The following is a 111,814-nucleotide window of genomic DNA, read 5'->3' on the forward strand; positions in this document are numbered from 1 at the left end:
TTGCGGGCTGCCGCCCAGGGCCGCAGATAGGCGACCGAGAGGAAGCGGCCGACGGCGGCGACGATCACGAAGATCGCGAGCAGCCCCCAGCGCTGGTTGATGACCAGCTCGTTGCGGATGTTCTGCGTGGTCTCGAGACCGACGAAGAGGACGAAGAGGCCGAGCGAGATGATGCCGGCATAAAAGCCCTCGCGCAGAGCCTGCGCCGTCAGGTTACCGCCGGCGCGCTCAGACGTGTTTGCAATGTTGGTCATGGATCAAACCTTCTCGACTTCCGGTCGTCCGAGAATACCGGACGGCTTGAAGATCAGGACGATGGCGAGGATGGAGAACGTCGCGACGTCCTTGTAGTCGATGGTGAAGTAGGCGGACCAAAGGCTCTCGATGAGACCGATGAGCAGGCCGCCCAGAACCGCGCCCGGAAGCGAGCCGATGCCGCCCAGAACCGCGGCCGTGAAGGCCTTGACGCCCGGAATGAAGCCGTCGGTGAAGACGGTCACGCCGTAATACATCAGGTACATCGTGCCGGCGACGGCCGCGAGCGAGGCGCCCATGATGAAAGTCACGGAGATCGTGCGGTCGACGTCGATGCCGAGCAGCGCCGCCATCTTGCGGTCCTGTTCGGTTGCGCGCTGCGCTCTACCCAGCGAGGTCTTGTTGACGATGTACCAGAAGGTCGTCAACAGGATGACCGTCAGCACCATGATGATCAGCTGTTTCAGCGAGATCGAGATGCCGAAGACGTTGTAGACCGACGATACCAGCGGCGGGATCGGCTTGTTGCGCGGACCCTGCGTGACCTGGATGAAGTTCGACAGCGCGATCGACATGCCGATGGCGGTGATCAGCGGTGCCAGGCGGAACGAACCGCGCAGCGGCCGATAGGCCACCTTTTCGATCGTCCAGTTCCACAAAGACGCCGTCAGCATGGCCGCGGCGATCATTACCAGCAGCAGCAAAACGACCGGAAGGCCGGCAAACACGCTGGTGAGGAGAAGGAAGACGATGAGAGCGGCGAACCCGCCCAGCATGAAGATATCGCCATGGGCGAAATTGATCATGCCGATGATGCCGTAAACCATGGTGTAGCCGATGGCTATCAATCCATAGATAGATCCAAGCGTCAGCCCATTGACGAGCTGCTGGACAAAATATTCCATTTGCAATCCCCCGGATGCGGTTCCTGATCGGCCACATCTCTTGTTCTTAACGCTCTTTTTTGAGCTTGTTAGACGAAGGGGATTCCATACCGCTTTCGATACAAAAGGGAAGCCCAAAAAGCCGGGATCGACAATTTCTTTAGCAAGAACGGTTAAATGACGCATTTAACGCCAGGGAAACCAAAAAATCGGCAGGAAAAGCCGCACCCTTGCCCGAAAAGATGCATGAAAGCAGTAGGCGGCGCTGTCCCGTTTTGAGACAGCGCCGCCTGAACGGAACACTCAGCCGCGCATTTTCGCGCCGGAGGGGTCGAACAGCGGTTCCGGCTGCGGGCGCGCCGCCAGGATCTCGCCGAGAAGCTCGATCGACCAGCCGCTTTCGACGTCGGCGATCTCCTTCGGCACATAACCGACCGCGACGGAAACGCCGGCCGCATGGGCATACCCGCCCGACGTCACCCAACCGCGCACTTCGCCGTCGAGATAGATCGGCTCGTCGCCGATGACGTCGGCATCCTTCGCGTCGAGGATGAAGGTGCGCAAGCGAAGCGCACCGCCTGATTCGCGCTCGGCCTTCGCCGCCGCCTTGCCGATGAAGTCGGCGTCCTTCTTGACCGCCACGAAACGCTCCAGCCCCGCTTCGAGCGGCCCATAGAGCGGCCGGTATTCGCGCGACCAACTGCCATACGATTTTTCGAGGCGGAGTGCGTTCAGCGCGCGCAGCCCGAAGAGCTTGATGCCGAATTCGGCGCCGGCCTCCAGCAGGAGATCGTAGAGGTAGCGCTGGTATTGCGGCTTCATCCAGATTTCGTAGCCGAGATCGCCGGTATAGCTGACGCGCCCGACGATCGCCGGCGCCATGCCGAGATCCATGCGGCGCACGGCCATGAAGGGGAAGGCCGGGGTCGAGAGGTCCTGATGCGTCAGCTTCTGCATGACGTCGCGCGCCTTCGGCCCGGCGATCGCAAGGCCGACGAGCGCGAGGTTGAGCGCTTCGAGCGTCACCGAGCCGTCCTTCGGCAGATGCGTCTCGAACCACCGCATATGATAGTCCTCGGCGATTCCGGAGCCGATGAGCAGGAAATCGCCTTCGCCGAGCTTTGCCAGCGTGAAATCGCCGATCAGCTTGCCATCATCCTTCAGCATCGGCGCCAATGTCATGCGGCCGGTCACGGGAATGCGGCAGGTGAGCAGCCGGTCGAGCCAGGCCTCGGCGCCCTCCCCCTTTACCGCATATTTGGCAAAGCCGGAGGTCTCCATCAGGCCGACGCTTTCGCGCACTGCTTTCGCTTCCGCGCCGACGGTGTCGAAGTCCGTCGAGCGACGCCACGAGAAATGATCCTCGACACCCTTCGGCGCGAACCACAGCGGCTGTTCCAGGCCATAGGACGCCCCGAAGACGGCACCGGCCTCCTTCAGCTTGTCGTAGATCGGCGTCGTCAGCAGCGGGCGAGCAGCCGGCAGTTCCTCGTTCGGATAACGGATCGAGAAGCGGCGCGAATAGTTTTCGCGGACCTTGGCATTGGTATAGGCGAGCGTCGCGAAGTCGCCATAGCGGGAAACGTCCATGGCGAAGACGTCAAAGCCGGGATCGCCGTGGATCATCCAGTTGGCGAGCGCCAGCCCCACGCCGCCGCCCTGGCTGAAGCCCGCCATGACCGCGCAGGCCGACCAGTAGTTCGTTATGCCGCGCACCGGGCCGACCAGCGGATTGCCATCCGGCGAGAAGGTGAAGGGGCCGTTGATGATCTTCTTGATGCCCGCCTTGTTGAAGGCGGGGAAATGGCGGAAGCCGACTTCCAGCTCCGGCGTGATTCGCTCGATATCCTCTGCCAGAAGCTCGTGGCCGAAATTCCAGGGCGTGGTGAGCGGCGACCACGGGCGGCAGGCCTTTTCATAGGTGCCCATCAGCATGCCGTTGCGCTCCTGGCGGAGATAGATCTCCCCGTCGAAGTCGACGCAATGCATCAGCTCCTTGCCGCGCGTCTGGTTGAACTCGATGACCTCGGGCATGTCCTCGGTGATGAGATACATGTGCTCCATGGCGAGCACCGGCAGCTCCAGCCCCACCATGCGGCCCACTTCGCGTGCCCACAGGCCGCCGCAGTTGACGACATGTTCGGCGATGATCTCGCCCTTGTCGGTGATGACGCGCCAGGTGCCATCCTCGCGCTGCACGAGATCTTCCACCTTGGTGTGCAGGTAGATGTCAGCGCCGTTCTTCTTGGCGGATTTCGCATAGGCATGCGTCGTGCCGTAGGGATCGAGATGGCCTTCGACGGGATCGAACACCGCACCGACGAACTGGTCGGGATCGAGCAGCGGCATCAGGTCATGCGCTTCCTTCGGCGTCAGCAGATGGGCGTCGAGGCCCATGTAGCGACCCTTGGCAAGGATCGACTTCATCCAGTCGAACCGGTCCTTGGTGGACGCCAGCATCATGCCGGAGGTCATGTGCAGGCCGATATCCTGGCCGGAATAATCCTGAATCTCCTTATAGAGCTCCACCGTATATTTCTGCAGCTTGGCGACGTTCGGGTCGCCATTGATCGTGTGCATACCGCCGGCCGCATGCCAGGTCGAGCCGGAGGTCAGCTCCGAACGCTCGACGAGCACGACATCGGTCCAGCCGAATTTCGTGAGATGATAGAGGACGGAACAGCCGACGACGCCGCCCCCGATGACGACGACCCTTGCATGGCTCTTCATGAAAAACTCCGGCTTTCGGCGGGTTGAAGGGAATAGCGGCGAACGAAGCGCAGCCTATTTTGTCCCCCGGATGCCCGACAAGCCCGTGGTGCGAAACCTCATGTCGCTTTGCCGATTTTGTCAGCGCGTGGCGAAATCCACCGACAGGTCGAAGCTGCGCGCCATGACCTTCAGATCGCCCACCAAAGCCTCGGCAAAGCTGCGCATCACGACGAGATCGAAGCTTGTTTCACCCGTGCGGGCGAGGTTGACCGAGAGGTGGTTGCACAGGACGTTCGCCGCGCGGCCGACCGGAAAGGCCTCGGGATGCAGATCGACGGCGATGCCGTTCGCCAGGATACGCGCGGCATCCGGGCCGGACAGCGTCAGCGCGACGCGGCCGTGGCTCTGGTCCGCGACGAAGGCGAAGTGGCCGAGGCGCAGGCCGAGTTCGGCGGCGAGCGTTTCCGGCGCATGCACTTCGGACAGCACCAGCCATTCGCCGGGGCCGGAGAAACGTGCCTCGAACTCGCCATTGGCAACCAGGATGCCCGCTGCCTCGGCCGTCTGGCCGGGCGCCGCCAGCACCATGGCAATCGCCGTCGTGCGGTGGGCGGCGAGGTGATTGACCCGCCGCTCGGAAATCGCGCCGATCATGCCGTCCAGCGCATGCACCGCCTGATAATCGTAAGCCATCGCCCTCACCTCACGCCATGAGCTTGCGGTTTTCCGGATCGACGAAGACCGGATCGCAAACCTCCGCCATCGCCTCGACGCTGCGCAACTGGTCCCAGACGACGATCTTCTCGCCGTAGCGCTCGCGGCCGGACTTCAGGAAGCCGAGCGCGATATGGCTGCCGAGCGTCGGCGAGAAACATGTAGAGCTCACCCAGCCCTGGTCGTTCAACGTCGAAGGTTTTGCGCCGTCCTTCAGCAGGTGCGCGCCGGCGCGCATGTCCTTGTCCGCCTCCAGCGCCCGAAGGCCGACGAGCTGGGCGCGGTCCGCCGCCGTCAGGCCGAACCGCGTCGACAGCCGCTTGCCGATGAAATCCGGCTTGGCAGAACCCATCATGCGGCCGAGGCCGGCATCGTCCGGCGTCACGCGGCCGTCGAGTTCAGCATGGGTGACATGCCCCTTCTCGATGCGCAGCACGTTCAGCGCCTCGACGCCATAGGCGCAGAGGCCATGCGGCTGGCCCGCCCGCATCAGCGCATCCGCCACCGCCTCGCCATAACCCGCCGGCACTGCCAGCTCATAGGCAAGCTCGCCGGAGAAAGAAATGCGGAAGAGCCGCGCCTTCAGATTGCCCTTCAGCCGCACCTCGCGGGCGGCGAGGAACGGGAAAGCGGCAGGCGACAGGTCGTCCTCGACAACGGCTTGCAGGATCGCGCGCGCCTTCGGCCCGGCAATCGACATCTGCGCCCATTGGTCGGAGACGGAGAGGAAACGCACGCGCAGCTCCGGCCACAGCACCTGCGCGGCGAACTCCATATGCGAGAGCACGCCGCCGGCAAGCGCCGTCGTGGTCGTGACGAGGAAATGCTCCTCCGCCAGCCGGCTCACCGTGCCGTCGTCAAAGACCATGCCGTCCTCGCGCAGCATCAAGCCGTAACGGGCCTTGCCAACGGGCAGTTTCAGCACGGGATTGCAATAGAGCCGGTTCAGGAACTCGGCCGCATCCGGCCCGAAAACCTCGATTTTTCCGAGCGTCGAGACATCGCAGAGGCCGGCATTTTCGCGGACATTCCTGACTTCCCGGTCGACGCTGTCGCGCCAGGTCTTTTCGCCCGCCTTCGGGAACCAGGAGGAACGATACCAGAGCCCGGCATCGATGAAGACCGCGCCATTGCGCGCCGCCCAACCATGCAAAGGCGAGCGGCGCGTCGGCATATTGTGTTCGCCGACCGACGTGCCGGCGAGCGCGCCGAAGGAGACGGGCGTGTAGAACGGCCGGAAGGTGGTGGTGCCGACTTCGGCGGGGCTGACGCCCCGCATGGTCGCAAGAATGCCGATGGCATTGATATTGCCGAGCTTGCCCTGGTCCGTCGCCATGCCGCCCGTCGTGTAGCGCTTGGCGTGTTCGACATGGCCGAACCCTTCGCGCACGGCGAGGCCAAGATCCCTGGTGTGCACGTCGTTCTGGAAATCGACGAAGGCCTTGGATTTCGCCCCCGGCACATGCCAGAGCGCCGTGAAGGACGGATCGATCTCCTCGCCGATGGAAGGGCGCTCGAAGCCGGCGACCGACCGCCCGAGGCTCTCCACGATGGCCGACGCCTTGCGCGCGCCATCCTCGAAACATTCCGACAGGCGATAATGCCCCGCCGCGGCACCGGCCATCACCAGCCCGGCGCCCTCTTCCGGCGCGAGGAACGCCTGCAAGGCTTCCGACCAGACCGCCTTGCCGCCGCGCTGGCAGGCGAGATGGATGACGGGGCTCCAGCCGCCGGACATCGCCACGGCGTCGCAGGCGATCAGCTCCTCGAAACCGCCGCGATCGGTGACGACGGCGCGGACGCGTTGGCGCCCCTTCGTATCGATGACGGAGCCGCCGCGAACCAGCCGCACGCCCGCCGGCGCGCTGTCGGCGGCATCCGCGCGGCTATCGATGAGGGCCGCGACCTCGATGCCATGAGCCACGAGGTCCTGCGCCGTGCGATAGCCGGACGCGCCGTTTGTGAACACCGCGACGGACTTGCCGGCAGCGACGCCAAAACGGTTGGCATAGGTGCTGACGGCGCTCGCCGTCATGATGCCGGGCCGGTCGTTGCCGCCAAAGACCAGCGGTCGTTCTTCCGCGCCGGTGGCGAGGATCGCGTGTTTCGCCACGATGCGCCACAGGCGCTCGACGGGCTTGCCGGGATCGATGGTCACGCCGTGCTTCTGCACCCGCTCGACCGCGCCGAAGACATTGTCGTCGTACCAGCCGAACACCGTGGTGCGCGGCAGGAGCGTGACATTCGCATGGTTCTGGAGCTCGTCGATGGCGCGCCGGGCAAAGACATAGGGCGCCTCCCCGTCCAGCTTCGTCGCCTCGGACAGCAACGCGCCGCCGAGCACGAAATCCTGCTCGGCAAGAAGGACGCGCAAGCCCGACCGGGCGGCGGTGAGCGCAGCGGCAAGGCCCGCCGGGCCGGAGCCGATCACGAGCAGGTCGCAATGCGCCCAGCTTTTCTCATAGCTGTCCGGATCGCTCGGCAGGCTTGTGCGGCCGAGGCCGGCGGCGCGGCGGATCAGCGGCTCGTAGACCTTTTCCCAGAAGGCGGCGGGCCACATGAAGGTCTTGTAGTAGAAGCCGGCCGAAAGGAAGCGCGACATCAGGCTGTTCACCGCGCCGATATCATAGGCGAGGCTCGGCCAGCGGTTCTGGCTGACGGCTTCGAGGCCATCGTAAAGTTCGGCGGCCGTCGCCTTGGTGTTCGGATCGCGCCGCTCGCCCGTGCCGATGGTCACCAGCGCATTCGGCTCGGACGGCCCGGCCGTCACGATGCCGCGCGGGCGATGATACTTGAAGCTACGGGCAACGAGCAGGCGATCATTGGCGATGAGCGCCGAGGCGAGCATATCGCCGGCATGGCCGGTGAGCGCGGCGCCGTCGAAGGAGAAGCGCACGGCATGGCTGCGGTCGACGAGGCCGCCGGTGGCGAGGCGATAGGCGGTCATCGCTCGCCTCCCCTTCCCGCCGCGGCATCACTGACGGAAAACACCTCATGGGTAAAATTGTCCCGCTCCACCACCAGCCAGCGCCGGCAGCCGGCGACATGCTGCCAATGTTCGCGGATGCGACCGCGCGGATTGGCGCGCACATGCACATAATCGTTCCACGTCTCGTCGGCCGCCATCGGCGCCGGGCGAACCGGTGTCGCATCGCCGCGGATGGAGAATTCTTCCTTGGCGCGGGTGCCGCAATGCGGACAGGAAATCAGGCTTGCCATCACTCACTCAATGCAGGTTCGGCTGGGTGCCGGCACCCGCCTCGTCGATCGGGAAACCGCGCTCGAAACGATCGAGCCTGAGCGCGCGCGCCACATGGTGGCTCTCGCCCTTGGCGATCAGATGCGCGAAACAGAAGCCGGAGGCCGGCGTCGCCTTGAAGCCGCCGTAACACCAGCCGCAGTTCAGGTAGAGGTTTTCGATCGGCGTGCGGTCGATGATCGGCGAACCGTCCATCGACATGTCCATGACGCCGCCCCAGGCGCGCAGCACCCGCACGCGCGAAAGGCCGGGGATCATGGTGACGCCCTCTTCCATGACATGCTCTGCCGTCGCGAGGTTGCCGCGCTGCGCATAGGAAGAATAGCCGTCGATCTCCGCGCCGAACACCAGTCCGCCCTTGTCGGATTGCGAGATATAGAAGTGCCCGGCGCCATAGGTGATGACGTGGTCGATGCAGGGTTTCAGGCCTTCGGTCACGAAAGCCTGCAGCACATGGCTTTCGATCGGCAGCTTCAGCCCCGCCATCTCGCCAACGCGCGAAGTGTTTCCGGCAGCGGCGAGCGCCAGCTTGTTGCAGCCGATGAAACCCCTCGTCGTCTCGACGCCGGTGACGGCACCGTTTTCGCGGCGAATGCCGGTGACCTCGCAGTTCTGGATGAGATCGACGCCGAGCCGGTCCGCGCCGCGCGCAAAACCCCAGGCGACGGCATCGTGCCGTGCCGTGCCGGCGCGCTTTTGCAGGAGGCCGCCCATGATGGGGAAACGCGCATGCTCGAAATTGAGGAAGGGCAGCATCTTCTTCAGCGACTCGCGGTCGAGAAGCTCGGCCGCAACGCCCTCCATCATCATGGCGTTGCCGCGACGGATATACTGATCGCGCTGGCCGTCATTGTGGTAGAGGTTGATGATGCCGCGCTGCGAGAACATTACATTGTAATTGAGCTCCTGCTCCAGCCCTTCCCAGAGCTTCAGAGAGAACTCGTAGAAGGGCTCGTTGCCGGGCAGCATGTAGTTGGAGCGCACGATCGTGGTGTTGCGCCCGACATTGCCGGAGCCGAGATAACCCTTCTCGACGACCGCGATGTTGCGGATGCTGAATTCCCGGGCGAGGTAATAGGCTGTCGCCAGCCCATGCCCGCCGCCACCGACGATGATCACGTCGTAATGCGGCTTCGGCGCCGGCTCGCGCCAGGCGGGCGTCCAGCCGAGGTTTCCGGCAAAGGCTTGCTTGAAGATCGAAAGGGCGGAGTAGCGCATGCAGAATCCTGGATCAGTCGCCCCACATTCGCATATGCAGCACAAACAGCAAGGCCGGCGGCGTCTTGCCGCACCGGAAACTTTCCGCGTGCAATGGCGCGGCGCGGCATTTACTTTCGCGCCGCCTCGCGTCTAAGGCATGGGCAAGAAACGGCAGGACGAGACGCATGCAGCCAGACAGGACAGAGCTGAAGCAGGTGATGGAAAGCGCAGCCCTTGCCGCCGGGCGCGCCATCATGGCCATCCATAGCGCCGGGGCGGACGTACACTACAAATCGGACCGCTCGCCGGTAACCGCCGCAGACGAGGAAGCCGAACGGCTCATTCTGGAGGCGCTCGCGCTGCATTTTCCGACGATCCCGGTGGTTGCCGAAGAGGCCGTCGCGGCCGGCAGCGTGCCGGATATTTCCGGCGGCACCTTCTTCCTCGTCGATCCGCTCGACGGTACGAAGGAATTCATCGCCGGCCGCAGCGAATTCACCGTCAACATCGCACTGATCCGCGATGGCGCGCCGATTGCCGGCATCGTCTATGCGCCTGCGCTGTCGGTGGGTTTCGTCGCCGAGGAGGATCGGGCGGAGCGTTTCGAGGTGACGGGCGAAACCGAGATTTCCCGGCGCCAGGCCATCGGCTGCCGCAGCCGCGGCAATGCGCTGACGGCGGTCGCAAGCCGCTCGCACGCCACGCCGGAAACCGCGCGTTTTCTCGACGACCACGGTATCGACGCCTGCACGGCGATCGGCTCCTCGCTGAAATTCTGCCTTGTCGCGGAAGGACTTGCCGACGTCTATCCGCGCTTCGGCCGCACAATGGAATGGGACACCGCGGCAGGCGACGCCGTGCTGCGCGCCGCCGGTGGCATAACCCACACGCTGGACGGCAGCCCCCTCCTCTACGGCAAGACCAACCAGGCGAGCGACGCGGACTTCGCCAACCCGAATTTCATCGCCGCGAGCGCGGATTTGCGCGCGGATCCAGCGGCGAACACAAAATAACCAGATTGCTCAACGAGGAATGCGCGCCGATCGCAAAGGCACCGGCTGAAGGAGGCTTATCCCCTTCTTTCCCGGCGGATGAACGGCATTTCCCGCCACCGGTCGAACGCGGCATTTTTATTGTCTGTAAAGGCAAATTCGAATAAGTTGCGGCGACAAGCATCGAGGCGACAAACCAGTTTGCTGTTGGAAAAAGAGTGAGCCGACGTGAAAGATGAAAACGCGCCCGTCGCGGCGGAAACCCCGACCCACGTCGACGACCAGACGAGCAGCCTGCTCGATCTCGCCAAGAAGCGCGCGCGCCAGCGCGCGAACGAACAGAAGGTCGTGAAGATCAAGCAGACCCCCGCCAAGCGCCCGGTCAATCCCGGCATTGACGACGATGAAAACCTCGGCTTGCGATCGGAAATGCGCGCGCGCAAGCCTGTCGATTCCGTCAAGGCCATCATGACCCTGCCGGAGATGCCCAAACAGACGCGGCAGCTTCCCTGGCCGATCCTCTCTTTTGCGCTGGCCGCAATCCTGCCGACGATCCTCGCCGGCCTCTACTATGTGTTTATCGCCAGTCCGCAATATGTCGTCGAGACACAGTTCTCGGTACGTGGCTCCAATCAATCGTCGCTCAACGCGCTCGGTCTGACCGCTCTTGTCGGCTCGTCCGCTCAGTCGGGTGATTCCTATATCGTCGCGGATTACATCCATTCCGGCCAGATCCTGCCCGATATCAAGGAACAGACCAGCGTAGACATCCGCAGTGTCTATTCTCAGTCGATGATCGACTTCCTCTACCGGGAAAGCGAGACCCGGCCACTCGACGAGTTCCGTGACTATTGGCGGGACATGGTGGATATCAGCTACAATTCCACGACCGGCAACGTGACGATGCGCGTCTTCGCCTTCTCGCCGTCGGACGCCAAGAAGGTGGCTGACGCGGTCCTTACTGTGTCCGAAAACCTGGTGAACAGGCTGTCGGAAAAGTCCCGTCAGCAGTTCGTCGAAGTTGCCAATCAGCAGGTCGCGCGCTCGGAAGAGCGTCTGCGCAACATTCGCGGCCAGATCACCGATCTGCGCATCACCGAACAGGCCGTGGATCCGACGGCGGTTGCGACGATGGAAGCGACGATCATCGGCTCGCTCGAGCAGGAACTGGCGTCACTGCGCACCCGCTACAAGGCGCTGGTCGATTCGATCAGCAAGGATGCTCCCTCCGCCCGCGTGATCGAGCGGCAGATCAGCGCGCTGGAAGCGCAGCTCATCGAGCAGAAGAACCGGATCAGCGGCGAGAGCAATACTGATTCCACCAGCAAGACGACACGCAGCGGCATGGATGCCGGGCGCGCGCTGCCCGAGATGATCGACCGCTTCACCGAACTCAGCGTCGAGCAGGAATTCGCCGTCAAGGCCTATACGACCTCGCTTGCCGCGCTGGAAACGGCCATGCAGGAGGCGCAGAAGCAGGAGCGTTACTTCGCAGTTTACGTTCCGCCGCGCGAGCCTGAAATCGCCCTTTACCCGCTTGGGGGCGTGAACACGCTTATCGTCTTTGCCGCGATGACATGCCTCTGGCTCATCGGTTATTTCGCATTCCGGTCCGTGAAGGATCACGCGATCTGATCGCGTTAAAGAAAAGAGTGGCGGAATGGCTCTGCTAGCTGAAAAGCCCCTAAGCTATGCCTTGCGTGAAAACGCGCGGGTGATTTCCGCCCTTGTCGTACGCAGCGCCGTCACGCGCTTCGGGGAAAGCCGGCTGGGCTTCATCTGGATCCTGGCCGAGCCCGCTGCCTATGTCGGCGTCTTCTTGCTCATCCACACCTCGATGAAGGCGCATATTCCTTTCGGGGACAATGCACTTCTGTTCATTCTGGCCGGCGTGTTCGGTTTCCGCATGACGCGCGGCATCTCTCGCAAGACGGAACGCGCGATCGTCACCAACCATCCGATGTTGACCTATCCGCTCGTGCGACCGCTTGACACGCTCATTGCCACCTTCCTGCTGGAAACGACGATCTGGTTGATCATCTGTGCGCTGTTCATGGGCGGGCTCGCGATTTCGCTGGATCGCGACGTCATCGTCTATCCCGGCGAGTTTGCTGAAGGCATGTTCGCCATTCTCTATTTCGCCTTTTCCTTTGCCGCCTTCAATGCGACCGTGACTGCCCTCGTTCCGCGATACGATACCTTTCTCAGCGTGCTGAGCATGCCTTTGATGCTGATGTCCGGTGTTTTCTTCATGCCCGCGGAAATGCCCCCGGGCTTCCAGACAATTCTGTGGTGGAACCCATTCATGCACTGCGTCGAATGGTTCCGTACCTCGACCTATCTCGATTACAACGCTCTTCTGAGCAAAACCTATCTTCTGGGTCTTTCCACCGCGCTGCTCACCTCCGCGCTCCTTTTGGAACGCATTTTTCGCCGCAGGATCATGAGCTGATGATCATATTCGACAATGTCAGCAAGGCCTTTCCCCGTCCCGGTGGCGGCAAGAAGGTTATCCTCGACCGGTTCACCGCAGCCTTCCGCCCCGGCACCAATGTCGGCATTCTCGGTCGCAACGGTGCCGGCAAATCCACACTCATGAGCCTGATCTCGGGTGGCGATATGCCGGATTCTGGACGCATCCTGCGCGAAGGCAAGATTTCTTGGCCACTCGGCTTTAACGGCGGCGTGCACGGCAAGCTGACCGGCGCTCAGAACACGCGCTTCATCGCCGATATCTACGGCAAAAACCGAAGCCAAATCCTGGATTTCGTGGCTGACTTTTCCGAGCTCGGGCCTTATCTCGACATGCCGGTCAAGACCTATTCCGCCGGCATGAAGGCACGCCTCTCCTTCGGCATCTGCATGGCGATCGGGTTTGAATATTACCTGATCGATGAGGTCATCGCGGTCGGCGACTCAACTTTCAAGAAGAAGTGTAAGGAAGTCTTTGACGAGCGCCGCGAGAACGCCACGTTGCTTCTCGTGTCCCACTCCTCCGGCCTGCTGCGGTCATTCTGCGACATAGGCGGTGTCATGAACAACGGCCAGCTCACCTTCTATAACGACATCGAAGAAGCGATCGAGGTCCACGAAGATATCCTTCGGACCTCCTCGACCAATCAACGCCGATCAGCCTGATTTTCTAAAGCAATACATACGCGCAGTCCTCGGATGTCCCCAAGGGCTTAAAAATTTATGTCAATGAGGTTGGTTCGCCCGGCCCTATTTGGATTGCGCGATCAACGGCAGAACGTTGCTCGCTCGGGGTAGTTGGCCGGCGGCGCGGGCCGCCTCGTCCATGGTGCGAAGCTTTTCCAGAAGCGAGTTCGTCGCGACCTCGATGCCCTCATAGGCGTAATAATCGCCGGGATGCAGGCATTGCTGGGCAATCCAGTTGAGGTAATCGCGCCGCAGCGCTGCCGGCGCCACATGACCGGAGGACCAGAAACTATCGAGCTCGATACCCTTGTTAACGCAGAAGGCGAGCGAAGGATGGCGATAGAAGGCCTGTCCGAGAACGGCAAGCGGAATGCCATGTTGAAGTGCCGACAGGCCGGACGTGCTGTTGATCGTCACCATGCCCGCCGCATGTCGTGTCATCAGGCCGAGCGAACCGCTGTCGAGAATGTGGATTCGGTCGGAGACGTTGTTGAGCACGCCGACCTGGCGGATGAACTGCTTGTCCTGGCTGTGCCCCCGCTCCATTGGATGGATCTTGAACACCAGCTGGTGGCCGGGCGGCGCATTTCGCGCGAAAGACACGATCGTCTTGAGGATGAGCTTCTGGTTGTTCCAGCCGCTCGCGGCGGCACCCAGCTGGCTGTCGTCATGCACCTGCAGCGGCACTAGATAATATTTCTTGTCGTGATGCTCCAGCAACCGTTCCATGCTGCGATAATTGCTGCCGAGGTTGCGGAACTTCCGGTAATAATTCTTGACCCAGTAGAAGGCCTCGGGCGCCAGCGACCGCTTGTGCTTGTGGAACAGCTTGCGCTCGCTCAGCGTCGAAAAGATACCGCGCACGGAAAAATAGGTGAAGGCGTAGGTTGCCATCACACCGAAAGACGAGGGGTAATTCGTCCCGCGTGGGCGCTCACGCCGCTTTTCCTCATCCTTGTCGGACGGCAGCAGACCGGCAATCGGCGAGCGCCAATTATTGCCGCCGGTCTCCATGGTCACGAAGCCGGGACGGATGTAACCCTCTTCCAGGCTGAGCACGGGGATGTTCGCAGCAGCGCATTGCTCGATCGCGATCTTGTGGATATCGCGCTCGCAGCCGAAGAGAACCACATAGTCGAAGCCATGCTCGCCGACGATTTCGGTGAACCAGTCGCGCCAGACGTCCGCGGTGCCGGAAAAATGCAGGATCTTGTTGCCGCGGGCAAAAAGCCTGTCGCCGGCATTGAAACAGATGCGCCAGGTGTCGAAGCCGCTGTCGTTGAGCAGCGCCTGTGCCTTGCGGAAGAACGGGCCGACCGGACCCTGCAACAGGAGCACGCGCGGCGCACTCTTGGAGGGAAAGCGCTTGGACAGTTTGCGCCGCAGCGACAGATTGATCAGCCGGGATCCACGCGCAGCACCATTGGCTTCGGCGTCGGAGCGGCCAACCTTCATATCGTTATCATGCTGTACGCTCATGACAGGTCGGCTCTACTCAAAATGTGATGCTGGGTAGAATGGTATTCGCACAAAGGCGCCGTTTTAGCAACCACATCTACTCTATTCCCCGATTTTTGCCGCCGGCCCCTCGACTGGCAGATGCGCGCATCGTGCGGCGACTCGGACCGCCCCACGGTTTCCAGCCAAGTTTACCGCAACCGCGAGTCGCGAAGCAACACCCCGACACGGTTGATTTGTTGCGCCGCACACAAAAACAGCTTCTGCGCCAGTCCGGGCGATTTCAAGGCGCCGGCTGAAATTTCTTCCACCAGGTCCTCCGGGCGGCATGGCAAACCGCTCAGCGGGTGCACATAGAGCGGGTAGAGAATCAGGCTCGCGGCGACGAGCGTCTCCAGATCGATACGGCGCGTCCTGCGGGGAATGGCCAGGCGATCGTCGGTGAGCCCCCAGCCCGCATAGAACGGCGCGCCATGAACGCCGACGGCCTTGCCGCGCAGCAGTGCCTCGAAGCCGGCGAGCGAGGTCATGGTCTCGACCCGGTCCGCCCAGCCGATCCATTGCAGGATATCGCCGCTGCCGACGGTGAGATCGGCCTCCTGCGGTTCGGCGCCGCCGTCACGCACCCCGGAAACCACATCCGGATGCGCCTTGTAGACAATGAAGGCCTCGGGAAAGAGCGCGCGCACGGCACCCACGAGGGCGGCATTGGAGCGGATATCGGGGGAACCGTACCGGATGGAAGCGTCCTTCTCCACCTGCCCGGGCACGAGGATCTTGGTCCGTCCTTTGGCCACGACCGGCAGCTCGGCATTCGTCCCGAGATTGTATTTGGAAACGCCGCGCTGGATCAGCAAGCGGACGAGATCACGCGCCCGCGCCTTGAGGCTTTCATCGAAGTCGCCATGGGCGACCAGCGCCTCCAGCGCGCTTTCGCCACGGGCATCGTAATAGACATGTTCGCCATCGAGCGCGACGGAGGACGGCATCGTCAGGTTGACACCGAGGCCCCGGGACCGGATGAAGCCGTCTTCGAGCCGGATGGCCGGCACGTCGGCGGGCAAAGCCACATCGCTGCCCCAGACGGCGACAATCCCCTCTCCCGCACGCGCGGCCGCCGCCGCGGCGTCCAGCGAGCGTGCATGCACCGGCCCACCGGCCATGCCCTTCAGGAACGGTGTCATGGCCTTGCGCTTCCAGGGAGAAAATCCGGCGGTAAAAACCTTACGCTCGATGCGCGCACGCTGGTCCCGCACCGTGATCGCCTGTTGCACGGCGTGTTCCGGCGTTGAGGGCTGGCGCGTGTGCAGGTCAAGATAGAGCGAATAGTCGATATAGGCGGCGTGGAAGACCTGCTCCAACGAGGCCGATGATCGCCCGGCGGACAGGCCATTGTGATCGACGGTGAGGCCGTGACCGGAATAATAGGTGGTGCCGAAACAGTGGACCTCGCGGTCCGCCATCAGCGCCTCGAAGCCAAGCTGGCTCGACACCGTGTAGACGCTGTCGGCCTCTTCCAGCAGCGGCCAGGGGTTCATGCGGCCGGGCACTATGATCTCGATGCCCATGGCAGTCGCCGCTTGTCGCAAAAGACTGCGGTCGCCCGCTGCCGGATGCATGCGCACGACCAGCGTCTTGCCCGGATTGTTGGCGGCCGCATGCTCCAGCATGGCGCGAAAACTCGCAGCACTCGCCCCCGCCCCGGCAATCGAGGCGTCACCCGCCACCTGATCGACAAGCAGCACGAACGGCCGGCCCAGCGGAACGCCGGCGTCCGCTGGCGTGAGCAGCGGGCTGTTGTTGTATTTCGACAGGCGCTCGTGACGCAGCAGCGCCATCAGCCGGCGTGCCCGGTCGAGCGCTGCGGCATCGGTCACCGGCCGGGAGAGCAGCCGGTCGAGGCCGCTCGGGTGGAGCGCATCAAAATAGATGCCGTCCCGGTCCACCACGTAAGAGTGGCTCGGCTCCCCCTGCCCCGGTGAGAAACCGCGCAGGAAGCCGTCTTCGAGGGTGATCATTTCCTTGCCCGAGCGCGCTGCAAGCCACGCGGCCCGACGACCGGAAGCCTTGCGCCCCCAGCCGATGAAACCATCGATCCGTCCCGGCATAGCGAAAGGCCAGGCGACGATCTCGGCGTCGAGCAAGCGGGAAATATCGTCCCGCTGCTGCCAGAGACCGAAGGAAAGAAGCGCGTAGGTTTTGCGTGCCCGACCGGCCATGCAGCCCTCTAGAGTTTGTCAGGGAAAAGTGGGGACCGGTTTTTCCGAAAAGACAAACGGAAACAGATAAACCTGGAGTCGGTCCGATTCAGGATGAACCGGACCGACTCCAGGGTCAAAACTCGAACAGCCGACATTGGATGCGGCGTCGGCTGGTTACAGCAGGTCCGCCGTACGCTGGATATTGTAGGCCGCGGTCGAGCCGCTGGAGACGATCGTCAGGAACTTGGCGAGGTCCGTAGCGACATGGCGCGCCAGATAGACGACGTCCTTGTTCCGCACGGGGAAGTTCTGCGCGACGATGTAGCTCTGCGTCGCACCCAGATCGAGGCGATAGACGATCGGATAACGGCCTTCCGAATCCGGCATCATGCCGCGCGAGATCAGGTCGCGGAACCGGTCGTCACCGACGACGCTGCGATAGACGCTTTCATCCTCGTAACGGAAGACGAAATAGCCCTTCGGGTCCGCCGTCGCGACATTGCCGCCGCCGGCAAGTGCTGCCGCCTCGACGAGGCTGAGCTTGGCCGCATCGAACGGAATCTTGCCGCTCTTCTTCGTCTGGCCGAGCGCCGCGAACGTCTGCGGATCATAGGTCAGGTAGATCTGGTCGTCCGGCTTGACGTAGATGTCGTCCTTCGGACTGTCGATGACCGACTGGAGCAGCACGCTGCGCGACTTGCCGCCGCGCTTGAGGGTCACATAGGTATCATAGGACGGCTTGGCCGCACCGCCCGCCATGGCGATCACTTCGCTGAGACGCTGGCCGCTGAGGCCAAGCGGCACGATGGCCGACTTGTTCACATCGCCCTGGATGGACACGGTGCGCGAGGCATTGCCGGCAAGCGTGACGATCACGTCGGGCTCGACGGCCTTGGCCTTCAGCGCATCGACGATGGTCGCGCGCGCCGAATCGATCGTCATGCCGGCGAACCGGACGGAGCCGACATAGGGGATCTGGCCGTGGCCATCCGGCTGCACGATGACGGGGATCGTCGTCGACTTGCGCTCCGCCGTGGAGAACAGGCCGTCCGGTCCCGCTTCGAAGATTGTGACATCCACGCGGTCGCCGATACCGATGACCGGCGTGCCACCACCGCCGCCGAAGCCGAACGTGCTGGACAGGCCGAGGCGCGTGGCCGCGCTGACGCTGTTAGCGACGCGCTGGTCGACGCTCACCACGTCGAAGACCAGCTTCGTCTGGGGAATTTCGTAAGATTTGCCGCCGGCACCCGCGGACAGGACCTCGTGGGTCAATGGACCATCGCTGGGAACGACACATCCGGCCAGCGTCAACAGGCAACCCGCCGCGAGAACACGCACGAATGCGTTCAAACCCTTGCGCGGCCTGTTCACGTCTTCAATTACGATCATCACACTGCATTTCCCTTCGACCGTGCCACACAAGGCACGGGGCAAGAGCCAGCCGCTTGCCACGACAGGGCGCCATAGACATGCAGTTCCAACGTCTCGTCAAGTCCCATGACCAAACCTTGTCCCACCCATGCGGCCCCCGCCGATACCATGGAGCAAATCCCTTGCACATTCGTTACGGCCTGAAAAGACGCTTCCCTCTTTGGCGTTGAAAATCAACTTTTTCCACGGGCTTTTTCACAGCGGGTGCGGCAAAAAAAACGCAATCTCCCTTGCCTGCCCATGCGTCAAAACATCGCCGCGAAAAGCCATGACGGCGGAGATGGGCGAAAATATGAGGCGACTCATGCCGCCTCCTGGGGTTCGGCTTCAGGCGGCGGGGCGGCCTCTGCCTTTTTCGACGGCTTGATGCGGAACCAGGCGATGTAGAGGGCGGGCAGGAAGAGCAGTGTCAGCACGGTGCCGACGATGATGCCGCCCATCATGGCATAGGCCATCGGCCCCCAGAACACCTCTCGCGAGATGGGGATGAGCGCAAGGCTCGCCGCCGCCGCGGTCAGCAGGATCGGTCGCATGCGATGTTCCGTCGCCTCCCGCACCGCATCCCAGGCATGCATGCCCTCCCGCCTCAGTTCCTCGATCTGCACGACGAGGATGACGGAGTTTCGGATGAGGATGCCGATCAGCGCCAGCACGCCCAGGATGGCGACGAAGCCAAGCGGTGCGCCGCTGCTGAGAAGGGCCACGACCACCCCGATGAGCGCCAGCGGCGCCACCGCGAAGACGAGGAACAGTCGCGAGAAACTCTGGAGCTGCACCATCAGGATCGTCGCCATGGCAAACAGCATCAGCGGCACGACGGCCACGATCGGCGCCTGGCTGTCCGCGCTTTCCTCGACCGTGCCGCCCACTTCCACATGGTAGCCGGTCGGCAGGTTTTCGCTGAAGGCGGACACGTCCTTGTCGAGCTGCGCGACGATCGTCGCCGGCTGCACGCCACCGGTGATGCTGGCCTTGACGGTGATGGTCGGCTCGCGCGAGCGGCGCCAGACGACAGGCTGCTCCATCTCGTAGCGGAAGTTCGCCACCGCCGCGAGCGGTACGGAGGTGCCGTTTGCCGTCGGAAGCTGGAGCTGGCGCAGCGTCTCGATGGATTCGCGCTCGCCCGCCCGCGCCCGGCCGATAATGTCGATCAGGTAGACGTCGTCGCGGACCTGAGTGACGGTCGTGCCGCCGACGACGCCGTTCAGCGCCGAAGCGATATCCTGCGAGGTGACGCCCAACTGCCGGGCCTTGTCCTGCAGCACATCGACCTTCACCACGCGGGCCGGCTCGTTCCAGTCGTAGACGATATCGCCGAGCCGGTCATCCTTGCCGATGAGTTCGCCGAAGGCGAGCGCATGTTTGCGCACCTCCTCGATATCCGGGCCGCTGACGCGATACTGGATCGGCCGGCCGACCGGAGGGCCGATGTCGAGCAGCTTGACCAGCGCATCCGTGCCGACGAAGGTTTCGCGCAGATAGGCCTGGAGATCGGCCCTGAGGCGATCGCGCGCCTCCAGGTCCTTGGCGACGATGACCGTTTGGCCGAAGGCCGGCGACGGCGGCTGCACGTCGAAAGAGAGCAGGAAGCGCACCGCGCCTTGGCCAACATAGGAGGACCAGCGCTCGATATCGGGATTGCCCTTGAGCTTCTCCTCTTCGAACTTGGCGATCTGCGCGTTGGTCTCGGCAATCGAGGCGTTCTGCGGCAAAGACCAGTCGACGATGAGTTCCGGCCGGTCGGAAGACGGGAAGAACTGTTCCTGCACGAAGCGCATGGCGAAGACCGACAGGCCGAAGACCAGCACGGTCGCGACGATGGTCGTCCATTTCCAGTGCATGCAGGTGTCGAGCAGGCGCGCGAAGGTGCGGGCGAACCAGCCCTTCTGCCCATGGAGATTCTTCATGGTCTTCGGCAGGATCGCGACGCCAAGCAGCGGCGCGAAGACCACCGCGACCACCCAGGACACGACGAGCGAAATGGCGATGACGACGAAGAGGCTGAAGGTGAATTCGCCGGCGGCACTGTTGTTGAGGCCGATCGGGATGAAGCCCGCCACGGTCACCAGCGTGCCGGTGAGCATGGGAAAGGCGGTGGAGGTATAGACATAGGTGGCGGCCTTGCGCAGCGTATCGCCCGCCTCCAGCCGCGCCACCATCATTTCCACCGCGATCATCGCGTCGTCCACGAGAAGGCCGAGTGCGATGATGAGCGCGCCTAGCGAAATGCGCTGCAAGGATATGCCGTCGTAATACATGAAGACGAAGGTGATCGCGAGCGTCAGCGGAATGGAGAGCGCGACGACGAGGCCGGCGCGAATGCCGAGGCTGACGAAGCTGACGGCGAGCACGATGATGACCGCCTCGAACAGCGCCCGCGTGAAGCCGGACACCGCCTCCTCGACCACCTTCGGCTGGTCGGAAACAAGGTGCACGTCGACGCCGATCGGCAGGTCGTGCGAGAGAAGCTCGATTTCCTTCTCCACGGCCGCGCCGAATTCCAGCAGGTTCGAGCCCTGCTTCATGCCGATGGCAAGCCCGATCGCCGCCTCGCCATTGAAACGGAACAGCGCCGATGGCGGGTCTTCATAACCGCGGGTGATGGTGGCGATGTCGCTCAGGCGGAAGAAGCGGTTGTTGACGCGCAGATTGACGTCGCGAAGGCTCGCCTCGGAGGAAAACTGCCCACCGACGCGCACGCTGACGCGCTCGCCGCCGGCCTGCACCACGCCGGAGGGCGCGATGGCGTTCTGCGCCTGGAGCGTCGAGACGACCTGCTGCGTGGAGATGCCCAGCGCCGCGAGTTGCCGCGTCGAGAATTCGAGATAGATCACCTCGTCCTGCGCGCCGACGAGATCGACCTTGCCGACATTGGGAACGGTGAGGATCTGCCGGCGGGCGTCCTCCACATAGTCGCGCAGCTGGCGAGAGGTCAGGCCATCGGAGGTGAAGGCGTAGATATTGCCGAAAACGTCGCCAAACCGATCGTTGAAGGCGGGGCCGATGACGCCGGACGGGAAGTCGCCGCGGATGTCATTGATCATGTTGCGTACCGTCACCCAGGTCGGCGCCACGTCCCGCGCGCGCGTCGTCGGCTTCAGGTTGACGAAGATCAGCGTCTGGCCGGGCGTGGTGATGGAGCGGGTGAAATCGAGCGATTCCAGCTCTTCCAACTTGCGCTCGATGCGCTCCGTCACCTGAAGCGTCGTTTCTTCCACCGAAGCGCCGGGCCAGGCGGCGCTGATCGTCATGATCTTGATGGTGAAGGAGGGATCCTCCTCGCGGCCGAGATTTTGGTAGGTGAAGAAACCGAGCAGCGCGAAGACGATCATGAAGTACCAGACGAGCGACGAATGATCGAGCGCCCAGTCCGAAAGGTTGAATTTCTTCATAGGCTTGCCCCGTCTTCGATTCTGACTTTCTGGCCTTCTTCGAGGCTGTTCACCCCGGCGGTGACGACGCGGTCGCCATCCTTCAGCCCGCTCGCCACCTGGAGATAGCGGTTGGCGGCAGCACCCGTCTCGATCGGCGCCAGATGCACCTCGCCCTTGCCGGCATCGACGAGCCAGACATGCGGCTTGCCGTCCTTCAGGAGCACCGCCGTCTCGGGGATCATGATGGCGGTCAGGTCCGGCCCCTCCAGCTCGGCGGTGATCGTCGTGCCGAGCCGCACCGTCTCCGGCGGGTTCTCCAGCGCGATCTTGACGCGGCGCGTGCGCGTGACGGCGTCGGCGGAGGGTGCGACTTCGCGCACCGTGCCCATGACCTTCACGGCCGGATTGATCTGCAACGACACCGCGAACCGGCTGCCGATCGCGATTTTTTCCGCCGTCTCCGGAATGTCGACCACGGCATCCCGTTCATCGGGCCGCGCGACGGTGACGATCGCCTCACCGGGCGAAACGGTCTGGCCGACCTCGGCCCCCGTCGCCACCACGACGCCGTCGAATTCCGCCAGGATGCGGGTATAGGAAAGCTGTTCCTCGGCCTTCACCAGTGCGGTTCGCGCCCTGACCAGCCCGGCATCCGCCGCCTCGCGCGACTGTTCGGCGCTTTCGACGGCGGCCTGTGCGGCGGCATTCGACTGGAGCAGCGTCTTCTGCCGCTCCTCGGTCGCCACAGCACTGGAAAGCGTGGCTTCGGCGCTGGAAAGCTCCGCGCGCGCCGAGCGCACCGCAAGCTCATAGGCCGTCGCGTCGAGCACGGCGAGCGCGTCGCCCTTCTTCACGAGGTCGCCGACATGTACCGTGCGCGAGACGAGGCGTCCGGCGACGCGCGAGCCGAGGGCGGCCTGCACCTTCGCCTGCACCACGCCGGCAAACCGCGTGCCCGGTAGCGCGGTGGGCGTGACGACCAGCGACAGGACCGGCCGCGGCGGTGCGGCGGCCTCCTCTTCCTTCTGGCAGCCGGCAAGCGCCGTCGCGGCAAGCACGACGGTCGTCAACAGGATGGATAGCCTCATGGCGCGGCTCCTTCGGTCGCGGTGATGGTCTGGCCGGGCCTGAGCAGCTTCGTACCATCGGACACGTAGGTCTCGCCCTCCTCGATGCCGCCCGAAATCAGCGCCGCGCCGGTCTCGAAGGACAGCACCTCGACCGGCCGCAGATCGACCGTATTGTTCGCCTTGTCGACGATCCACAGCGCCGGCTTGCCATCGGTGCCGGAAAGCGCCTGCCAGGGCACGACCGCGACCCGCCGCGGCGCCAGCGAGCCGACACCGACGACGGAGACGCCGAGCGTCATTTCCGGCGGCGTCTCGGCCATGGCGATCTTGACGCGCACCGTGCCGGTCTCCGCATCGATGGTGGGCGAAACCTCGCGCACCCTGCCCTCCGTGCGCACGCGGTCGTCGCTGAGCAGCGTGATGACCACGCCGTCCTCGGAGGGCTGCGAGAAGAACAGCGATTCATAGACCTCGAAGACCGCGTCGCGCGGGCCGTTGTCGGCGATGGTGAACATGGTCTGCGCCGCCTGCGCCACCTGGCCGCTTTCGGCAAGCCGCCCGGTGACGATGCCGTCGGCGGGCGCGCGCAGTTCCGTATAAGAGAGCACTTCCTTGGCCGTGTCGCGCTGGGCGATCGATGCCTCGCGCGCGCTTTCCGCCGTGCGCAGCGCCGTCTCGGCATCGTCGAAATCGCGCTGCGTGCTGATACCGTCGTTCAGGAGTGATTTCTGGCGGTCGAAATTGGTACGGGCGAGCTTCAGCTGCGCGTCTGCGGCGCGAACGCCGGCCTCCGCTGCCTCGACATCGGCCTTCTGTTCCTCGGGGTCGAGCCGCGCAAGGACCTGGCCTTCCTTCACCGCGGCGCCGACATCGACGAACCAGCCGGTGATGCGCCCGCCGACGCGGAAGGACAGATCGGTTTCCACCCGCGCCACGACCTCGCCCGTAATGGTGATCGTCTGCTCGCGCTCCTGGAATTTGACCGGCGCGACGTGCACCGGCCGTGCGGCGCTATCGGCAAGCGCCGGCCCGGCAGTGGCGGAGAAAGCCAGCATCGCCAGCATCATCCCACCTGACAGGACCAGCGATCGCGGCCCCGAGACAATCGGCGATCTCAGCATTGTCGTCCCCACCCTTGCAGATAACCCATTTAATATGGGTCCTCATTATATCGCGAAGATCAGACTGACAAGCCGCAGCACCACCAGATGTTGAACTTGTCGCAGCCGAGTGTGGCGGAACCTTTGAAAAAAGCCAATCGGCAAGGCGCTAAGACAGAAAAATATAATAAATCATATTTTTCAGCGCCTTAGAGCCAGTCAGGTTCATAATGAACCTGACGGACTCTAAGTTTCTTTGTTTTCGTTTGTCTTTCGGGAAAACCGGCTCCCACTTTTCCCTGATAAACTCTAAGGGCAGAGACAAGAAAGCCGCCGGCAGCTTCGAAACCATACGGTTTTCATCAAGCTGCACGGCGGCTTTACCGGAGCGCCATTCGTTGGACGCTTCTATCTCGGTCCCCTCTGGACCTGCCTAAGAGAAGCAGGAAGCGTGCCAAGTCGGTGAAGTACGAAATAGAAAAATGATTTCATATTACTAAAGGCGCAGCTAACAAACACCGTTGCTGGCGGCCTGTTCCGATCCTGGCCAATTCTTGTGCATCGCACAAAACTTGGGCGTATTTTGCCGCCCAACAAAAAAGCGGCCCGGTTTGACCGGGCCGCGTTCGTTTTGTCAGCCGAACGGGAAGGCTCAGAATTCCTCCCAGTCCTGCGCCGTCGCTGCCGTGGCGGCCTGCCCGCCGCCGAAGGCGCGGGTGAGCTTGTTGCCGAGCGCCCGTGCGCCGGATGCGGCCGGGCGGTGCGCGGCGGGGGATGCCGCGACCGGACGCGCCGCGACAGCACCCGCTGCCAGGCGGAACTGCGAGATAAGGCTGTTGAGGGCGGCAGCTTCCGTCGCCAGCGCATGGCTTGCGGCAGTCTGCTCTTCCACCATGGCCGCGTTCTTCTGCGTGCCCTGGTCGATGGAGTTCACCGCCGCGCTGATCTCGTTGAGGCCGGTCGACTGTTCGCGCGCCGAGCGCACGATCGCCGCGACGTTCTGGTCGATCTCCTGCACCTGGTTGACGATTTCGGAAAGCGACGAGCCGGTCTCGCCAACCAGCGCCACGCCAAGATTGACCTGCTCGCCGGACTTGGTGATAAGCGCCTTGATCTCCTTGGCCGCATTGGCCGAGCGCTGGGCCAGTTCACGCACTTCCTGCGCCACGACCGCAAAGCCCTTGCCGGCTTCACCGGCGCGAGCAGCCTCGACGCCGGCATTCAGCGCCAGCAGGTTGGTCTGGAAGGCGATCTCGTCGATCACGCCGATGATATTGGAGATTTCGCGCGACGAGTTCTCGATGCCGCTCATCGCGCTCACCGCCCGGCGCACGACGTCGCCCGACTTTTCCGCCCCGGCGCGGGTGCGCTCGACGAGCTGGCCGACATCTTCCGCCCGCTTGGTCGCGTCCTTGAGCGAGGTCGTGGTCTCTTCCAGCGCCGCCGCGGTCTCCTCGACGGAGGCCGCCTGCTGTTCGGTGCGCTTGGCGAGATCGTCGGAGGCGGCGCGGATTTCCGCGGAGCCGGCCTGGATGGCATTGGCATTGCTGCCGACCGAGCGAAGCGCCGATTGCAGCTTTTCGACCGAAGCGTTGAAATCGTGACGGACCTCGTCGAGCGAACCGGCAAAGGCCTGCTCTATGCGGTGCGTCATGTCGCCATCGGCGAGTTTCTGCAGGCCTTCGGCCAGCGCCCCGACGGCGATGCGCGTCTCCTGCTCGCGTGCGGCGGCCTCCTCGGCGCGGTGGCGGCGCTCCTCTTCCGAGAGCGCGCGGTTCTGCGCGGCCTCGCCTTCGAGGCGGACCTTGGCGAGCGTCGCGTCACGCAGCACGGCAAGCGAGCGGGCCATTTCGCCGATCTCGTCCTTGCGCTCGGATTCCGAGAGGTTGACATCGGTGTGACCGGAAGCAATCTGGCTCGTGGCCGTAATGACTGTCGCAAGCCGCTTACGGAAGCGGGCAGCGAGCAGCCAGCCGATCGAAATCAGCAGGCCAGCGGCGATCGCAATGACGGCAATCGACGTCATTGCAAGCGTTGAGAGGCTGGCGAACAGAACGGATTTCGGCACCGCGACGATCGCGAACCAGACTGTTCCAGGATCCAGTTTGACAGGAACAGCAACCGCCATCGAGGCGATGCCCGCAGCATCCGTCAACTCCAAGGCCTCGCCTGGATTGTCGAGCAGTCTCTGCCAGACGGCAATGTCGAGGCCTGAGTCTTTCAGTGACTTTCCGAGAAGCGCTCGATCCGGGTGGCTGACAATGCTGCCGCCCTTGCTCAGAAGCGCGACGTAACCGTCGCCGAGTGGCTTCAACTTCGCCATATCGGTCGCAAGAGCATTGAGCTCCACATCGACGCCCGCCATCCCCTTAAAGGTGCCGTCGAACATCAGCGGCACCACGAACGACGTCAGCAAGGTCTCCTTGCCGCCGACACTGTACAGATAGGGTTCTGTAAGGAAGTCCTTGCCGGTTTTCTTCGGCACTTGATAATAGTCGCCTGGGCCGGGCTTGTCGTAGTCGACCAGAGGTTCGATCACCGGGCTACCGTTCGAGCGGATCACGTAGGGAACGTAGCGACCACTCGCGTCGTGTCCAGGCTTGCCGCTAAACTCGGCATCCTTGCCATCGAAGGCTTCTGGCTCCCAAGCCGTGTAAACACCGACAGCCATCGGGTTGTCCATCAGCAGGCGCTTCAACGTCGTATCGAAGGCTGCGCGGCTCGGGTCACCAACGTCCTTTACCGCGAAGAGCGCGGAGCGCATGTTCCAGCTCAACGATTTGACGTGCGCGAAGGTGGTTTCAACTTCGCCTGCACTCGCCTCCGCTGCGTTCACCATTTCCGAAATCGACCGTTCTTTGACGGCTGTGTAGGACAACCAGAGAAGAACACCAGCCGTTGTCACGGTCATGGCAACACCGGCCGCCACGATGGCGAACATGTTTCGGGCAGTCGCAGTCTTGGGCAGCATCAATCGTCTCCTCGCAACCGTGCGGAAAATCCGGACCGGCAATCATCGGAACTGGCGGAACATGCCGGCGGACGCGGCGGAGCAGAAGACGAAGTCATTTCGCAGGGCGGCAGCGTAAGCGACCCTTGGTTTATGAAACGATAAAATTCGAATGAACTCATAATGGAACAGAAAGGGAGGAAGAACGCTCTATAGGAAACGGCATGTCGACCCCGTGGCGCTGCGAACGAAAAGCGCGTTCAGGAAAAGTGAACAATCCGTTCGCCCGGCCCGGTCTTCCGACAGCCCATGCGAGGGGCGATATTCACCTCGACGCAAGGCCCCGCTATCGGGGTACGCACCAGAACACCCCGGACGTTTCCGAGGAGGAGTTTCATCATGGCTCTACAGCTCACAGGCATCCACCACCTGACCGCGATCACCGCGAATGCGCCGGAAAACCTGCGCTTCTACACGCAGGTGCTGGGCCTGCGCCTCGTCAAGAAGACCGTCAACCAGGACGATACGAGCGCCTACCATCTCTTCTATGCCGACGGGCTCGCCTCGCCCGGCACCGACCTCACCTTCTTCGACTGGCCGGTGGGCCATGAGCGGCGCGGCACGCACAGCATCGCTCGCACCGGCCTGCGCATCGCAAGCCTCGCGACCCTCGAATGGTGGAAGGCGCGCTTTGTCGAACTGAAGGTCCGCGCCGGCGAGATCCGCGATGTCGGCGGCCGCGCCACGCTCGATTTCGAGGATGGCGAAGGCCAGCGCTTCCGCTTCGTCGTGGACGATGCCGGCGCGCCGTCCAACCCGTGGGACAAGAGCCCGGTTCCGGCCGAACACCAGATCAAGGGCCTCGGCCCCATCACGCTCAGCGTGCCGGATATCCGCAACACGCAGACCGTGCTGGTGCAGGTCATGAACATGACGGAGACCTCGACCTATCCGAACCCGGAAGGTGCTGGTGACGTGCATGTCTTCTCGATGGGCGAAGGCGGCCCGGCCGCCGAACTGCATGTCGCCGTCGAGCCGGACCTGCCGGCCGCCCACCAGGGCGCCGGCGCCGTGCACCACGTCGCCTTCCGCGCGCCGGACGAAGAGGCCCTGCATGCCTGGACGGAGCGCCTGCGCGGCTTCCGCCTGCCTTCGAGCGGCGAGGTCGAGCGCTTCTACTTCCGCTCGCTCTATTTCCGCGAGCCGAACGGCATCCTGTTCGAGATCGCCACCGACGGCCCGGGCTTTGCCGTCGACGAGCCGCTCGAAACGCTCGGCGAAAGCCTATCGCTGCCGCCCTTCCTCGAGCCGCGCCGCGCGCAGATCGAGGCCCGGCTGAAGCCGCTCGCCTAACTCGGACAAAACCCCGGCGTGACAAACGGTCCGCCGGGGTTTTTTATGCCCGTTATCAAGAGGAGAAGTCGGATGACGAAACTGGTGGCCATCTCGGGAAGCCTGCGCAAGGGCTCCCTCAACACGGCGCTGCTGCGCGCGGCGCTGACCATGGCGCCCGACGGCGTGGACATCGTCGAAGGCTCGATCCACGGAATCCCGCTCTATGACGGCGACGTCGAGGCCGCCGAAGGCATCCCCGAGGCGGTGACGCGGCTGAAGGACCAGGTCGCGGCGGCTGATGGCGTGCTGCTCTTCACCCCGGAGTACAACAACGGCATTCCCGGCGTCTTCAAGAACGCCATCGACTGGATGAGCCGCCCCTCGGCCGATATCGGCCGCGTCTTCGGCGGGAAACCCTTTGCCATTACCGGCGCCTCGCCCGGCAATTTCGGCACGCTGCTCTCGCAGGAAGCCTGGCTGCCGGTGATGCGCACGCTCGGCACCGTGCCGTGGTTCGGCGCCAAGCTGATGGTGTCGCGCGCCGGGACGGTCATTCAGGACGGTAAAATCGCCGACGAGGCGACGGAAAAGAAGCTCCGCGATTTCGTCGCCGGTTTTTCGGCCTTCGTCGCGGATTACAAGCGATAGCGGAACAGCACGAATCAGAAGGGCGCGCCGGTTTCCCGGCGCGCCCTTTTTCGTCAGCCAATGATCCGCTCTTTATAGGCCTTGGCCAGTTCCGCATCGGCGGCGCCGATATCGTGGCCGGCGGGGAGCAGAGTGTTCTCGATCGAAGCGCCGGCCGCCTTCAGACGCCCTTCGAGTTCGGTAGCGTGAGCGCCGTAGGGGTCCGACCCGCCGGTGAGCAGCAGCACGTTCGTGCCCGTAAGGTCGATCTCGGGCTGGCTTTCCAGCACGTTCATGCCCCGCAGCAGCACAGCGTTGCGGATGAGGCCCGGATAGAGCTGCATGACCGCGCCGATCATGTTCGCCCCGTTGGAATAACCGACGAACAGCGTTTTCGCCGGATCGAGCCCGTAAGCCGCATTCGCCTCCTCCATGAAGGCCGCGAAGGCTTCCGCTTCGCCGGCAATGTCCTTCTGGTCGAAGGTGAGAGCGGTCAGCCGCCGGAAGAACCGCGGAACGCCCTCATCGAAACTGCGCCCGCGCGGGCTGAGCAACGCGGCGCGCGGCGCCAGCCTTGCGCCGAAGGGCAGCAGGCTCGTCTCGTTGCCGCCGGTGCCGTGCATCAGCACGATGGTCGTGCCGTCCGGATCGTCCGGGCGGTGCAGCCGGTGCACGAACGGCAGGTCGCGCTCGCGCATGCGCTCCTCCCCCGGTAGCGAAAACTGCGGAAGCCGTGCCCGGACATCATCCGGATCGGTCCGGAAATGCCGGGGCACGAACAGCGCGCTGCCGAGCGTCTCCAACGGCTCGTCCACCGTCATGCCGGGGCCGTCCGTCGCATATTCGACCAGCGAACCGCCGGGCTCGCGCACATAGAGCGAGTGGAAATATTTCCGGTCGTGCATGTTGGTATCGCCCACGTCTTCCGCGGCAAGCCGGGTGGCGACCGCTTCCACGGCGGCCAAATCCGGCGCCCTCAGCGCGATATGATCGATCGTGCCGGTGCCGGGCGCCGAGGTCCAGAAGCCGCTGGCATTGCGAATGTCGAGCACGTCGCCCGCCTCTCCCGCAAGCCGGGTGATGCCGTTCGCCTCGGCGACCGTGCGAAAACCGAAATGCCCGGCAATGAAGGCCGCCGTCTCCGCCGGCTTTTCCGACAGGATCGTCGCACCGCGGATGCGCTGGACGGCGTCCGCAGCCACAATGTCCTTCGTGATGTGCGGCGCCGGCCCTTCGACATCCGCCTCGCCGACGAGCTTGACGATGATGCCGTCCGGATCCTTCAGCCGCAGCACAGGTTCGCCGAATTCCTGCGACGGCCCGGTGAGCGCGATATTGTAGGTCAGCGCGCGCGTCAGCCAGAAGCCGATCGCTTCCGGGCGGATGGAAAGCGCAATCTCCGACGGCTGGCCGAGCCCGACGCGGCCGGGGGAGCCATCTTCCCAGGCAAGGAAGGTGACCAGCGAGCCAGGGCTCGCGGCCGCATCGCCGTAAATCAGGTGGAGCTGGTCAGCGTCCTCGTAACCCGCCGTGCGCTTGACGAGCCGGAGGCCGAGGAAACCCACGTAGAAATCGACATTCGCCTGGATTTTCCGGGTGATCGCCGTGATGTGATGGATGCCGCTTGTCATGGAGCACCTCCTTTCGGGAGGTACACAAGCAGGATTTGGCAGCGCGCGCCAGCGGATGGCCGGTGAATGGACTGTCTACAAAACAAGACCGGCCCCGCTGTCGAGCGAGGCCGGCCGATGATCGGCGCGAAGGCGCCAGATCGTTCAGAATCCGGGTTCAGGCGGCCGCAATATTGGCCGGGGACCGCGCCCGCGCCGAGGCGGACGGATCATTGAGGAGACGGCGGATCGCCACGCGCACTTCGTCTGCCGACGAGAAGCGCTGGGAATCCAGATCCCACACGGAATATTTGACCGCAACGAACTTCAATCGATCCTCATCGGGAACGACAACGCCGACGGCCTCACCACCGATTTCGATAACCTGCTTTTGCATAACAACTCCTGCCGTACCGAGGGCACAGCCAATTCTCATTTGCGCTTAATTCGAAGAGGGAAACCAACTCACATTCGGCGGAGGGCCGTATGCGCTTTCCCTGTAATCGTTTCACGACAGGAGTACGCCACACGCACGGAGGCGATGCAGTTGATATTGTACATGACACACTCCCTCTTGTTGGCGCTGGAGCCTTGAAATGAAGGCTCCAGAGTGTGGACCGGGGGAAACGCATGCGGTCCTCATGCGATGCTCAAACACATAATCAGCTCTCCCTTCTTTGTCAATGGAATCGGCATAATTTTGGAAAAAATTGCTGCCGAATTTGTGTGACAATTCGAATCGCAAAATAATGTTCGCGCTTGCAGCATTTTTCAGGAAAATATGTCGCGAAGACGGATATTCCGGGGAAATGCCGTGGCGCAACCTGGCGGGGCGTTCAAAATCGCAATCTTCCGCTAAACGAGCAAAGGTGCGACGCTGGAGCAATTGCCCCAGTTGCACGGCGGACACACCCCTTCAGGGAAGCGGGGAAAAAACGTTGTGGGACCATTCTTTTTTGGACGGGGGCTCGATCTTCCGTCCAAACATGAATAAAGAGTGAATCTCGATTTTGTTCAGTTAATATGCCGCGACGGCCGACAAGGTATGACCATGAATTTCACCAGGACGCTTTTTCCTCTGAGCATGCTCCTCCTGTCGGGCTGCGTCGTAGGCCCCGATTATCTGAAGCCCGACACCGCGCTGCCGGCGAAGTTTTCCGAAAGCAAGGCGACGAGCGGCGAGAGCGTTTCGCTCAATCCATGGTGGGAATCCTTCCGCGACCGGCGCCTGAATGATCTCGTGCACCAGGGCATGGGCGAAAACCTGACCGTGCTGCAGGCGCTGGAGCGCATCACCGCGGCCGAAGAGAATGTCATCGTCGCCGGCGCCGGCGCGCTGCCGAGCCTCGGTGCTTCGGCGGACGCGAGTGCCAGCGGGCAGGACGGCAACTACCTGCGCCGCACCTCGGGCCGCGATTCTTCGTCGTCGAAGCAGCTCAATGCCGGCTTGAGCGCCTCGTGGCTGCTCGACTTCTTCGGCCAGTACCGCCGGTCGAAGGAGGCCGCGAATGCCGCGCTCGACGCCGCCTATGACGACGTCGGCGTTGCTCGTCTCGCCTATCTCTCCGATCTCGTATCGAGCTATGTCAATGCGCGCTACTTCCAGGAAGCGCTGGCGCTCAACCGCAAGAACCTGGTGTCGCGCCGCGAAACGCTGAAGCTCACCAACGAGATCAAGGAAGCGGGCGCCGCTTCCAGCCTCGACGTGCTGCAGGCAGAAGGCCTCGTCAACCAGACACTCGCCGACCTGCCGGCGCTTGAAACCGGCTTCCACCAGGCGGCCAACCACATCGCGACGCTGCTCGGCGTGCCGGCCAGCACGATCACGTCCAGCCTGATCAAGGGCTCTGCCCAGCCGATGCCGCGTTATGCGACGCGCACCGGCGTGCCGGCCGATCTCATCCGCAACCGTCCGGACATCCGCGCGGCCGAGCGCCGCCTGCAGGCGGCGACGGCCAGCATCGGCGTCGCGGAAGCCGATCTCTACCCGAGCATCGAGCTCGGCGGGTCGATCGGCGCAACGCGCAACTTCACCAATGCGGCAACCGGCAACCTGACGAGCTGGTCCTTCGGCCCGACGCTGAGTCTGCCGATCTTCAATGGCGGCGCGCTGAAGGCGCAGGTCAAGATCGCTCGCTCTGAAGCCGAGCAGCAGTACCTGACCTGGAAGTCGACGGTGCTGCAGGCGGTCGAAGAAGTGGAAAATGCCCAGACGGCGCTGATCCGCGACGGTCAGACCGTCGCAGCCCTGCGCAAGGTCGTCAGCACCTTCGAGCAGACCCTGAACCTCGCGCGCGAAAGCTATCGCGGCGGCGCCAGCACCATCCTCGACGTGCTCGATGCCGAACGCAACGTCGCCGATGCCCGCCTCGCGCTCGCTTCTGCAATTCGCCAGCTTGCCCGCGACTACGTGGCCCTCAACGTGGCGATCGGCGGCGGTGCCGAGATCGGCGCGCCGACGGCCGTCGCCAGCAAGTAAGCGTCAAACCTTGAAAAAACCCTCGAGCGCTGCGGCCGTCCGGCCGTAGTGCTCGCGGAGTGCCGCCGCCGCCCCCTCGGCATCGCGCGCTAGCGCAAGCTCCATCAGCCGGCGGTGTTCGCCCGTCACATCCCGCGCGCCCCCGGTGAGGCTGACCGACAGGCGCCTATAACGATCGGCGCGCGAAAACAGCTTCTCACAGATTTCCAGCAGGATCGGCGAACCACAGGCCGCAATCAGCGCCGCGTGAAACGTCGCATGCCGCGCCTCCCAATCCTCCCGCATGGCCGACGGAATATCCTCTCGCGCCTGCGGAATGCGCGCCATCAGGTGATGCGCGGCAATAAGGCCCGCTTCCCAATCTCCATCCCCCTTCGCCACCGACAGCCGCAGCGCCTCGCCCTCGCAGAGCTGCCGCGCGGCGGTGATGTCGCGCAGCTCCGCAAGCGAGAGGCTCGCGACGCTATAGCCGCGGTGATCGTCCAGCACGGTGAACCCTTCCGCCGTGAGCCGCGCCAAAGCCTCGCGCACCGGCGTGACGCTCATGCCGCACAGCGCCTGGAGGTCGGCGAAGCGCAGCCGGTCGCCCGGCTTTACCGCGCCCGTGCGGATCGATTGGCGGATCGCCTCATAGGCATCGCCCGCAAGCGTGCGCCCGCCCGGCTTCTTCTGGTCCATCGCTCCTCGCTCACCTTATAAAATCACATGGATTTTCGAAAATCATTGACTCGATGTAAAACCGGATGGAAGGTGCGCGCAACCGAAATCGGTGAAACGGACAGTTTACGGAGAACCTCATGAAGCTGGTGCGCTTTGGCGCGGCGGGCGCGGAAAAGCCCGGAATGATCGATGCAGACGGCAAGGTGCGCGACCTTTCCGGCGTGGTGGCGGATATTGCCGGCGACGTGCTCGGCCGCGAGGGCCTGAAGCGCCTCGCCGCGATCGATCCGAAGAGCCTGCCGCTTGCCCCGGAAGACAGCCGCTTCGGCGCCTGCGTCGGCCGCGTCGGCAATTTCATCGCCGTCGGCCTCAACTATGCCGACCACGCGGCGGAAAGCGGCATGGCCGTGCCGAGCGAACCGGTGCTGTTCAACAAGGCCCCCTCCTGCATCGTCGGCCCGGACGATACGATCCTCATTCCGCGCGGCTCGGAAAAGACCGACTGGGAAGTGGAACTCGCGGTCGTCATCGGCGAGCGCGCATCCTACGTCTCGGAAGCCGACGCGCTCGACTATGTGGCGGGCTATTGCGTGTGCAACGACGTCTCCGAGCGCGCCTACCAGATCGAGCGCGGCGGCCAGTGGACCAAGGGCAAGGGCTGCCCGACCTTTGGCCCGATCGGCCCCTGGCTGGTGACGACGGACGAGGTGGAGACCGGCGACCTCGCCATGACGCTCAGCGTCAACGGCGAACTGGTGCAGAACGGCTCCTCCAGCACCATGGTCTTCAAGGTGCCCTTCCTCGTTCACTACATCTCGCAGTTCATGGTGCTGGAACCCGGCGATGTCATCACCACCGGCACGCCGCCCGGCGTCGGCATGGGCATGAAACCGCCGCGTTACCTGAAGCCCGGCGACCGCATGGAAGTCTCCATCGCCGGCCTCGGCACACAGCATCAGGTCGTGGCCGCGGGCTGATTCGCCTCGCGATCCTCAAAAAGCGAGAGGGGCCTCAAGGGCCCCTCTTCGTCTTGGCGATCAGTGGAAAGTCGCAGGCGACGCTTCGTCGTCGAGAATGCGGAAGGCCTCGTCCAGCGCGGCCACCAGGATGTCCGTCAGTTCGTCGGCATCGTTTTCGAGGAGGAAGAGCGCGACCGTTGCATTGTCCGGATCGCTATAGCGCTCGAGGTCTTTCGACATATCATTGTCCCTTTCCAGCCGGCACCATCCCGGTTAACGGAAAGCATAGGACCGCAGGCTTGCGCATGGCTTGTGCCGGAAAGGCACAGGTTGTGCAAGCGTCAAAGCCATCAACCGCACCAGGATTGATGACGCCCCGTCCACGGCTTCGCGAGGCCCTCGCGCACCATCCGGTGACCAATCGACTGCCCGCCGCGCAGCACCAGATGCGGCGCCGCCTTCGTCTTTCCCTCCGCGCCGCTTTTGGCCGAAACCAGCGTCACGTCGCCCTCGTTGAGGATTTCCCGCAGCCGCAGCTTGGCATCGCCACCGCGCGAGCGCTCCGCATCGCAGCGCGCCTCGGCGATCGCCGGCGCATCGATATCGGCCAGCCGCACCTTGCGGCCGGCATAGAGGATGGTGCTGCCGTCGAGCACGCAATAATCGGTCTGCGTCGTGCAGATGAACCATTTTCCCGAGAAGGCCGGCAATTTCTCTGCCGCAGGCAACGCCTGCTCCACCTCTTCGGCCGGCCGCTGCTTCGGCCGCGGCAAAACGGCCTCCCGCTCGACCGTCTTGGCCTTGCGCTCGATGGAGGCCGTGCGGATCCCGGTCGCCGCCGTTTCCGGCCCCGGCACCCAATTGTCCATATAGACAATCCCGCCCACGACGGCCGCGCCCAGCACATACCAATGCGCCATGCCGCCCCGCCGCGCCGCCGTAGAACGCTTCGTCCCCGTCGTCTTCTTCCGCCTGGTCGTCTTCTTCACCATCGCCTGTCTCCTGCGCGAGACAGTGCTACGATCTCTTGAAGATATGGTTACCGGGATGTGGATGCGGCGGACGAAGAGTCCGACTACCCCTCGGCGGGCGCGGACGGTTTGCCGCTCTCAATCCCTTGGCTCTTGCGTGCACCCTGCCAAGCATGACATCAAATCATGTGCCGCCTGTGGGTGCGGATTTCTCGTCTGCGGGCACTCGGGGGATAAGAGCGATAAGATTTTTCCATTCCTCGCCCCGTCGGTGGCTGGCCGTTGGGCTACTCCTCGCCGCCATGCTGGCGATCGGGCTGACGGCCGGTCTGCCATGAGCCTCGCCCAAGGAGCCATCGTTCCCCATCCGTGGCGGGTGCATTTCCGGACGCGTCGGATATGATCCGGACTCTGGCGGCGAAAGAGTCTGGATAACATGTTGCGCAACCTCGATTTCAGCTCCTGGTACAACCTTCTGGCAACACTGATCGGGCTAGCCCTGTTCACCTTGATCAGCATCGGCATCCGTCTGATCATGATGTTCACGATCCAGCAGCGCCGGGAGCGCACGAACCGCCAGATCAACGAACGCCTGAAAACCCTCATCGCCGCCTACAAGACCTTGGGCGGCTCCTTCACCGGCAATCTCGCCGTCGATCCCACGCATCTTCGCGATCTGAGGCGGCGCGCGGAACCATCCGCTGAGCCAGTGGACGGAGAGGCGGACGGCATCGTTGCGAGCTCCGAGCGCCGCAGGCGCATCCGCGACGACGTCGAGGCAGCACTTTCCGATATCATGCTGCTCGGTACGGAGGCGCAGGTTCGCCTGGCGGAGAAAGCGGCGCGGGAGCTCATCGCGGGCCGTCCCGTCCACACCCACGAACTCGTCGTCTCCCTCCGGGCCTTCATCCGGGAAGCACTCGACCTCGACCCCGTCCCATCCGACCTGGCAATCCCGATGCAAGGCCCGACCCGCCCGGCAAGCAGCGGCGGCCGCACCAAGGGTGAGCGCGGAAAAGAAGGCTCGCGGGGTGGAGGCGGTGGCAGCGGTGGAATGGGCGGCGGCGGCCTCGGCCCTGCCAGCAGCAGCGAAGATCCGACACCTGCGGATCGGAGTTGACAACGAGATTTGAGAAGGCGAAACCGGATGACGCATCAACCGCCCGCCAGATGTAGGGTGGTCGCATTGGATGGACGGCGCGCGTCATGGCGATGACGTCTTGGGCGGCGGCGTTGGTAATCACGAACTGTCTGGCAACTAGGGTAGCAACACGCTATCTTGCAGCGCAAGAATGGATGCCCTGGACGGCGGCCTAGGCAGCGATGTACTCTCAATTGGGCTCGGCATCGACCCGTTCATCTTCGGGAAGAGCGGCTCGCTTAGCCCAAATTGACAAACGCGCGGCATCTCCCACGGCTGGAGCCGCACCTAGCGGAAGTCTTCTCAGCCCCGCCTGCGCTTTTTTCTCAATCCTGCGATGGAAGGTCGTGACTCGCGCGTGACATCCGGCGCCGAACACTACCGGTCTGGCACAACCGCCCTTCCCGATACGTAGATCAAATCAACAAGCCGGGTATATGCTTACTCCTAATTGGGGAAGCGACCATGCAGGATGTTATCATCAGAGCCTATACCAATGGAGGCGTCCGTGAACTATTGGCTCTCATCCCTGTCCCTGACGACGTCAACGCCACCGACAGCCAATTGATTGCCTTGGCGATGATAGCGCTTCGAGAGCAGGGACGGTTTGCAGATACCGAGATCGAGACTTTCCAATATCGACTGGACCGTCCAAGGGCATCGACGCTCCAGACCCCCTTCCCGCGACGCCTCCAGGCGCTGTAGCCGAGCGGCTCCGTGGCCGGCGCGGGCGGGACACTGGACCAACAGCGAGGCGGCCACGATTGATTTCTGGTCGAGGCAGCACAATCGTCAATTGACGTCGAGCGCATCCTAAAGGATGGCACCGCATCGGCAACGGTCAGCGCGATCATCAAGAAATGGACGACCCTATGAATCAGGCTCGCCGTGGACGCTTTTTCGGGCGCTATCTGACGAAGCGATCAATTGATGAGGGTCGGCTGCGAATACGCTCGTTCCGTCACGGGGCAACCCTCTTGGATCTTGGTCCACGACGAGACGTTGAGCTTCATCTCACAACGCGCGAGGTAAGAGCCTCCATCAACCCTCAGGCAGGAGGTCTGGCCAAGCTCGAACATGACACCACGATTTCGGCATTTGCAATTGTGGGCATCCGCCAAGGTGGGGATCGCGGCAATTGCCAAACCAACGACGAGCACTCCAACACGCATGGCTGATGCTCCCAATGATATGCATGCAGATTACACCTGTCCGACAGCATCGTCAAAGCGAGCGACCGATTAGCCGAGCGGCATCGTCGGCGGTGAGGCTGTAACCTACGAAATCAAAATCAAGGGATTATATGGCCAGCTTAGTCGACACGGAACTGTCCGTGGTTCCGGCTGGTAGCGGAGGAGGGATTCGAACCCCCGACACAAGGATTATGATTCCTCTGCTCTAACCTACTGAGCTACTCCGCCGACCGAAGGGACGATGGAAACGAGGTCCGTTTTCCGTCCGGTGGGCGGCTTATAAGGTGCTGTTCCCGCGGGTGTCAAGCGACGTTCGCACAAAAATCGCTTTGTCCGCAAAGGCCTTGGCGGGCGTGGCTTTTCAGGCGGCCACGCGGGTGGAGAGAATGCGCTTGAGGGCGTCTTCCGCCGCCGTTTCGCGTTCCGAGCGCTGGATGAAGCCGCCGCCGTAGATGCGGGCGTCCTCGCCTTCGCCGGAATAGAGCGCGCAGGCCTGGCCGGGCGCAACGCCGGCTTCGCCTTCCGCAAGCTCGACATAGATGCCGCCGGGGCCGGACTGGAGGCGCGCGGGGCGGGGCGGGCGCGTCGAGCGCACTTTGGCGTAACAATCGAAACCGGCCGCGGCGACGGTTTCGAGATCGCCGTCGCCGAGCCAGTTGATATCGCGCAGATAGAGGCGGCGCGTCTCCAGCGCTTCCTTCGGGCCGACGATGACGCGGCGCGAGCGGGCGTCGAGATAGACGACGTAGAGCGGCTCGCCGGTGGCGATGCCGATGCCTCGGCGCTGGCCGATCGTATAGTGCAGGATGCCCTCATGCTGGCCAAGCACGCGGCCGTCGATATGCACGATGTCGCCGGCGAGCGCCGCATTCGGCTTCAGCTTGTTGACGATATCGGTGTACTTGCCCTGCGGTACGAAACAGATGTCCTGGCTGTCGGCCTTCTTGGCGACGACGAGGCCCATCTCTTCCGCAAGCGCCCGGGTTTCGGCCTTCGAGAGATGGCCGAGCGGGAAACGCAGATAATCGATCTGCTCCTGGGTGGTCGCGAAGAGGAAGTAACTCTGGTCGCGCTCCGCATCGACCGGGCGGTAGAGCGCGCGGCGCTCCGGCGCTGCGGCGGTCGGGTTCGGGCGCGAGCGGATATAATGGCCGGTCGCCAGGGCATCCGCGCCCAGTTCCTTGGCGGTGGCCAGCAGATCGGCGAACTTGACGGTCTGGTTGCAGGCGACGCAGGGGATCGGCGTTTCGCCGGCGATGTAGCTTTCGGCGAACGGGTTGATCACCGTCTCGCGAAAGCGCTTTTCATAATCCAGCACATAATGCGGGATGCCGATCGTTTCGCAGACGCGGCGCGCATCGTCGATGTCCTGGCCCGCACAGCAGGAGCCGGCACGGTGCACGGCGGCGCCATGATCGTAGAGCTGCAGGGTGATGCCGAGGACGTCGTAACCTTCGCGTTTCAGGATTCCGGCCACCACGGAACTGTCGACGCCGCCGGACATGGCGACGACGACACGCGTATCTTCTGGCTTCCGGTCGAAATCGAGACTGTTCACGCGAGGTCCGTTCCGATGCTGCGGCCGCCGCCTTCGGGGCTTGCCGCAGACACCTTTGACTGAAACGCCGGAAACCGGCCGTTGCGGCGCCCCGTAACTGTCGGGACACCTCTGGGGCGACATATAGAAACTTGCCGCCCCGAGGGCAAGAGAAGGCCGGAAACCTCGTCTTTCCGGCCACGCACAGGATCGCCCCTCCCGGTCCGCAAAAAGGGGCTGTCGCGTGCGAACGAAAAGTCAGATGAGGCGCAGGCGGAGCGCGATCGCGATCGCCTGCATGCGGTTGACGGCCTGGAGCTTTCGGGTGGCGCTCTTGAAATAGCTGCTCACCGTATAGACCGAGATGCCGAGGATGATGGCGATCTCGTCGCTGCTCTTGCCGGCGGCGGCCCAGCGCAGGCACTCGACCTCGCGGCTCGACAGCTTTTCCCGCCCCGCCGTCGCCGCGACAAAGGTCTTTTCCAGGCATTCGAACAGTTGAAGGGCGGCGAAATGCAGCTCCGTCAGCTCCGGCCGGGCAAGCGGCGTGCGCGTGCCGGAGAAGACCATCAGATAGGGATCGGAGGTCGTGGAATGCATGAGCAGCGCCGTGGAACCGGAAAGGCCGTAGCTTTCGGCAAGCGTGATCGCCTCGCCGGCCTGGCCGCTTTCCCAGTCCGATGGCGCCAGAAGCGAGCTGTCGCCCTGGACGGGCAGCTTCGTCATGCCGGTCTCGATCGCGAGACGGCTGACGTGGAACAGGTTCATCGCATCATATTTGCGCACGAGATCGGCCGGCCAGTTGCTGACGAGCAGGCGCTCGGCAAAACGCTGCTGGCCGTTCGCCGGAAAACGCGACACCAGGAAATGGCTGAAGCGAAAATGGTTGGCGCACTGGCGCATGAGGTGCAGCACCTCATATTCGGTCTGCACGGATTCAATATTGGCCGTCGATAGGAATTCGGGCGACCAACCCTGCTGCAGGAGCATGTTGTCTGGATCTCTCATTTTCCGTTTCCAACAGCCGGCGCGGACGCGCGCCGGGCTCGTGTGCATTCTCGGTCCGGAAAATTACAGGAGCACCATCGCGGTGAAACACGACGAAAAACGCCGCGTCAGCCATGTCCCAAAGGGAAACAGCTCGCGGATAGAATTCATTTGGATGCATCCTGGGGGCTTCCGGTGACATCAACGATGCCGCCCCCAAATTTTGGGGCTTATTAGCAGTATTTGAATAAAAGAGAAACGTTTTATTTGCATGGCTCCCATGCAGGCTCTGCGAGAGCGCGCATAGACAAACGTAACGGAAACCGGCGCTTACAGAGCCCCGCACGATCGGCGAAGCCGCTCAAATGATTAGAAAATTGTTAGCATGCATTTAGGCAAATCTTAAATGTGGCAAGCTACAGTCCGGGGATATGGTCTTGAGTTTATGTAGAGAGTCCAATGACCGATCTGATACGACCACGCGTTAAATACGTCATCGGCCCCGATGGCAGCCCTCTGACAATTGCCGATCTGCCGCCGGCCAATACGCGGCGCTGGGTGATTCGCCGGAAGGCAGAAGTCGTCGCCGCGGTGCGCGGCGGGCTCTTGAGCCTCGAAGAAGCCTGTGAACGTTATACGCTGACGGTCGAAGAATTCCTCTCCTGGCAGTCCTCCATCAACGACCATGGCCTTGCCGGCCTGCGCACCACGCGCATCCAGCAATACCGCCACTAGCGTCCCATTTTTGATCAAGACCCCTGCGGTCGCGCTTTGCGCGGCCGCAGTTCTTTTTATCAATATTCAGCGCGGTTGCAGCTTCATCTGCAGGAGCCCGGTCATGATGGCCGAGGCGGCGTAGAACCACAGGCCGGGCTGGGTGAAGGCCGAAGCCATGCCGCTCGTCTTCGCCGCAACGATGACCAGCGCCACCAGCATCACATCCATCATCGACCATTTGCCGAGCAGCGGAAGCAGCCGGGCGATCCAGTTCGCCTTGCCGTCGGCCGGCGTCGGCGCGGTCGCCTCCAGCGCGATGGCGAAGAGCTTGATGACCGGGAAGACGATGGAAAACAGGCCGACCAGCACGGCCAGCGCGCCGCTGCCCTGCGCCCAGAGCGAGACGACGATATCGATCAGCGAGGGCGTCTCGTTGAAGAAATACAGTTTTTCGAAGCGCACGAGCGGCAGGACGAGACCGAAGGCCAGGAACAGCGCGGAGAGAACGAGAAGAGCGGGTACGGCGAGAATCATGGGCACACGTCGAAGGTTTCGATGCGTCCTGCATAGCACTCGCCAGGCTCTGACGCAGCACACTCCGTTCACATCCGGATGGCTTGCCGGATCCGCCGGGACAGGAAAGGATGGCACCAACGCAACCGCAAGCGAGGACCATCATGGATATCAAGGACGAAGAAACCGGCTCGAAGGGCCGCTATTCCACCATCGTCGAGGGGCACGAGGCGGAAGTGACTTATTCGCGCACTTCGCCGAAGCTCGTCATCGTCGATCATACCGGCGTGCCGGATGCGCTGCGCGGCAAGGGCGTCGGCCAGGCGCTGGCGGCCCATGCGGTGGAGGCGGCGCGGGCGGGCGGCTGGAAGATCATGCCGCTCTGCCCCTTCTTCCGGGCGCAGGCGATGCGCCACAAGGACTGGCAGGACGTGGTCAATCTCTAGAGGGAAATCGACGCAACGCGAAGAACCCTCGTGAGCGGTCTTCCGGCCGCTCGCGAAGGTCCTTCGAATTGAAACGGATCAGGCGCGAAGCCGAACCGCGTTGTCGCGCTCTTCCAGCGCCGAAGCCTTGGCGAACTCCGCCTCCGCCTCTTCCAGTGCCAGTTCCGCCGCATCCTGCTGCACCTTCAGTTCCCGGATGGAGACCTGAAGATTGTCGGAGCGCTGACGCGCTGCCTTGGCGAAGGTGGGATAAGCGAAGTGGTTGGGATCGGTGATCCCGGACTTCTTTTCCTCGATGGCGATCTGGGTTTCCAGTTCCTTCGACATCCGTTCGAATTCGGACATCATCAACTGAAGCTGGGCCAGCTGCCGTCTCTTGTCTTTCACCTGAAATTCCTTCAGGCGAACTAGGCTCTCACGCGACTTCATACGCAATACTCCCGTGGATAGCGAGACCCCGGCATTAGAGCGAATGGCGGCCTGATTCTCTCGGCAACCACGCACTCCGCATTCCAAATCAGCCCCCGAAGCGCGGTGTTTTCCACACGCCGGAAGCCGTCTTGCGCCCGAAACCCGGCAAAACGCACCAGGCCTCGAAAAAAATTCAGCGATATTAATAAAACCCTACCGCTGGTAACCTTTCGTTTACGGGCATCGTTAATCATAGGTGCGAGGATTTAAGGCTCAGTAAATGCGGTTCGCAAAAAAGAGGTGGGGCGCATTGATGAGTCGAAAGAGTCGGTTAGCTGTGTTTCTTGAAGGAACGTATTAAGAGACACAATTCTGATTCATCCATAAAATCAGGAGCCTGCCTAAAATAATTAACAGATCGATGCATCTTGCCAAAGTGAATCAGGATTTGTTAACCATTTCGTGGCAGCCTCCAAATCAGGCAACGACTGGATCCGTATCGCGTAGGGGGCCAGAAACCTTGAGCGGCGGAAAAGGGGACAGATATGCGGGTTCTACTCATTGAGGACGACAGCGCGACGGCGCAGAGCATCGAATTGATGCTGAAGTCCGAAAGTTTTAATGTGTATACCACCGACCTCGGCGAGGAAGGTGTCGATCTGGGCAAGTTGTACGATTACGACATCATCCTGCTCGATTTGAACCTCCCCGACATGTCGGGTTACGAGGTCCTGCGCACGCTTCGCCTGTCCAAGGTCAAGACGCCGATCCTCATCCTCTCCGGCATGGCCGGCATCGAGGACAAGGTGCGCGGCCTCGGCTTCGGCGCCGACGATTACATGACCAAGCCGTTCCACAAGGACGAGCTCGTCGCCCGCATCCACGCCATCGTGCGCCGTTCCAAGGGCCATGCCCAGTCGGTCATCTCGACGGGCGAACTCATCGTCAACCTCGATGCCAAGACGGTCGAGGTCGGTGGCCAGCGCGTCCACCTGACGGGCAAGGAATACCAGATGCTGGAGCTGCTTTCGCTCCGCAAGGGCACCACGCTCACCAAGGAAATGTTCCTGAACCACCTCTATGGTGGCATGGACGAGCCGGAACTGAAGATCATCGACGTCTTCATCTGCAAGCTGCGCAAGAAGCTTGCGAACGCCGCCGGCGGCGCGAACTATATCGAGACGGTCTGGGGCCGCGGCTACGTGCTGCGCGAGCCCGATGGCGACTTCGCCGAAAGCGCCTGATACCACCCTCCCCGCTCCGGAATTCCAACCCGCCGCTTCGCCGGCGGGTTTTTTCGTTGTGTGTCAGAGAGATAAGCCCGGAACGAAAAACGCGGCCGGCTCTTCACGAGCGGCCGCGTCGATGTCGTCAGATTAAGGTCTATCGTTTCAGGCGGCGATTGAAAGATTGCCGAAGACCTGGGTCAGGATCTTGCGGTCGAACGGCTTCAGCAGGAAGTCGTCGGCACCGGCGCGCTTGCCCATCATCATCTTCTTGAGGTCCGCCTCGACCACGCAATAATAGATGCGCACCGACTTGCCCTGCGGCAGGTTGCGGATATTGCCGATCAGCTCGATCGCACCGTCCATCGTCGCATCGACGATGATGATGTTCGGCAGCTCCGCCTCGCAACGCACCAGCGCTTCGAGCGAGCTCGACGCTTCCAGCACGAGGAAATTGAAACCGGAGAGAATACGCTTGCCGACCTTACGGACGACGTCGGAACCATCGGCGATCATCAACCGCTGCATTAGCTGCTCCTAGGGTCTCCCGCTCTTGAGCTGCGGGAAGATTACAGGTTGCAACTGTACCGGCGGCTGGCAAACAAAGCGTTAGCGGCCATGGTTAACAAACCCTGGCCGCATTGTTTTACGCCTCGGCGGCGACCACGCGGGCGGAGAAGACGATCTCTTCGGGCGAAGCCGCCACGTCGAGCTGCATGCCCGCCTCGTCCGCCAGCAGCACCGTGTAATAGGGCTGGATGGAATGGGCGTCGACGGACTCTTCCGGCGTGCCGGAGAGGATCTCCATGAATTTCGGCGGCACGCGCAGCATGCGGCCCTTGGCGGTGAGCTTGAAGACCGCGTCGGTTTCCGGGTTTTCCAGCGTCACGTCGATCGAGCCACCGCGCGGAATGGCGCCATAGGCGACGAGAAACAGGTTGAGCAGCAGCTTGACCCGGTTCTTCGCGACGATGGCGCGCGGTCCCGTCCAGGTGATCTCGGTCTTCTTCTCGGCGACGGCGAAATCGCGCGCCGCCTTTTCCGCCTCGCCCGTATCGATGGAGGCGCCGACCGAGCCGGAGGCGCCGAAAGCGAGCCGTGCGAACTTCAGACGCACGGAGGCATTCAGCGCGCTGGTGCGGATGAGGTCCATCGCCTCCGAATCAGCGCCGCCCTCGTCGAGCAGTTCCAGCCCGTTGTTGATCGCGCCCACGGGCGAGATGACGTCATGGCAGACGCGGCTGCAAAGAAGCGCTGCCAGATCGGGACCGGTCAGCGTAAGGTTTGGATTTTTCGCCATAAATTTCTCCCAGGTCCACGTATTCTTGCAACGCGGCGGCCTCACAGGGCACTGTCGCGGGCATCCTGCGCGACGCATAACACGCCGGAATTGCGCGAGGCGTACCCGAATTGAAGACAGCCATAATGACACCACATTTGGTAAACCGATTGTTAAGACGATCGGATCAAATTGCTGCATGGAACGGGGCCGAGACATGAAGGAAGGCGAACGGGACATGCGTGTTTCAAAACTGGTCACGACGGCGTTCAGGATCGTCACAACGGCGCTGCTGGCGCTCTTCTGGATTTTGCCGGCTCAGGCACAGCAGAGCAGCGGCCAATATTCCATGCAGGAAATCGTCGATGCCGGCCACGGCTTCTTCGGCTCCACCTCGGGTGGCCTCGCCAAGGTGGTCGAACGCGCTTTCGAATCCCACGGCCTGCCCAACGGCTACATTCTCGGCCAGGAAGGGTCCGGCGCCTTCGTCGCCGGCCTGACCTATGGCGAGGGCACGCTGAACACCAAGAATGCCGGCCAGCATTCGGTGTTCTGGCAGGGCCCGTCGCTCGGCCTCGACTGGGGCGGCCAGGGCAGCCGCACCATGATGCTCGTCTACAATCTGCCCGACGTCAATGCGCTCTATGAGCGGTACGGCGGCGTTTCCGGCTCGGCCTATGTCATTGCCGGCGTCGGCATGCAGGTCAATGTCAACCGCGACGTCGTGCTCGTGCCGATCCGCACCGGCGTCGGCGCCCGCATCGGCATCAATGCCGGCTACCTGAAGCTCACCCGCGAACCGACCTGGAATCCCTTCTGATCGCCCACCCGGTCGCCCCTTGGTCGCCCCTCTGGTCGAATGAATGGCGGCCCTCGCCCGTCAGGTTAACCGAGAGTTGATTTCGCCGGGCATCCCCCTGTGAAAGTTCGGGCGAGCCGCTATAGTGCGCTTGCTTGAACCGTTTTGGGCCGTTTTGGAACGAGTGGACCTGTGATCGAGTATGCCCTTCTCTTCGCGCTCGGCTTTCTCGCCGCCACGCTGACCGGTCTGCTCGTCGCGCCGGCCATCCAGAAGCGCGTCGTCAAGTTCACCGAAGAGCGCATGCGCGCCACGATGCCGCTCAGCCCGCAGGAAGTGCGGGCGCAAAAGGACATGGCCCGCGCCGCCTATGCCGCGGAAAACGCCCGCCTGTCCCAGAGCGTGCGCCGCGAGCGCGAAAAACACACGCTGGAAATGGTGCGCAACGAGAAACTGCTGGCGCAGGCGGCGGCGATCGGCACGGAAAACGCCGAACTGCACGCCCAGATCGCCGACATGAACATCGAGGCCGGCGACATGCGCTCGGCGCTGCGCCGCGAGGAAATGAAGACCGAGCAGCTGAAGACGGCGCTTTCGACCGCCGACCGCGAGATCCGCGGCAAGGAAGCCGACATCGAGAGCCTGCACGGCCGCATCGACCATCTCGAGGCGGACCTCGACAATATGAAGATCGACCTCGCCACCCGTGACACGGCGATGGAGAACCTGAAGAGCCGCATCGGCAATCTCAAGGACGAGCGCGACAAGCTGCGCGAGGACATCAAGACGGCGAGCCAGGCGGCAAAATCGCTGGAAATGCGCCTGTCGCGCGAAGAGGGCCGCGTGCGCCAGCTCGAAACACGGCTGACGCGCGAGCTCGCCGGCAGCGCCGACAAGGACAATGCAATCGAACGGCGCATCGCGGAAATCAACCGCCTGCGCGACAAGGTGAAGACGTTGACAGCGGAAAACAAGGATACGGTGAAAGCGATGCGGTCCACCGGGCTCGCCCGCACCATCGCGACAACCCGCATTTCCGCCCGCCGCACCGAAAAGCTGGTGCCGCCGCCGATCGACATCGGCGCGCTGGAGGAGGACGTGCGCAACCAGGGCACGGCGCTTTCGGAACGGCTGCTCGCCGCGAAAACCGGCGACAACGACGCGGCGCTCCGCGAGGAAATGGCCGATCTCGCCAGCAAGATGATCGTGCTGACGGCCGCGCGCGAGGGTGCTGGCTCGCCCGTGCACGACCTCATCGCCACGATCGACCCGGCGCTCGACGGCGACGAACGCAGCCTCGCCCAGCGCGTGCGCGAACAGATCAGCGGCGACGAAGCTTGAAACGTCCCGGGAGGGCGGCATGAAGGCAGCAATCCTGGCATTGGTGATCGGCATTTCCGGCGCGACCGCCCCCTCGCCCAAGCAGGCGATGAGCATCGACGGGCGCTATTGCGGCCGGCTGTGGAGCAATGGCGACCTGGTCGAGGCAATCACCGTGCTGTCACTGACAGGCGACGGCCGGCTAACCGGCACCTACGAATTTGCCGACGGCGACGGCCGGAGCACCGGCACGCTGGCGGAAGATCCACCCGGCAAGGGCCTCGACCGCCGGCTCGACTGGCGCGATATGTATGGCACCGGCAAACTCTTCATCACCATCAGGCCGGATTACAGCGGCTTTACCGGCAAATGGCAGGACCAGACCGGCTCGCCGAACGAATTGTGGGACGGCGTGCGCTGCTAGGCGACACGCCCCATGGTGAGCGCGATCTGGTAAAGTGCGATGCCGCTCGCCGTCGCGACATTGAGGCTGTCCAGCCCCGGCCGCTGTGGAATACGTGCCGTGCGGAAGGAGGATAGGATGGTCTCCGGCAACCCCTCGCCTTCCGTGCCGAGCACCAGCGCGATGCGCCGCGCCGCCGGGATTTCCCCCACTGGCACAGCGCCACGCGGCGACAGACCCCAGATCTCGTAACCCGCCTCGGCGAGGCCCCGCAGCATCGCCTCGGCAGCGAGCCCGCGCGAAAACGGCACCGTCAACACAGAGCCGACGGAGACCCGGATCGCCTTGCGGTAAAGCGGATCGCAGCTCGTCTCGTCGAGAAACACCGCATCCGCGCCGAAGGCCGCGGCATTGCGAAAGATCGAGCCGACATTGTCGTGGTTGGAGAGGCCGCAGCCTGCGAGCACAAGGCTCGTTTCCGGCAGCGATGGCAGCAGCGAGGCCGCCTGCGCCGGCTTGCGGCCGAGCGCCAGCACGCCGCGATGCATGTTGAACCCGGCAATCGCATCGAAGACGGGCGCCGCGGCGATATAGACCGGCACGGTCGCCGGAAAGGTGGCAAGCACCTCGGCGACGCCGGCGACACGGCTTTCAAGAAGCAGGATCGCCTCCGCGGCAAAGCCGTTTTCCCGCGCCGGCGCACTACCGAGCATGCGCAGCACCACCGTGCCCTCGGCGATGAACAGGCCGTCGCGGCCCGTGAGGTCGCGCTCGCGGATCGAGACGAAGCCGGCAATGCGCGGATCGGCGGGATCTTCTATGCGGAGCGGTTCGGCCGCCATGGCGGATCAGTTGCCCTTGACGTCGATCTCGGCGACGATGCGGCTTGCCGCGATGTCGAAGAGGAAGGCCTTGCGCACGCCGTCCGCCATCACGCCGTAGAAAAGGATCTGGCCGGCCGACTGCGACACGGCCGAGACGGCGAAACCATCAGGCAGCGTCGCGGTCGCCTTGACCGGCGCATCGCTCGGCACGGCAACGCCGCCGGCGACAGCCGCTTCCGGCTTGCTTTCGCGCGTGTTGATCTTGTAGACAATGGCCGCAAGCACCGCCATGAACATCAAAAGCATGATGCCGCCCGAGACCAGTTGCAGGCGCATCATCTTGCGACGGACGTTTTCCATCACCGGGTCGAGCGGCTTGTCTTCCTGATCGTCGTTTTCGATGTTGGACATGGCAAGGCGACCTTCCGGCAATGAGCTGAGTTGAACGATGACCGACCCCTTTAAAGAAGCCGAGGCGACAAGAAAAGTCCTGACGGTGCCGGAAGACGCCGAAGGACGCATCGACGCCTGGCTTGCGGCCACGCTTGCCGGCGATTTTTCGCGCAATCGCATCAAGGCGCTGATCGAGGAAGGGGCCGTGCTGGTCAACGGAGCGGCGGTCGGCGAGCCGAAGCGCAAGGTCCATCCCGGCGACCGCGTCGAGATCGCCCTGCCCGAGCCGCGCGATCCCGAGCCGCAGGCCGAGGACATCCCGATCGACGTGCTCTACGAGGATGACAACCTGATCGTGCTGGTGAAGCCGGCGGGCCTCGTCGTGCATCCCGGCGCCGGCAACTGGACGGGCACGCTGGTCAACGCGCTCATCCACCATTGCGGCAAAACCCTTTCCGGCATCGGCGGCGTGCGCCGTCCCGGCATCGTGCATCGGCTCGACAAGGAGACGAGCGGCGTCATGGTCGTCGCCAAGAACGACGCCGCGCACCGCCACCTCTCCGACCAGTTTGCCGACCACGGCCGCACCGGCCCGCTGGAGCGCGCCTACCAGGCCGTCGTCTGGGGCCGGCCCCGTCAGCTGAAGGGCACCATCGACGCGCCGCTCGGCCGCGGCAACGACCGCACCAAGCGCGCTGTGAAGCGCGAGGACGCCGACGACGCCCGCGAGGCGATCACCCACTACGAAGTGGTCGAGCGCTATGGCGAAACCCCCGAAGCCACCAGCCTCGCCTCACTCGTCGAGTGCCATCTGGAAACCGGCCGCACGCACCAGATCCGCGTGCACATGGCGCATATCGGCCACCCGCTGGTCGGCGACCCGGAATATGGCGCCGCCTTCAAGACCAAGGCAAACCGCCTGCCGGACGAGGCGCGCGACGTCGTCAACGGTTTCCGCCGCCAGGCGCTGCACGCCTTCATGCTGCAGTTCGAGCATCCCGCCACCGGCGAGACCATGCATTTCGAAGCGCCGCCGCCGGAGGATCTTGAACGACTGATTTCGGCACTGCGCGCAGTGGAAAATACCACCAAGCCTTGATTTCCGGGTACAAAACCCCACCTTGGGAATGTATCGAAAAATCCGTTTCGCCCGGCCCGCTTTCACGTATCCGTGAAACTCGCGGACGCTTGAACCATTGTTTCGCCATACCTATCTGTACACTTAGTGGGGTCGCCATGACCCACTGGGGAGCATGGTTGCTGACGGGGATCCGGTTTCAGAGGATCGTGCTCCGTACCAAGGCTTGCCGAATGGAAGCCGCTTCAGAAAGGGGTGCTGAATGGCCCGCAATACGCTGCCGTCGATCACGGCCGGAGAAGGTGGTCTCAACCGCTATCTCGATGAAATCCGCAAGTTTCCAATGCTTGAGCCGCAGCAGGAATACATGCTCGCCAAGCGTTACCAGGAGCACGGCGACCGCACCGCGGCGCATGAGCTCGTCACAAGCCATCTTCGGCTCGTGGCCAAGATTGCCATGGGCTATCGCGGCTACGGCCTGCCGATCGGCGAAGTCGTTTCCGAGGGCAATGTCGGCCTGATGCAGGCCGTCAAGAAGTTCGACCCGGAACGCGGCTTCCGTCTGGCGACCTATGCCATGTGGTGGATCAAGGCTTCGATCCAGGAATATATCCTGCGCTCGTGGTCGCTGGTGAAGATGGGCACGACTGCCAACCAGAAGCGCCTGTTCTTCAACCTGCGCCGCATGAAAAGCAAGATCCAGGCGATCAACGACGGCGACCTGAAGCCCGACCAGGTCAAGGAAATCGCGACCAAGCTGAAGGTTTCGGAAGACGAAGTCGTCTCGATGAACCAGCGCCTCACCGGCGATGCCTCGCTCAACGCGCCCATCAAGGCCGGCGAAGGTGAATCCGGCCAGTGGCAGGATTGGCTCGTCGACGACCACGACAGCCAGGAACAGACGCTGATCGAGCAGGACGAACTGGACACCCGCCGCGCCATGCTGGCGCGCGCCATGGGCGTGCTGAACGACCGCGAACGCCGCATCTTCGAGGCCCGCCGCCTCGCCGAAGACCCGGTGACGCTGGAAGAGCTGTCGTCCGAGTTCGACATCAGCCGCGAGCGCGTGCGCCAGATCGAGGTCCGCGCCTTCGAGAAGGTGCAGGAAGCCGTGCAGAAATACGCGGCCGAACAGGCCCGCGCGGTGCGCGTCATCGAAGACGCCTGAGGCGAAGCGACAATCCAAACGAAAAGGCCCGGCAGCGATGCCGGGCCTTTTTTGTTGTGAGAAGCGAGCGGCCTTACTGGCTGCCGGCCGCGCCGAGCGTCGTCCAGGCTTTCATCACCGTGTCGAAGGCTTCCGTGCCCGCCGTGCCCTTGTCGAGCGTCATCAGCGCACGCCGGCCGTTGCGGTAGGTGATCGGAATGTCGATCCAGCTGCGCGTGCGCAGGAGTTCGGTGTTCTTGGCGATCGCCTCCGGGAAGTCGTTGAGCGCGATCATGTGGAAGTCGTCGGTGATCTTCGCCGGCACCGCGATCAGCGCATCGCCGCGGTCCTGCTCGGTCCGCTTCATCGCCACGCGCTGTACGCTCTCGATGCCGCCGCCTTCGAAATTCTCCGGCAGCGAGAAGACGAGCTCGACCAGATGGCTTGCCGGCAGGGACCGGTCGCCGTTGCGGCGGAAGGTGATCAGCGCGGTCAGGCCCTTGGAGGGCACGTTGATCTGCGCGCGCACCACCGGTTCGGCCTTGGCCTCGCCACCCGGCGATTCTTCCGCGCTCGACCAGGCGACCGTGCCTTCGATCGCCGTCGGCGCCGTCTGGCCGAGGCGCTCTTCATAGAGGAACATTTTCTGCGTAACGCCGATGGCGGCCGGCTGCTCGCCGGTGGCCGCAGGCGTCTGCGTGTCCGTCGTGGTCGCGGTGCCAGTGGTGCCGGCCGGCGTCTGCGTCGTGCCGTCCGTCGTGGTCGTGCCCGCGCCGGTGGTGCCCGCGGCGGCCGCGCCGTCTTCGGTCACCACGCCTGCGGTTTCCGTCGACTGGGCGGCAACCGACTTGCCCTCTTCCGGCGTTGCGCCGTCCAGCGCCGCCGCCGGGCCTTCGTCCACTTCGGTCCCGTCCGTCAGCAGGCGCTGCGTGAACTTGCCGTTGCCGGTCGGCGTGGCGGAGGCCACCTCGGTGGTCGGCGTGGTCGTGCCGGCGGCATTGTCCGTCGTCTCGGCCGTGTCGGCCGGCGTGGTGTTTGCCGGCAGGTTGCGGCCGCCTTCGGCGGTGTCGTTGGTCTGCTGCTGGGTCTCGGCCGGCGTCTCGGTCGAGGGCGCGGTGAACGAGGCGATGCGCTCGTTGACCCAGCCGTTCACCGTATCGCGGTTGAACCAGTAGCCGGCGCCCACACCGCCGACGATGGCGATGAGCGCGATCACGGCGGCAAGCGCACCGAAATTGATGCGCGACTTGCGTGGCTCGGCGCGGAAGGAGCGCTGCGGCGCACGGGCCGGCTCGAAAGCAGGCGTGGACGATGCAGCTTCGGCAGTAGTGGCCGCCGCCACGGTGGATGCGACGGCGACGCCGGCCGTCGGCGTATGGCCGAGAAGGTCGTCGAGATCGCCCCATTCCGGGCTCTTGGCGGTTTTTTCGCGCTCGGCTTCCGGCTGGGCCGCCTTGTCGTCCGGCCAGTCCCAGGCGAGCGGATCGTTGGCAACCGCCGGTGTCGGCTCGTGTTTCTCAACCTCGACCGCGACGGGTGCGGCCTCGTTCCAGTTCCACTGGGCTTCCGCCGAGGGCATGCGGGCATCCGCGACCGGCTCGGCTTCGGGCAGCTTCTCGTCGTGAACCGGGTAGATCCGGGCCTCCGGCTCCACGGCCGCGACGGTCTCCACCGCTTCGGCTTCCACGGAGCGATCCGGCTCCGGCTCCTGCCAGGAGGGCACATAATCGTCGGCGGGCGCGGCCTCGACATGCCAGGACGGCTCGCTATGGGCCTCGGCAGCAACCGGCTGCGGCTCGTCCGCGACGCGCTCTTCCTCGACAACCTGCTCGGGTTCCGGCTCGATGTGGGTTTCGGCAACCGGCTCGTCTTCGATCACCGGCTCAACCGGCGCCGCCTCGTGGACATGCTCCACCGGCTCGTCGTGCTGTTCCGGTTCGGCTACCGCGACCGCCTCTTCCGGCTCGTCGACGGCAACGGGTTCTTCCACCACCGGTTCCGGCTGGACGACATCCTCAACGGGTTCCGGTGCGACATCGTCGGCGGGAAGCGCCTCGGCATGGTCGATCTCGACGCTGTCGATCGCCGCTTCGAGCTTGTCGAGCTGACGTTTCACCAGGTCATCGGAAGGGCGCGGGTTCATGGATTCGAGTTGCCGGCGCACGGCACCGCGCGCCTTCTCGTAAACCTTCTGCCGCATCTCGGCATTATTGTCCGAGAGGCCGTCCACGGCCCTCCGAATGACTGCTACAAAATCCGCCATCAGAACTTTCCGTCGTGTCCGCTCGCTATCTCATTGGAATACGTCACGGAACTGGTGTTGAGCTTGAGATTAGTCCTCAAACGGGTCGGTCACAAGTATCGTGTCCTCCCGCTCCGGACTGGTCGAAAGCAGGGCGACGGGGGCGCCGATCAGCTCTTCGACCTGTCGTACATATTTGATCGCCTGGGCCGGCAGGTCCGCCCAGCTACGCGCGCCGACCGTCGATTCCTTCCAGCCTTCGAGCGTGATATAGACCGGCTCGACGCGGGCCTGCTGGCCCTGGCTTGCCGGAAGATAGTCGATTTCCTTGCCGTCGAGCTTGTAGGCGACGCAGATCTTCAACTCGTCGAGACCATCCAGCACGTCGAGCTTGGTGAGCGCGATGCCCGTGATGCCCGAGGTCTTCACGGTCTGGCGCACGAGAACCGAATCGAACCAGCCGCAGCGGCGTGGACGGCCAGTATTGACGCCGACTTCGCGGCCGACGGTCGAAAGGTGCTTGCCGATCTCGTCATCGAGCTCGCACGGGAACGGCCCCTCGCCGACACGGGTCGTGTAGGCCTTGGTGATGCCGAGCACATAACCGATCGCCGTCGGGCCGAGGCCGGAACCGGCAGCGGCTTGGCCCGCAACCGTGTTGGACGAGGTCACGAAGGGATAGGTGCCGTGGTCGTTGTCGAGCAGCGCGCCCTGAGCCCCTTCGAAAAGGATGCGGGAACCGGCCTTGCGGTGGTCGTCGAGGATGCGCCAGACCTGATCGACATAGGGCAGCACCCGGTCGGCGACTTCCATCAGTTCCTTCTCGATCGATTCCACCGAGATTTCCGGCAGGCCGAGGCCGCGGCGCAGCGCGTTGTGATGGGTCAGCAGCCGGTCGATCTTCGCCGGCAGCGCGTCCCTGTCGGCCAGATCGATGGCGCGGATGGCGCGGCGGCCGACCTTGTCTTCATAGGCGGGGCCGATGCCGCGCCGTGTCGTGCCGATCTTCGTGCCGCTGTTGGAGGCGGCATCTTCACGGAAGCCGTCCAGGTCACGGTGCAGGGACAGGATGAGCGGGGCGTTGTCGGCGATGCGCAGGATTTCCGGCGTGATGTTCACGCCCTGAGCGCGCAACTTCTCGATTTCGGCCACGAAGTGGTGGGGATCGACGACGACGCCGTTGCCGATGACGCTGAGCTTGCCGCGCACGAGGCCGGACGGCAGCAGCGCCAGCTTGTAGCTGACACCATCGATAACCAGGGTATGACCCGCATTGTGGCCGCCCTGATAGCGGACGATGACATCCGCGCGTTCGGAAAGCCAGTCGACAATCTTGCCCTTGCCTTCGTCACCCCATTGCGATCCGACCACCACGACGTTCGTCATTTCATCTTTCCCGTATTCGCAAGCGGATAGCCGCGTGCCTGACACAAACCCGCGCATCTATACTGTGTTGTCTTTGGGAATGCGACCCTGTTATGACGGCCACAATCCGCTTTTTACATGACATTCCGCGCTTTTTCGCCTTATGTGGGCCGCCTGCCGACGCACCCCGCGCCCTTCCCTCGACCGTCCGGATCACCCCGCCTTGAACAGCAGAGCCTATTTCTATCTCAGCGTCACCGCCCTTTTCTGGGGCGCGAACTCGGTGGCGGGCAAACTGGCGGTCGGCCATGTCAGCCCGATGGTGCTGACGACCTATCGCTGGATCGTCGCGCTCATCATCATCCTCGCCTTCATGATGCCGCAGGTGAAGCGCGACTGGCCGATGATCCGCAAGCACTGGCTCCAGCTTCTGCTCTACGGCATCTTCGGCTTCACGGCCTTTAATGCCCTGCTCTATACCGCGCTCGGCTATACCAGCGCCATCAATGCCGTCATCGAGCAGGCCGGCATTCCCATGCTGATCTTCGTCTTCAACTTCGTGCTGTTCCGCATCCAGGCCTCCATCGCCCAGATCATCGGCTTCAGCGTCACGCTCATCGGCGTGCTTGTAACAGCCGCTCATGGCGAATTCTCGGCACTGGCGGAGCTGGAATTCAACTTCGGCGATGCGCTGATGCTTTGTGCGGCCATCGTCTATGCCGCCTATACCGTGTCGCTGCGCTGGAAGCCGGAGCTGCACTGGCAGAGTTTTATCGCCGCCCCCGCCTTCGGCGCGCTGCTCAGCGCCATCCCGCTGTTCTTCTGGGAACTGTCGCGCGGCGCCGCGATCTTCCCGGATACGACCGGCTGGGCCATCGTGCTCTATGCCGGCATCTTCCCGTCGCTGCTCTCGCAGGTGCTCTATGTGCGCGGCGTCGAGATGATCGGCGCCAACCGCGCCGGCCTCTTCATCAACGCCATCCCGGTCTTCGGCACCATTCTGTCCGTCCTGCTGATCGGCGAGACGCTCTACCCCTTCCACGTCGTCGCCCTCCTCCTCGTGCTCGGCGGCATCGCCATTGCCGAGTGGGGCCGGCCGAAGGACAACAAAAAACCCGCCGGATGAACCGGCGGGTTTCTTTTCGTCTTGGGAGGACGAAGCTTAGTCGACGTTGAAGACCAGCGACTTGACCTGACGGATCGCGTCGTTGGTACGCAGCTTGTTCAGGACCTCGTCGGAGAGGGCGGCATCGACATAGAGCAGCGCGATCGCATCGCCGCCCTGCTTGTCGCGGCCAAGCTGGAAGTTGGCGATGTTGACGCCGGCCGCACCGAGCGTCGTGCCGATGAAGCCGATCATGCCGGGAACGTCGGTGTTGGTGATGTAGACCATGTGGTTGCCCACATCGGCGTCGAGGTTGATGCCCTTGATCTGGATGAAGCGCGGCTTGCCGTCGGAGAAGACGGTGCCGGCGATCGAGCGCGTCTGGTTGGCGGTCGTCACCGTCAGGCGGATATAGCCGTCGAAGACGCCCGACTTGTCGCGCTTGACCTCGGAGAGGATGACGCCCTTTTCCTTGATCATGACCGGCGCCGAAACCATGTTGACGTCGGAAACCTGGGTGCGGATGAGACCGGCAAGTGCGGCGCTCGTCAACGCCTTGGTGTTCATCGAAGCGGTCGCGCCGTCGTAGAGGATCTCGATTTCCTTGATCGCGCTTTCCGTGACCTGGCCGACGAAGGCACCGAGCACATCGGCAAGCCGGATGAACGGCTTCAGGATCGGCGCTTCCTCGGCAGTGATCGACGGCATGTTGATGGCGTTGGAGACAGCACCACGCACTAGGTAATCCGACATCTGCTCGGCAACCTGTAGGGCGACGTTCTCCTGGGCTTCCGTGGTCGAGGCGCCGAGATGCGGCGTGCAGACGACGTTCGGCAGGCCGAAGAGCGGGCTTTCCTTGGCGGGCTCGACTTCGAAGACGTCGAAGCCGGCACCGGCGACCTTGCCGGACTTCAGCGCTTCGGCAAGGTCCGCCTCGACGACGAGGCCGCCGCGGGCGCAGTTTACGATGCGCACGCCGTCCTTCATCTTGGCGATCGCCGCCGCGTCGATGATGTTGCGGGTCTTGTCGGTCAGCGGCACATGCATGGTGATGAAATCGGCCTCGGCGAACAGTTCGTCGAGCTCGACCTTCTTCACGCCCATTTCCTCGGCGCGCTCCTTGGAGAGGAACGGGTCATAGGCAATGACATGCATCTTGAGGCCGATGGCGCGCGAGCAGACGATCGAGCCGATATTGCCGGCGCCGATGACGCCGAGCGTCTTGCCAGTGATCTCGACGCCCATGAACTTCGACTTCTCCCACTTGCCGGCCTGCGTGGAGGTGTCGGCAGCGGGAAGCTGGCGGGCGACGGCGAACATCAGGGCGATCGCGTGTTCCGCCGTGGTGATCGAGTTGCCGAAGGGCGTGTTCATGACGATGATGCCGCGGCGCGAGGCGGCCGGGATATCGACATTGTCGACGCCGATGCCGGCGCGGCCGATGACCTTGAGGTTGGTCGCCGCCGCAATCAGCTTTTCCGTCGCCTTGGTGGCGGAGCGGATGGCGAGGCCGTCATAGTTGCCGATGATTTCGGCAAGCTTGTCCTTGTCCTTGCCGAGCTGCGGCTGGAAGTCCACTTCAACGCCGCGATCACGAAAGATCTGGACGGCGGTTTCCGACAGTTCATCGGATACGAGTACGCGAGGTGCCATGAGAGGCCTCCTTCAATTGAGTCTAGGGAGATGAGATCAAAGGTGGCTTCGCCCAGAGGACGAAGCCGGTCGCGAAAAAATCAGGCCGCAGCCTTGGCAAGCGTCGCCTTCTGGGTCTCGAAAGCCCAGGTCAGCCACGGCATCAGCGCTTCGAGGTCCGCGGTGTCGATGGTCGCACCGGCCCAGATTCGCAGGCCCGACGGGGCGTCGCGGTAGGCGCCGATGTCATAGGCGACACCCTGCTTTTCGAGCAGGGCAACGAGACCCTTGGCAAAGGCGGCCTGTGCATCGGCGTCGAGCGCTGCCACGTCCTTGTCGGCGATGGTCAGGCAGACCGAGGTGTTGGAGCGCGTTTCCGGCGCCTTGGCCAGGTTGGCGATCCAGTCGTTGGCCTCGACGAAGTCGAAGATCACCTTGGCATTCGCATCGGCGCGCGCCATCAGCGCCTTGAGGCCGCCGATCTCCTTGGCCCAGAGCAGTGCATCGATATAATCTTCGACGCAGAGCATGGAGGGCGTGTTGATCGTCTCGCCCTGGAAGATGCCCTCGATGATCTTGCCGCCCTTGGTCATGCGGAAGATCTTCGGCATCGGCCAGGAAGGCGTGTAGCTTTCCAGACGCTCGACGGCCCGCGGCGACAGGATGATGACGCCATGCGCGCCCTCGCCGCCCAGCACCTTCTGCCAGGAGAAGGTGACGACGTCGAGCTTGGCGAAATCGAGGTTCTGGGCAAACGCGGCCGAGGTCGCGTCGCAGATGGTGAGGCCCTGGCGGTCGGCCGGAATGAAGTCCGCATTGGCGACGCGGACGCCGGAGGTCGTGCCGTTCCAGGTGAAGACCACGTCACGGTCGAAATCGATCGTGGAAAGGTCGGGCAGCAGGCCGTAATCGGCCGTGATCTTGCGGGTGTCGGGGAGCTTCAGCTCCTTCACCACGTCGGAAACCCAGCCCGAGCCGAAGCTTTCCCAGGCGACCATGTCGACGCCGCGCGGGCCGAGCAGCGACCACAGCGCCATCTCGACGGCGCCGGTATCGGAGGCCGGCACGATGCCGATGCGGTAATCCGCCGGCACTTCCAGGATTTCACGGGTAAGGTCGATGGCCTGCTTGAGCTTGGTCTTGCCGACCTTGGCGCGGTGCGAACGACCGAGCGCGGCATCGGAAAGCGCTTCGAGCGACCAGTTGGGGCGCTTCGAGCAAGGGCCAGAAGAAAAATGGGTGTTGTTCGGACGCACGTCCGGAGCGGCGACGGTCTTCGTCATGATTGCTATCCTTCCAGATAGATAGCCCTTCGTTGGGGAAGGGTGTCCCGCCGCCGTGAATATGGAAGAGACCTCTTGAAGTCAAGCGGATTATGTCGCGAACGAAAAATAATCCGGCGCAATGGAAACGGCGCGCCGGTTGCCCGACGCGCCGCTCCAGAAACGAATGGGATGGATCTTACCAGGTGGTGACGCGAATGCCGGCACGGATCTCGTGCTTCTGGAAGCCGTCGTCCCGCCCGCGGGCGCTCACCGTGCCGACGCCCGGCACTTCGGTGCTGCCGCTAAACATCTTGCCGCCAGCCATGTCGGTGAAGCGGTAGCCGAGGTCGAGCTTCACGCGGTTGGTGAGATCGACCGAGGCGCCCGCCATCAGCGCATAGGTGAAGCGCCAGCTGTCGCCGCCCTTCACCCGCAGTTCCTCGAAAGTCTGCCCGCCGCAAGAACCCGTGCCGTTTTCGCAGTTTGCCTTGGCCCGGAAGCTGTCCCAGTTCATGTAGGTGACGCCCGCGCCGGCGCCGACATAGGGCGTGATGCCGGCATAGGTGCCGAGGTCAACATAGCCGTTGGCGAGGAGATGGGCGGCGTTGTAGTCCGCCTTCTGGCCGAGGCGGCAGGTCGTGCCGGCCGGCGCCGTGATGCAGGGCGAATCGATGTCCGAACCGCCGCGCAGCGAACCGCTGAAGAAATCCGTCGTCAGGTCGGCGCGCAGGAAATTGTTGAACTGGTAGCCCATGCCGACGCCGTAGGAGACCGGCTTGGAGAAGCGCGCATCGTCGAAGTCGCCCTCGGCAAAGGTCGATCCGAACGCCTCGATCCGGTAGTCCGGCTTGTCATGGTTGACCCAGCCGGCATAACCGAGATCGCCGCGGATGTACCAGCCTTCCGCCACCCCGCTCTCGGACACGTCGATTTCCGGCGCGTTGATGATGTCGAGGTCGCTCGCCGGCGCGCTCGTCGCGATGAGGCCGGCAAGAACGGCGATGCCAAGCGGTGCGATACGACGAAACATGGTCTCATCCCTTGAGGCCGGCACGGCCGGCGGTTGCGCGATAGGTGCTAGAGGCGACGCATCCGGGGCCGCCCTACACCGTTGGTTAACCATAAATCTTAAGGAATGAAGAAACGGTTAAGTGGCCGGTTTTCCAGGCGATCGGCAAAACAAAAGGCCGCCCCGAAGGGCGGCCTTGAGAAGAGGTTCGGCGTGATGCCGCTTATTTGTAGACCGGCTGCTCGACCGGGATATCGACCGGCGGGATATAGGCCTGCTGTTCGCAGCCGTTGAAGGAGTAACGCAGACCGGCGCGTGCCTCGTGGCTGTAGAAGCCCTTGTCGCGGCCCGGACCGCCGCCGACATTGTAGCCGAACATGTTGCCCTTGGTGACGTGTCGGAAGCGGTAACCGAGGTCGGCCTTCAGGTTGCAGGTCAGGTCGACGGAGGCGCCGGCCATCAGCGCATAGGTGAAGCGCCAGCTCTTCTTGCCGCGGTGGCGGAAGGTCGGGTCGCAGTTCGTCGGATCGCCGTCGTCGCAAGACGTGTTGTCGAGGCCCTTCCAGTTTACGTAGGTGCCACCGATACCGGCGCCGACATAAGGCGTGATCGAACCGTAGGTGCCGATGTCCACATAGGCGTTGGCGAGCAGGCTGAGCGCGGTCAGCGACGAGACATCCCGCGACGTGCAGTTCGGCGAAACGCCGCAGCCGCCCGAGGTCGAGCCCTTGAATTTCGACTTGAACATGTAGTCGAGCGTCACGTCCGTACGGAAGTGCTCGTTGATCTGGTAACCGACACCGCCGCCGAGCGTGAAGCCGCTCTTCAGGTCCGTGGAGTCGAATTCACGAACGCGGTCGTTGGAGCCCTGGAAGTATTTCGCGCCGCGCAGCTTGTTGTAGGACCAGCCCGTGTCGCCGCGCAGATACCACCCGCCCGTCTCGATGATGGTTTCTTGAACCGGCGCCTCGACGACCTCCGGCTGGTAGATATCGGCTGCGTAGCCGGTCGTGCCCGTCAGCAGGACCGCAACGACGCCACTCAAAACTTTCCTCATGGCCTTGCTCCAATAGGCTTTTGCTTGGCATGCCCGGCACACCGGATTCCAAGTCCCTCGATCAGGAGTGGATAATGGCGAGGAAAGGTTAAGGGCCGATTAACTACAAACATTTACCGTCTTTGTTAACGAGCGTTCACGAATTCGGTAAACAACATCTAAAATTTAAGTAATCCTCCAAAGAACTTCATCGGCAAAAAGAAAAAGGCCGGCGCATCGGCACCGGCCCTTAAGAATAGACGAAACAGACAGGATCAGGCGGCGTTGCGCACGGAGCCGATCACGGCGACGAGGTCGTCGACGATGCGTTCCACCTTCACCCGGTCATCGCCCTCCGCCATGACGCGGATCAGCGGTTCGGTGCCGGAGGGGCGGATGAGGAGGCGGCCACTCTTGGCGAGCTCGCTTTCGGCATCGGCGATCGCCTGACGCACCGCGGCGTCCTCCAGCGGCTGGCCCGCCTGGATGCGCACGTTCTTCAGCACCTGCGGCACCGGCTCGAAGCGGTTGCACACCTCGCTCACCGTCTTGCCGTTGCGCTTGACGCAGGCGAGCACCTGGAGGGCGGCGACAAGGCCATCGCCCGTCGTGCCGAAATCCGACAGAACGATATGGCCGGACTGCTCGCCGCCGACATTGTAGTCGTGCTGGCGCATATGCTCGACGACATAGCGGTCGCCGACCTTGGTGCGCTCAAGCCCGAGACCCTTGCCGGTGAGGAACCGTTCAAGCCCGAGGTTCGACATGACGGTGGCGACGATGCCGCCGCCGCGCAGCATGCCGTCGGCCGCCCAGCTTTCGGCAATGACGGCCATCAGCTGGTCGCCGTCGATGATCTTGCCGTTCTCGTCGATGATCTGCACCCGGTCGGCATCACCATCGAGCGCGATGCCGATATCGGCGCGCACCTCGTGCACCTTGCGCTGCAGGGCATCCGGATGCGTCGAGCCGCATTCGAGATTGATGTTGAGGCCGTCCGGCTCGTTGCCGATCGTCACGACGTCCGCGCCGAGCTCCCAGAGTGCGGCTGGCGCCACGCGGTAGGCGGCGCCATTGGCGCAGTCGATCGCGACGCGCAGGCCCTTGAGCGTCACGTCGCGCGGCAGGGTGCGCTTCGCGTGTTCGATATAGCGGTCATGCACGCCGTCGATGCGCTTGGCGCGGCCGATCTCGGCGGACTTGGCAAGCTGTGCCGTAATGTCCTTGTCGAGCAGGTCCTCGATTTCCATCTCGATTTCGTCGGAGAGCTTGTAGCCATCCGGGCCGAAGAGCTTGATGCCGTTGTCGTAGAACGGGTTGTGCGAGGCGGAGATCATCACGCCGATATCCGCGCGCAGCGAGCGCGTCAGCATGGCGACGGCAGGCGTGGGGATCGGGCCGAGGATGAAGGCATCGATGCCGGCCGCGGTGAAACCCGCCACCATCGCGTTTTCCAGCATGTAGCCGGAGAGGCGCGTGTCCTTGCCGATCACCACGCGGTGGCGGTGCGCGCCACGGCGGAAAAGCGTGCCCACGGCAATGCCGACCCGCATGGCAAGGTCTGGCGTCATCGGGAAGATGTTGGATTGTCCCCGGATACCGTCCGTGCCGAAATAACGACGTTTCATGTTCTCTCCTGAAAATCGCCGGCCTGGGCTGCGCGTATAGCGCTGCGCCCGGCTCTCAAGCGTCCATTCTGCCGCCCGCGCGTCCATCTCAGGGCAGAAGGCGGAAATACAATAATTCCGCCCTGTAATCTAATCCTTAAAACGGCGTAGAGCTGTCATACTTCTTTGCCACAAAAGCCGGCAAAGAGCATCCATCGCCCTATCAGAATTCATTACAGCCGGTTACCTAAAGAAAACGGCCGGAAAAGGATTTCCGGCCGTTTTCAATTCGTTCGATGGGATCGCTTATTGCGGCTGCGGTTCGAGACCGCCTTCCGCCTCGCCGCCCTTCTTGTGGCCGGCCTTCGGCACGGCCGAACCGCGGTGCGGCGGCGTGTCGTCGCCGAGGTCGCGCGCGGGCTTCTCGCCGCGGATCAGCGCCTTGATCTCTTCACCCGTCAGCGTCTCGTATTCGAGCAGGCCTTCGGCCAGCGCCACGAATTCATGGTTCTGTTCGGTGATGATACGCTTGGCCTCCGAATAGGCCTCGTCGATCAGGCGGCGGATCTCGTTGTCGATCTTCTGCGCGGTCGCTTCCGAAACGTTCTTCTGCTGCGCGACAGAATGGCCGAGGAAGACTTCCTGCTGGTTTTCACCATAGGCGACCTGGCCGAGCTGGTCGGAGAAGCCCCACTGGGTGACCATCGCGCGGGCGAGCTTGGTCGCCTGTTCGATATCCGAGGATGCGCCGGAGGTGATGTTGTCCTTGCCGAAGGTGATTTCCTCGGCAACGCGGCCGCCCATCATGATGGCGAGGCGCGAGACCATCCACTTGTAGCTCATCGAGTAGCGGTCGCCTTCCGGCAGCTGCATGACCATGCCGAGGGCACGGCCGCGCGGAATGATCGTCGCCTTGTGCAGCGGATCGGCGAGCGGAACCTTGAGCGCGACGATGGCGTGGCCGGCCTCGTGATAGGCGGTCAGCTTCTTCTCCGCCTCGGTCATGGCGGAGGAGCGGCGCTCGGCGCCCATCATGATCTTGTCCTTGGCGTCCTCGAATTCCTGCATGGTGACGAGGCGCTTGTTGCGGCGCGCAGCCATCAGGGCCGATTCGTTGACGAGGTTCATCAGGTCGGCACCGGAGAAGCCGGGCGTACCGCGGGCGAGAATCTTGAGATCGACATTTGGCGCCAGCGGCACGTTGCGCACATGCACCTTGAGGATGCGCTCGCGACCGACGATGTCCGGGTTCGGCACGACCACCTGACGGTCGAAACGGCCGGGACGCAGCAGCGCCGGGTCGAGCACGTCCGGACGGTTGGTCGCGGCGATCAGGATGATGCCTTCGTTCGCTTCAAAGCCGTCCATCTCGACAAGGAGCTGGTTCAGCGTCTGCTCGCGTTCGTCATTGCCGCCGCCGAGGCCTGCGCCGCGATGGCGGCCGACAGCGTCGATTTCGTCGATGAAGATGATGCAGGGCGCGTTCTTCTTCGCCTGCTCGAACATGTCGCGCACACGGGACGCACCGACACCGACGAACATTTCGACGAAGTCCGAACCGGAAATGGTGAAGAAGGGCACGTTTGCCTCGCCCGCGACGGAGCGTGCGAGCAGCGTCTTACCGGTGCCGGGCGGGCCGACGAGCAGCACGCCGCGCGGGATGCGTCCGCCAAGGCGCTGGAATTTCTGCGGATCGCGCAGGAATTCGACGATTTCTTCGAGGTCCTGCTTGGCTTCGTCGACGCCGGCGACATCAGCGAAGGTGACGCGGCCATGCGCTTCAGTGAGCAACTTCGCCTTCGACTTGCCGAAACCCATGGCGCCACGCGAGCCGCCCTGCATCTGGCGCATGAAGAACAGCCAGACGCCGAGGATCAGGAGCATCGGCAGAAGTGTACCGATATAGCTCAGGAACCCGGACGACCCATCCGTTTCGGGCCGTGCGCTGACGACGACGTTCTTCGCTTCCAGGCGCTGGACGAGCGAGTTGTCGCCGGTCGGCGCATAGGTCTGGAAGGTCGCGCCGGTCTCGACATAGCTGCCGACGATCTTCTCGCCGGTGATGACGACTTCCTTCACCCGGCTCGAGTCGACCTCTTTGAGGAACTGCGAATAGGGGATTTCCCGCGAGCCGGTCTGCGCCGGGCTCGTCTGGAACATGCTGAACAGCGCGATCAGCAGGAGGGCGATGATCGCCCACAGGGCGAAGTTTCGGAAATTGGGATTCATCGAACTTTCCGGGCACTTTCCCGGCCGGGGTCTCCCGGCCGCTTCTTTGATGCCTAACATAGGGTCGCCGTGCGGCCTTGCCAAGGCAAAGCGCGCGCCCCCGGGGCTTTTCTCATAATATCGTCAACGCCGGAGAAGCTTCGGCATCGACAGTCATCGATACTTTAGCACAACGCTTTCGCCCGCGCCTTCATTCGTTAGGCGGAGACGAAAACGCCGGGCGCCCGAAAATTGCCGCGAGCGCATTGGCAAGCGGCAGATCGAAACGCGGCAGGAAACGGGCATAGGGCGCGATCAGCGGCGCGATCGCCGCCCCCTCCGCGGGCACCAGCCCATCCTGCTCGAAATTCAGGCACGGCATGGCACGGCTGGCGCGCAGAGCCGGTCCGCGAAGGCCGGTGCCATCCGTTTCACCGGCCGGCGAAACCACGATCGTCTGGCCGCTCCGGTTGGTCACGCGAAACCTGCCGTCCCAAACGGCCACCTCCCCTGCCGGAAGCACGAGACGCTCAATGCCGCGATATTCGCGGTAGAGGAACAGGCCTTCGCGGCGGCGGTCGAAGACCACGCGGCCGGCGGTCAGCCGCGACAGTGTGCCGCTGGCGAGGAAGGCCCGCAGGCGCTCGGCCGACGCTGCCTCCAGCGCATGTACCCGACCTCCCACCGTGGCCGCCAACAACAGCAGGCCGCGCCATGCCGCCGGATCGGCGAGAACGGTATCAACCGCGGCAGGATCCATTGCGATGAAGGCCTCTTGCGCCCGAATATTTCCGGCCAGAAAGCCGGCCGCGCGCTCGGAAAGCGACGCCCTGTGATCGTTGGCCTGTTCTGGCGCCGCACCCCGCTGGCGCAGACGTACCCGTTCGAAACGGGGATTGTCGTTGCTCGGGTCGTCGAGCCAGCCTTCGCCGTGAGCGACGAGAAACGCCCTTATCGCGGCCCGCTCCACCAAGAGGAAGGGTCGCAGCAGCCAGACGGAGCCGTTCAGCAAAACGGCATCCGCCATGCCGGAAAGGCCGATGCCCTCCGGCGCACGCGCGGCGCGCATCGCCACGGTCTCGCTCTGGTCGTCGCTGGTATGAGCGGCGAGGATCGCATCCGCGCCCGTCTCGATGGCGGCCTCAGTGAGCAGGTCGTATCGTTTTTCGCGGGCGGCGGCTTGCAGGCCGGCGGTCGGCTTTTCGCCCTGCCAGCGGCGGGTGACATGCGCGATGCCATGGCGTGTGCAAAGCGCTTCGACCCACCTTGCCTCCTCGGCCGAGCCGGCGCGAAGATCGTGGTCGATGGTGCAGGCGGAAAGGGTGATGTCCGGATAGCGCCCGGTCGCGCAGAGCGTGGCAAGCGCCACGAGAAGCCCGGTCGAATCGCTGCCGCCGGAAACGGCGATCAGCAGCCGCGCGGGGCGCTTGAAACTGTTCAGCAAACGGCCGGCTGCCTCTGCGACGGGATTTCCCGCGCGGGCCACGGCGTTTGCCCGGTCGGCAATCAGCAGGACAGGCGGCCCTGTTCGGACGTGACCTTGCTCTTCACGGCCTTGGAGGCGTTCGGATAACGCTTGTTCACTTCGCGCAGCGTCGCGCAGGCGGTCTCGCGGTTGTCGAGGGCGGCAAGCGACATGCCGAGCTTCAGCAGCATTTCCGGCGCCTTCTTCGACTTGCTGAACGTCTGGTGCGCATTCAGGAAGGTCTTTGCGGCGTCGTTGAAATTGCCCTGCGAATATTGCGCCTCGCCGAGCCAGAAATTGGCGTCCGCCGCCTTCTCGCCGCTCGGGAAGATGTCGAGATAGTCGCGGAACTCGCGCTCGGCGAGCTGGTAGTCGCCGGAGAGCACATGGCCGTAGGCGACCTGGTAGAGATCGTCCGGATTGTCGAGCGAAGCCGTCGACGACTGCGAGGCCGCCGGCAGGCCGCCATCGACGCCCGGCAGCGAATTGTCGTTGCCGATCGAGGCGCTCTGGTTGTCGAGGTCCGGGTTCGTCGCAGCGCCGATCGGGTTGCCGTTCTCGTCGAACTTGATGGAGCCGAGCTCCTGCGGCCCGGCGCCGCCATTGCCGTTTTCGGCATCCAGCGTGTCGGTCCCGGCGGTATCATCCGCCGGCACCCTGTTCGAAGCGATCTGCTGGTCGGCAGTGCCGCCGTTCACCGGCTTGTCGAGCGCGCCGCTCTTGCCGGAGCCGCCGCTCTTTTCGATCTCCTGGAAACGGTACTCGTTGTCTTCCTGCGTCTTGCGGAGCTGTTCCTGCATCTGGAGGAGCTGGTAGCTCATTTCCTCGATGCGGCCGTTGAGGCTGCGGATCTGCTCTTCGAGCTGGCCGACGCGCGGATCCATGGCCTGCGCCAGGATCACATTGCCCTCACCCGACCGTTCGCTGTGGGCCGGCAGGAAGCCGTTCGCCAGCGCCGACAGCGGCGAAGCGCTGATCGGCCCGACCATGCCTGCTACCGCTGCGAGACTGAGAACGCCTGCCGCGACAAGTTTCTTCATCTATCTTCGTCCTGTTGGTCCCATGATGCGCCGAAGCGCCGCCGAAGAGTTTTCCCATATGCTCTCAAAAAGCAACGGAGTTCGGCCAAAGTGTGTTGAAAAAAGAAAGGCGGCCTCTCGGCCGCCTTTCGCACCATCCTTCCGAAGAAGGAATTACATGCCGGCGCCGCCGAGAACGGTGACAGCGCGACGGTTCTGCGACCAGCAGGAAATGTCGTCGCAGACGGCGACCGGCTTTTCCTTGCCGTAGGAGATCGTCTTCATGCGGTTTGCCGGGATGCCGCGCGATGCGAGGTACTGGCGGGTCGCGGCAGCGCGGCGTGCGCCGAGTGCGAGGTTGTATTCACGCGTGCCGCGTTCGTCGGCATGGCCTTCGACCGTGATTGCGTAGTTCGGGTAGCGCTGCAGCCACTGGGCCTGGCGATCGAGCGTCGCTGCGGCATCGGCGCGAACCGACGAGGAGTCGGTGTCGAAGAAGATGCGGTCGCCGACATTGACCGTGAAATCCTGCTGCGAGCCCGGCGTCGCGGCACCGGCGCCGCCGTTGAGGCCGAGGTCGCCGGCATTGTTCGGCATGTTCTTCTTGGAGGCGCAGCCTGCAAGGGCGAGCGTCATGAACAGGGCGATCATCACCGGGTTGCGGGCGATGGTCTGCATGCGGCCAGCGGCCGGGGAATGAATGCGGCTCATGAGCCGGTCTCCTTGCGTCAGTTCTTGCGTCAAGTTCATTGAAGCAGCGGTTTCAATCAGGGTTGCCAGACTGTAACCGCGAGCGGTTAATCCGCATTCAACGATTATGGTTAACGATTGCTTGTAAGACCGTCCCCGGCCCCTTGCCTAAAACGGAAACGGGCCTGCCCGTCTCGCCTTGCGCCCTGATTTACAGGACTTTGCGGCAAGAACGCGGCAGGCCCGCCACATATATGGTGCTACTCCAGAAGCGGCGACCAGGCCGGGTCGGAGGCGAAGCCCTTGGTCTGCACGGCCTGCTCGTTATAGCCGGAAAGGTCGATCGAATAGATCTGCGGACCGCCAGCACCAGCCGCCTGGCGGAAGAACATCAGCACGCGGCCGTTCGGCGCCCAGGTCGGGCCTTCATTGTGGAAGCCGGAGGTGAGGATGCGCTCGCCCGAGCCGTCCGTCTTCATCACGCCGATCGAGAACTTTCCGCCCGACTGCTTGGTGAAGGCGATGAGGTCGCCGCGCGGAGACCAGACCGGCGTGGAATAGGAGCCGTCGCCGAAGGAAATGCGGCGCTGGTTGGAGCCGTCGGCGCCCATCACGTAGAGCTGCGGCTTTCCGCCGCGGTCGCTTTCGAACACGACCTGCGTGCCATCCGGCGAGTAGGAGGGCGAGGTGTCGATCGCCGCCGTCGAGGTGAGCCGCGTGGTGGTGCGCGAGCGCAGGTCCATCGTGTAGATGTTCGAGTTGCCTTCCTGCTGGAGGCTCATGATGACCTTCTGGCCATCCGGCGAGAAGCGCGGCGAGAAGGTCATGCCCGGGAAGTTGCCCACCACCTCGCGCTGCCCCGTCTCGAGCTGGAGCAGATAGACGCGCGGTTGGTTGCCCTCAAAGGACATGTAGGTGATTTCCTGGCGGTTCGGCGAAAAGCGCGGCGTCAGGACCAGCTCGTTGGCGTTGGTCAGCGCGCGGGCGTTGAAACCGTCCTGGTCCATGATGGCAAGCTGGCGCTTGCGAGCCGTCTTCGGGCCGCTTTCGGCGACATAGACGACGCGGGTATCGAAGTAGCCCTTCTCACCGGTCAGGTTCTCGTAGATCGCATCCGCGATGATGTGGGCAACGCGACGCCAGTTTTCGGGCTGCGTATAGAACTGCTGCCCAGTCAGCTGCTGGCCGCCGAACGTATCCCACAAGCGGAATTCTGCACGAAGGCGACCATCGCCCTCCTGGGTCACGCGGCCGGTGACGAGTGCCTGCGCGTTGATGACTTTCCAGTCCTCAAAGCGCGGTGGCTGGTCCGGATTGGAGATCTTTTCGATAAAGGCCTGCTTGTTGACCGGCGCGAACAGGCCCGACCGCTTGAGATCCGCGGCGATCACATCGGTAATGCGCTGTCCGAGATCGCCATTCGCGATGAAATCGGTGACGGCGATCGGCAGCGGTTCGACATTGCCTTTGTTGATGTTGATTTCCACTCTGGCCCACGCCTGCGGCAGCGCCGCAGCAAGGCCGGTCAGCACGACCAGGAGTCGGAGGAGATTGCGTCTGAACATCTATCTAGGCCTTCCCTAGTTCTTACATCATCTCGCTTGGATCGAAGTTCACGACGACTTCGCTCCATGCGTCATATTTTTCAGGCGGCAGCCCCTTGAAGGGCCTCGATTTCATGATCGCGCGGCGGGCGCCGCCGGCAAGCGTGCGGCGCGCGGTTTCCGAACCGCCGGTCGCCACGACTTCCGGCTCGCCGATAATGTCGCCGTTCTGGTCAAGCTGCATCGTCACCTTGATGCGTACATCCGAGGCATCCGACATGCCCGGCACGATCGACCAATTGTTCTGGATCTGGCCGCGCAGCGCATCCATCTCGCTCAGCGAAAGTTTGGTGCCGCTCGTCGTCTTCTTGCCGCCGAGCGCAGCCTGTTCCTGCGAGCGCTTGGCCCCGCCCCCGGCGGCCTTGTCCTTGTTGAGAAGGGCAGCGATCTCATCCGAGTTGAAGTCGCTGTCGTTCAGCGAACTCGCCTTTTCCTGCTTCTTCTTCTGGTCCTTCTTGCGGTCCGGCGTCTTGGCGGTCTCGGCCTTTGCCGTTTCCACCTTCTTTTCCTCGGGCTTTTCCGCGGTCTCGGTCTTTTTCGGCTCGATCTTCGGCTTCATTTCGGGAAGCGGGATCTTGTCGGGGAGCGCTTCGGCTTCCTCGGCTTCTGCCGGTTTTTCCTCCGAGGGCGTCGCCTCGGGCTTCGGGTCCGGCTTGACCTCCTGCTTGGTCTCGGGCAGTGCCGCGACCTCGGTCGAGGGCTCGCTGGCGGTCTCTTCCTGCTTGACGTCCTCTACGGGCTTGGTGTCCGGCGTCTGAACGACCTTTTCGGCCTTTTCCGGTGCTGCCGCGGTCTCGATATCGCGCGGCTTTTCCTCAGGCGTCGGCAGGTTCTTCAGGTCGACATCGTTTTCGCCGGCATTTTCCGCATTCTCGACCGGTGTCTCTTTCTTGGTCGGAACAGGCGCCGCCTTTTCCTTCATTTCGGCTTTTTTGTCGCCCTGCTGGATCTGCGTCAGCTCCTCGATCGACACGATATCGACCGGCATGGCCTCGACGTTGGCGACGTCGAAACTTTCAGGACTGCCGAGCGAAACCAGCGCCCAGGTCAGAACCAGGGTGTGGAGCACGGCGGATGTGGCGAGACTGCCCTTCATGGCGCGCAATCAATTGTCCGGTTTCTGATCGGTGACGAGACCGATATTGGTGAACCCGCCCGCCTGGATGCGCGACATCACGTCGGCGACGATGCCATAGGGCGCATTGCCGTCGCCGCGCACGAAGACGCGCTCGGTATAACCCGTCGTCGCCACGGCCTGGAGCTTGGCAGCAACTTCATCGATCGGGATCGGCGTTTCCTGCAGGAAGACCTGGCCGTCGGCCTTGACCGAAACGGTGATGGGCTGCGTATCGGCATTCAGCGCGCTCGCCTTGGTCTTCGGCAGGTCGATCGGCACGCCAACCGTCATCAGGGGTGCTGCCACCATGAAGATGATGAGCAACACCAGCATGACGTCGACGAACGGCGTCACGTTGATCTCGCTCATGGGAGCCTTCTTGCCCCCGCCGCGACGACGGCGGCCACCGCCCGAATTTTTTGTACCGACTGACATGCCCATGGCGTCGTCTCCGTCTCAGGACAGGATTACTGCGCCGCGGCGCGCGGCTGCAGCTTCTCGTCGATCTGGCGCGAGAGGATGGCGGAGAACTCGTCCGCGAACCCTTCCATGCGCGCCGTCAGCTTGCCGGCATCTGCAGAGAACTTGTTGTAGGCAATAACCGCCGGAATTGCGGCAAGAAGGCCGATGGCGGTCGCGAGAAGCGCTTCAGCGATACCGGGTGCGACGACCGCAAGGCTCGTCTGCTTGGAACCGGCGATCGCCTGGAACGAGGTCATGATGCCGACGACCGTGCCGAACAGGCCGACGAAGGGCGCCGAGGAGCCGATGGTCGCCAGCGACCCGAGCCGCGCTTCGAGCGTTTCGGATTCGCGCGACAGCGTCACGTCCATCGCCCGGTCGATACGCATCTGCAGCCCGATCGGCGAGCGCGCACCGCGCTCGAAACTCTTCTTCCATTCCCGCATCGCCGCCACGAAGATGGCGCTCATGCCGGAGGTCTGGCGGTCGGAGAGCGTGCGATAGAGCTCCTCCAGCGACTGCCCGGACCAGAAGACCTGCTCGAAACTATCGAGCTGGCGACGGGCCTTGCCGTAGCTCACCGTCTTGTCGACGACGATCGCCCACGTCCACACGGACGCGGCGATGAGGCCGAGCATGACCAGCTTGACGACGAACCCGGCTTGCATGAAGAGCGCCCAAAGGGTCACGCTGCCTGCCGCTTCCAAACCCACTTGTTCCATAGACCTATGTCCCCGAATCCAAACACCCGGCACGGGCCTTTGCGGCCACGACCGGGTAACATTCACGCCTTCGCGGTCTCCTGGGAGGTGGAACCCGCAATCGGCATTCACAAACACGACGTCGCAGCCAAGGATTTTCACCCGCACCCGCTTCGCATGTCCGTCAAGAATGTCCGGTTGATGCCGCCGGCCGCCATGCCGGTCAAACGCTTACAACCTGCCTTCTTGACGGCAAATTTGGTTAAAGGATGACGTGCAGTGCACAAAATCCTCACCACCTGAGTAAGACATCATTATGGTTAAGGGAGTGTTACTGCTAATGCGCGCCGGACGCTTCCTGCGCCTTGGCAAGAAAACGCGCCGCCAGACCTTCCGGCAGACGGCGTGGCCGACCGGCAGCATTGATGACGGCGATGATGACGCGCGCGGCGATCAGCAAGTGTTCACCGCGGCGGATTTCCTGGTTCAGGATCATCTTCGCGCCCCCGGCCTTTTCCGTCTCGGTGACGATGGTCAGGATATCGTCCATGCGCGCCGGCGATTTGAAATCGATCTCCATGCGATGCACGACGAAGACAAGCCCTTCGCGGTCCTCTTCCAGAACGAGGCTGCCCTGCTCGACGCCGAGCAGCCGCAGGTAATCCGTCCGCCCGCGCTCCAGGAAATGCAGGTAGCGCGCGTGATAGACGACGCCGGAAAAATCCGTATCCTCGTAATAGACCCGCTGCGCGAGCCGGTGGCCCGTTTCGGTCAGTTCGCCTGAGAGGTGATGGTTCAAGTCGCTCATGGCGCTTCTCTCCCCCAAAGCGCCCGGAAATGCAAGGTTGCGGCGCTCACCCGAGTTCGACGACCATGATCTCCGGCGGCGAGCCGAAGCGCACCGGCGCGATCGAGCAGCCGAGCCCGCCGGAAACGCAGAGATGCCGGCCATCCTCGACGACGTGACCATAGGCGTAGCGGTTGCCGAAGGCGGAGGGCACCATGGGCGAATAGCCGAACAACCGCACCTGACCGCCATGGGTGTGGCCGGACAAGGTCAGCGAGACCCGCGCCGGCACCTGCGGAAAGATATCCGGCTCATGCGCCAGGAGGATGACCGGCGCGTCGTCCGTCACATGCGCCAGCGTGCCCGGCAGGTCATCGAGCCCGACATAGCCGTAGCGGTTCCATTGCCGGCCGGGGCGCAACGCGATCTGGTCTTCCAGCCCAGCGAGCCAGAAGGCACCAGTCGTCGTCTCGATCCGCGCGGCGCTGTTCGAATAAACGGCAATGCCGGCATCGCGCAGTGCCCGGTGGCTGAAAGTCTCCCCGCCGCCGATCGCCTGCGCATCGGGATCGTCCCACCAGTCATGGTTTCCGAGCACCGCATGAACGCCGAGCGGTGCCTGAAGCGTCGAGAGCGCGGCCGCCCATGCCGCCGGCGGCACCTTGCCCCAGACAGCGCGCATGCTGGAGAGATAATCGCCGAGCAGCACGATGATATCGCCGCCGAGATCGTTGGCATGGTGGCAGATATCGCCGATGCGGCGCGCGCTCATCCAGGGTTCGCAGGCATGGATATCGGCGAGCGCGACGATCCGCAGCTTCTTCCCCTCCGGCCAACCGGGGGGCACGATCCGATACGTGGTGGTACGCAACCGCAACAGCGGTTCGATACCCACGGCATAGGCGGAGGACGAAAGGCCCGCGGCAAACAGTCCACCGAAGGCCTTCAGCATCCCGCGCCGCGTCAGCACATCAATCGTCCTCGGAAAACAGCCTGAACTGCGTCGCCTCAAGATCCTTGGGCGGCGTCAGGCCCATATGTTTCCAGGCATTTACGGTCAAAACACGGCCGCGCGGCGTGCGCTGGATGAAACCCTGCTGGATCATGTAGGGCTCGATGATGTCCTCGATCGCATCGCGCGGCTCGGACAAGCCGGCCGCGATGGTCTCGATCCCGACCGGCCCGCCACCGAAATTGTGCGCGATCATCGACAGATAGCGCCGGTCGAGCTGGTCGAGCCCCATATTGTCGACGAGAAGCCGCGTCAGCGCGTCGTCGGCGATCACCCGGGTCACCGCTTCGGCCCGCGCCACTTCGGCAAAATCGCGCACCCGGCGCAGCAGGCGGCCGGCGATGCGCGGCGTGCCGCGCGCACGACGCGCGATCTCGTGGGCGCCGTCTTCGGTGATGCCGAGCCCCATCAGCCGCGCACCGCGGCGCACGATCGATTCCAGCTCCTCGACGGTGTAGAAATTCAGCCGGACCGGAATGCCGAAACGATCGCGCAGCGGCGTCGTCAGCAGGCCGAGGCGCGTGGTCGCGGCGACGAGGGTGAATTTCGACAGGTCGATCTTCACCGAACGCGCCGCCGGGCCTTCGCCGATGATCAGGTCGAGCTGGAAATCCTCCATCGCCGGGTAGAGGATTTCCTCGACGGCCGGGTTGAGACGGTGGATTTCGTCGATGAAGAGCACGTCGCGCTCCTCGAGATTGGTCAGCAGCGCCGCAAGGTCGCCGGCTTTCGCGATGACCGGGCCGGAGGTCGAGCGGAAATTGACGCCGAGTTCCTTCGCCATGATCTGCGCGAGCGTCGTCTTGCCGAGGCCGGGCGGGCCGACGAACAGCACATGGTCGAGCGCCTCGCCGCGGTTCTTCGCCGCCTCGATGAAGATCTTGAGATTGGCGCGCGCCTCCGCCTGGCCGGTGAAATCGTCCAGCGTCTGCGGCCGCAAGGCGGTATCGATGTCCTCGCCGCGCTTTTCCGGCGCCAGCAGTCTGTCCTCATCGCTCATGAGCGCCTAATCCCATTGTCCACGGCGGAAGGCAACCGCATCACCGCGACAATTCCTTGAGGCCGAGGCGGATGAGCTTTGCGCTATCTCCACCCTCTCCGCCATTCTTCAACGCGGCGGCCACGGCATTGGCCGCCTGGTCACGCGAATAACCGAGATTGGTGAGCGCCGAGACAGCATCGGAAACCGGCGCCGAAGCCACGCCCTCGCCCAGTTCCTGCTTCAACCCGATCGAGGCCGACGCCTCGCCGGCGAAGGCCGGCGCCTTGTTGCGCAGTTCGGTGACGATGCGCACCGCCACCTTCGGCCCCACACCCGGCGCCCGCGACACCGCCGTCTTGTCCTGCAACGCGATGGCATTCGCCAGTTCGCCCGGCGTCAACGTGGAAAGCACCCCGAGCGCCACCTTGGAGCCGACGCCCTGCACGCTCTGCAACAGCCGGAACCACTCCCGCTCCAGCGCCGTCAGGAACCCGAACAGCCGGAACTGATCCTCCCGCACATAGGTCTCGATGAACAGCACCGCCGCCTCGCCCGCTGACCCGAGCTTGCCCAGCGTGCGCGCCGAACAATGGGCGACATAGCCGACCCCGTGCACGTCGATGACCACATGGTCGTCGCCGATCTCATCGATTGTGCCTTTGAGTTTGCCGATCATGAAAGGGGTCCGTCAGGGATGGGTTTCGGGAGAGATGATGTCGAGCGCGGGAAAGTAGGTGCGATAGCGCGCGGTGTCGCGGGTGAGCAGGCGATGTCCCCGGGCTTCCGCATGCGCGCCGATCAGAAAATCCGGCAAGGTGCGCTCCCGCTGCCCGCCCGCCTTCCGATAGTGCTGGTGCACAAGTCCGGCCCGATAGGCCGCAGAAAAGGGCAGAGCCTCACGCTGCAGGTTGAGCCTCGACAGCGCGAGCGCCAGCTCGTCCTCGCTCGGGAGCAGCCCGGCCAGTTCAGACCAAACGACCGGCGTCATGATGAACTGCGCCTGCGGCTTGAGCGCCAGAATGATCTGGGAAGACCAGATCTTGAACGGCGTCTCCGGTCCAAACACGTCGATGAAGATGTTCGTGTCAACCAGGACCGAGGTCATCGCGCGGCCCCCTCAGCCATTCCATATATTCGTCCGTCGTCATGCCACCAGTATCGAAAGTGCCGCTCACACTTTTGAGCCAGCGCTCGAAATCTTCAGGCTCTTGCGCCTTTCCGCCCGAAACAACGATCAGCCGCGCACCTTTATCGTCGGCGACAAAATCCACCTCCGATCCGGGACCGATATTCAACCGGTCGCGGATATCCTTGGGGATCGTCACCTGGCCTTTTTCCGTCACCCGCATGGTAATACCTCTGCGGTATTACTTATCGCCCAAACCGGAACAAGTCAAGAACAAATCAGCCGACGAGCTTGGCGAGGCGGCCGGAGAGCCCCTGGCGATTGTGGGCGTGGCAGATGGCGATGGCCAATGCATCGGCGGCGTCGTTGCCGGTGAAGGTCGCCTTCGGCATCAGCACCTTCAGCATCATGTGGATCTGCTGCTTTTCGCCATGCCCGACGCCGATGACGGCTTTCTTGACCGCATTGGGCGCATATTCCGCCACCCGCAGGCCGGCGCGCGCCGGCACCAGCATGGCGATGCCGCGCGCCTGGCCGAGCTTCAGCGTCGCCACCGCATCCTTGTTGACGAAGGTCTGCTCGACGGCGGCCTCATGCGGCTGGTGGCTGTGGATGATCTCGGCAAGGCCGTCATGCAGCTGGCAGAGACGCGAGGCAAGATCGGAATCGCCATCCGAAGTCACCGTGCCGGAGGCAACGAAGCGCAGCGAATTGCCCAGTGTCTCGATGATGCCCCAGCCGGTGCGGCGAAGCCCCGGATCGATGCCGATGATGCGAATCATGTCCTGCATGCAAAAACCCTAATCCTGTCCACCGGACCCTGCCAGCGAAATGTGAACAAAACAAAAACAAATGGCCGTTTGCAGAAGCGCTCGCGAAAAGCTGGCGCGGATCGCTTGGATTTCACAAAACTGAACCTACATGGGAGCACAATCAAATCTACTCATAGCGAGGCCGCTCCCATGGTGCCCTTCTCCATCCTCGACCTTTCCCCGGTCATCGAAGGCGGCACAGTCGCCCAGTCGCTCGAAAATTCGCGCCGCCTCGCGCAGGAGGCCGAAGCCTACGGCTACAAGCGCTTCTGGCTCGCCGAACATCACGGTATGCGCGGCATTGCCAGCGCTGCCACCTCGCTGGTCATCCAGCATGTCGCGGCGGGCACGCAGAAGATCCGCGTCGGCTCGGGCGGCATCATGCTGCCGAACCATTCGCCGCTGGTCATCGCCGAACAGTTCGGCACGCTGGCCGCCCTCTTCCCGGATCGCATCGACCTCGGGCTTGGCCGCGCGCCCGGCACCGACATGCGCACGGCCCAGGCGCTGCGCCGAAACCTCGACAGCGCCGCCAACAATTTCCCGCAGGATGTCGTCGAGCTGATGCAGCTGATGGGGCCGACGAGCCCGCAGCAGCAGGTCATCGCCATTCCCGGCGCCGGCACCAACGTGCCCGTCTGGCTGCTCGGCTCCAGCCACTATTCGGCGCATCTCGCCGGCATGCTCGGCCTGCCCTTCGCCTTCGCCTCGCATTTCGCGCCGGACATGCTGCTGACGGCGCTGGAAATCTACCGCGAGCGCTTCGAGCCCTCGCAATATCTCGATAAGCCGCATGCCATGGTCGGCGTGATGGGTGCGGCAGCGGATACGGACGCGGAGGCCGACTACCTCTTCACCTCGATGCAGCAATCCTTCGTGCGCCTGCGCCGCGGCACGCCAGGCGCCTTCCCGGCACCGGTAGATGACATGGGTCCGCACTGGAGCGACGGGGAGCGCATCAATGTCGAGCACACGCTGCAATATGCGGTGGTCGGCGGGCCGGAGAAAATCCGACGCCGCATCGCCGATTTCCTGTCGATCACCAAGGCCGACGAGTTCATCGTCTCCATGCCGATCTACGACATGGATGCCCGGCTGAAATCGGTCCGGCTCTTCGCCGAGGCGCAACAGGGGCTCGCGCTCGCCGCCTGAACGAAAAAGGCCGGGGCCTTGCGGCACCCGGCCTTTTCTTTGACTGCGACCTAGCGGATCAGGCTGACAGCTTGGCCATGACTTCGTCGGAGACTTCGAAGTTCGAGTAGACGTTCTGCACGTCGTCGTCGTCTTCCAGCGTGTCGATGAGCTTCATCAGCGACTGCGCCTTTTCCTCGTCGACCGGCACGGTGTTCTGCGCCTTCCAGATCGCCTTGACTGTCTCGGCTTCGCCGAGCTTGTCTTCCAGCGCCTTGGAGACTTCGCCGATATCTTCGAAGCCGCAGATGATCGTGTGGCCGTCCTCGTCGGTCGTCACGTCTTCGGCGCCGGCGTCGATGGCGGCTTCCATGACGGCGTCAGCGCTGCCGACGGCAAGCTTGTAGGTGATTTCGCCGACGCGATCGAAGGAGAAGGAGACCGAGCCGGTTTCGCCGAGCGCCCCGCCGGCCTTCGAGAAGGTCGAGCGGACGGAGGAGGCGGTGCGGTTGCGGTTGTCGGTCAGTGCTTCCACGATGACGGCGACGCCGCCCGGGCCATAACCCTCGTAGCGGACTTCCTCGTAGTTCTCGCCGTCGACGCCGGAGGCCTTCTTGACGGCACGCTCGATATTGTCCTTCGGCATGGACTGCGCCTTGGCGTTCTGGATCGCCAGGCGCAGGCGGGCGTTCATCGACGGGTCGGGCAGACCGGTCTTCGCCGCCACCGTGATTTCACGGGCAAGCTTGGAGAACATTTTCGACCGCACGGAATCCTGCTTGCCCTTGCGGTGCATGATATTCTTGAACTGTGAATGGCCAGCCATGGCACCCCTGTCTCGTTTTTTTGGCGCCCGTCTCCGGTCGCCGATCACTGTGCCGGAGCCCCTGCCGCGGTGACGCGCCAGCCTGCTGCCCCGATTTTCGAAATGCCGCCTTATAATTTCATTGCCGCCGGACGTCCAGCAGTCCCGCAAACAAAGCGGCAACCGCTTCAATCGGCCCTGACACGGGCGCGGCTGAGCAGGAAGGAATGGCCGTCATTGCGCTCGCAGGTCAGCCCCGTGCGCTCCGAATAGCAGGTGAAGGGGCCGGCAGACCAGGTCTCGCCATAGCCAAGCGTGTTCGCGCTGCCGCAGCAGCCCTGATCGCCGACATTGCTTTTCACGGAGGCCTTACCGCTGCGCCCGAGCGTCGCGCGCAAGTATTTCGGCTCGACGCGGTCGCAGGAGAGTTCCGGCCCGCCATCGGCCGGCTGGTAGACCGCCGTACCGCCTTCGGGAATGTAGATGCAGCCGATATTGCCGGACGGCAGGATAAAATCCTCCGCCACGCCGAGGGAGCGCGTCGGGAGCTTTTCCACCGGCTGGGTGGCGAGCCCGCGCGGCTGGCCGGATTCACCGCCGGGGCCTTCGGGCGTCGGCGCACCGCTCGCGAGGGCAAGGGTGCAGGAAAGCAGAAAGACAGGCACGGCAATGAGAAAACGCATCAAAAACTCCGGCATCAGACGCCGGAGAGAATATGGATCGTCGGCCGCTTGGGCAAGCTGCGGATGGAAACGGTCATCGTCGCATCGTCGTCGGTCACCGCATCGAAGCCAGTACCGAACATCGAGAGGAACTGGCTGATCGGCGGCCCGCGTCGATGCATGGGCAGGATCAGCGAGGAGCGCAGGCGCTGCACGACGCGGCTCATGCTCTCCGCCCCCATCGTCAGGCCGCCGTCGACCGGCACCATCAGCACGTCGAGCCGGCCGATCTCGGCATATTGTTTTTCGGTCAGCTCATGGTGCAGGTGGCCAAGATGGCCGATGCAGAGGCCCGCGACCTCGAAGATGAAGATGGAATTGCCGTTCGCCTCCATCGATCCGCCCCAGTTGCGGATATCGGTCGGCACGTTGCGGATATAGGTGTCGCCCACCACGACATCATGGTCCGCGCCCTTCGGCGAGCCATCCTGCCAGCCGTGCAGCACATATTCGATGCCGGGTTCCGGGTTCGTCGTGTAGTGGCTGGAATGCGCCTTGTTCATCGTCACCACGGTCGGCAACGCCGGCGGCTTGTACCAGCCGTTATAGTCTGTGGCGATCTTCACGCCCGCGGGCGTTTCGATGAAGAAGGTCGAGTGGCCGATATAGGTGATCTTCACCTCCTCGTTCGCCTTCGCCTGCACCTTGAGAGCGGGCTCGGCGGAGAAGCTCGCAAAGGTGACGGAGGGAAGCGAGCGCGCGATCATCTGGCACTGGCTGACAGGCGTTTCCGCCTGTGCCGATGCTGGCCTGGGTGCCGCAAAGACGGCGAGGGCTGCAACGATCAACGGAATGAGCAGGAGATGCGGCATCAGCGGCTCCGTTCATTGGGTCGGCGGGACTATGCGCCCGCAAGCATCGCGGGTCGAGATTTGCCGGCAAGCACCGCGATCACAATCCGTTGACTGGCCGTTGACCGGAACCTTGGCCGCCCCGTCACGTTCCTTCCCCCATCAACGCCAACAGACGAGAGGAATATCCATGTCCAATCTCACCCGTGCCCGCGAAAACCCGAAGGAACAGCTCTTCGACGAAATCGACAAGATCCATGCCGGCATGCTCGGCGTCGAGGGCAGCCACATGCATATGCAGCCGATGGCGCCGCAGCTCGACCGCCAGACGGCAACGATCTGGTTCTTTACCCGGACGGATGCGGAAATCGTCGACGCCATCTCGCCGGGCTCGCGCGCGCATTTCTGCGTCGTCGGCAAGGATCATGACTACCATGCCTGCCTCGCCGGCCGTCTGGCGGTCCGCAAGGACCCGGCCAAGATCGACGAATACTGGAGCTCGATCGTCGAGGCCTGGTTCGACCATGGCAAGGACGACCCCAGGCTCACCATGCTGGCGCTGGAAATCGAGGATGCCGAAGTCTGGGCCTCGACCGGCAGCAAGCTGAAATTCGGCTGGGAAATCGCCAAGGCGAACTTCAACCCTGACGAGGAGCCCGACGTCGGCGTGAAGGCGCACCTGACCTTCAACGGCGGCTCGGCCGATCACCTTCGCCACATGATCTGAGGCTTTTGTTTTGCCCGCATTATCCGACGTCGAAGCGATCTCGCTTCGACTGGAAATGCTCTAGCGCCAGAACTCCGGCACCGCTTCGGCCAGCCGCGGGCCGAGGCGGAGCGGTGCGATCTTTTCGGCAAGCCCCGTGCGGTCTGAAATTTCGACCGCAAGGCCGCAGATCGTTGCCGGGCCGGAAGCCGCCTCGAAGCGGCTTTTCGGCATTTTCGAAATGAAGCGGTTGAGCGGTTCTTCCTTCTCCATGCCGAGCGACGAATCGTAATCGCCGCACATGCCGGCATCCGACATATAGGCTGTGCCGCCGTTCAAGATCTGGCAATCGGCCGTCGGCACATGGGTATGCGTGCCGACGACGACGCTGGCGCGGCCATCGACGAAATGGCCGAAGCACTGCTTTTCGCTGGTCGCCTCGGCATGGAAATCGAAGATAATGGCATCCGCCTGCTCGCCCAGCGGGCAGGAGGCAAGAATGGCCTCGCCCGACTTGAAGGGATCGTCCAGTTCGGGATGCATGAAGACGCGGCCCATGATGTTGGCGACGAGCACCCGCGCGCCGTTTTTGGCAACGAAGAGATTGGCGCCGCGGCCGGGCGTGCCGGCGGGATAGTTGGCGGGACGCAGGAACTGGTCGTGGCGGCCGGCGAAGGTTACGGCCTCCTTCTGGTCCCAGACGTGGTTGCCGGTCGTCACCACGTCGGCACCGGCATTGATGGTTTCGAGAAAGATCTCTTCGGTGATGCCAAAGCCGCCGGCCGCGTTCTCCCCGTTGACGACGACGAAATCCAGCTTGAAATCGCTGATCAGCCCCGGCAGGCGCTGCCAGACGGCCGTCCGCCCGGTCTTGCCCACCATATCGCCCAGAAAGAGAAAACGCATCGAAACTGCCTTACGAAACCTGTTGGAACAAACGGAAGCCGCTTTCGGTGAGGATCGCGTCGAGCGCGACGTCATGCGGTTCCGCGGGTACTGATGCCACTTCCTGGCAGTCGAACGCAATGCCGATCAGTCTTGGCACATGGCCCTTTGCCTTCAGACGGTCGATCGCCCGGTCGTAATGGCCGGCGCCGTAGCCGATGCGGTGGCCTGATTTGTCGAAGGCGGAAAGCGGCACCAGCAGGATATCCGGATCGAGCACGGCAGCCTCCGGCCCCGGCCCGGTCGTGCCGAATCCGGTCTTCACCACCGGCGCGCCGACGACGAGTTCGCGGAAGACAATCGTCTCGCGGTCGAGCACGACGGGCAGGCAGAGCCGCGCGCCGCGCGTGCGCAGATGGGCGAGCAGCGGCCGGATATCGGCCTCCGAGCGGATCGGCCAGAAACCGGAAATCACCATGCCCGGCTCGAAGTCTATGCGGTCACCGGCATGCTCCACCATGGCGAGGCTGCCCTCGATGCGCGCTTCCGGCGTCATCGCATCGCGCAATGCCAGCCGCTCGTTACGGATCGCCGCCTTCAGTTCCTTGGATGTCACGGGGGATGTCACGGATCTCTCCAGCCTTTTGCGCGTGGCTTACCAGCTAGCAGCGCCGAAAGGCAAATCCCCGTGTTTTTGCGACGGGGCGAAGTCGCAGAAATGCGTCCCGCAACAGGACGAAAAAGTCCAAAACGGCGCGCTCCCGTTAAGCATTAGAACAGCTTCTGCTTTGCGCGGCGCCACCCAGCCATTAAGCGGAGCCGCATGACGTCCTCGGAAAATGACCCTTCCCGCCTTCCCGAGCTGACCGAAATCGAAAAACGGTGTCTTGAACTTGCCGCCAACGGCAGGACGCCGGCCGATATCGTGCTCGAGACCGACATAGCGATGCCGCGCGTGACTGAAGCCATGCGCAGCGCGATAGACAAGCTCGGCACGCGCAACATCACCGCCGCGATCATCCGCGCCGCCCGCCTCAACCTGATCTAGTTGTTCAGTTCCCGCGCTCGGCTGTGCGCAAGGGCATGGTCAGCAATGCGCGAAAATGCATCGGGGAAACCGGACCGGCAACCAGCGACCCCATCTGTGGAAAGCGGGCGCGAATGCGCTGCTCGACATTGGCGAGACCGATCCCCAGGCCGGAGCGGGCAGCCCCATGAAACTGCATCGGCGTTTGCGTCACGTTGTCGACGGAAAGCGCCAGGGTTTCCCCATTTTGCGTGGCCGCGATGGTTATCTTCAAGAATCCGGTTGAACAGCGGAGCCCATGCTTGATCGCATTTTCGATCAAGGGCTGCAGGATGAGGCTGGGGACGAGCGCGTCTTGAAGCTCGTGGGGTATTTCGAGCGAAACGCTCATCCGGTCCGAAAAGCGTTCTTGCTCAATCATGAGATACTCTGCTTCCAGCGCAAGCTCCTCGGACAGAGTGAGGTCGCGGAGCGGGTCGAGTTCAAGCATTTTGCGCAGGAACGACGAGAGCGATATGACCATGAGGCTGGCATGCTTCGAAGCGCCTTCTTCAATCAGCCCGACAATAGAATTGAGGGTATTGAAAAGGAAATGCGGGTTGATCTGGTAGTGCAAGGCTTGAACCTTGGCGTTCAACGCCTCCTCGCGTGATATGGCGGACCGCTGCTGATGGGCGCGGGCTTCCAGATTATACATGTGGGCGATGAAGAAACACGACCAACCCAGGAACAACGATATCCCGTAAAAAAGCGTATAGCAGAAGTTTTCCTTGTCATAATCGACCGCGACCGCCGGATTGATGGCATGGAAAAGCGTAAATTCCACGGATGTCGCCACCAATGCCGCCAGGATGGACATGGGGAAGGATAGAAATATCTTGGAGGTGATGCTGGATGTTCGAACGGACACGAGAACCCGTGTCAGGACAAACGTCAACAGAAGCGACAGCAGCGACACCCCCACCTTTATCGGCAAGTAATTCAACGGATTGATGCCAAGAAGCACCCAGAGCGATGTGGACATCAAAAACTCTGTCGCCCAGAATCCCAGCATCAGCTTGACGACCACGGCGGAAGGTTCGGCCCCATTTCTGTCTGAGCCCGTCATTTCAAATTGTTCGTAAGCGAGACTTTTAAGCATCATTGCTCGACTCCACAGTCAACGGATCGCCGATATTATAGGACAAAGATTTGGCTCTCGCCCATATGTGCTGCTGTACGGCCTCCTTCCAGAAGCCGTGATCACATCTCAATCTCAAATTGATGGCCCTGAGCCTACGCGGCAGCAGAGGTCTCGGCGAGCCGCAGCATGGCAAGCGCCGCACCCTCGTCGGTGATCAGCGTGTTGCAGCCGACGCGGCGGATGGTGGCGCGGATCGCGAGCGCCCGGTGCTCACCGCCCGAGACCAGCACGATGTGGCGCGCCTTCTTCACCGTATCGAGGTCGATCGACATGACCCGGTGGCGGATCGGATGGTCGATCGTGTGGCCGTCGGCATCGAGGAAATTGCACATCGTATCGCAGACGCAGCCGGCTGCGATCAGCTCGTCCAGCTCGTGCCGGGCGATGAAATCGCGCGACAGCGAGGAGGAGCGCGGGCCGATATCGCCGCAGCTCACCACCGCGATGTCCATGTTCTCCGCCAGCTCGAACAGGGTTTTCAGCCCGCACTTTTCGATCAGGCTGCGCTTGGTCTCACGCGAATCGACCAGCAGCGGTGCGAGGAACAGATAGCACTCCGCGCCGAGCTGGCTCGCCAGCCGCCAGGTATATTCGATCGGGTTGATGTGGTGCGCCTCGACCACGCCGCCGAGCAGCGAGACGACCTTCACCCGCTCGCGCCGCGCCGGGCGGAAGCTGGCGAGCGAGGCGGTCAGCGTGCGCCCCCAGCCGACGCCGATCGTGCAATCATCCGGGATCGCCTCGGTCAGGAACTGGCCGAGCGCCAGGCCGACGCCCCTGGCATTGGCCTCCGCACTTTCGGCCGCCGGCACCACCACGGCCTCGTCCAGCCCATAGGCCTTCTCCAGCCGCACGGCGAGCTCGACGCAGTCGGCCACGCCCTCGTTGATCCAGATCTGCACCTCGGAGCGCTTCAGCGCCTCGTCGAGCATGCGGATGACGGTGGTGCGGCTGACGCCGATCTTCTCCGCCACATCCTTCTGGGTGAGACCCTGGTTGTAATAGAGCCAAGCGGCCCGCAGCCTCAGCGCCGCCGATTCCGAATAGGCCGTGTGTGTGTCGCGCCGGAGCCTTGCCACGGTACCTCCATCTCTTTGCAATCGTTCCGGAACACCTTAACACAGGAAACGAAAAATGCGACATATGTTCAGGAGATTGATCAAAAGTACTTGACTTTTGCAGCTGGAAACGACGATAGTCCGCCTCATATCGGCTGGCGCATTCCGTCGGCGGATTGGTTGTGCCGGCACGCGCGGCGACTGAAACAGGAAGCACAGTCGCCGAGCGCGCCATCACGAGCAACTGGAGGAGGGCCTGGCATTTCCGTGCAAGGAAAGCGGCCCAGCAACAACCATTTCGGGATATCGATATGACGTCCAAGCTTGAACAACTCCGCGCGATGACGACCGTCGTGGCAGACACCGGCGACATCGAAGCCGTGCGCCGCCTGAAGCCGGTCGATTGCACCACCAACCCGACGATCGTGCTCAAGGCACTCGGCACGCCGATGTTTGCCGACACCGTCTCCGAAGCCATCCGCTGGGGCCAGTCCCAGGGCGGCAACCGCGAAGGCGTCGTTTCGGCAGTCGCCGATCGCCTGGCGATTTCCGTCGGCGCAGCGCTGTCCGAACTCGTGCCCGGCCGCGTCTCGACGGAAGTCGATGCCGACCTCTCCTTCGACACGGAAGCCTCCATCGCCAAGGGCCGCGAGATCATCAAGGCCTATGAGGCGCGCGGCATCACCCGCGACCGCATCCTCATCAAGCTCGCCTCCACCTGGGAAGGCATCCGCGCCGCGGAAGTGCTCCAGAAGGACGGCATCGACTGCAACCTGACGCTGCTCTTCAACAAGGCCCAGGCCATCGCCTGCGCCGATGCCGGCGCCTTCCTCATCTCGCCCTTCGTCGGCCGCATCCTCGACTGGCACGTCAAGGCTTCGGGCAAGACGTTTTCGGCGGAAGAAGATCCGGGCGTCGTCTCGGTCCGCGCGATCTACGATTACTACAAGTCCAACGGCATCAACACGATCGTCATGGGCGCCTCCTTCCGCAACACCGGCGAGATCGAAGCCCTTGCCGGCTGCGACCGCCTGACGATCAGCCCGGCGCTTCTCGAAGAGCTCGACGCTGCCGAAGGCACGCTGGAACGCAAGCTCTCCCCGGAAAAGGCCGCCAAGGTTTCGCCGATCAAGATCGACGAAAAGACTTTCCGCTGGATGCTGAACGAAGACGCCATGGCCACCGAAAAGCTCTCCGAAGGCATCCGCGCCTTCGCCAAGGACCTCGGCAGCCTGCGCGCGATGATCGACAAGGAACTGAAGGCCGCCGCATAAGGCTCCCCTCCTCACCGCACCTCTCCTCCGTCATGGTCGGGCTTGACCCGACCATCCATACCGCGGAGGGCCGCGTGGATCCTCGGGTCAAGCCCGAGGATGACGAAAGAGAGCAAAGAGCCTGCAGGAAACACGAAGGCCGCCCATCGGGCGGCCTTTTTGCTGCTTAACCATAAATTGGCAAACGCTCTGGTGGGGCTCGCGAAGCTTTCGACACACGCCTAGATTACGACGAGGCGACACGACGAAAGGATCCCCTATGAAGCGTTTTCTGGCAGCAATCGTTCTGCTCTGCACGGCGGGGCTTGCCGTACCAGCGGCTGCGGAAGAGGACTTCCACGGTGAATGGCAGCAAATTGCCTCGAATGCAGGTGAATGCCCGACCTGCCGCATCACCATTCGCCAAACCGGTGCATCGCTCGAAATCGTCGCCAACAATGACTGGACGGCGATCGCGGAAACCAGGGGCCATGAAACGGCGAATGGCGCAGGCTTCTGGAAACGCGGGACACGAAAGACCTATGCCGGCAAGACTTTCAACATCCGGCTCCGCCACAACGGGGATGACGAGCTTCTCATGAGGATGAGGATCGAGCCGATCCAAGGCAAAAGCCGCACGATCCAGGGCCTTTTCAAGCGGATCGAACGGCTGAAAATCTAGAAAGTGCGATCCACGGCGACCGATGGATGTTTACGATCCTGGGTGCCTACAAACGTAGGTGGGCGCCATGTGACCAAGCCCACGGGCCGGGTCAGGGACAGCTCCCTTTGGATCGAGTATGGCCCCAGGGATTGTGGTTCCTGTCGGGAAGCGCAGACCGCATCCGATATATAGGCGCAAAGCGGCCTCTTCGCCAGTGGCAATCGTAAGCCTTAGTTGACCGGCGGCTTGCCCGAGAGTTTTGCCGCCATGCCCTGGATCTGGCTGGTCAGGTCGCCGAGCGCCTGGGCGATCGCGTCCTCGCTCTTGGAGACCTCGCTCATCACGCCTTCGCGGCCCTTGCGCAGTTCCTCGGCTTCCTTTTCGAGCTTGGTGAGACGGCGGGTGACCTCGTTCAGCTCGTCCATCACCATGATGCCGGCCATGACGGTGAGGCGCAGGTCGCCGATCTCGCCGAATTGTTCCTTGAGGTGGCCGACATACCGATCGAAGTCGGCGGCAAGCTCTTCGAGATGCCCCTCCTGGCCCTCTTCGCAGGCCATGCGATAGGCCTTGCCATCGATCTGTACGGTTACCTGTGCCATGCGGAATTTGTCCTGATTTCTGGGAAGGCGGGCGGCTAGCGGTCGAGCACGGCCCGGATCGTTTCCATGGCGGTGACGAGCCGCCGGGAGACCTCGCGGTTGACCTCCTCCAGGCGGTTGGCGCGGAATTCGGACTGGTCCAATTCCTGGGCGAGCCGCGAGCGGTCGGTGTTCACACGCCGCACCTCGCCCTCGACCTCGCCGTGATCCCGTTCGCGGTCGAAGCGCATGTCGAGCGCATTGTCGAGGGAGGAAATCGCCCTGCGCAACTCCTCGATCGCTGCCCTGACTGTTTCCCCGTTCGTCATAAAGCCTTCACCGGCACTCTTAAAAAACGCGAATCGCCGCCGCCAGCGCCGGTTCTCTCGGCCTGACAGTATTCAACAGCGGGCGGCAGCGTCAACAGCGCGGCAATCCGCGGCGCAAACACCCTGTGGATCAGATAGCGGGACCGCGGCCTTGGTCCCTACTCAATCGATTTAAAAAACGCTAAGAAATGCGGCGGAATTGGTCGTGGAAACCCGCAAAAGCAGCCGAATTCGTTGACTCCGACGGCGCACCTGCTATGTGTCTCCCGCTTCCTAACCGATGCCCGAAACGGCATCGGCCCTGACACCCCGAAGAATACGGAACAGTCATGATCTCTCGCGAAAAACACGACCGGATGGCGAACGCAATTCGCTTCCTTTCCATGGATGCCGTGGAAAAGGCGAACTCGGGTCATCCCGGCCTGCCCATGGGCGCAGCAGACATCGCAACGGTTCTTTTCACCCGCTTCCTCTCCTTCGATCCGAAGACGCCATCCTGGCCGAACCGCGACCGGTTCGTGCTGTCGGCCGGCCACGGCTCGATGCTCCTCTATTCGCTGCTCTATTTGACCGGCTACGAGGACATCACGATCGACGAGATCAAGAATTTCCGCCAGCTCGGCGCGCGCACCGCGGGTCACCCGGAATACGGCCACGCCGCCGGCATCGAGACGACCACCGGTCCGCTCGGCCAGGGCATTGCCAATGCCGTCGGCATGGCGATCGCCGAGCGCAAGCTGCGCGACGAGTTCGGCGCCGACCTCATCGAGCACTACACCTACGCCATCGTGGGTGACGGCTGCCTCATGGAGGGTATCAGCCAGGAAGCACTTTCGCTCGCCGGCCACCTGAAGCTCAACAAGCTGATCGTGTTCTGGGACGACAACAACATCTCGATCGACGGCCCGATCTCGATTGCCGACTCGACCGACCAGCACGCCCGTTTCCGCGCCTCGCACTGGCACACGATCGCCGTCGACGGCCATGATCCGGACGCGATCGCCGCCGCCATCGAAGAAGCCCAGAAGTCCGACAAGCCGACCCTGATCGCCTGCAAGACGACCATCGGTTTTGGCGCGCCGAACAAGGCCGGCACCCACAAGGTGCACGGTTCGCCGCTCGGTGCGGAAGAAATCGCCGCCACCCGCAAGGCGCTGAACTGGGAATCGGAAGCCTTCGTCGTTCCCTCCGACGTGCTCGACGCCTGGCGCCTCGCCGGTCTTCGCTCTGCCAAGACCCACAAGGAATGGGACACCCGCCTCGAAAAGACCGAAGGCGAGAAGAAGGCCCAGTTCGTGCGCCGCTTTGCCGGCGAACTCGAAAGCGGCCTCGACTCGGCCATTGCCGCCTACAAGAAGAAGCTTGCCGAAACCAAGCCGAACCCGGCGACCCGCAAAGCCTCCGAGGACGCGCTGGAAGTCATCAACGGCGTGCTTGCCGAAACGATCGGCGGCTCGGCCGACCTGACCGGCTCGAACAACACCAAGACCAGCCAGACCAAGTCGATCACGCCCACCGACTTCTCCGGCCGCTACCTCCACTACGGCGTGCGCGAGCACGGCATGGCTGCCGCCATGAACGGTATCGCGCTGCACGGCGGCCTGATCCCGTATTCCGGCGGCTTCCTGATCTTCTCGGACTATTGCCGTCCGTCGATCCGCCTTGCCGCGCTGATGGGCATCCGCGTCATCCACGTCCTGACCCATGATTCCATCGGTCTCGGCGAAGACGGCCCGACGCACCAGCCGGTCGAGCACATGGCGGCACTGCGCGCCATCCCGAACCTGCTCGTCTTCCGCCCGGCCGATGCCACGGAGACGGCAGAGGTCTGGCAGCTCGCGCTCGAAAGCCACAACCGCCCGTCGGCGATTGCGCTGACCCGCCAGAACCTGATGCCGGTGCGTCTCGAATACGAAGAGGAAAACCTCTCCGCCCGCGGCGCCTATGACCTCGTGTCGGCAAGCGATGCACAGGTCACGATCTTCGCTTCCGGCTCGGAAATCGAGATCGCGGTGAAGGCCCAGCAGACGCTTTCGGCCAAGGGCATCTCGACCCGCGTCGTTTCCGTGCCCTGCGTCGAGCTCTTCGCCGAGCAGCCGGAAGCCTACCAGCAGGCGGTCATCGGCAATTCGCCGGTCAAGATCGCCGTCGAAGCCGGCATCCGCCAGGGCTGGGATCACTTCATCGGCTCCGACGGCATCTTCATCGGCATGTCCTCCTTCGGCGCCTCGGGTCCCTACAAGGAACTCTACAAGCACTTCGGCATCACGCCGGAGGCTGTCGTCGCCGCTGCGGAAGCCAAGCTCGCCTGAGTGTCGCCTGAGTGTCCTGGGGGCGCGGCCACCCGCCGCGCCCGCTCAGACTGCCATTAGATTTTTGATAGGGAGAGACCCCAAATGACTGTGAAAGTTGCCATCAACGGATTCGGCCGCATCGGCCGCAACGTGCTCCGCGCCATCGTCGAATCCGGCCGCACCGACATCGAAGTCGTCGCCGTCAACGATCTCGGCCCGGTCGAGACCAACGCGCATCTCGTTCGCTACGATTCCGTCCACGGCAAGTTCCCGGGCACCGTCACCGTTTCCGGCGACACGATCGACGTCGGCCGCGGCCCGATCCGCGTCACCGCCATCCGTGACCCGAAGGAACTGCCCTGGGGCGACGTCGACATCGCGCTGGAATGCACCGGCCTGTTCACGACGAAGGAAAAGGCCGGCGCGCATCTCGCCAACGGCTCCAAGCGCGTCATCGTCTCCGCACCGTGCGACAATGCCGACAAGACCATCGTCTACGGCGTCAACCACAACACGCTGACCAAGGACGACCTCGTCATCTCGAACGCGTCCTGCACGACGAACTGCCTGGCGCCCGTCGCCTACATTCTCGACAAGGCCTTCGGCATCGAGAAGGGCTACATGACGACGATCCACTCCTACACGGGTGACCAGCCGACGCTCGACACCATGCACAAGGACCTGTACCGCGCCCGCGCTGCAGCCCTGTCCATGATCCCGACCTCGACGGGTGCCGCCAAGGCCGTCGGCCTCGTGCTGCCGCAGCTTGCCGGCAAGCTCGACGGTTCGGCGATCCGCGTGCCGACCCCGAACGTCTCGGTCGTCGACCTGAAGTTCGTGCCGTCGCGCAACGTCACGGCTGACGAAGTCAACGCCGCCATCAAGGCCGCCGCCGAAGGCGAGCTGAAGGGCATCCTCGACTACGTCACCGGCCCGCTCGTCTCCATCGACTTCAACCATGACAGCCATTCCTCGAACTTCGCTGCCGACCAGACCAAGGTTCTCGACGGCAACCTCGTTCGCATCCTGTCCTGGTACGACAACGAGTGGGGCTTCTCGAACCGCATGTCCGACACGGCCGTTGCCCTCGGCAAGCTGATCTAAGGACGCCGATCATGTTCCCGCCCCTCACCCTCAAGACGGTCCGCTGGCGCCCGTTGGAGGGCGAGGGGCTGGAACACCTCACCGTGCGCGCCCTCGACGGCGGCATTCGTGTGGAAAGCGCCGTCATCGGCGAGCGCGAGCCCAGCATTCCCTATGGCGTTCATTACCGGGTCGATCTCGACGCGGCCTGGCATGTCCGGTCCTTCCTGGTGGAGGTCACCACGGGCCAGCGCATCGCGATGACGTCGGATGGACAGGGGCACTGGCGATCGGAAAACGGAACGGCGCTTCCCGCCTTCGACGGCTGCATCGACATCGATCTTGCCGGTTCGCCCTTCACCAACACGCTGCCGATCCGCCGCCTAAACCTCGCAAAAGGCGAAAAGAGCCCGCTGCTGACGATGGTCTACGTGCCCTTCGACACGTTCGAGCCCTTTGCGGACGGTCAGTTCTACACCTGCCTTACGGCGGATGAGCGCTACCTCTTCGAGGAAGAGGACGGCACGTTCACCGCGGAACTTCCGGTCGATGCCGATGGCTTCGTGACCGACTACCCCACCCTATTCGCAAGACTCTGACGGGAGCCCTCCCCCCATGACCTTCAAGACCCTCGACAACCTCACCGACATCGCCGGCAAGCGCGTGCTCGTCCGCGTCGATCTCAACGTGCCGGTCAAGGACGGCAAGGTCACCGATGCAACCCGCATCGAGCGTGTCGCGCCGACCATCCTGGAACTGTCGAAGAAAAGCGCCAAGGTCATCCTGCTCGCCCATTTCGGCCGCCCGCAGGGCGCCGTCGTCGCCGACATGTCGCTGGAGCAGATCCTTCCCGCCGTGAACGACGTGCTCGGCACGAAGGTACATTTCGCCGCCGATTGCATCGGCGAGGCTGCCGCAGCCGCCATCGCATCGCTGCAGAACGGCGACATCCTGCTTCTCGAAAACACCCGCTTCCACAAGGGCGAAGAGAAGAACAACCCGGACTTCACCGCAGCGCTCGCCGCCAATGGCGACCTCTACGTCAACGACGCCTTCTCCGCCGCGCACCGCGCCCATGCCTCCACCGAAGGCCTCGCCCACCTGCTGCCCGCCTATGCCGGCCGCACCATGCAGGCCGAGCTCGAAGCGCTGGAAAAGGGCCTCGGCAATCCGTCCCGCCCGGTCGTCGCCATCGTCGGCGGCGCCAAGGTTTCCACCAAGATCGACCTGCTGATGAACCTCGTGAAGCGTGTCGATGCGCTGGTCATCGGCGGCGGCATGGCGAACACCTTCCTCGCCGCCCGCGGCACCAATGTGGGAAAATCACTTTGCGAGCATGACCTCGCCGAGACCGCCAAGCAGATCATGATCGAGGCCGCGACCGCCACCTGCGCCATCGTGCTGCCGGAAGACGGCGTCGTCGCCCGCGAATTCAAGGCCAATGCCGAAAACGAAGTGGTCGACGTCAACGCCATTCCCGCCGACGCCATGATGCTCGACGTCGGCCCGAAGACGGTCGAAGCGGTCAATGCCTGGATCTCGCGCACCGCGACGCTCGTCTGGAACGGCCCGCTCGGCGCCTTCGAAATCGCCCCCTTCGACACGGCGACGGTCTCGGCCGCAAAACACGCCGCCGCTCGCACCAAGGAGGGCAAGCTGGTCTCCGTCGCCGGTGGCGGCGACACCGTCGCAGCCCTCAACCATGCCGGTGTTGCGGACGATTTCACCTATGTCTCGACCGCGGGCGGCGCCTTCCTGGAATGGATGGAAGGCAAGCCGCTTCCGGGCGTCGAAATCCTGCACCAGCAGAAATAATCCCGGGGGGCTTGCGCTCAGCCGTGGATCGCCTACATTTCTGGTCAGTATCAACGAACAGAAAGGAAGGTGATCCAATGTCTAATGAGATTTCGGTCTTGGCTTCGGGCATGGGAATTGTGGTGAACGAAACGAGGCAGCCCTCGTTCTGATCCCGCCTTCCTTCGGGTCGCAAGACCCGGGTCCGCACCGGACCAAACCTCATGGGGGCCACCTTCGGGTGGCCCTTTTGCGTTTCGGCTATTGGGGTAGCTGTAGGCTCCCCACACCTCCAACGTCATCCTCGGGCTCGACCCGAGGATCCACCGCCCACCCGCGGCATGGATGGTTGGGTTAAGCCCGACCATGACGACAGAGAGGTAGCGTCAATTGGGATTACGGAGAGCCTCCCGTTCGGGAAGTTGTTCAAGGCCGGATTAAAACCGTCAGCATCATCAGCACGATGGCGACGACCGCGATCTTCCAGAAATCCGCGCGCCGCTTCAGCCCCGGCAGGCCGATGGGCCGGATGAGGTGCAGCAGCATGACGGCGAGTAGCAAAGCGGGAAGGATTTTCGACATGGTGGCCTTTCTCCGCCCTTCCTGTCACACCCGAGACACTTTTCCAAGCGATCAGCGCAGGGTCTGAAAATCGTTCGCGTGTCGCCTTTGTATCTGGCAATCGGCAGCGAGTGCGCTATTCCTTACCCATTGGCGAAACTCACGAAAATATCATGCGTAACAACCTCATCTCCGTCTTCGCGCTTCTCATGGGCACGCTGTTCCTTTTCCTTGGAAACGGCCTGCACGGCCTGCTGCTGCCCATGCGCGGCGCCTTCGAGGGCTATGAGACGACGATGCTCGGCCTGCTCGGCACGTCCTGGGCCTCCGGCTTCGTGCTCGGCTGCCTCATGGCGCCGACCATCGTCAAGCGCATCGGCCATGTGCGCGCCTTTTCCGGCTTCGCCTCGCTGATCGCCATCATCGCGCTTTTGACCGGCATGCTGGTCGATCCGTTCTGGTGGATCGTGCTGCGCGCCGTCACCGGTTTCTCCATTGCCGGCACCTCGATGATCATCGAAAGCTGGCTGAACGAGCGCGCCACCAATGAAAGCCGCGGGCTGATCTTCTCGCTCTATATCGCCATCACGCTGGTCGGCACCGTCGGCGGCCAGATGACGGTGGCGCTCGGCGACGTGACGACGCCGATGCTCTTCATGTTCGCCGGCATTCTCTACTGCTTCGCCATGCTGCCGACGACGCTGTCGACCGCCGCCTCGCCGCAGCCGCTGAAGCAGGTCCGCCTCGATATCCCGGCCCTCTTCCGCACCTCGCCCGTCGCCTGCGTCGGCATCGTGCTGATCGGCATTGCCAATGGCGCCTTCGGCACGCTGGGTGCCGTCTTCGGCGCCAATGCCGGCCTCACCTCCAGCTCGATCGCCATCATGATGAGCGTGGCGATCTTCGCCGGCGCCGTCATGCAGCTTCCCGCCGGCCGCATGTCCGACCGGATCGACCGGCGCATCGTTCTCGCCATCCTGTCGGCGGTCGCCGCCGGGGCTGGCCTCGCCCTCTTCGTCTTCCAGCCCGCCTCCGTCACGGTGCTGCTGGTGCTGACGGCGCTTTACGGCGCAACGGCGAACGCGCTCTACCCGATCGCCGTCTCACACGCCAACGACTTCGCCAGCCCCGAGGACTTCGTGAAGGTGTCGGGCGGCCTGCTGCTGCTCTACGGCATCGGCACGATCATCGGCCCGACGATCGGCGGTCCCATCATGTCGGCCGTCGGTCCCTATGCGCTCTTCATGGTCACCTGCTGGGCGCATATCCTGATCACCGCCTACGCGATCTTCCGCAGCCGCCGCCGCGCGGCGAAGCCCGCCGAGATGCGCGATTCCTACACCACCATCAACCCCGGCACGATGACCACGCCGGAAAGCCTGCAAATGTCGCCACGCGCCCTGCCTCAGATGCAGGCGAGCGACGAGCTATCGGAGGAGAAAACGGCATGAGCCTCTTCGACGACGACCGCCCGCAAAAGAAGATCGCCCACGCGATCGGCAGCGACCTTTCGCTCCTCTCGGTGGACGAGCTTGCAGCGCGAATCGCGCTTCTGCGCGCAGAAATTGAACGGCTCGAATCGGAGAAGACGAAGAAGGGTGCGAGCCGCTCGGCGGCCGAAAATCTGTTTCGTTAACCACGCGCCAGATTGCCGCACCCTTGCCGGAAAGGCACAGGAAAGGGCAATCCGACAATAGAGTTAACCGGCCATTAAGCCTTATACGTTATTACTTGGGGCATCCGGTCTTCCGGGTTCAGACATTTTCTCCCTTCGGGGTTTCGGTCTGATTTTTCTCCCTGTTTTACCTTGAGAGCCGCTTTCCGCGGCTCTTTTTTTGTTTGCGCGGGGGCGCCCAAGGCACCTGTGCCGAAACAATTGTGGAGATTAACCCTTTATTAAGAATGCCCTTGCGCGAATTAGGTTATGGGATCATCCTTGAGACATAAAAGGGCGGCTCGGAACACAGAGCCCTCACCTTCCGTTACCTGCATTGTGATGCGTTCAACAGGGATGACACCATGTCCGATCGTGGATTGAATACCGTCAGCTTCGCTGGCCATGTTGCGTCGTCGGCGCAATTCAAGTCCCTGTACGCCGAAGGCATGGGTCTCGTCGAGGAAACGGCAAGCTACCTGGACGGCGTCGGCCGCCAGGCCTCAAAGGTTCTGCCCCGCATGGCCTCCGTGCTCTATGCAGCGGAATCGATGCGGCTCACCACCCGCCTGATGCAGATGGCCTCCTGGCTGCTGCTCCAGCGCGCCGTCAACAATGGCGAGATGAGCCGCGACCAGGTTCTCTCGGAAAAGAACAAGGTGCGCCTCGACAGCTTCAACGTCGACAAGACCGCGCCCGGCTGGAACGACCTGCCGGAAGCCTTCCGCGACCTGATCGAACGGTCGCTGCGCCTGCAGAACCGCATCGCCCTGCTCGACCGCGAAATCTACCGGCCGCAGGACGTCCAGACCTTCGCACCGGACAACCAGAACAGCGTCCAGGCCCAGCTCAACCTGCTGCAGACCGCCTTCGGCAACAACTGAGCGACCGTTGCAGACGACATGACAGGACCCGGCTTCGGCCGGGTTTTTTGTTTTTGTCGCACGGGCAAAAACAGGCAACAAAAAACCCGGCCGAAGCCGGGTTCTTGAAACCGTCAAGGAGAAGCAGATTAGAGGCCGAGGCCCGAGAAACGCTTCTTGAACTTGGAAACGCGGCCGCCGCGGTCCAGCATCTGCTGGTTGCCGCCGGTCCAGGCCGGGTGCGAGGTCGGGTCGATTTCGAGGTTCATCGTTGCGCCTTCCGAACCCCAGGTCGAGCGGGTTTCGTACTCGGTGCCGTCGGTCATGACGACCTTGATGACGTGGTAGTCGGGATGGATATCAGCCTTCATGACAATCTTCCTGCTTGTTCCGGGGGCCATTTGTCGCAACGCATTGCGACAGCGGGGCCAAAGACGTAAATGAAGCCGCGGTCGGCTAGACCTACGGCTTCCCAATTCGATGGCGAGCCTATACATGAAGGCCGTCTGGATAACAAGAGCCGAAAGACAATTCGTGCCGCCAGGCACTGGAAACGGGGGTATGGTGTCCGCAGACAGAGAAGCAACCGCGCCGGGCAAAACCGAGCGCCGGACCGTCCGTCCGCTGGGCAGGCTCCTTCCCTATATCGGCCGCTATCGCGGCCTCGTCGCCGGCGCGCTCGTGGCGCTCGTCATGGCCGCCATCACGACGCTCATCCTGCCGCTCGCCGTGCGCCGCATGATCGACCACGGCTTTTCCGGCGCCGATGCCGGCTTCATCAACACCTATTTCATGATGCTCTTCGTGCTGGCCGGCCTGCTCGCGGTTGCGAGCGGCATGCGCTACTATTTCGTCATCACGCTCGGCGAGCGCATCGTCGCGGATCTGCGCCGTGACGTCTTCGCCCATGTGACGAAGCTGTCGCCTGCCTTCTTCGACGTCAATCAATCCGGCGAGATCGTCTCGCGGCTGACCGCCGATACGACGCAAATCAAGTCCGCCGTCGGCGCCACGGCCTCGGTCGCACTGCGCAATCTCATCCTCTGTCTGGGTGCCATCGCGATGATGGTCTATACCAGCCCGAAACTGTCCAGCCTCGTCATCGCCGCCATTCCGGTCATCGTCTTCCCGCTCGTCGCCTTCGGCCGCTCCGTGCGCCGCCGCTCGCGCGAGGCGCAGGATACGCTGGCCGCAGCCTCCGCCTATGCCGGCGAGGCGATCGGCGCGACGCGCACGCTCCAGGCCTTCAATGCGGAAGAGGCCGCCCGCGCCCGCTTCTTCGGCAATGTCGAAAGCGCCTATGAGGCCGCCCGCGCCGCGATCCGCGCCCGCTCGCTGCTCACGGGTTTTGCGATCGCCATGATCTTCGGCTCCGTCGTCGCCGTCCTGTGGTTCGGCGCCCGTGACGTGCTCGCCGGCAATCTTTCTCCCGGCACGCTCGGCCAGTTCCTGCTCTACGCCGTCTTCGCCGCCGGCAGCCTTGGCGCGCTCTCCGAAGTGTGGGGCGAGCTGTCGCAGGCCGCCGGTGCCGCCGAGCGCCTGACGGAACTGCTCGCCGAAAACCCGGCGATCAAGGCGCCTGCCAATCCCGTCGCACTCCCGCAGCCCGCCCGCGGCGAACTCGCCTTCGAGGACGTGCACTTCTCCTATCCCGCCCGCCCCGGCTATCGCAGCGTCAACGGCCTGAGCTTCGCGGTGAAACCCGGCGAAACCGTTGCCATCGTCGGCCCCTCCGGCGCCGGCAAGAGCACGATTCTCTCGCTCGTCCTGCGCTTCTACGATCCCGATGCCGGCACGATCACCCTTGACGGCGTGGACCTGCGCGCCGCCGACCCGGAAGAGTTGCGCCGCCGCATCGCGCTGGTGCCGCAGGATGTCACCATCTTCGCCGCAACGATCCGCGACAACATCGCCTTCGGCCTGACGAATGTCAGCGACGCGGCCGTGCAGGCCGCCGCCCGCGCCGCACAAGCGGAAGAGTTCATTGCCCGTCTCGACAAGGGTTACGACACGATGGTCGGCGAACGCGGCGTGACGCTTTCCGGCGGCCAGCGCCAGCGCATCGCCATTGCCCGCGCCATCCTCAAGGACGCCCCCCTGCTGCTGCTCGACGAGGCGACCTCCGCACTGGACGCCGAAAGCGAGACGCTGGTGCAGAAGGCGCTCGACGGCCAGATGGGCAAGCGCACGACGATCGTCATCGCGCACCGGCTCGCGACCGTGCTTAAGGCCGACCGCATCCTCGTCATGGAGGCGGGCCGCGTCGTCGAGGAGGGCACGCACCAGTCGCTGATCCGCCAGGACGGGCTCTATGCCCGCCTCGCCCGGTTGCAGTTCGATCACGGCGGCCAGGCCTTCCTTGGGGAAGACCGCGCGGCGAGTTAACCGTCCTCTGCCCTTGCCTCCCCGGCGTGCCGCCCTATTGTGAAGGGGCGACCTGCGTCACTCTTGGCCCGCGTCACTCTTGGGAGGAGAACCCCGTGGCATTTTCGACGATCACCCGCCGTACCCTCATGGCCCTCGGCACCACCGTGCTGGCATCTCTGGCACTCGGCCTGCCCGCCAGCGCCCAGCAATTTCCCGACCGGACCATCACGCTCGTCGTGCCCTTCGCCGCCGGCGGCTCGACGGACGTGGTCGCGCGCATCATCGCGCAGAAGATGTCGGAAGGGCTTGGCCAGCAGGTCATCGTGGAAAATGTCGGCGGTGCCGGCGGCAGCCTCGGTGCGGACCGCGTGGCGCGCGCGGACCCGGACGGCTACACGATCCTGATGGGAACCGTCGCCACCCACGCGCTGAACCCGCTCATCCTCAAGACCAAACCCTATGATGCGGAAAAGGACTTTGCGCCCGTCTCGCTCCTCGTCGTCGTGCCGAATGTGCTGGTGGTGAACCCGGAACTGCCGGCGAAGAATGTCGAGGAACTGCTGGCGCTGCTGAAGGCCGATCCGCAGGGCTACAGCTACGCCTCGTCGGGCAACGGCACGCCGCTGCACCTTTCCGGCGAACTGTTCAAGAGCATGGCCGGCGTCAGCATGCAGCATGTGCCCTACAAGGGCTCCGGCCCGGCGCTGAACGACGTGATCGGCAACCAGATCCCGATCATGTTCGACAACCTGCCCTCCTCCTCCGCCCATATCAAGGCCGGCACGCTGCGCGCGCTCGCCGTCACGACGAAGGAACGCGCCGCCTCCTTCCCGGATGTGCCGACCATCGCGGAATCCGGCATTCCGGGCTACGAGACCTATACGTGGAACGCGCTCTTCGCGCCGGCCGGCACGCCGACGGAGGTCGTCGCCAAGCTGAATGAGGCGGCCAACAATACGCTGAAGGACCCCGCCGTCATCGAGCGCATGAAGGAGTTCAGCGCGACGATCGTCGGCTCGACGCCGGAGGAACTCGGCAAACATGTGACCGCCGAGCTCGCCAAGTGGAAGCCGGTCGTCGAAGGCGCCAAGATCCAGATGGATTGATCGCTTCCGGTCGGCGCTTTCAGGCGCCGACCGCCCTTCCCACCACGCGGCCGGAAAACAGGCAGCCGCCGAGGAACGTGCCCTCCAGCGCATTGTAGCCATGCAGGCCGCCGCCGCCGAAACCGGCCGCCTCGCCCGCCGCATAGAGGCCCGGCACGGGCTTGCCGGAAAGTTCCAGCACCTGTCCGGACAGATTGGTCTGCAAGCCGCCCAGCGTCTTGCGCGTCAAAATGTTGAGCCGCACGGCGATCAGCGGCCCGGCTTTCGGGTCGAGCAGGCGGTGTGGCCGTGCCGTGCGCATCAGCCTGTCGCCGAGATAGACGCGCGCGCCGCGGATCGCGGTGACCTGCGCATCCTTGGAAAAGGGGTTGTCGAGCTCCCGGTCGCGCGCCTCCACTTCGGCCCGCACCTGCGCGACGTCCAGAAGCGGCTCGCAGGTGAGCCCGTTCATGGCGGAGACGAGATCGCCGAGATCGTTGCGCACCACGAAATCCGCGCCCTTGTCCATGAAGGCCTGCACCGGGCCGGGCGGATTCCGGCCGAGGCGTTTCAGCAGCAGCGGGATGTCCTTGCCGGTGAGATCGGGGTTTTGCTCGGAGCCGGAGAGCGCGAATTCCTTCTTGATGATCGCCCGCGTCAGGATGAACCAGCTGTGGTCATGGCCGGTCGCCCGGATCGCCTTTAGCGTTGCCAGCGTGTCGAAACCCGGCATGGCGGGTGCGGGAAAACGCCGGCCCGTCGCATCGAGCCAGAGCGAAGACGGCCCCGGCAGGATACGGATGCCATGGCCCGGCCAGATCGGATCCCAGTTCCGGAGATCCTCTGTGTAATGCCACATACGGTCACCATTGACGACGGAGCCGCCGGCGGCCTGCGCAATCGCCAGCATGCGCCCGTCGACATGGGCCGGCACGCCGCTCACCATGAAACCCGGCGGCTCGCCGAGACGCTCGCGCGGCCAGTTCTGCCTCACGAGATCCGGATTGCCGCCGATACCCCCGGAGGCGACGAGCACTGCGCCGGCGCGCAGGCTGAAATCGCCCACGGCCTCGCGTGAGGTCGACCGGCCCCGCCCGGCATTGTCCGGCTTCAGCACCGCGCCATGCGCGCCGACGATCGCGCCATTCTCGACGATGAGGCCGTCCACCCGATGGCGGAAGCGGAAGAAGAGCGCCTTGGAGACGCGCAACGCCTCGGCCCGCCGGAGGAAAGGCGCCAGCACACCCGGGCCGGTGCCCCAGGTGACGTGAAAGCGCGGCACCGAATTGCCGTGGCCGGTGGCAAGCCCGCCGCCACGCTCCGCCCAGCCGACGACGGGAAACCAGCGCATGCCCATGGCGTGCAGCCATGCGCGTTTCTCGCCGCTGGCGAAATCGAGATAGGCATCCGCCCACAGACGCGGCCAATGATCCTCCGGACGATCGAAACCCGCCGAGCCGAACCAGTCCTGCCGGGCGAGCGCGAGCGTGTCGCGGATGCGCAGGCGCCGCTGTTCCGGGCTGTCGATGAAGAACAATCCACCGAGCGACCAGAAGGCCTGCCCGCCAAGGCTCTGCTCACCCTCCTGGTCGATGACGATGACCTTGAGCCCTCGGCCCGCCGCCTCCGTCGCCGCCACGAGGCCCGCAAGCCCCGCCCCGATTACCAACAGATCGCAATCCACAGCAAAGCCTCCCGCCCTATCGGGAAAACTTACGCGCACGTCTGCGTAAGATCAACGAAAGCGATTATCGTTCGGTGAGCTTCAACTCGATACGACGGTTGGTGGCGCGCGCTGCATCGTCCTGCCCCTCGGCGATCGGCTGGAACTCGCCGAAACCTGCCGCGACGAGGCGGTTGGCCGGCACGCCGTTGGCAATGAGGAATTTCACTACGGAGGTCGCGCGGGCGGAGGAGAGTTCCCAGTTGTCGCGGTAGCGGCCCGTGCCGGAGAGCGGCACATTGTCGGTATGGCCGTCGACGCGCAGCACCCAGTTGATTTCGGCGGGGATTTCGCGCGAAAGGTCGAGCAGCGCGGTGGCGAGCTTGCCCATCTCCGCCTGCCCTTCCGCGTTCAGCTCATTGCCGCCCGAGGGGAACAGCACTTCCGACTGGAAGACGAAGCGGTCGCCGACGATGCGGATGTTTTCGCGGTCGGAGAGGATTTCGCGCAGGCGGCCGAAGAAGTCGGAGCGGTAGCGGTTGAGTTCCTGCACACGCTGCGCCAGTGCGACGTTGAGGCGCCGGCCGAGATCGGCGATCTTCGCCTGCGAGGACTGGTCTTTCGCCTCGGAGGCCTGGAGCGCTTCCTCGACGGCGGCGATCTGGCTGCGCAGCGCCGCGATCTGCTGGTTGAGCAGCTCGATCTGGCTCATGGCGCGCGCTGTCACCTGCTTTTCTGCATCTAGCTCGCCTTCCAGCGTGGTCGCGCGGGCCGTTGCGACATCGGAAGCGCCGGCGCCGCTATCGAGCAATTGCTGCAGGCGCGTGCGGTCGCTTTCCGACTGGGCGAGCGAGGCCTGGAGATTGGCGAGCGAATCCTCCAGATCCTGCTTGCCGCTCTTTTCCAGCGCCAGGAGCTGCGTCAGCTCGTTGATCTGGCTGGTCAGCCGGTTCAGCACGTCGTCCTTGCCGGAGATTTCGCGGCTCAGGAAGAACTGCGCCAGCACGAAGACGGTGAGCAGGAACATGATGGACAGCAGCAGCGTCGACAGCGCATCGACGAAACCCGGCCAGTAGTCGACCGTCCGCTGGCTGCGCCGGTTGCGGGCGAGCGCCATTTATTCGCCCCCGGCCTTGTGGGCTTTTTCCGTCACGCGGTCCGGCAGTTTCTCCACGGCCTTTTCACCGCTGCGCGCCGCGATCCTGTCGAGCGTGCGGCGCAGCGCCTTCGATTCCTCCTGCTGCGCCTCGATCCAGTCGCGCAGCATCTGCTGCTCGCTGCGCATGTTCTTGACGAGACCCTGGATGCCTTCCGCAAGGCTCGCCATCGCCGCGGTCGAGCGGCCGGCGCCGCCTTCCTGCGCGAGTTTCAGGATCTGCTGGGCCAGCGCCTGCACGTCGGTGGCGGACGACGCCGCGAGGTCGGCAGCCGGCTGGAGCTCCGAGCCGACATCGGTGACGGAGGAGAGCCAGTTTTCCAGCTCGGTATAGAAGCGGTTCTGCGCGCGGCCGGCCTGGAGATCGAGGAAGCCGAGGATCAGCGAGCTCGCAAGGCCGAAGAGCGAGGTGGAGAAGGCCGTGCCCATGCCTTCGAGCGGCGCGGAGAGGCCTTCCTTGAGGGCGGTGAGAATATCGTTCGCCGTGCCGCCGCCGGCATCGAGCGACTGGATGACCGCGCTGATCGAGCCGATCGTGCCGAGCAGGCCCCAGAAGGTGCCGAGCAGGCCGAGGAAGACGAGCAGGCCGATGAGGTAGCGCGACGTATCACGCGATTCGTCGAGGCGGGTGGCGATGGAATCGAGGATGGAGCGCAGCGCCGCGGTCGACAGCGCCATCGAATGGCGCCGGCCGATCAGCGAACGCATCGGCGCGAGCAGCACCGGGTCGCGGCCGACTTTTTCCGCACTGCCTGCCGCGCGGAAGGAATTGAACCAGCGCACTTCCGGGCGAAGCGCCAGCACATGGTTAAACACCAGCAGGATGCCGATCAGCAGCACGCCGATGATGAGGCCGTTGAGACCCGGATTGCTGAGGAAGGCCGATTGCGCCTGGCGGAAGAGAATGGCGGCGACGAACCCGACGATGATGAGGAAGATCACCATCGTCCAGAAGAACGCCATGGGGCTCGAGAGTTTGTGGGGATAATCGTCCCCGGACTCGGCCGACCCTCCCCAACCCGACAGCGCCAGCTTAGCCATGTAGTCGCATCTCCACTTCCTCGGTCGGGCGGGAGACTAGAGGAAGATTATGCCGAATTGAAGGGCTTGCCGGCCACAGCGGCGCAGGAAAGCGCCGCTATCACACGCTGTTAGCGCGTCGGCACCGGGCGATGCACCACGTCGCGCAGCGCCTTGTGGATATATTCGTTGCCGGCGACCACTGTGCCGGTATCGAACATGGCATTGCCGCCGTCGAGATCGGTTGCATAACCGCCGGCTTCGCGAATCAGGAGAAGGCCGGCTGCGAGATCCCAGGGCATGAGGTCGCGCTCCCAGAAACCGTCGAAACGGCCGGCGGCGACATAGGCGAGGTCGAGCGAGGCGGAGCCGAGGCGGCGCATGCCGGCGACTTCGCCCATGACATGGCGCAGCTCGACGAGGAACTTGCCGTGGTTGCCGCGGCCGAGATGCGGCACGCCGCAGCCGATGACGGCATCCGACAGGTTCTTGCGGGCCGCGACGCGCAGGCGGCGATCGTTGACGAAGGCACCGCCACCGCGCTCGGCGGTGAAGAGTTCGTCGGTCGCCGGGTTCAGCACCACGGCCGCGACGATCTCGCCATTGCGCTCCAGCGCGATCGAGACCGCGAAGGCCGGAATGCCGTGCAGGAAGTTGGTCGTGCCGTCGAGCGGATCGACGATCCAGCGATGCGCGCCGTCCGTGCCGATGATCTCCTCGGATTCCTCGCCGAGGAAGCCATAGGTGGGCCGCGACTTCAGCAGTTCTTCGCGCAGCAGCTTCTCGGCCTTGCGGTCGGCCTGCGAGACGTAGTCGCCGGGGCCTTTGAGCGAAACCTGCAGGTTCTGCACTTCACCGAAATCGCGGGCGAGCGACTTGCCGGCCTTGAAGGCGGCCTGAACCATGACGTTGAGAAGTGCTGAACGAGCCATGTAACAAAAATCCTTCGGGAATGTCCGGCGCTTCGGAACGGCAAGCCGCGGCGCGAAAACGCGCCAGGACCGGAATATGGCGCCTCAAGACCACAAATCCCCCGAAGTTTCAAGCCTTCAGCCCCTGCATCCGCTGCAATGCAGGGTATGCAATCGCGCAACAGGGTAAATGCGGGAGGCTTCAGGAGCCCGAGCGGTACTTGTTTGCGGCGTCGACCGCCGCCTTCTGCTGGTCGTCGTTGAGGCCGAGATAGAAATCTTCGAGCAAGGGATCGTTGAGCCCGGCGCGGCGCGCCAGCACGAACCATTTGGCCGCCTGGATCGGATCGGGCTTCGTTCCAAGCGCGTGGATGTAGAGCTGGGCGAGCTTGCTCTGGGCGACCGGATTGCCGCCATCGGCCGCGCGCTTCAGCCATTTGAAGCCGGCATCATAGTCGCGCTCGCCGCCCGTGCCGTTCACCAGCCAGATGCCGAGATCGAGCTGGGCGGTGTCGTAGCCGGCGCGGGCGGCGCGAAGCAGCCATTCGCGCGCGCGCTTCGTCTTTTCCTCCGGCAGGCCCTTCAGGTTGAGGTAGATCTGCGAGACGGCATATTGCGCGTCCGCAATGCCCTGTTCCGCGGATTTCTCATAATAGGGGAGTGCGGCCGCAAGGCCCTTCTCGCCCGGGGAATCCGCCACCAGCACCTGCCCGTAGTTGAACTGCGCCGAGGCATTGCCGAGATCGGCCGATTTCTTCATCAGCTCGTCGGCCTTGGCGCGGTCCTCCTTGGAGCGCGAGCGCTCCATCAGCAGGATTGCATATTTGAACATGCCGGTCGGGTCGCCGCCATTGGCCGACTGCTCGTACCAGAACATCGCCTGTTCGCGATTGCGCTTGACGCCGAGGCCGCGGTCGAGGATTTCCGCCACCAGCGTCTGCGCCGCCGGGTCGCCGAGCTGGGCGCGCGGCAGGGCAAGCTCCATCGCCGTCAGGTAACGGCCGCGCTGGAAGGCGCCGAACGCCTCGTCGATCTTGCCGGTAAACGGCTTTTCCGCCGGCAGCGCCGGCAGGTCCGCGCCCATGCGATCGAGCACGGAAAGGCCGGTCGACGGGCCGTCGGCGGGCTTGTCCTCCTCCGTCTTGATGGGCGTCTCTTCCGCGGAGGCCGGCGCGGTCTCCACCACGGTGTCCTTCTTCGGCATCGTTCCGTTATCGCCGGCGGTGACGGACGGGCCCTTCTTGGCCGTCTGCGCCCAAGAGGGCGCGGCCACGAAAACGCCCGTGGCGAGGAACGCCACCGGCGCGATACGGCAAGCTTGCAAGAAGAGGACCCTGATCATGGTGCCTACTATTGCCCAAACCGTGGCGCTTTTTCGTCAAGCAGCGCGTTGACCGCGGCCACCACATGCGGCGCCTGCGCGGGGTCGGCAAAAACCGCCTTGTCGAGCGCCACGAACTCCGCCCCGGCCTCGGCGACAGCCAGCGCCGACTGCGGATCGGCACCGCCGAGCACGATGCAGGGGATCTCGATCATCGACGCCCACCATTCGGCGAGCGCCACGTTCTTGGGATGCGCCTCCGGCTTGATGTCGCCGCCGATCTTGCCGAAGAAGATATAGTCCGGCTGCACCTCGCCGATCTCCAGCGCCTTGTGCCTGTCGGTCGCATTGCCGCCGCCGACGATGAACTGCGGCGTGAATTTTTCGATCACTTCGCCCAGCTCCTGCGCGCCGCCCGTCACATGGATGCCGTCGGCCTTCACCCGGCCGGCCACGCGCGTGTCGCCGGCGACGAGCGCCGCCGCTCCCGCCTGCTGGACGATCGCCACCAGCGCCTCGGCATGTTTCTGGAACTGGCTGTCGTCGAGCCCATATTGCGGCAGAATCACCGAGGCGACGTCGCCGCCCTTCAGCGCGCCCTCCAGCATCGCGGCACGCGCGGACAGGTCCTCGCCCTCGGGAAGGATCAGCACCAGGCGGCAGCGGGATTCGACGTCAGACATGGATGTTGCACTTCCTTGAATTTCAGCGGCCGGTCGCGGCCTTCGGGGCTCGTCATAACAGATCAAAGCGGATAGACGGAAGAACCAACAGGATCAATCGCCCTCCATGTCCATCGACCCCTCAATCTACTACGCCGCCATACCCGCCGTCATCCTCGTCGGCATGACGAAGGGCGGCATGGGCGAGGCGCTGGCGCTGATGGGCGTGCCGATCCTCGCCATGGCCGTTCCGCCGGTGCAGGCCGCCGCCATCCTGCTGCCGATCCTCGTCGTCATGGATATCGTCTCGCTGTGGATCTGGCGCGACCACAACGACCGCACGCTCCTGAAGATGCTCCTGCCCGGGGCGTTAGTCGGCGTGGCGATCGGCTGGGCGACGTCGGCCTATGTGCCGCGCGATGCGCTGCGCCTTATCATCGGCGTCATCACCGTGCTCTTCGCCATCCGCTACTTCTACAACAGCTACCGCGCGCGCCACGGCTATGTTGTCCAGCCGAAACCGCACCGCGTCGTGCCCGCCGCCTTCTTCGGCACGCTTGCCGGTTATGGCAGCTTCGTCGCCCATTCCGGCGGTGCACCCTTCCAGGTCTACGGCCTTCCGCTGAAACTGCCGCCGCGCGATTATACGGGTGCGGCGGTCCGCTTCTTCGCGATCATCAACTTCATCAAGCTCGGCCCCTATTTCGCGCTCGGCCAGCTCGATACGACGAACCTGACGATCTCGGCGACGCTCGTGCCGCTGGCGATCGCGACGACGGCGCTCGGCGGTTTTGCCGTCAAGCGCATGAAGCCGGATGTCTTCTATCCCTTCATGTATGCCATGGCCTTCATCGCCGGCCTGAAGCTCGTCTATGACGGCGTCGTGGCCATTCTCTGAGGCCTGAAATTCAGGCTCTTCGCAGCGCACAAAAAGCTTGCCGCACATGCTGCTTTGCCATAGCTTTCGGCCATGGCGCACCCGGACCCCTTCTCTGCGATTGCCGATCCCAACCGCAGGTTCCTGCTGGAGGAGCTGCGCCGCGCGCCCCGCACGGTCAACGAGCTCTCCGAGGGCCTGCCCATCAGCCGCCCGGCGGTGTCGCAACACCTCAAGGCCCTGCTCGACTGCAATCTCGTCAGCGTCAAATCCGAGGGCACCAGGCGCATCTACGCGATCAATGCCAAGGGCTTCGACAGGCTCAATCTCTGGCTCGACCAGTTCTGGTCCTGAACACCCGTTCCAAAACAGAACGCCCCGGCGCGTCGATCGACGGCCAGGGCGCCTGCTTGTCTATGATTACGTTTACCGGAGGCAGTTTCGCGAATTGGGCTCCTACCCTGGTCCTCCCATTCAGACCAACTGTTTCGCGACCGTCACTCCATCTGTAACTTTGGAAAAATCCCTGTCTTTCAGTGAGTTGAGGAGCGAAGACGCTCGATCTCATCCTTGATGCGCAGCTTGCGACGCTTGATGTCGGCGATCGTACGATCTTCAGAAGAAGGTTGGTTCATCGCTTCATGCAACTCCTCTTCCAGAGCGAAGTGCTTCTTTTCGAGCGTGGCCAGATGAGCCTCAATCGTCATGTGACAGTTCCTTCCTTTTGCTTGCACCCGGTCATTCGCACGCCGGGTGGTCCAGGTTGCAACAGTTTCAGTGTGCCATGTCATTTTTCATTTGTCGAAGGCGAAAACGTGGCGAGGGATAACTTCCCGTTACCAGGGGTTTCGTGGTACGAGCAGCCTTCATACAGGCTGGGGGACGCGGGTCAGCCGCGCCTCCGACGACGGGGAACGAATAGCATGCCAGACCAGGACCAGGCTGAATTGCGGCTTGCCGTTGCACGGCTGAGGCAAGAACACGAAGACTATGATGCCGCGATCAACGCCATGATCCAGATCGGCTGCGAAGCCCTCAGAATCCAGCGCATGAAGAAGAAGAAACTGGTCATCAAGGACAAGATTTCCAAGATTGAAGACCTGATCATCCCCGACATCATCGCCTGATAAAAAACCGGACGAGAAGCCTTGGACACCACAGAAACGCCCCCCGTCGCCATCATCATGGGAAGCCAGTCCGACTGGGAAACGATGAAGAATGCCGCCGATACGCTCGACGCACTTGGCGTCGATTACGAGGCACGCATCATTTCGGCGCACCGCACGCCGGACCGGCTCTACAGTTTTGCGCGGGGTGCGAAGGCGGAAGGCTTCAAGATCATCATCGCCGGCGCCGGTGGTGCGGCGCACCTGCCCGGCATGGCGGCGGCGATGACGCCGCTGCCGGTCTTCGGTGTGCCGGTCCAGTCCAAGGCGCTCTCCGGCCAGGATAGCCTGCTCTCCATCGTGCAGATGCCGGCCGGCATTCCGGTCGGGACGCTGGCGATCGGCAAGGCGGGCGCGGTCAACGCCGCGCTGCTTGCCGCCGCCGTGCTGGCACTGAGCGATCCCGAACTCGCCCACCGGCTCGACGAATGGCGCGAGAACCAGTCCAACGCGGTTGCCGAATATCCCGTGGACGGCCCGCTATGAGCGTTCGCACGATCGGCATCATCGGCGGCGGCCAGCTCGGCCGCATGCTCGCCATGGCCGCCGCGCGCCTCAACCTGCGCACCGTCATCCTCGAACCGCAGGCCGATTGTCCGGCCGCACAGGTCGCCAACGCCCAGATCGTCGCGGCCTATGACGACCCGGATGCGCTCTCCGAACTCGCCCGGGTCTCCGACGTCGTGACCTACGAATTCGAGAACGTGCCGGTTTCCGCCGCCGAGGCGCTGGCGAAGACCGTTCCGGTCTATCCGCCGCCGCGCGCGCTGGAAGTCTCGCAAGACCGGCTCGTCGAAAAGACCTTCATCCGCGATTGCGGCATCGTCACCGCCGATTTCGCCGCCGTGGACAGCCAGGCCGACCTCGAAGCCGCCCTCGACCGCTTCGGCGGCGTCGGCGTGCTGAAAACCCGCCGGCTCGGCTATGACGGCAAGGGGCAGCGCATGTTCCGCTCGCCGGCCGAAAGCCGCGAGGGCACCTTCGAGGCGCTCGGCGGCGTGCCGCTGATCCTCGAAAGCCTCGTGCCCTTCGAGCGCGAGATCTCGATCATCGCAGCGCGCGACCGCGACGGCACCATCGCCTGCTACGATCCGGCGGAAAACGTCCACCTGAACGGCATCCTGCACACTTCCACCCTGCCCGCAGGCGTCAACGAGGCAACGGCCGACCAGGCCCGCAAGGCGGCGCGCGCCATACTCGACCAGCTCGGCTATGTCGGCGTCATCGGCGTCGAGTTCTTCGTGCTGCAGGATGGCGGACTGGTCGCCAACGAGATCGCTCCGCGCGTGCACAATTCCGGCCACTGGACGGAGGCCGCCTGCATTGTCTCGCAGTTCGAGCAGCATATCCGCGCCGTGGCCGGCCATGTGCTGGGCGATCCCCGCCGCCATTCGGATTGCGTGATGCAGAATCTCATCGGCGACGACATCAACGACGTTCCCGCCTGGCTCGCGCGGCCCGGCGTTCTCGTGCATCTCTACGGCAAGACGGAAGCGCGTCCCGGCCGCAAGATGGGGCATATCACGCAGATTCTCGACTGAAACGACGTCGCGGCGGTTGGAAAACCGGCCTCGATGGTTGACAGCGGAAATGTGACGGGGTACATGCCTGCCAACCCGAAAGCGCGCCCGAAACGGCGCGTTTTTGATTGAAGAAATCCGGCGAACTCGTGTCGCCCTGCAATACGCGGATCAGAAAAATGAAGATCAAGAATTCGCTCAAGTCGCTCAAGGCTCGCCACCGCGAAAACCGCCTTGTTCGCCGTAAGGGCCGCATCTACATCATCAACAAGCAGAACCCGCGCTTCAAGGCTCGTCAGGGCTGATACGGCGCCGGTCGCCGCCCTTGGGGTGTGATGATCGAGAAATATTGATTTGAAGTTCGGCGATGGCGGTCTACCATGACCGCCATGCGCTTTTTCATGCTTGCCACAGTCTGCCTTTCCCTCGCCCTTGCCGGTTCGCCGCCGACCGTTGCGCTTGCGCAGACGGTGGACAAGGCCTCCACTGGCGCCGCCTCCGGTGCGTTCACGACGCACGCCCAGCGGCTCGAAAAACTCTTCGACGAGTTGAAACACGAGGGAAATCCGGATGCCGCGCGCGGCATCGCCGACCAGATCCGCCGGGAATGGCAGGATTCCGGCAGCGCCAGCATCAACCTCCTCATCCAATGGGCCGACAAGGCCATCTCCGAGGAAAAGAACGCCGCCGCGTTCGATTTCCTTGATGAAGCGATTCGCCTGAAGCCGGACTATGTCGAGGGCTGGAACCGCCGGGCGACGCTGCATTTCAAGCTCGGCAACTACCGCAAGTCGATGTCCGACATAAACCGCGTGCTCGCCATCGAGCCCCGGCATTTCGGCGCGCTCGCCGGCATGGCCGCGATCATGGCGCAGACCGGGCGCGATGAGATGGCGATGAAGGCCTGGGAGCGCTTCCTGGAGGTCTACCCGACCGAGCGGCAGGCGCAGAAGGAAATGGGCGACCTCGCGGAAAAGCTGACCGGCCAGCGCACATAACCCTGACCCGTAGAACCCCGGCAAGTGAACCGGCATGGCGCCGATTGCGTAGATCGGCTATCTGACAGGAAAACCGGACCCTTCCTTGCCCTCCCCTTTCCGCCTCATGCTGCTTGCCATCCTCACCGCTCCCGTCGTCCTCGCGTTCGCCCTCTATGCCTTCACGGCATGGAAGGCGCGGGCGATCGAGCGGCAATTTCCCAACGTCGGCGAACTGATCGATGTCGGCGGCCTGCGGCTGAACAGTGTCTTCGTGCCCGCCGGCGAGAAGGCCGATCTGCCGCCGATCGTCTTCATCCATGGCGCCAGCGGCAACCTGCGCGACCAGATGCATGCCTTCCGGGCAAAGCTGGAGGGCCGTGCCGACCTGCTCTTCCTCGACCGGCCGGGCCACGGCTATTCGGAGCGCGGCGGGCCGGAAAATGCCTGGCCGGACGGTCAGGCCCACGTCATCGCCCGGCTGATGGAAAAACGCGGCATCGCGAAGGCGATCATCGTCGGCCATTCCTTCGGCGGCGCCATCGCGGCGAGCTTCGCGCTGGAACATCCGGACAAGACGGCTGGCCTGCTCTTCCTGGCGCCTGCGACCCACCCCTGGCCGGGCGGCGTCGACTGGTACTATGACCTTGCGAAGATGCCGGTCATCGGCTGGCTCTTCACCCGCCTCGTCGCGCTGCCCGCCGGCCTGTCGCGCATCGACAGCGGCACGCGCTTCGTCTTCGCGCCGAATGCCCGCACGGACGACTACATGGAGGCGACGGCCCCCGCCCTGGTGCTGCGCCCCGCCGCCTTCCGCAACAACGCCACCGACGTCGCCAATCTTTTGGACTATGTCCGCCGCGTGCAGCCGCGTTATGCCGAGATCCGCACGCCGACGGTCATCGTCACCGGCGATACGGATGGCGTCGTCTATGAGGAAATCCACTCGCGCGGGCTGGCGCGCGACATCGCGGGGTCGGAACTCGTCTGGATCCGCAACCTCGGCCACAAGCCGGATTATGTGGTGACAGACCTCGCCATCGAGGCACTGGAAAAGATCGCCGGCAGGGACCGCGACCTGCAAGAATCAGCAAGGCGGGCCGAAGCCCGCCTTGCAAAGGATCATCAGGAGTAAAGCAATTCCAGGAAAAGTGTGGAGCGGTTTTCCGTCCGGAATTGCGTAGACAGAAGAGCCCGGATCAGACGCCGCTGACGCCGTCGGCGCCGATATAGGCGATGCGCAGCATGTTGGTCGCGCCGGGCGTGCGCAGCGGCACGCCGGCGGAGATGATGATGCGGTCGCCCGGCTTGCCGAACTCTTCGGTCACGACGATGCGGCAGGCGCGGTTGACCATGTCGTCGAGGTCTTCCGCGTCACCCGTGACGACGCAGTGCAGGCCCCAGACGACCGAGAGGCGGCGCGCCGTCTCGATGACCGGCGAAAGCGCCAGAACCGGCACTTCCGGCCGCTCGCGCGCGGCGCGCAGGCCCGTGGTGCCCGACGAGGTGTAACAGACGATGGCCGACAGCTTCAGCGTCTCGGCGATCTGGCGGGCAGCAAGCGAGATGGCATCCGCACCGGTCGCTTCCGGCGTCGAGCGCTGGGCATAGATGATGCCCGGATAGTGCGGGTCGCGTTCGA

The 111,814-nt window shown here is 63.6% G+C and carries 110 protein-coding genes, 1 tRNA gene and 1 other RNA gene (1 of these 112 cut by a window edge); 41 read left to right on the top strand and 71 right to left on the bottom strand.

Annotated elements, in window-relative coordinates; translation table 11 throughout:
- From AC1RWL_RS29640 to AC1RWL_RS29670, 7 genes are all read right to left on the bottom strand, one after another.
- Positions 1–254, bottom strand: a 254-nt coding sequence (locus AC1RWL_RS29640; protein WP_493158580.1) for a DUF3382 domain-containing protein, incomplete at its 3' end; no start/stop codon positions are given.
- A 3-nt stretch (positions 255–257) separates the two neighbouring features.
- A complete protein-coding gene (locus AC1RWL_RS29645) occupies positions 258–1,160 on the bottom strand; it encodes a branched-chain amino acid ABC transporter permease (RefSeq protein ID WP_256121061.1) in 903 nt (300 codons plus the stop codon).
- 282 nt (positions 1,161–1,442) lie between these two features.
- Positions 1,443–3,869 (bottom strand): GcvT family protein, encoded by a 2,427-nt coding sequence (locus tag AC1RWL_RS29650; protein ID WP_493097165.1) that lies wholly within the window; start codon positions 3,867–3,869, stop codon positions 1,443–1,445.
- A gap of 120 nt (positions 3,870–3,989) precedes the next feature.
- Positions 3,990–4,544 (bottom strand): sarcosine oxidase subunit gamma, encoded by a 555-nt coding sequence (locus tag AC1RWL_RS29655; RefSeq protein ID WP_493097164.1) that lies wholly within the window; start codon positions 4,542–4,544, stop codon positions 3,990–3,992.
- A 10-nt stretch (positions 4,545–4,554) separates the two neighbouring features.
- Complete coding sequence (locus AC1RWL_RS29660; RefSeq protein WP_493097163.1) at positions 4,555–7,512, bottom strand: sarcosine oxidase subunit alpha family protein; 2,958 nt, start codon at positions 7,510–7,512, stop codon at positions 4,555–4,557.
- Entirely contained in the window at positions 7,509–7,784 is a 276-nt protein-coding gene (locus tag AC1RWL_RS29665) for a sarcosine oxidase subunit delta (RefSeq protein WP_493097162.1), read from the bottom strand. Before AC1RWL_RS29665 ends, AC1RWL_RS29660 begins: the two co-directional genes overlap by 4 nt.
- 7 nt (positions 7,785–7,791) lie before the next feature.
- Complete coding sequence (locus AC1RWL_RS29670) at positions 7,792–9,042, bottom strand: sarcosine oxidase subunit beta family protein (RefSeq protein WP_493097161.1); 1,251 nt, start codon at positions 9,040–9,042, stop codon at positions 7,792–7,794.
- Between the two features lie 188 nt (positions 9,043–9,230).
- Here AC1RWL_RS29670 and cysQ point away from each other — a divergent pair, with 188 nt between their 5' ends.
- From cysQ to AC1RWL_RS29690, 4 genes are all read left to right on the top strand, one after another.
- Positions 9,231–10,037 (top strand): 3'(2'),5'-bisphosphate nucleotidase CysQ, encoded by an 807-nt coding sequence (cysQ, locus tag AC1RWL_RS29675; RefSeq protein WP_493097171.1) that lies wholly within the window; start codon positions 9,231–9,233, stop codon positions 10,035–10,037.
- A gap of 207 nt (positions 10,038–10,244) precedes the next feature.
- Entirely contained in the window at positions 10,245–11,651 is a 1,407-nt protein-coding gene (locus AC1RWL_RS29680; RefSeq protein WP_493097160.1) for a KpsE/RkpR family capsule polysaccharide export protein, read from the top strand.
- Between the two features lie 25 nt (positions 11,652–11,676).
- Positions 11,677–12,468: an ABC transporter permease gene (locus AC1RWL_RS29685; protein ID WP_493097159.1), complete on the top strand. Its 792-nt coding sequence runs from the start codon at positions 11,677–11,679 to the stop codon at positions 12,466–12,468.
- Positions 12,468–13,154, top strand: a complete 687-nt coding sequence (locus tag AC1RWL_RS29690; RefSeq protein ID WP_493097170.1) for an ABC transporter ATP-binding protein — start codon at positions 12,468–12,470, stop codon at positions 13,152–13,154. Before AC1RWL_RS29685 ends, AC1RWL_RS29690 begins: the two co-directional genes overlap by 1 nt.
- A gap of 84 nt (positions 13,155–13,238) precedes the next feature.
- Here the strand turns inward: AC1RWL_RS29690 and AC1RWL_RS29695 are convergent, their stop codons facing one another.
- The 7 genes from AC1RWL_RS29695 to AC1RWL_RS29725 form a co-directional block, all read right to left on the bottom strand.
- A complete protein-coding gene (locus AC1RWL_RS29695; RefSeq protein WP_493097158.1) occupies positions 13,239–14,654 on the bottom strand; it encodes a capsule polysaccharide biogenesis protein in 1,416 nt (471 codons plus the stop codon).
- A gap of 170 nt (positions 14,655–14,824) precedes the next feature.
- Positions 14,825–16,852: a capsule polysaccharide biogenesis protein gene (locus AC1RWL_RS29700; RefSeq protein ID WP_493097157.1), complete on the bottom strand. Its 2,028-nt coding sequence runs from the start codon at positions 16,850–16,852 to the stop codon at positions 14,825–14,827.
- A 156-nt stretch (positions 16,853–17,008) separates the two neighbouring features.
- Positions 17,009–18,226 (bottom strand): polysaccharide biosynthesis/export family protein, encoded by a 1,218-nt coding sequence (locus tag AC1RWL_RS29705; RefSeq protein WP_493158583.1) that lies wholly within the window; start codon positions 18,224–18,226, stop codon positions 17,009–17,011.
- A gap of 344 nt (positions 18,227–18,570) precedes the next feature.
- On the bottom strand, positions 18,571–21,660 hold the full coding sequence (locus AC1RWL_RS29710) for an efflux RND transporter permease subunit (protein ID WP_493097155.1): 3,090 nt from the start codon (positions 21,658–21,660) through the stop codon (positions 18,571–18,573).
- Positions 21,657–22,730: an efflux RND transporter periplasmic adaptor subunit gene (locus AC1RWL_RS29715; protein WP_439624161.1), complete on the bottom strand. Its 1,074-nt coding sequence runs from the start codon at positions 22,728–22,730 to the stop codon at positions 21,657–21,659. Before AC1RWL_RS29715 ends, AC1RWL_RS29710 begins: the two co-directional genes overlap by 4 nt.
- A complete protein-coding gene (locus AC1RWL_RS29720; protein WP_493158585.1) occupies positions 22,727–23,776 on the bottom strand; it encodes an efflux RND transporter periplasmic adaptor subunit in 1,050 nt (349 codons plus the stop codon). Before AC1RWL_RS29720 ends, AC1RWL_RS29715 begins: the two co-directional genes overlap by 4 nt.
- Before the next feature lie 688 nt (positions 23,777–24,464).
- Entirely contained in the window at positions 24,465–26,783 is a 2,319-nt protein-coding gene (locus AC1RWL_RS29725; protein ID WP_493097153.1) for a methyl-accepting chemotaxis protein, read from the bottom strand.
- A 378-nt stretch (positions 26,784–27,161) separates the two neighbouring features.
- Here AC1RWL_RS29725 and AC1RWL_RS29730 point away from each other — a divergent pair, with 378 nt between their 5' ends.
- Positions 27,162–28,115 carry a ring-cleaving dioxygenase gene (locus AC1RWL_RS29730; protein WP_493097152.1) on the top strand — a complete coding sequence of 318 codons (954 nt, stop codon included), beginning with the start codon at positions 27,162–27,164 and terminating at the stop codon, positions 28,113–28,115.
- 72 nt (positions 28,116–28,187) lie between these two features.
- Complete coding sequence (locus AC1RWL_RS29735) at positions 28,188–28,745, top strand: NADPH-dependent FMN reductase (RefSeq protein ID WP_493097151.1); 558 nt, start codon at positions 28,188–28,190, stop codon at positions 28,743–28,745.
- A 53-nt stretch (positions 28,746–28,798) separates the two neighbouring features.
- Here the strand turns inward: AC1RWL_RS29735 and AC1RWL_RS29740 are convergent, their stop codons facing one another.
- Together AC1RWL_RS29740 and AC1RWL_RS29745 are read right to left on the bottom strand one after the other, a co-directional pair.
- Positions 28,799–30,355, bottom strand: coding sequence for a VOC family protein (locus tag AC1RWL_RS29740; RefSeq protein WP_493097150.1), 1,557 nt, complete (start codon positions 30,353–30,355; stop codon positions 28,799–28,801).
- 157 nt (positions 30,356–30,512) lie between these two features.
- The gene (locus tag AC1RWL_RS29745; protein ID WP_435266157.1) at positions 30,513–30,731 is read right to left on the bottom strand and encodes a hypothetical protein; all 219 of its coding nucleotides are present in this window, start codon (positions 30,729–30,731) and stop codon (positions 30,513–30,515) included.
- 654 nt (positions 30,732–31,385) lie between these two features.
- On the opposite strand from AC1RWL_RS29745, the gene AC1RWL_RS29750 reads away from it, so the two are divergent.
- Complete coding sequence (locus tag AC1RWL_RS29750; RefSeq protein WP_493097149.1) at positions 31,386–32,813, top strand: efflux transporter outer membrane subunit; 1,428 nt, start codon at positions 31,386–31,388, stop codon at positions 32,811–32,813.
- Between the two features lie 3 nt (positions 32,814–32,816).
- Here AC1RWL_RS29750 and AC1RWL_RS29755 read toward each other — a convergent pair whose 3' ends face one another.
- On the bottom strand, positions 32,817–33,491 hold the full coding sequence (locus AC1RWL_RS29755; RefSeq protein WP_493097148.1) for a GntR family transcriptional regulator: 675 nt from the start codon (positions 33,489–33,491) through the stop codon (positions 32,817–32,819).
- Between the two features lie 119 nt (positions 33,492–33,610).
- On the opposite strand from AC1RWL_RS29755, the gene AC1RWL_RS29760 reads away from it, so the two are divergent.
- Positions 33,611–34,450, top strand: a complete 840-nt coding sequence (locus AC1RWL_RS29760) for a fumarylacetoacetate hydrolase family protein (protein WP_493097147.1) — start codon at positions 33,611–33,613, stop codon at positions 34,448–34,450.
- 60 nt (positions 34,451–34,510) lie between these two features.
- Here AC1RWL_RS29760 and AC1RWL_RS29765 read toward each other — a convergent pair whose 3' ends face one another.
- Entirely contained in the window at positions 34,511–34,672 is a 162-nt protein-coding gene (locus AC1RWL_RS29765; protein ID WP_256121037.1) for a hypothetical protein, read from the bottom strand.
- A gap of 110 nt (positions 34,673–34,782) precedes the next feature.
- Positions 34,783–35,424: a thermonuclease family protein gene (locus tag AC1RWL_RS29770; RefSeq protein ID WP_493097146.1), complete on the bottom strand. Its 642-nt coding sequence runs from the start codon at positions 35,422–35,424 to the stop codon at positions 34,783–34,785.
- Positions 35,425–35,839: 415 nt separating this feature from the next.
- Here AC1RWL_RS29770 and AC1RWL_RS29775 point away from each other — a divergent pair, with 415 nt between their 5' ends.
- Both AC1RWL_RS29775 and AC1RWL_RS29780 read left to right on the top strand, forming a co-directional pair.
- On the top strand, positions 35,840–36,523 hold the full coding sequence (locus AC1RWL_RS29775) for a hypothetical protein (protein WP_493097145.1): 684 nt from the start codon (positions 35,840–35,842) through the stop codon (positions 36,521–36,523).
- A gap of 486 nt (positions 36,524–37,009) precedes the next feature.
- Positions 37,010–37,249, top strand: coding sequence for a hypothetical protein (locus AC1RWL_RS29780; RefSeq protein WP_439624139.1), 240 nt, complete (start codon positions 37,010–37,012; stop codon positions 37,247–37,249).
- A 218-nt stretch (positions 37,250–37,467) separates the two neighbouring features.
- Here the strand turns inward: AC1RWL_RS29780 and AC1RWL_RS29785 are convergent, their stop codons facing one another.
- The 4 genes from AC1RWL_RS29785 to AC1RWL_RS29800 form a co-directional block, all read right to left on the bottom strand.
- Entirely contained in the window at positions 37,468–37,716 is a 249-nt protein-coding gene (locus AC1RWL_RS29785; RefSeq protein ID WP_439624137.1) for a hypothetical protein, read from the bottom strand.
- A gap of 172 nt (positions 37,717–37,888) precedes the next feature.
- A tRNA-Met gene (locus AC1RWL_RS29790) sits at positions 37,889–37,965 on the bottom strand.
- A gap of 133 nt (positions 37,966–38,098) precedes the next feature.
- On the bottom strand, positions 38,099–39,295 hold the full coding sequence (mnmA, locus tag AC1RWL_RS29795) for a tRNA 2-thiouridine(34) synthase MnmA (RefSeq protein ID WP_493097144.1): 1,197 nt from the start codon (positions 39,293–39,295) through the stop codon (positions 38,099–38,101).
- A 237-nt stretch (positions 39,296–39,532) separates the two neighbouring features.
- Positions 39,533–40,282 (bottom strand): helix-turn-helix transcriptional regulator, encoded by a 750-nt coding sequence (locus AC1RWL_RS29800; RefSeq protein ID WP_256121032.1) that lies wholly within the window; start codon positions 40,280–40,282, stop codon positions 39,533–39,535.
- A 438-nt stretch (positions 40,283–40,720) separates the two neighbouring features.
- Here AC1RWL_RS29800 and sciP point away from each other — a divergent pair, with 438 nt between their 5' ends.
- Entirely contained in the window at positions 40,721–40,996 is a 276-nt protein-coding gene (sciP, locus tag AC1RWL_RS29805; RefSeq protein WP_023515011.1) for a CtrA inhibitor SciP, read from the top strand.
- Positions 40,997–41,062: 66 nt separating this feature from the next.
- On the opposite strand, the gene AC1RWL_RS29810 is transcribed toward sciP, so the two are convergent.
- Entirely contained in the window at positions 41,063–41,512 is a 450-nt protein-coding gene (locus AC1RWL_RS29810) for a paraquat-inducible protein A (RefSeq protein ID WP_493097143.1), read from the bottom strand.
- A gap of 143 nt (positions 41,513–41,655) precedes the next feature.
- Between AC1RWL_RS29810 and AC1RWL_RS29815 the strand changes: the two genes are divergently transcribed.
- Complete coding sequence (locus AC1RWL_RS29815; protein ID WP_256121030.1) at positions 41,656–41,937, top strand: GNAT family N-acetyltransferase; 282 nt, start codon at positions 41,656–41,658, stop codon at positions 41,935–41,937.
- A 78-nt stretch (positions 41,938–42,015) separates the two neighbouring features.
- Here AC1RWL_RS29815 and AC1RWL_RS29820 read toward each other — a convergent pair whose 3' ends face one another.
- Positions 42,016–42,366: a flagellar export protein FliJ gene (locus AC1RWL_RS29820; RefSeq protein WP_256121029.1), complete on the bottom strand. Its 351-nt coding sequence runs from the start codon at positions 42,364–42,366 to the stop codon at positions 42,016–42,018.
- A gap of 527 nt (positions 42,367–42,893) precedes the next feature.
- Between AC1RWL_RS29820 and ctrA the strand changes: the two genes are divergently transcribed.
- Positions 42,894–43,592, top strand: a complete 699-nt coding sequence (gene ctrA, locus AC1RWL_RS29825) for a response regulator transcription factor CtrA (protein WP_024270822.1) — start codon at positions 42,894–42,896, stop codon at positions 43,590–43,592.
- Between the two features lie 147 nt (positions 43,593–43,739).
- Here the strand turns inward: ctrA and AC1RWL_RS29830 are convergent, their stop codons facing one another.
- Entirely contained in the window at positions 43,740–44,102 is a 363-nt protein-coding gene (locus tag AC1RWL_RS29830; protein ID WP_256121028.1) for a response regulator, read from the bottom strand.
- A gap of 118 nt (positions 44,103–44,220) precedes the next feature.
- Complete coding sequence (gene chpT, locus AC1RWL_RS29835) at positions 44,221–44,874, bottom strand: histidine phosphotransferase ChpT (RefSeq protein WP_256121027.1); 654 nt, start codon at positions 44,872–44,874, stop codon at positions 44,221–44,223.
- Between the two features lie 217 nt (positions 44,875–45,091).
- On the opposite strand from chpT, the gene AC1RWL_RS29840 reads away from it, so the two are divergent.
- From AC1RWL_RS29840 to AC1RWL_RS29850, 3 genes are all read left to right on the top strand, one after another.
- Positions 45,092–45,673 (top strand): DUF1134 domain-containing protein, encoded by a 582-nt coding sequence (locus AC1RWL_RS29840; RefSeq protein WP_256121026.1) that lies wholly within the window; start codon positions 45,092–45,094, stop codon positions 45,671–45,673.
- A gap of 171 nt (positions 45,674–45,844) precedes the next feature.
- The gene (locus AC1RWL_RS29845; protein WP_493097142.1) at positions 45,845–46,993 is read left to right on the top strand and encodes a hypothetical protein; all 1,149 of its coding nucleotides are present in this window, start codon (positions 45,845–45,847) and stop codon (positions 46,991–46,993) included.
- Positions 46,994–47,012: 19 nt separating this feature from the next.
- Positions 47,013–47,396: a hypothetical protein gene (locus AC1RWL_RS29850; RefSeq protein ID WP_493097141.1), complete on the top strand. Its 384-nt coding sequence runs from the start codon at positions 47,013–47,015 to the stop codon at positions 47,394–47,396.
- Here AC1RWL_RS29850 and AC1RWL_RS29855 read toward each other — a convergent pair.
- Together AC1RWL_RS29855 and AC1RWL_RS29860 are read right to left on the bottom strand one after the other, a co-directional pair.
- Complete coding sequence (locus AC1RWL_RS29855) at positions 47,393–48,217, bottom strand: TrmH family RNA methyltransferase (RefSeq protein WP_493097140.1); 825 nt, start codon at positions 48,215–48,217, stop codon at positions 47,393–47,395. The genes AC1RWL_RS29850 and AC1RWL_RS29855 overlap by 4 nt on opposite strands.
- A 6-nt stretch (positions 48,218–48,223) precedes the next feature.
- The gene (locus tag AC1RWL_RS29860) at positions 48,224–48,610 is read right to left on the bottom strand and encodes a hypothetical protein (RefSeq protein ID WP_256121012.1); all 387 of its coding nucleotides are present in this window, start codon (positions 48,608–48,610) and stop codon (positions 48,224–48,226) included.
- Between the two features lie 37 nt (positions 48,611–48,647).
- Between AC1RWL_RS29860 and AC1RWL_RS29865 the strand changes: the two genes are divergently transcribed.
- Complete coding sequence (locus AC1RWL_RS29865) at positions 48,648–49,691, top strand: RluA family pseudouridine synthase (RefSeq protein WP_493097139.1); 1,044 nt, start codon at positions 48,648–48,650, stop codon at positions 49,689–49,691.
- Positions 49,692–49,932: 241 nt separating this feature from the next.
- Positions 49,933–50,838 (top strand): RNA polymerase sigma factor RpoH, encoded by a 906-nt coding sequence (gene rpoH, locus AC1RWL_RS29870; RefSeq protein WP_435266172.1) that lies wholly within the window; start codon positions 49,933–49,935, stop codon positions 50,836–50,838.
- A gap of 73 nt (positions 50,839–50,911) precedes the next feature.
- Here rpoH and AC1RWL_RS29875 read toward each other — a convergent pair whose 3' ends face one another.
- Positions 50,912–53,080, bottom strand: coding sequence for a hypothetical protein (locus AC1RWL_RS29875; RefSeq protein ID WP_493097138.1), 2,169 nt, complete (start codon positions 53,078–53,080; stop codon positions 50,912–50,914).
- A gap of 69 nt (positions 53,081–53,149) precedes the next feature.
- Positions 53,150–54,445 carry an adenylosuccinate synthase gene (locus AC1RWL_RS29880; RefSeq protein WP_435266174.1) on the bottom strand — a complete coding sequence of 432 codons (1,296 nt, stop codon included), beginning with the start codon at positions 54,443–54,445 and terminating at the stop codon, positions 53,150–53,152.
- A gap of 202 nt (positions 54,446–54,647) precedes the next feature.
- Between AC1RWL_RS29880 and AC1RWL_RS29885 the strand changes: the two genes are divergently transcribed.
- Positions 54,648–55,550 carry a DMT family transporter gene (locus tag AC1RWL_RS29885; protein ID WP_493097137.1) on the top strand — a complete coding sequence of 301 codons (903 nt, stop codon included), beginning with the start codon at positions 54,648–54,650 and terminating at the stop codon, positions 55,548–55,550.
- 36 nt (positions 55,551–55,586) lie between these two features.
- Here AC1RWL_RS29885 and serA read toward each other — a convergent pair whose 3' ends face one another.
- The 20 genes from serA to ruvC form a co-directional block, all read right to left on the bottom strand.
- The gene (gene serA, locus AC1RWL_RS29890) at positions 55,587–57,182 is read right to left on the bottom strand and encodes a phosphoglycerate dehydrogenase (protein ID WP_493097136.1); all 1,596 of its coding nucleotides are present in this window, start codon (positions 57,180–57,182) and stop codon (positions 55,587–55,589) included.
- Between the two features lie 80 nt (positions 57,183–57,262).
- Positions 57,263–58,444, bottom strand: coding sequence for a phosphoserine transaminase (locus tag AC1RWL_RS29895; RefSeq protein WP_435266176.1), 1,182 nt, complete (start codon positions 58,442–58,444; stop codon positions 57,263–57,265).
- A 178-nt stretch (positions 58,445–58,622) separates the two neighbouring features.
- On the bottom strand, positions 58,623–59,456 hold the full coding sequence (locus AC1RWL_RS29900; RefSeq protein WP_493097135.1) for an outer membrane protein: 834 nt from the start codon (positions 59,454–59,456) through the stop codon (positions 58,623–58,625).
- A 202-nt stretch (positions 59,457–59,658) separates the two neighbouring features.
- Positions 59,659–60,492 carry an outer membrane protein gene (locus AC1RWL_RS29905; protein WP_435266178.1) on the bottom strand — a complete coding sequence of 278 codons (834 nt, stop codon included), beginning with the start codon at positions 60,490–60,492 and terminating at the stop codon, positions 59,659–59,661.
- A 254-nt stretch (positions 60,493–60,746) separates the two neighbouring features.
- Positions 60,747–62,099: a phosphoglucosamine mutase gene (gene glmM, locus AC1RWL_RS29910; RefSeq protein ID WP_493097134.1), complete on the bottom strand. Its 1,353-nt coding sequence runs from the start codon at positions 62,097–62,099 to the stop codon at positions 60,747–60,749.
- Positions 62,100–62,384: 285 nt separating this feature from the next.
- Positions 62,385–64,307: an ATP-dependent zinc metalloprotease FtsH gene (gene ftsH, locus AC1RWL_RS29915; protein WP_256121001.1), complete on the bottom strand. Its 1,923-nt coding sequence runs from the start codon at positions 64,305–64,307 to the stop codon at positions 62,385–62,387.
- A gap of 190 nt (positions 64,308–64,497) precedes the next feature.
- Positions 64,498–65,772 carry a tRNA lysidine(34) synthetase TilS gene (gene tilS / locus AC1RWL_RS29920; protein ID WP_493097133.1) on the bottom strand — a complete coding sequence of 425 codons (1,275 nt, stop codon included), beginning with the start codon at positions 65,770–65,772 and terminating at the stop codon, positions 64,498–64,500.
- 20 nt (positions 65,773–65,792) lie between these two features.
- Entirely contained in the window at positions 65,793–66,791 is a 999-nt protein-coding gene (gene ybgF / locus AC1RWL_RS29925) for a tol-pal system protein YbgF (RefSeq protein WP_493097132.1), read from the bottom strand.
- Positions 66,792–66,944: 153 nt separating this feature from the next.
- Positions 66,945–67,481 carry a peptidoglycan-associated lipoprotein Pal gene (gene pal / locus AC1RWL_RS29930; RefSeq protein ID WP_256120998.1) on the bottom strand — a complete coding sequence of 179 codons (537 nt, stop codon included), beginning with the start codon at positions 67,479–67,481 and terminating at the stop codon, positions 66,945–66,947.
- Between the two features lie 239 nt (positions 67,482–67,720).
- Positions 67,721–69,025, bottom strand: coding sequence for a Tol-Pal system beta propeller repeat protein TolB (gene tolB, locus AC1RWL_RS29935; RefSeq protein WP_435266181.1), 1,305 nt, complete (start codon positions 69,023–69,025; stop codon positions 67,721–67,723).
- 22 nt (positions 69,026–69,047) lie between these two features.
- A complete protein-coding gene (locus AC1RWL_RS29940; protein WP_435266555.1) occupies positions 69,048–70,160 on the bottom strand; it encodes a hypothetical protein in 1,113 nt (370 codons plus the stop codon).
- A gap of 9 nt (positions 70,161–70,169) precedes the next feature.
- On the bottom strand, positions 70,170–70,622 hold the full coding sequence (gene tolR / locus AC1RWL_RS29945) for a protein TolR (protein ID WP_256120996.1): 453 nt from the start codon (positions 70,620–70,622) through the stop codon (positions 70,170–70,172).
- A 26-nt stretch (positions 70,623–70,648) separates the two neighbouring features.
- Positions 70,649–71,365 (bottom strand): protein TolQ, encoded by a 717-nt coding sequence (gene tolQ, locus AC1RWL_RS29950; protein WP_256120995.1) that lies wholly within the window; start codon positions 71,363–71,365, stop codon positions 70,649–70,651.
- 316 nt (positions 71,366–71,681) lie between these two features.
- Complete coding sequence (gene ybgC, locus AC1RWL_RS29955) at positions 71,682–72,152, bottom strand: tol-pal system-associated acyl-CoA thioesterase (protein WP_493097131.1); 471 nt, start codon at positions 72,150–72,152, stop codon at positions 71,682–71,684.
- A gap of 46 nt (positions 72,153–72,198) precedes the next feature.
- Positions 72,199–73,101, bottom strand: coding sequence for a metallophosphoesterase (locus tag AC1RWL_RS29960; protein ID WP_493097130.1), 903 nt, complete (start codon positions 73,099–73,101; stop codon positions 72,199–72,201).
- A gap of 1 nt (position 73,102) precedes the next feature.
- Positions 73,103–74,143 carry a Holliday junction branch migration DNA helicase RuvB gene (gene ruvB / locus AC1RWL_RS29965; RefSeq protein WP_439615964.1) on the bottom strand — a complete coding sequence of 347 codons (1,041 nt, stop codon included), beginning with the start codon at positions 74,141–74,143 and terminating at the stop codon, positions 73,103–73,105.
- 40 nt (positions 74,144–74,183) lie between these two features.
- Positions 74,184–74,801, bottom strand: a complete 618-nt coding sequence (gene ruvA, locus AC1RWL_RS29970) for a Holliday junction branch migration protein RuvA (protein WP_256120991.1) — start codon at positions 74,799–74,801, stop codon at positions 74,184–74,186.
- A gap of 12 nt (positions 74,802–74,813) precedes the next feature.
- Positions 74,814–75,230 (bottom strand): type II toxin-antitoxin system VapC family toxin, encoded by a 417-nt coding sequence (locus AC1RWL_RS29975; RefSeq protein WP_493097129.1) that lies wholly within the window; start codon positions 75,228–75,230, stop codon positions 74,814–74,816.
- On the bottom strand, positions 75,211–75,474 hold the full coding sequence (locus AC1RWL_RS29980; protein ID WP_493097128.1) for an AbrB/MazE/SpoVT family DNA-binding domain-containing protein: 264 nt from the start codon (positions 75,472–75,474) through the stop codon (positions 75,211–75,213). Before AC1RWL_RS29980 ends, AC1RWL_RS29975 begins: the two co-directional genes overlap by 20 nt.
- Positions 75,475–75,529: 55 nt before the next feature.
- Positions 75,530–76,042 carry a crossover junction endodeoxyribonuclease RuvC gene (ruvC, locus tag AC1RWL_RS29985; RefSeq protein WP_493097127.1) on the bottom strand — a complete coding sequence of 171 codons (513 nt, stop codon included), beginning with the start codon at positions 76,040–76,042 and terminating at the stop codon, positions 75,530–75,532.
- 171 nt (positions 76,043–76,213) lie between these two features.
- Here ruvC and AC1RWL_RS29990 point away from each other — a divergent pair, with 171 nt between their 5' ends.
- Positions 76,214–77,215 (top strand): LLM class flavin-dependent oxidoreductase, encoded by a 1,002-nt coding sequence (locus AC1RWL_RS29990; RefSeq protein WP_493097126.1) that lies wholly within the window; start codon positions 76,214–76,216, stop codon positions 77,213–77,215.
- Between the two features lie 58 nt (positions 77,216–77,273).
- On the opposite strand, the gene AC1RWL_RS29995 is transcribed toward AC1RWL_RS29990, so the two are convergent.
- The 3 genes from AC1RWL_RS29995 to AC1RWL_RS30005 all read right to left on the bottom strand — a co-directional run bounded on the left by AC1RWL_RS29995 (position 77,274) and on the right by AC1RWL_RS30005 (position 79,536).
- Entirely contained in the window at positions 77,274–78,020 is a 747-nt protein-coding gene (locus AC1RWL_RS29995) for a YebC/PmpR family DNA-binding transcriptional regulator (RefSeq protein ID WP_439624094.1), read from the bottom strand.
- Between the two features lie 167 nt (positions 78,021–78,187).
- Complete coding sequence (locus AC1RWL_RS30000; RefSeq protein WP_493097125.1) at positions 78,188–78,682, bottom strand: hypothetical protein; 495 nt, start codon at positions 78,680–78,682, stop codon at positions 78,188–78,190.
- Between the two features lie 14 nt (positions 78,683–78,696).
- Positions 78,697–79,536 (bottom strand): MBL fold metallo-hydrolase, encoded by an 840-nt coding sequence (locus AC1RWL_RS30005; RefSeq protein WP_493097169.1) that lies wholly within the window; start codon positions 79,534–79,536, stop codon positions 78,697–78,699.
- 166 nt (positions 79,537–79,702) lie between these two features.
- Between AC1RWL_RS30005 and AC1RWL_RS30010 the strand changes: the two genes are divergently transcribed.
- A complete protein-coding gene (locus tag AC1RWL_RS30010) occupies positions 79,703–80,239 on the top strand; it encodes a pyridoxamine 5'-phosphate oxidase family protein (RefSeq protein WP_493097124.1) in 537 nt (178 codons plus the stop codon).
- 60 nt (positions 80,240–80,299) lie between these two features.
- On the opposite strand, the gene AC1RWL_RS30015 is transcribed toward AC1RWL_RS30010, so the two are convergent.
- Both AC1RWL_RS30015 and AC1RWL_RS30020 read right to left on the bottom strand, forming a co-directional pair.
- Positions 80,300–81,124: a TIGR00282 family metallophosphoesterase gene (locus AC1RWL_RS30015; RefSeq protein ID WP_493097123.1), complete on the bottom strand. Its 825-nt coding sequence runs from the start codon at positions 81,122–81,124 to the stop codon at positions 80,300–80,302.
- Between the two features lie 10 nt (positions 81,125–81,134).
- A complete protein-coding gene (locus tag AC1RWL_RS30020; RefSeq protein ID WP_493097168.1) occupies positions 81,135–81,719 on the bottom strand; it encodes a 5-formyltetrahydrofolate cyclo-ligase in 585 nt (194 codons plus the stop codon).
- A gap of 207 nt (positions 81,720–81,926) precedes the next feature.
- Here AC1RWL_RS30020 and AC1RWL_RS30025 point away from each other — a divergent pair, with 207 nt between their 5' ends.
- On the top strand, positions 81,927–82,151 hold the full coding sequence (locus tag AC1RWL_RS30025; protein ID WP_439624086.1) for a helix-turn-helix transcriptional regulator: 225 nt from the start codon (positions 81,927–81,929) through the stop codon (positions 82,149–82,151).
- 4 nt (positions 82,152–82,155) lie between these two features.
- Here AC1RWL_RS30025 and AC1RWL_RS30030 read toward each other — a convergent pair whose 3' ends face one another.
- Together AC1RWL_RS30030 and AC1RWL_RS30035 are read right to left on the bottom strand one after the other, a co-directional pair.
- Positions 82,156–83,274, bottom strand: coding sequence for a sensor histidine kinase (locus AC1RWL_RS30030; RefSeq protein ID WP_493097122.1), 1,119 nt, complete (start codon positions 83,272–83,274; stop codon positions 82,156–82,158).
- A 131-nt stretch (positions 83,275–83,405) separates the two neighbouring features.
- Complete coding sequence (locus AC1RWL_RS30035; protein ID WP_492646578.1) at positions 83,406–84,392, bottom strand: sugar-binding transcriptional regulator; 987 nt, start codon at positions 84,390–84,392, stop codon at positions 83,406–83,408.
- 290 nt (positions 84,393–84,682) lie between these two features.
- Here AC1RWL_RS30035 and tal point away from each other — a divergent pair, with 290 nt between their 5' ends.
- The gene (gene tal, locus AC1RWL_RS30040) at positions 84,683–85,645 is read left to right on the top strand and encodes a transaldolase (RefSeq protein WP_256120980.1); all 963 of its coding nucleotides are present in this window, start codon (positions 84,683–84,685) and stop codon (positions 85,643–85,645) included.
- A 259-nt stretch (positions 85,646–85,904) separates the two neighbouring features.
- On the top strand, positions 85,905–86,306 hold the full coding sequence (locus tag AC1RWL_RS30045; protein ID WP_493097121.1) for a DUF2147 domain-containing protein: 402 nt from the start codon (positions 85,905–85,907) through the stop codon (positions 86,304–86,306).
- Between the two features lie 3 nt (positions 86,307–86,309).
- On the opposite strand, the gene ssrS is transcribed toward AC1RWL_RS30045, so the two are convergent.
- From ssrS to AC1RWL_RS30060, 3 genes are all read right to left on the bottom strand, one after another.
- A non-coding RNA gene (ssrS, locus tag AC1RWL_RS30050) (6S RNA) lies at positions 86,310–86,468 on the bottom strand.
- A 50-nt stretch (positions 86,469–86,518) separates the two neighbouring features.
- On the bottom strand, positions 86,519–86,890 hold the full coding sequence (locus AC1RWL_RS30055) for a cell division protein ZapA (RefSeq protein WP_493097120.1): 372 nt from the start codon (positions 86,888–86,890) through the stop codon (positions 86,519–86,521).
- A gap of 35 nt (positions 86,891–86,925) precedes the next feature.
- Positions 86,926–87,198, bottom strand: coding sequence for a DUF4164 domain-containing protein (locus AC1RWL_RS30060; RefSeq protein WP_256120977.1), 273 nt, complete (start codon positions 87,196–87,198; stop codon positions 86,926–86,928).
- 329 nt (positions 87,199–87,527) lie between these two features.
- Here AC1RWL_RS30060 and tkt point away from each other — a divergent pair, with 329 nt between their 5' ends.
- From tkt to AC1RWL_RS30080, 4 genes are all read left to right on the top strand, one after another.
- On the top strand, positions 87,528–89,510 hold the full coding sequence (tkt, locus tag AC1RWL_RS30065) for a transketolase (protein WP_256120976.1): 1,983 nt from the start codon (positions 87,528–87,530) through the stop codon (positions 89,508–89,510).
- Positions 89,511–89,594: 84 nt separating this feature from the next.
- On the top strand, positions 89,595–90,596 hold the full coding sequence (gene gap, locus AC1RWL_RS30070) for a type I glyceraldehyde-3-phosphate dehydrogenase (RefSeq protein ID WP_023514642.1): 1,002 nt from the start codon (positions 89,595–89,597) through the stop codon (positions 90,594–90,596).
- 11 nt (positions 90,597–90,607) lie between these two features.
- Entirely contained in the window at positions 90,608–91,174 is a 567-nt protein-coding gene (locus AC1RWL_RS30075; RefSeq protein ID WP_493097119.1) for a putative glycolipid-binding domain-containing protein, read from the top strand.
- 16 nt (positions 91,175–91,190) lie between these two features.
- On the top strand, positions 91,191–92,390 hold the full coding sequence (locus AC1RWL_RS30080) for a phosphoglycerate kinase (protein WP_493097118.1): 1,200 nt from the start codon (positions 91,191–91,193) through the stop codon (positions 92,388–92,390).
- 405 nt (positions 92,391–92,795) lie between these two features.
- Here the strand turns inward: AC1RWL_RS30080 and AC1RWL_RS30085 are convergent, their stop codons facing one another.
- On the bottom strand, positions 92,796–92,951 hold the full coding sequence (locus tag AC1RWL_RS30085) for a hypothetical protein (RefSeq protein ID WP_256120972.1): 156 nt from the start codon (positions 92,949–92,951) through the stop codon (positions 92,796–92,798).
- Positions 92,952–93,103: 152 nt separating this feature from the next.
- Between AC1RWL_RS30085 and AC1RWL_RS30090 the strand changes: the two genes are divergently transcribed.
- The 3 genes from AC1RWL_RS30090 (at position 93,104) to rcdA (ending at position 95,468) form a co-directional block, all read left to right on the top strand.
- A complete protein-coding gene (locus tag AC1RWL_RS30090) occupies positions 93,104–94,381 on the top strand; it encodes an MFS transporter (protein ID WP_493097117.1) in 1,278 nt (425 codons plus the stop codon).
- Positions 94,378–94,566 carry a DUF1192 domain-containing protein gene (locus AC1RWL_RS30095; RefSeq protein WP_493097116.1) on the top strand — a complete coding sequence of 63 codons (189 nt, stop codon included), beginning with the start codon at positions 94,378–94,380 and terminating at the stop codon, positions 94,564–94,566. The genes AC1RWL_RS30090 and AC1RWL_RS30095 overlap by 4 nt, the downstream gene beginning before the upstream one ends.
- 383 nt (positions 94,567–94,949) lie before the next feature.
- Positions 94,950–95,468 carry a protease adaptor protein RcdA gene (gene rcdA, locus AC1RWL_RS30100; RefSeq protein ID WP_319321356.1) on the top strand — a complete coding sequence of 173 codons (519 nt, stop codon included), beginning with the start codon at positions 94,950–94,952 and terminating at the stop codon, positions 95,466–95,468.
- A 128-nt stretch (positions 95,469–95,596) separates the two neighbouring features.
- Here the strand turns inward: rcdA and rpmE are convergent, their stop codons facing one another.
- A complete protein-coding gene (gene rpmE / locus AC1RWL_RS30105; RefSeq protein ID WP_256120968.1) occupies positions 95,597–95,818 on the bottom strand; it encodes a 50S ribosomal protein L31 in 222 nt (73 codons plus the stop codon).
- 190 nt (positions 95,819–96,008) lie between these two features.
- Here rpmE and AC1RWL_RS30110 point away from each other — a divergent pair, with 190 nt between their 5' ends.
- Both AC1RWL_RS30110 and AC1RWL_RS30115 read left to right on the top strand, forming a co-directional pair.
- Entirely contained in the window at positions 96,009–97,832 is a 1,824-nt protein-coding gene (locus tag AC1RWL_RS30110; RefSeq protein ID WP_493097115.1) for an ABC transporter transmembrane domain-containing protein, read from the top strand.
- Positions 97,833–97,960: 128 nt separating this feature from the next.
- Positions 97,961–98,920 (top strand): Bug family tripartite tricarboxylate transporter substrate binding protein, encoded by a 960-nt coding sequence (locus tag AC1RWL_RS30115; protein ID WP_305112926.1) that lies wholly within the window; start codon positions 97,961–97,963, stop codon positions 98,918–98,920.
- Positions 98,921–98,939: 19 nt separating this feature from the next.
- Here AC1RWL_RS30115 and AC1RWL_RS30120 read toward each other — a convergent pair whose 3' ends face one another.
- The 6 genes from AC1RWL_RS30120 to AC1RWL_RS30145 all read right to left on the bottom strand — a co-directional run bounded on the left by AC1RWL_RS30120 (position 98,940) and on the right by AC1RWL_RS30145 (position 105,653).
- Positions 98,940–100,583: an FAD-binding dehydrogenase gene (locus tag AC1RWL_RS30120; protein ID WP_493097114.1), complete on the bottom strand. Its 1,644-nt coding sequence runs from the start codon at positions 100,581–100,583 to the stop codon at positions 98,940–98,942.
- A gap of 64 nt (positions 100,584–100,647) precedes the next feature.
- Positions 100,648–101,679: a peptidoglycan -binding protein gene (locus AC1RWL_RS30125; protein WP_256120964.1), complete on the bottom strand. Its 1,032-nt coding sequence runs from the start codon at positions 101,677–101,679 to the stop codon at positions 100,648–100,650.
- Positions 101,680–102,759, bottom strand: coding sequence for a flagellar motor protein MotA (locus tag AC1RWL_RS30130; protein WP_493097113.1), 1,080 nt, complete (start codon positions 102,757–102,759; stop codon positions 101,680–101,682).
- A 110-nt stretch (positions 102,760–102,869) separates the two neighbouring features.
- Positions 102,870–103,670, bottom strand: a complete 801-nt coding sequence (locus AC1RWL_RS30135) for an inositol monophosphatase family protein (RefSeq protein WP_256120962.1) — start codon at positions 103,668–103,670, stop codon at positions 102,870–102,872.
- A 181-nt stretch (positions 103,671–103,851) separates the two neighbouring features.
- Entirely contained in the window at positions 103,852–104,991 is a 1,140-nt protein-coding gene (locus AC1RWL_RS30140) for a tetratricopeptide repeat protein (protein WP_493097112.1), read from the bottom strand.
- Positions 104,992–104,999: 8 nt separating this feature from the next.
- Entirely contained in the window at positions 105,000–105,653 is a 654-nt protein-coding gene (locus AC1RWL_RS30145) for a thiamine phosphate synthase (RefSeq protein ID WP_493097111.1), read from the bottom strand.
- A gap of 106 nt (positions 105,654–105,759) precedes the next feature.
- Between AC1RWL_RS30145 and AC1RWL_RS30150 the strand changes: the two genes are divergently transcribed.
- Both AC1RWL_RS30150 and AC1RWL_RS30155 read left to right on the top strand, forming a co-directional pair.
- On the top strand, positions 105,760–106,530 hold the full coding sequence (locus tag AC1RWL_RS30150) for a sulfite exporter TauE/SafE family protein (RefSeq protein ID WP_493097110.1): 771 nt from the start codon (positions 105,760–105,762) through the stop codon (positions 106,528–106,530).
- A 72-nt stretch (positions 106,531–106,602) separates the two neighbouring features.
- Positions 106,603–106,863 (top strand): ArsR/SmtB family transcription factor, encoded by a 261-nt coding sequence (locus AC1RWL_RS30155; RefSeq protein WP_435266206.1) that lies wholly within the window; start codon positions 106,603–106,605, stop codon positions 106,861–106,863.
- A 179-nt stretch (positions 106,864–107,042) separates the two neighbouring features.
- On the opposite strand, the gene AC1RWL_RS30160 is transcribed toward AC1RWL_RS30155, so the two are convergent.
- On the bottom strand, positions 107,043–107,216 hold the full coding sequence (locus AC1RWL_RS30160) for a YdcH family protein (RefSeq protein WP_256120957.1): 174 nt from the start codon (positions 107,214–107,216) through the stop codon (positions 107,043–107,045).
- A gap of 216 nt (positions 107,217–107,432) precedes the next feature.
- Between AC1RWL_RS30160 and AC1RWL_RS30165 the strand changes: the two genes are divergently transcribed.
- The 6 genes from AC1RWL_RS30165 (at position 107,433) to AC1RWL_RS30190 (ending at position 111,307) form a co-directional block, all read left to right on the top strand.
- Positions 107,433–107,636, top strand: coding sequence for a YdcH family protein (locus AC1RWL_RS30165; protein ID WP_256120956.1), 204 nt, complete (start codon positions 107,433–107,435; stop codon positions 107,634–107,636).
- 57 nt (positions 107,637–107,693) lie between these two features.
- Positions 107,694–108,161: a 5-(carboxyamino)imidazole ribonucleotide mutase gene (gene purE / locus AC1RWL_RS30170; RefSeq protein ID WP_256121020.1), complete on the top strand. Its 468-nt coding sequence runs from the start codon at positions 107,694–107,696 to the stop codon at positions 108,159–108,161.
- Positions 108,158–109,216, top strand: a complete 1,059-nt coding sequence (locus tag AC1RWL_RS30175) for a 5-(carboxyamino)imidazole ribonucleotide synthase (RefSeq protein WP_493097109.1) — start codon at positions 108,158–108,160, stop codon at positions 109,214–109,216. Before purE ends, AC1RWL_RS30175 begins: the two co-directional genes overlap by 4 nt.
- Before the next feature lie 158 nt (positions 109,217–109,374).
- Entirely contained in the window at positions 109,375–109,500 is a 126-nt protein-coding gene (ykgO, locus tag AC1RWL_RS30180) for a type B 50S ribosomal protein L36 (RefSeq protein ID WP_024271182.1), read from the top strand.
- Positions 109,501–109,575: 75 nt separating this feature from the next.
- A complete protein-coding gene (locus AC1RWL_RS30185; protein ID WP_439624055.1) occupies positions 109,576–110,193 on the top strand; it encodes a tetratricopeptide repeat protein in 618 nt (205 codons plus the stop codon).
- A 106-nt stretch (positions 110,194–110,299) separates the two neighbouring features.
- The gene (locus AC1RWL_RS30190; protein ID WP_493097167.1) at positions 110,300–111,307 is read left to right on the top strand and encodes an alpha/beta hydrolase; all 1,008 of its coding nucleotides are present in this window, start codon (positions 110,300–110,302) and stop codon (positions 111,305–111,307) included.
- 64 nt (positions 111,308–111,371) lie between these two features.
- On the opposite strand, the gene pyk is transcribed toward AC1RWL_RS30190, so the two are convergent.
- Positions 111,372–111,814: the 3' portion of a pyruvate kinase gene (gene pyk, locus AC1RWL_RS30195; protein WP_493097108.1), read on the bottom strand. It continues 997 nt past the right edge of the window; 443 of the gene's 1,440 nt are visible here — the last part of the coding sequence; its start codon lies beyond the right edge, outside the window; it ends in the stop codon at positions 111,372–111,374.

It is taken from the genome of Shinella sp. GW821-FHT10F02 (assembly GCF_058809275.1).

Coding starts and splice junctions, on each gene's coding strand:
- AC1RWL_RS29660 (WP_493097163.1), bottom strand. CDS start 7,512: ATGACCGCCTATCGCCTCGCCACCGGCGGCCTCGTCGACCGCAGCCAT.
- AC1RWL_RS29830 (WP_256121028.1), bottom strand. CDS start 44,102: ATGCAGCGGTTGATGATCGCCGATGGTTCCGACGTCGTCCGTAAGGTC.
- pal (WP_256120998.1), bottom strand. CDS start 67,481: ATGAGCCGCATTCATTCCCCGGCCGCTGGCCGCATGCAGACCATCGCC.
- purE (WP_256121020.1), top strand. CDS start 107,694: ATGGGAAGCCAGTCCGACTGGGAAACGATGAAGAATGCCGCCGATACG.
- AC1RWL_RS30160 (WP_256120957.1), bottom strand. CDS start 107,216: ATGACGATTGAGGCTCATCTGGCCACGCTCGAAAAGAAGCACTTCGCT.
- AC1RWL_RS30030 (WP_493097122.1), bottom strand. CDS start 83,274: ATGATGCTTAAAAGTCTCGCTTACGAACAATTTGAAATGACGGGCTCA.
- AC1RWL_RS29990 (WP_493097126.1), top strand. CDS start 76,214: ATGGTGCCCTTCTCCATCCTCGACCTTTCCCCGGTCATCGAAGGCGGC.
- AC1RWL_RS30075 (WP_493097119.1), top strand. CDS start 90,608: ATGTTCCCGCCCCTCACCCTCAAGACGGTCCGCTGGCGCCCGTTGGAG.
- AC1RWL_RS29855 (WP_493097140.1), bottom strand. CDS start 48,217: ATGGCGGCCGAACCGCTCCGCATAGAAGATCCCGCCGATCCGCGCATT.
- AC1RWL_RS30085 (WP_256120972.1), bottom strand. CDS start 92,951: ATGTCGAAAATCCTTCCCGCTTTGCTACTCGCCGTCATGCTGCTGCAC.
- AC1RWL_RS30190 (WP_493097167.1), top strand. CDS start 110,300: ATGCTGCTTGCCATCCTCACCGCTCCCGTCGTCCTCGCGTTCGCCCTC.
- AC1RWL_RS29785 (WP_439624137.1), bottom strand. CDS start 37,716: ATGCGTGTTGGAGTGCTCGTCGTTGGTTTGGCAATTGCCGCGATCCCC.
- tolR (WP_256120996.1), bottom strand. CDS start 70,622: ATGGGCATGTCAGTCGGTACAAAAAATTCGGGCGGTGGCCGCCGTCGT.
- AC1RWL_RS29715 (WP_439624161.1), bottom strand. CDS start 22,730: ATGAGGCTATCCATCCTGTTGACGACCGTCGTGCTTGCCGCGACGGCG.
- AC1RWL_RS30090 (WP_493097117.1), top strand. CDS start 93,104: ATGCGTAACAACCTCATCTCCGTCTTCGCGCTTCTCATGGGCACGCTG.
- ftsH (WP_256121001.1), bottom strand. CDS start 64,307: ATGAATCCCAATTTCCGAAACTTCGCCCTGTGGGCGATCATCGCCCTC.
- AC1RWL_RS29655 (WP_493097164.1), bottom strand. CDS start 4,544: ATGGCTTACGATTATCAGGCGGTGCATGCGCTGGACGGCATGATCGGC.
- ybgF (WP_493097132.1), bottom strand. CDS start 66,791: ATGAAGAAACTTGTCGCGGCAGGCGTTCTCAGTCTCGCAGCGGTAGCA.
- AC1RWL_RS29650 (WP_493097165.1), bottom strand. CDS start 3,869: ATGAAGAGCCATGCAAGGGTCGTCGTCATCGGGGGCGGCGTCGTCGGC.
- AC1RWL_RS29750 (WP_493097149.1), top strand. CDS start 31,386: ATGAATTTCACCAGGACGCTTTTTCCTCTGAGCATGCTCCTCCTGTCG.
- AC1RWL_RS29905 (WP_435266178.1), bottom strand. CDS start 60,492: ATGAGGAAAGTTTTGAGTGGCGTCGTTGCGGTCCTGCTGACGGGCACG.
- AC1RWL_RS30110 (WP_493097115.1), top strand. CDS start 96,009: ATGGTGTCCGCAGACAGAGAAGCAACCGCGCCGGGCAAAACCGAGCGC.
- serA (WP_493097136.1), bottom strand. CDS start 57,182: ATGGCACCTCGCGTACTCGTATCCGATGAACTGTCGGAAACCGCCGTC.
- tkt (WP_256120976.1), top strand. CDS start 87,528: ATGATCTCTCGCGAAAAACACGACCGGATGGCGAACGCAATTCGCTTC.
- AC1RWL_RS30140 (WP_493097112.1), bottom strand. CDS start 104,991: ATGATCAGGGTCCTCTTCTTGCAAGCTTGCCGTATCGCGCCGGTGGCG.
- AC1RWL_RS29895 (WP_435266176.1), bottom strand. CDS start 58,444: ATGACGAAGACCGTCGCCGCTCCGGACGTGCGTCCGAACAACACCCAT.
- rcdA (WP_319321356.1), top strand. CDS start 94,950: ATGTCCGATCGTGGATTGAATACCGTCAGCTTCGCTGGCCATGTTGCG.
- rpmE (WP_256120968.1), bottom strand. CDS start 95,818: ATGAAGGCTGATATCCATCCCGACTACCACGTCATCAAGGTCGTCATG.
- chpT (WP_256121027.1), bottom strand. CDS start 44,874: ATGGCGAAAAATCCAAACCTTACGCTGACCGGTCCCGATCTGGCAGCG.
- AC1RWL_RS30000 (WP_493097125.1), bottom strand. CDS start 78,682: ATGCGTTTTCTCATTGCCGTGCCTGTCTTTCTGCTTTCCTGCACCCTT.
- AC1RWL_RS29995 (WP_439624094.1), bottom strand. CDS start 78,020: ATGGCTGGCCATTCACAGTTCAAGAATATCATGCACCGCAAGGGCAAG.
- tal (WP_256120980.1), top strand. CDS start 84,683: ATGACGTCCAAGCTTGAACAACTCCGCGCGATGACGACCGTCGTGGCA.
- AC1RWL_RS30060 (WP_256120977.1), bottom strand. CDS start 87,198: ATGACGAACGGGGAAACAGTCAGGGCAGCGATCGAGGAGTTGCGCAGG.
- ruvC (WP_493097127.1), bottom strand. CDS start 76,042: ATGCAGGACATGATTCGCATCATCGGCATCGATCCGGGGCTTCGCCGC.
- AC1RWL_RS29745 (WP_435266157.1), bottom strand. CDS start 30,731: ATGCAAAAGCAGGTTATCGAAATCGGTGGTGAGGCCGTCGGCGTTGTC.
- AC1RWL_RS29725 (WP_493097153.1), bottom strand. CDS start 26,783: ATGCTGCCCAAGACTGCGACTGCCCGAAACATGTTCGCCATCGTGGCG.
- AC1RWL_RS29900 (WP_493097135.1), bottom strand. CDS start 59,456: ATGTTTCGTCGTATCGCACCGCTTGGCATCGCCGTTCTTGCCGGCCTC.
- AC1RWL_RS30115 (WP_305112926.1), top strand. CDS start 97,961: ATGGCCCTCGGCACCACCGTGCTGGCATCTCTGGCACTCGGCCTGCCC.
- AC1RWL_RS29770 (WP_493097146.1), bottom strand. CDS start 35,424: ATGGTGAAGAAGACGACCAGGCGGAAGAAGACGACGGGGACGAAGCGT.
- AC1RWL_RS29700 (WP_493097157.1), bottom strand. CDS start 16,852: ATGGCCGGTCGGGCACGCAAAACCTACGCGCTTCTTTCCTTCGGTCTC.
- AC1RWL_RS30010 (WP_493097124.1), top strand. CDS start 79,703: ATGTCCAATCTCACCCGTGCCCGCGAAAACCCGAAGGAACAGCTCTTC.
- AC1RWL_RS29865 (WP_493097139.1), top strand. CDS start 48,648: ATGACCGACCCCTTTAAAGAAGCCGAGGCGACAAGAAAAGTCCTGACG.
- AC1RWL_RS29735 (WP_493097151.1), top strand. CDS start 28,188: ATGACGAAACTGGTGGCCATCTCGGGAAGCCTGCGCAAGGGCTCCCTC.
- AC1RWL_RS30145 (WP_493097111.1), bottom strand. CDS start 105,653: ATGTCTGACGTCGAATCCCGCTGCCGCCTGGTGCTGATCCTTCCCGAG.
- AC1RWL_RS29755 (WP_493097148.1), bottom strand. CDS start 33,491: ATGGACCAGAAGAAGCCGGGCGGGCGCACGCTTGCGGGCGATGCCTAT.
- AC1RWL_RS29720 (WP_493158585.1), bottom strand. CDS start 23,776: ATGCTGGCGATGCTGGCTTTCTCCGCCACTGCCGGGCCGGCGCTTGCC.
- AC1RWL_RS29800 (WP_256121032.1), bottom strand. CDS start 40,282: ATGAGAGATCCAGACAACATGCTCCTGCAGCAGGGTTGGTCGCCCGAA.
- AC1RWL_RS29980 (WP_493097128.1), bottom strand. CDS start 75,474: ATGCGGGTGACGGAAAAAGGCCAGGTGACGATCCCCAAGGATATCCGC.
- AC1RWL_RS29760 (WP_493097147.1), top strand. CDS start 33,611: ATGAAGCTGGTGCGCTTTGGCGCGGCGGGCGCGGAAAAGCCCGGAATG.
- AC1RWL_RS29820 (WP_256121029.1), bottom strand. CDS start 42,366: ATGAAGTCGCGTGAGAGCCTAGTTCGCCTGAAGGAATTTCAGGTGAAA.
- AC1RWL_RS29730 (WP_493097152.1), top strand. CDS start 27,162: ATGGCTCTACAGCTCACAGGCATCCACCACCTGACCGCGATCACCGCG.
- AC1RWL_RS29765 (WP_256121037.1), bottom strand. CDS start 34,672: ATGTCGAAAGACCTCGAGCGCTATAGCGATCCGGACAATGCAACGGTC.
- AC1RWL_RS29665 (WP_493097162.1), bottom strand. CDS start 7,784: ATGGCAAGCCTGATTTCCTGTCCGCATTGCGGCACCCGCGCCAAGGAA.
- AC1RWL_RS29875 (WP_493097138.1), bottom strand. CDS start 53,080: ATGGCGGATTTTGTAGCAGTCATTCGGAGGGCCGTGGACGGCCTCTCG.
- AC1RWL_RS29695 (WP_493097158.1), bottom strand. CDS start 14,654: ATGAGCGTACAGCATGATAACGATATGAAGGTTGGCCGCTCCGACGCC.
- ruvA (WP_256120991.1), bottom strand. CDS start 74,801: ATGATCGGCAAACTCAAAGGCACAATCGATGAGATCGGCGACGACCAT.
- AC1RWL_RS29880 (WP_435266174.1), bottom strand. CDS start 54,445: ATGACGAACGTCGTGGTGGTCGGATCGCAATGGGGTGACGAAGGCAAG.
- AC1RWL_RS29840 (WP_256121026.1), top strand. CDS start 45,092: ATGCGTGTTTCAAAACTGGTCACGACGGCGTTCAGGATCGTCACAACG.
- AC1RWL_RS30025 (WP_439624086.1), top strand. CDS start 81,927: ATGACGTCCTCGGAAAATGACCCTTCCCGCCTTCCCGAGCTGACCGAA.
- AC1RWL_RS29685 (WP_493097159.1), top strand. CDS start 11,677: ATGGCTCTGCTAGCTGAAAAGCCCCTAAGCTATGCCTTGCGTGAAAAC.
- ybgC (WP_493097131.1), bottom strand. CDS start 72,152: ATGAGCGACTTGAACCATCACCTCTCAGGCGAACTGACCGAAACGGGC.
- AC1RWL_RS30095 (WP_493097116.1), top strand. CDS start 94,378: ATGAGCCTCTTCGACGACGACCGCCCGCAAAAGAAGATCGCCCACGCG.
- AC1RWL_RS30135 (WP_256120962.1), bottom strand. CDS start 103,670: ATGGCTCGTTCAGCACTTCTCAACGTCATGGTTCAGGCCGCCTTCAAG.
- ctrA (WP_024270822.1), top strand. CDS start 42,894: ATGCGGGTTCTACTCATTGAGGACGACAGCGCGACGGCGCAGAGCATC.
- ruvB (WP_439615964.1), bottom strand. CDS start 74,143: ATGAGCGATGAGGACAGACTGCTGGCGCCGGAAAAGCGCGGCGAGGAC.
- AC1RWL_RS29705 (WP_493158583.1), bottom strand. CDS start 18,226: ATGATCGTAATTGAAGACGTGAACAGGCCGCGCAAGGGTTTGAACGCA.
- AC1RWL_RS29710 (WP_493097155.1), bottom strand. CDS start 21,660: ATGAAGAAATTCAACCTTTCGGACTGGGCGCTCGATCATTCGTCGCTC.
- AC1RWL_RS29645 (WP_256121061.1), bottom strand. CDS start 1,160: ATGGAATATTTTGTCCAGCAGCTCGTCAATGGGCTGACGCTTGGATCT.
- AC1RWL_RS29850 (WP_493097141.1), top strand. CDS start 47,013: ATGAAGGCAGCAATCCTGGCATTGGTGATCGGCATTTCCGGCGCGACC.
- AC1RWL_RS29740 (WP_493097150.1), bottom strand. CDS start 30,355: ATGACAAGCGGCATCCATCACATCACGGCGATCACCCGGAAAATCCAG.
- AC1RWL_RS30125 (WP_256120964.1), bottom strand. CDS start 101,679: ATGGCGCTCGCCCGCAACCGGCGCAGCCAGCGGACGGTCGACTACTGG.
- AC1RWL_RS29940 (WP_435266555.1), bottom strand. CDS start 70,160: ATGAAGGGCAGTCTCGCCACATCCGCCGTGCTCCACACCCTGGTTCTG.
- AC1RWL_RS30165 (WP_256120956.1), top strand. CDS start 107,433: ATGCCAGACCAGGACCAGGCTGAATTGCGGCTTGCCGTTGCACGGCTG.
- AC1RWL_RS30015 (WP_493097123.1), bottom strand. CDS start 81,124: ATGCGTTTTCTCTTTCTGGGCGATATGGTGGGCAAGACCGGGCGGACG.
- AC1RWL_RS29780 (WP_439624139.1), top strand. CDS start 37,010: ATGCAGGATGTTATCATCAGAGCCTATACCAATGGAGGCGTCCGTGAA.
- AC1RWL_RS30150 (WP_493097110.1), top strand. CDS start 105,760: ATGTCCATCGACCCCTCAATCTACTACGCCGCCATACCCGCCGTCATC.
- tolQ (WP_256120995.1), bottom strand. CDS start 71,365: ATGGAACAAGTGGGTTTGGAAGCGGCAGGCAGCGTGACCCTTTGGGCG.
- AC1RWL_RS30130 (WP_493097113.1), bottom strand. CDS start 102,759: ATGGCTAAGCTGGCGCTGTCGGGTTGGGGAGGGTCGGCCGAGTCCGGG.
- AC1RWL_RS29670 (WP_493097161.1), bottom strand. CDS start 9,042: ATGCGCTACTCCGCCCTTTCGATCTTCAAGCAAGCCTTTGCCGGAAAC.
- AC1RWL_RS30080 (WP_493097118.1), top strand. CDS start 91,191: ATGACCTTCAAGACCCTCGACAACCTCACCGACATCGCCGGCAAGCGC.
- AC1RWL_RS30185 (WP_439624055.1), top strand. CDS start 109,576: ATGACCGCCATGCGCTTTTTCATGCTTGCCACAGTCTGCCTTTCCCTC.
- AC1RWL_RS29975 (WP_493097129.1), bottom strand. CDS start 75,230: ATGACCTCGGTCCTGGTTGACACGAACATCTTCATCGACGTGTTTGGA.
- AC1RWL_RS30045 (WP_493097121.1), top strand. CDS start 85,905: ATGAAGCGTTTTCTGGCAGCAATCGTTCTGCTCTGCACGGCGGGGCTT.
- sciP (WP_023515011.1), top strand. CDS start 40,721: ATGACCGATCTGATACGACCACGCGTTAAATACGTCATCGGCCCCGAT.
- gap (WP_023514642.1), top strand. CDS start 89,595: ATGACTGTGAAAGTTGCCATCAACGGATTCGGCCGCATCGGCCGCAAC.
- AC1RWL_RS30175 (WP_493097109.1), top strand. CDS start 108,158: ATGAGCGTTCGCACGATCGGCATCATCGGCGGCGGCCAGCTCGGCCGC.
- AC1RWL_RS30055 (WP_493097120.1), bottom strand. CDS start 86,890: ATGGCACAGGTAACCGTACAGATCGATGGCAAGGCCTATCGCATGGCC.
- glmM (WP_493097134.1), bottom strand. CDS start 62,099: ATGAAACGTCGTTATTTCGGCACGGACGGTATCCGGGGACAATCCAAC.
- tolB (WP_435266181.1), bottom strand. CDS start 69,025: ATGTTCAGACGCAATCTCCTCCGACTCCTGGTCGTGCTGACCGGCCTT.
- AC1RWL_RS29690 (WP_493097170.1), top strand. CDS start 12,468: ATGATCATATTCGACAATGTCAGCAAGGCCTTTCCCCGTCCCGGTGGC.
- AC1RWL_RS30155 (WP_435266206.1), top strand. CDS start 106,603: ATGGCGCACCCGGACCCCTTCTCTGCGATTGCCGATCCCAACCGCAGG.
- AC1RWL_RS29860 (WP_256121012.1), bottom strand. CDS start 48,610: ATGTCCAACATCGAAAACGACGATCAGGAAGACAAGCCGCTCGACCCG.
- AC1RWL_RS29810 (WP_493097143.1), bottom strand. CDS start 41,512: ATGATTCTCGCCGTACCCGCTCTTCTCGTTCTCTCCGCGCTGTTCCTG.
- AC1RWL_RS29775 (WP_493097145.1), top strand. CDS start 35,840: ATGTTGCGCAACCTCGATTTCAGCTCCTGGTACAACCTTCTGGCAACA.
- AC1RWL_RS29815 (WP_256121030.1), top strand. CDS start 41,656: ATGGATATCAAGGACGAAGAAACCGGCTCGAAGGGCCGCTATTCCACC.
- ykgO (WP_024271182.1), top strand. CDS start 109,375: ATGAAGATCAAGAATTCGCTCAAGTCGCTCAAGGCTCGCCACCGCGAA.
- rpoH (WP_435266172.1), top strand. CDS start 49,933: ATGGCCCGCAATACGCTGCCGTCGATCACGGCCGGAGAAGGTGGTCTC.